Here is a 111,851-nt window from a genome sequence, read left to right on the forward strand (position 1 = left end):
GCCGTCTTCGAGGGATGCCAGTTCCACCAGCCACCGGACTTGTGGTCCTCGGCCTTCACGTCACGGGCCAGGACCGGACCGTGGTCACGGATGCGGGCATAGGTCTCCTCGAAGGCCTGATCGAAGCCCTCCCCTCGCCACTTCGCCCAGTTCTGCCGGATGCGCTCTTCACGTCGGACGAAGCGGTGCTTCCAATAGGGGAAGAAGGCCGAGGGAATGACCGAGGCGTCATGCGTCCAGTGTTCGAAAAGCGAGCGATCCTTCTCAAGAAGGTGCTGCAGATCTTTGGTCCGATAGGTCTGGTTGCGGGAGAACAGGATCTGGTGATGGGCCCGCTCGACCCACTGGATGCTATCAACCTGAACGAAGCCGAGATCGTGGATCAGGTCGTAAAGCCCCTGACGCCCGAGCGCCTTTGTCGGCGAGCGGGACAGTCCCTGCCGTTCCAGGAAGATCTTTCGCGCGAGCGTGTTGGGGACGGGAATCGTCATGGTTGAGAGGCTAGGACATGTTCGCGGTTTGTTCAATGGGCAAAGACTTGTGGTAGTGGAGAGCTGCCGCGTCAGGTCGCGTCACGGTCGGCATGTTCTAAGACGTACTGGTCTCTGGCACCATGATCTCTGTCGGTCTATAGGATCACGGACTGCCCTCGGAGAATCTCCGCCTTGCATATCCGTTTCGATCAGGCCGAATTGCGCTTCGGCGACCGCGTGGCTCTCTTGCCGCTGTCGCTGTCGCTCGTCGAGCCGCGCATCGGCGTGATCGGGCTTAATGGTTCCGGCAAGACGAGTTTCGCGCGGCTTATTGCGGGCCTCGCCAAGCCGACATCGGGCACGGTGACGCTGGACGGGCTCGATACCGTTACCGACGAAAAGGCGGCGCGGGCGAAGACGGGATTCATCTTCCAGAACCCGGGCCATCAGATCATTTTGCCGGTCATTCGCGAGGATATCGCACTCGGGCCGAAGGCGCGGGGGCTGGCCGCTCCCGAAGTGGATCGACTGGTGGATGAGGTCCTCGCCCGCTTCGGGATCGGTGATTTCGCGGCGAGACGTCCCCACGAGCTATCGGGCGGTGAGCTGCAGTTGGCGGCGCTTGCAGCGGTCTGCGTCAACAGGCCTGACGTCGTCATCTTCGACGAGCCGACCAATCAGCTCGACCTCAGAAACCGCGCCCGCGTCAAGGCGGCGATCGACGGGCTGGGCGAACAGGCCGTGGTCATCAGCCACGACCTCGATCTGGTGGCGGATTTTTCCCGCGTGCTGGTCTTCCACGAAGGGGCGCTCGTCTCTGACGGAGAGGCTACCGAAGCGATCGCCCGCTACCGGGAGATCGCCGGATGCTGACGAGCCTGCATGTGGAGGGCCAGAGCCTTCTCCATCGCATCCCGGTCAAGCCGAAGCTTGTCGGGCTGATGGCTTTCGGGTTGGCGCTCTATCTTGTCGATCAACCGCTCGCCCTGACCCTGGCCCTGGTCACCACCGGCACTCTCTATCTGTCGACCGGTGTCGGCCTGTCGGAAGGATTTCGGCGGCTGAAGCCGGTTCTCTTCACGATCACCTTCCTCGTTGTGGTCAATCTCTTGCTGCTGTCGCCGCATGAGGCCCTCGTGATCACGCTCAGGCTTGTTGCGATCCTGTTGCTCGCGGCTGCCGTTACGGCTTCCACCAGCATTGCCGACTTCATGGCCGCCGTCACCGATCTTGCCCGACCACTCGAGCGGCTCGGGCTCCTCAAAGCCGCCGATCTCGGTCTCGCGCTCGGGCTGGTGCTGCGTTTCGTGCCGGAGATTGCCGGGCGTTACGAAGCGCTGAAAGAGGCACATGCGGCGCGCGGCATTCCGGTGAAGCTCTCGCGCATGCTCGGGCCCCTCATCATTTCGACGTTGAAGGATGCCGATCGGATCGCCGAAGCGATTGACGCCCGGGGGATTAGGGGTCAGTAAAAACCCCAGAAAGTTTACCGGGGACCCGTTCAATGACCACCAGAGACATCGTGCTCGCCGCCCTCTTCACCGCGATCATCATCGTGCTCGGCTTCATTCCGCCGGTGCCGATCCCGCTGCTGCCGGTGCCGATCACGGCGCAGTCCATGGGCGTCATGCTCGCCGGCTGCATCATCGGGGCGAAGCGCGGTGCGGCCGCCTATGCCCTGCTCGTCGTGCTCGTCGCCGTCGGCCTGCCGGTGCTTTCGGGTGGTCGCGGTGGCATCAACGTGCTTATGGGCCCGACGGGCGGTTACATCTTCGGCTGGATCATCGGTGCTTTCGTCACTGGCTTCCTCGCCGAAAAGCTCGTGCGCGAAGGCCAGTCGGCTGCCAAGCAAATGGCCGGCTTCTTCATTGCTTCCATCGTCGGCGGCATCGGCGTGGTCTATCTCTGCGGCATGCCGTGGCTCTCGGTCGCGGCCGGCACGCCCTTCGACAAGGTCGTCCTGGGCTCGCTGGCCTTCATTCCCGGCGACCTGGTCAAGGCGGCGATTGCCACGCTTGCAGCGCGCGCCGTGCTCGTCGGCTACCCGCTTCTGCCGGCCCGCGCATAACACCCAGAAAGCGTCGTTCAAGAATCGAAATGCCACCGCTAAGGTGGCATTTTCCGTTCTTGGGTCTGGGGGATTTCGAACCGTGACGACCGTGCCGACACTGATGCTCGCCTGCGCTCTGCAGGCACTCGCCACAATGACAGTTCTCGCCAATGACTCCATGGCGACGTTGGAAGCAGGCGGTCTCGTCTTCACGCGCAGCGACGAGATCACCATGGCAAAGGAAGATCTCTACATCTCGCCGGAGAAGGTGCAGGTGAAATACCTCTACCGCAATACCAGCAACAAGCCGGTGACGACCATCGTTGCCTTCCCAATGCCGAAAATCGGCGGGCCGATCGAGATCATGTCGGCGGTGCCCGACGAGCAGAGCGACAACTTCATGGACTTCTCGGTCATTCAGGAGGGCGCGGAGATCGAGCCGAACTTGCAACAGCGTGTGCTCGTTCGCGGCATCGACTTCACCGCAGATGTCGAAGAGCAGGAAATCCCGCTGCAGCCTCTCCTCAAGGAAACGACGGAAGCGCTGAAGACGCTGGAACCCGATGTTATCAAGGATTGGCTGGCCAAGGGCCTGATCGCCGACATCAATTACGGCACGGGTGGCGAGGCTTCTCCGGAATATGTGCCCGTCTGGGAACTCGAATCCATCTACTGGTGGGAGACGACCTTCCCGGCCGGCGCAGACGTTGAAGTCGAGCATCGCTATCGCCCGAGTGTCGGCGGGAGTGCCGGTCTCGTGTTCATGTGGGACGGCAAACCATCGGATGCCTATGCCGAGTACCAGGAGCGCTACTGCGTCGATGACAACTTTCTGAAGGCTGCGATCAAGCTGGAGAAGAAGCAGAACCCGGATGCCGGGATCTACTATTTCGAGCAGTGGCTCTCCTACATCCTGACTACAGGCAACAACTGGTATGGACCGATTGGCGACTTTCGCCTGACCATCGACAAGCTAAACCCGAACTCGATCGTCAGCTTCTGCGGGCAAGGCGTGAAGAAGACCGGGCCGACGACATTCGAAATGCGCGCCAAGGACTTCTATCCCGAACGCGACCTCAACATCCTTCTCGTCGTTTCGAACAAGGTGGCCACGCAAGGCCCGTAAAATGGTCGCATTTGCTACCAAATTCGGCGACTGCGGTCATTCGGCCATGTCTTGGTAACGGCTTGTAAAATCGTTTCCGACAGGATTGCCAGCGATCGATCGTTTCCGGTGTCCCCCTGAGCACTCCATGATGGAGGCGCAAACGCCCGAACGGATCATGTCACCGCTGCATCTGGACGCCGGGATTCCGGCTGTCCCGCCATTTTCGCGCGCCCGAAAGTCATGATCATGTTCCTCAAAAACCTTTCGCTCAGCAAAAAGCTGATCCTCACCTTTTGCACCATCATGGCCGGATGTTTCCTGGCCTCCGTCGTCGTTTTCCTGCAGGCCTATACGGCCAAGTCCGCGCTGATCGATCAGGACCGCGCCCAGCGTATCGTCAATCTCGTCGACGCCGCGAAGACCGCGATGGCCGAGCAAGCTGCAAACGAACGCGGCTACCTGCTGTTCGGCAGCGAAAGCACGCTTGCCGCGGTGACCACCGAGCGTCAAGCCCTTGATGCAGCGATCATCGACGCGAAAACGCTGGCGGCAAGCGACAATGCGCTCATCTCCCGACTTGATGCCATGCGGGCCGCCGCCGAAACCTATGCAAAACAGGTCGCCGATCCGCAGATCGCCGCTCGCAAGGCCGGCCAGACATCCGTCGAAGACATCGCGACGATCGGCAGCTCTGGCGCTGCGGGCGCCCTCGATTCCTTCCGGGCTGCGGCCGCCGACATCAAGACTTTGCTGGCAACGGAGACGGCGGCCACCCGCGCCCGTCTTGACGCGGCACATTTCGCCCTCGAACTGGCGCTGATCCTCGGTGCGGCCGTCGCCGGCGTGTTTGCGGTCGGGCTGATCTGGCTGCTTGCCCGCTCGATCGTCACGCCGATCACCGGCATGACCGATGCCATGGCCCGTCTCGCCGCTGGCGACCACGCCGTCGAAGTGCCGGCCGTCGACCGTGGCGATGAGGTCGGCCGCATGGCCAAAGCCGTGCTGGTGTTCAAGGATGCGGCGATCGAAAGCGCGCGCATGTCCGACGAGCGCCGCGCGATGCGTGAGCAGGCCGAGGCCGACCGCCAGAAGGCGGAAGCGGAAAAGGCCCGAGAGGCGGAAGAAGTGCGCTTCGCGATGACCGAACTCGCCAAGGGCCTCTCGGCACTCTCGGAAGGTGACGTCGTGTTCCGGCTCGAAAAGCCCTTCGCAGCCCATCTCGACAGTCTGCGTGGCAACTTCAATGATTCACTCGAAAAGCTTCATGCGGCGCTGAGAACCGTGGGCGCCAACGCCCATGCGATCCATGCCGGTGCCGCCGAAATCCGCGCTTCCGCGGACGATCTTGCGCGGCGCACGGAACAGCAGGCAGCGTCTGTCGAGGAGACGGCCGCTGCCGTCGAGCAGGTCACAAAGACCGTACGCGACACGGCCAAACGCGCCGAAGATGTCGGTCAGCTCGTCGACAGCACGCGTTCCGGTGCCGAACGCTCCGGTGAGGTTGTCCGGAACGCCGTTCAGGCGATGACGGAGATCGAGCAGTCGTCGCAGTCGATCTCCAGCATCATCGGCGTGATCGAAGACATCGCCTTCCAGACCAATCTCCTGGCACTGAATGCCGGCGTCGAGGCGGCCCGTGCCGGCGAGGCCGGCAAGGGTTTTGCCGTTGTCGCCCAGGAAGTGCGCGAGCTGGCGCAACGCTCGGCCAATGCCGCAAAGGAGATCAAGTCGCTGATTTCACGTTCGACCGCGCAGGTCGGCAATGGCGTGGCGCTGGTCGGCGAGACCGGCACGGAACTCGAAAAGATCGTCAGCGCCGTTCAGGAGATCAGCCACCATGTCGGCGCGATCGTCACCGCAGCGCGCGAACAGGCCACGGGTCTGCAGGAAATCAACCTCGCTGTCACCGCGATGGACCAGGGCACGCAGCAGAATGCCGCCATGGTCGAAGAACAGACAGCCGCTTCGCATACGCTGGCGGCGGAGGCGGATTCGCTCAACACGCTGCTCGCCCAGTTCCGTCTGGGTCAGGGCGCATCAGCGGCCGCGCCTATCCGGACGCAGCACCGCGCAACGGCGCCCGCGTATGCGGTGCCTGCACCCGCTGCTCGGCCGGCAACGCGACAGCCGGCTGCTGCCTCCGCCGCCAATACGCCTGCCCCGTCGCCGGCGCGCGCGCTCGCGAGCAAACTCGGCCGCGCCTTCAGCATGGGTTCTGCGGCGCCCGCAGAACCGGCAAAGCAGGACTGGACGGAATTCTGATCGGCACGCGCCGGCGACCTTCCAGCGGAATCAGGAAAGCCCGTGGCTTGCGCCACGGGCTTTCCCTTTTGCCTGAACTCGAAACCGTCAGGCTACCGGTCGTCCTCGACATCATCGACGACGTCCGTCATGGGGCGGTCCGCACCGTCCGCATGTTCGTGATGCCACTCGCCTTCGGCGTCCTGCCAGCTGATTTCGGCGTCGCCATCGGCAAGCTGCTGGGCGCCTGCGGCCTTGCGGGCTGCAGCCACCGCTTCGTCGTGTGTCGGAAAGGGCTCAGAATAGACGTTGCCAAGACGGTAGGCATAACCTTCGTCATGCTCCACGACGTGATAGGTGACCTTGACCATGGCCGGTCTCAGTTCCAGCGCCAGCGGCCGTCACGGGCCGGAGGAGTGGAATTGGCAAGCAGGTAGCCGACGATACCGCCGACGATGCCGAGCGTGATCAGGCCGGCGGAGGTGGCGGCTGCCGGATGACGGCGAACCACGCCAGCGACCGTATCGGCGCCTTCGCGAGCATAATCAGCCACAACATGGGCCGTGCGCGAGGCACCGTTGACGACATCAGACGCCCGGTTGCGGATGTCATCGCGGTCGTAGCCGGTCACGGAAGAAGCCGCGCGGCCTGCTTCGTCCAGCGCTTCGGAGGCGCGGTTGCGCATGTTGCGGCTGCTTCGGCCCGCTTCGCGGCTGATCATGTCCTTCAGATCATTCATCTGTTCGCGCAGTTCACGAAGTTCTGCCTGGAGGTTGGAAGACGCCATGGTGATACCCTTTCCGTTGTTCGTGTTGTTGCCGAGGAAACGTTGTGAATGCCGGATGGTTCCATTTGCAGAATGTGAGAGCACGTCAGAAACGAAAAACGCCCGGTGCGAGGCACCGGGCGTCAAAAAGCGCATTTTGCTGGACGATTACTTCGTCGCGGCTTCGTACATTTCCAGGACATAGTCCCAGTTGATCAGGCTGTCGACGAAGGCTTCGAGGTACTTCGGACGGGCGTTGCGGTAGTCGATGTAGTAGGAGTGTTCCCAAACGTCGACGCCGAGGATCGGGGACGCGCCGTGGATCAGCGGGCTTTCGCCATTCGGGGTCTTGGAGATTTCGAGCTTGCCGTCCTTGACGGAGAGCCAGGCCCAACCCGAGCCGAACTGGGTGGTGCCGGCTGCGACGAAATCGGCCTTGAACTTGTCATAGCCGCCGAGATCGCTGTCGACTGCAGCCTGAAGCTTGCCGGGCAGCTTGTTGCCGCCGCCATCCTTCTTCATCCAGTTCCAGAAGTGGATGTGGTTGTAGTGCTGGCCGGCATTGTTGAAGAGGCCGGCGTTCTTGCCGTAGGACTGCTTGACGACTTCCTCGAGCGACAGGCCTTCGAGGCCCGAATCCTTCAGGAGGTTGTTGCCGTTGGTCACATAGGCCTGGTGGTGCTTGTCGTGGTGAAACTCGAGCGTTTCAGCCGACATGAACGGTGCCAGCGAGTCGTAAGCATACGGGAGGGCGGGCAATTCGAAGGCCATGGTGAGATCTCCTTTTGGCAAATGGATTGCGGTTTGGCAGGTGACGGGAACATAGGTGCGGAACATCGCTCAGGCAACCTTTGCCCTTCCAAATTCCGGCCTCCAAGGGAAAGAAATGTCTTCCGTTTTTGGACTTGCACGACTTGGCGTTCCGGCCGACGCTCCGCGCCACAATGCACCCAACCGAGGTCCCCCATGTTCCGTTCCCACCCGCTTCTTGTGGCTACCGCGCTCGCCTTGCTCACACTCTCTTCGCCGGCAATCGCCTCGTCGGGTGATGCCTGGGACGCGTTTACGAAGGATGTTGCGGCGAAATGTACTGCGCTTGCCGCGGGGCGTATCGAACAGCCGAAGGTGATCGTCGATGCCTTGGGCACGGAGAGCTACGGGGTCGCGATCCTGACCGGCAAGGCCGTCGGGGCGGATGCGGTCGTCAGCTCGATCTGCGTCTATGACAAGAAGAGCGAGGCGGCAGAGATCGGTGGCGAGCTGCCGGCTGACCAGGTGGTCATCAGCATGCCCTGAAGAGGTCAGGCCTCGTAGATATCGGGCTCCGGCAGGCCATCGATCGGAAAGCCGAACTCGGCGCGGGCAATCTTGCATTCCTCGTCGCCGGGCATGCAGGTGCGGCAGACATGCGGGCGCACGGAATAAACCGCGCAGCCGACATGTTTGCCGACCTCGCCGGTCAGCGCCGCACAGCGCCCATTCTCAAACTTCATGCCGCTTTCGTCCTTGGCGATCATCGCTTCAGGGATGGCGGCGATCTCCTCATCGCTTTCCATGGAAAAGCGCGGCCAATCGGCGGAATAGGCGCAACAGGCGCCGCAGGCCTGGCAGTCGAAGATCTCGGGCGGAGAGGTTTCGAGCATGGCTCAGCGCCTCGCGGCGCGGACGCGCATCAGGTTCATGGCGAAGAAACCGGTGAAGACCAACATCAAGAGGCCGACGAAGACGGGGCCGGCATCGACGGAGATCAGATCCATGGTGAGCCCCGTGCTGCCGGAGCCGGCGGCGCTGCCGATCGCGTAAGCCAGCGCAAAGACGGCGGCACCCGACACCAGAAGACCGCCACGGAAACGTTCGCCGAGCAGGGTGAGCGCTGCGGTGTAGAGCGAGAAGCTTGCAGCACCGAGGATCGAGATGGTGACCAGCAGCGCTGCCTGCGAGGTCATGAAGGGCAGAGCGAGGAAAGCAACGGCGGCGATGGCTGAGCCGGAGACAGCGATGACGGGCCGCGACAGCCGGTCGAGCAGCCAGCCGACAAAGGGCTGGGCAAGCGCCGTCGGCAAGGCCACCATGGTAACGACGAAGGCCGCAAAGTTCTGGCTGTAGCCGCGTTCGACGAAATAGAGCGGGATCATCGAGATCGCCGCGATATCCGAAAAGCCGAAGGCGACGACCATCAGGGTGAGGACCGGCGCCATTTTGACGAAGGTGAGGAGCCCGCCGGCTTCCGAGGCTTCCGGCTTGGTCTTGGCGTAACGACCGAGCATGACCGAGGCAAAGGCGACGAGTGCCACATAGGCCGCCGTCAGCGCGAAGGCGAAGCCATCCTCAATGCCGAGAAGCGGAATGGCGAGCGGACCTGCGGCAAAGCCTGCACACATGCCAGCGCTATAGGCGCCGGAGACGCGGCCGCGCAGGCGGTCCGGACAGGCGGTGTTCAGCCAGGCTTCGCTAACCGTGTAAATGATGCTTGTGCAGAAGCCGAGCAGGAAGCGGGCGACGAACCAGACCCAGAGCTGGTCAAAGGCTGCGAAGGTGGCGAGGCAGACAGACACCCCTAGCAGCGAGGCCACGATCAGCCGGTCGCCGCGTATCCTCTGCGTCAGTCTGCCGATCAGCAGCGTCGACGAGGCGAGGCCGAGGGCAAAGACCGAGGCGTTCAAGCCCGCCATGCTGGAGGAGACACCCCGGCTTTCGAGGATCAGCGAGATCAACGGATAGGTGAGCCCCTGCCCCACAGCAAAGGCGGTGACGCCCAGAATGACAACCGCGATCGCCGCCCAATCAGGCGCGATGTCGGCTGCGATATCCGTGGTGCGTGCCGTCTGCATGGAGCCTCCGAGGCGCGCTTCAGCGCCCGTCGATTGAAGGTCCGGTCTAGCGGGGCGTTTGGGGGAAGTCCAGAGAGGGAGGCGAGAGCGTCACGGCTATCATGCCTGTAACAATACCCCCCTCTGTCACTGCGTGACATCTCCCCCACAAGGGGGGAGAGCGGAGCGCCACGTATGACGCTGCGTTTAACGCCCTCAAAGGCGGGCAATAGGCCGGCCGGTCAGTCGCTCTCCCCCCATGTGGGGGAGATGCCCGGCAGGGCAGAGGGGGGCTTGCCTGAGACAGGTTAGGGTCGCATCAAACCCATAGGTCAACCCGCCGCAATAACCCCCGGCACGTCCTGGCCCAACGCCGCGAAAACCGTCTTCAGGATGCCGGCAGCATCCAGGCCGGCCTTGGCATACATGGTTTCCGGCTTGGCCTGGTCCATCCAGACATCGGGGAGCACGAGCGAGCGGACCTTCAGGCCGTTGTCGAGCAGGCCCTCGTTGACGAGGAAATGCATGACATGGCTGCCGAAGCCGCCGACGGCGCCTTCTTCGACCGTAACCACCACCTGATGGTGGCGGGCGAGCTGGCGGATCAGGTCGTGGTCCAGAGGCTTGGCGAAACGGGCATCGGCAACCGTGGTCGAGAGGCCTGATGCGTCGAGGTCTTCCGCGGCCAGCAGGCAGTCGGCCAGACGCGTGCCGAAGGAGAGGAGTGCGACCTTGGAGCCCTGCTTGACGATGCGGCCACGGCCGATCTCAAGGATTTCGCCGCGTTCGGGCATGGGAACGCCCACACCTTCGCCGCGCGGATAGCGGAAGGAGATCGGACCTTCGTCATAGGCAGCTGCGGTCCGGACCATGTGCTTCAGCTCCGCCTCGTCGGCCGCGGCCATGACCACGAAGCCGGGGAGAGCCGCAAGGAAACCGGTATCGAAGGAGCCGGCATGGGTCGGGCCATCGGCGCCGACGAAACCGGCGCGGTCGATGGGAAATCGCACCGGCAGCCCCTGGATGCCGACGTCATGCACGACCTGGTCGTAGCCGCGCTGCAGGAAGGTCGAATAGAGCGCGCAGAATGGCTTGAAACCTTCGGCTGCGAGGCCAGCCGCAAAGGTCACCGCATGCTGTTCGGCGATGCCGACATCGAAGGTGCGCTCGGGGAACAGCGACTGAAGCTTGTCGAGACCCGTGCCCGAGGGCATGGCGGCGGTGATGCCGACGATCTTCTCGTCATGGCGGGCTTCCTCGACCAGCGCGTCGGCGAAGACGGCGGTGTAAGCCGGTGCGTTCGGCTTGGCCTTGGCCTGGGTGCCGGTGATCACGTCGAACTTGTTGACGCCGTGATACTTGTCGGCGGCGGCCTCTGCCGGAGCGTAGCCCTTGCCCTTCTGGGTCACGACATGGATCAGCACGGGGCCCTTGGCGTTGTCGCGGACATTGCGCAGAACGGGCAGCAGGTGATCGAAGGAATGACCGTCGATCGGGCCGATGTGGTAGAAGCCGAGCTCTTCAAACATGGTGCCGCCGGTGACGTAACCACGGGCGTGCTCAACGGCGCGGGTGATCGCGCGGTCGACGGTCTTGCCGAGATAGGCGGTCAGTTTCTTGCCGAATTCGCGGAAGCCCATGTAGCTGCGGCCGGAGGCGAGGCGCGCGAGATAGGCGCTCATCGCGCCGGTCGGCGGAGCGATCGACATATCGTTGTCGTTGAGGATGACGATCAGGCGAGCGTCGAGGGCGCCGGCATTGTTCAGTGCCTCATAGGCCATGCCGGCGGACATCGCGCCGTCGCCGATCACGGCGATCACCTTGCGGTCGGTCTTTGATAGCTCGGCCGCGACCGCCATGCCGAGGCCTGCGGAAATCGAGGTCGAGGAATGGGCCGCGCCGAAGGGGTCGTATTCGCTTTCCGCGCGCTTGGTGAAGCCGGAGAGGCCGTCTTCCTGGCGCAGCGTGCGGATCCGCTCGCGGCGACCGGTCAGGATCTTGTGCGGATAACACTGGTGTCCGACGTCGAAGATCAGCCGATCATCCGGCGTTTCGAAGACCTTGTGGATGGCGATCGTCAGTTCGACGACGCCGAGGCCGGCGCCCAGATGCCCTCCCGTTTTCGACACCGCGTCGATCATCTCGTCGCGGACCTCGCGCGCCAGCTGCGGCAGATCGCGATCCTCAATGGCCTTCAAGTCTTTCGGGAGCTTGACCTTGTCCAGGAGCGGGGTATCGGGCAGAGATGTCACGGGCTGATGCCTCTTCAGTCTGTTTGGATGCGCGATACCATCCCCCGACGATCAGGGCAATTCCACGTCATCAAGCGCATATATAGCGGTCAACGGCCCTCCGGCAAAGGTACGAACTCGTCTTCGTCGCCGGGAACGATGTCAAAACGGCCAGTTCTCCACTCTTCCTTGGCCTGTTCGATGCGTTCCTTGGACGACGATACAAAGTTCCACCAGATATGTTTCCTGGTTTCCATGGCCGCACCGCCGAAGAGCATGACGTGACAGCCTGTCGCGCCGCCGATCAGGGTGATCTCGTCGCCGGGGCGGAAGACGAGAAGCTGGTCCTGGGCAAAGCGGTCGCCGGCGATCTCGATCTCGCCGGAGAGAATGTAGAGCGCGCGCTCTTCCTGGCCGGCGTCGAAGGGAAAGCGGGCACCGGGCTCGAGAGTGAGGTCAACATAGAGGGTCTCGGAGAAAGTCGTGACCGGCGAACGCAATCCGCCCATGCCGCCGATGACGAGGCGACCGGAAGCGCCGTGATCGCTGAAGGTCGGCAGTTCGCCCTTCGCCGTATGGGCGAAGGCCGGGTCGATCTCCTCCAGATGATCCGGGAGCGCGATCCAGGTCTGCAGCCCCGACATCGAGAGTGGATGACCGCGCAGGTTCTCCGGCGTGCGCTCGGAATGGACGATGCCAGAGCCTGATGTCATCAGGTTGATGTCGCCCGGAGCGATCACCAGCTCCGTGCCGAGGCTGTCGCGATGCTTGATCTCGCCGTCGAAGAGATAGGTGACGGTCGAGAGGCCGATGTGCGGATGCGGACGGACATCCATGGCTTCGCCCGCCTTCAGAACGGCAGGTCCCATGCGGTCGAAGAAGATGAAGGGCCCGACGAGACGGCGCCGGACAGAGGGGAGCGCGCGCCGCACCGCGAAACCGCCGATGTCGCTGGAACGGGGAATGATCAGGTGTTCGATGGCGTCACAGGCAAAGGCATCGCCGGGGACGGGGTCATTTCCGGGAAAGAAGGACATGAAAAACCTCTTCGTTTGCGTGCAGAACGCGCCGCTCTCGTGGGGTGATGCTCCCATCATAGGGCTCTCTCGAGCGACCACCGAGGTCTTTTTTCGATGGTCACGAGAACGGAAAGAGACGTGATCTGCCTCTGAATCGGATAACCATCGAAGATCAGAAGCTTCCGAAGCTGATGCCCAATGCGACGATCGCCGCACAGGCGACCAGAGGCACCAGGACAGCGACGACGAAGATGTCGCCGTAAGCCCGACGGTGGGTCATGCCACAGATCCCGAGCAGGGTAATGACGGCGCCGTTGTGCGGCAAGGTATCGAGCCCTCCCGTCGCAACGGCAATCACCCTGTGCAGGAGAGCGGGATCCACGTTCTGGCTTACCGCCTGCGCAACGAGCGTCGGACCCAGTACGTCCAGCGCGATCGACATTCCGCCAGAGGCCGAGCCCGTAATCCCGGAGAGAAGCCCCGAGGACAGTGCTGCCGATATCACGACATTGCCGCCGGACAGGCCGTCGATCGCCGACCGCAAGACTTCGAAGCCCGGGAGGATGGCAATCACGGCGCCGAAGCCAACGAGGCTTGCCGTATTGAACAGTGGAAGGAGCGAGCTTTCTGCGCCCGCCCCAGTCGTTTCGAGGATCTTCGGTGGTGGGCTGACGACAAGGGCGAGCATCAGACCGAAGGTCAGGGCCGCAATGACGGACCAGAGCCCCTTGACCCTGGCCAGCTCCGTTGCACCATAAACCGGGTCTGCCAGATAGCTGGTATCGAGACCCGGCAGGATGAACTGATCCATCAGCAGCGTCATGGGCGCCACCGATGCAATCGGCAGGGCCGCCCGCCACAGGGGCAGCGCAACCGTCTCCGACGAGGCACCGTTTCGAACAGGTGGCGGCTCTCCGGCCAGACGTGCGGTTCTTGTCCGAAGCCAGAGAAGTCCAAGACCAAGCATGATGCCGCCAGCAATCAGGCCGAGACCCGGGGCCGCAAAAGGCGTCGTGGCAAATGTCGCCATCGGAATGGCGTTCTGGATCGACGGCGTTCCGGGAAGTGCCGTCATGGTGAAGGTGAAGGCACCGAGCGCAATGGTCGCCGGGATCAGCCGGGCTGGAAGGCCGGTCTGAATGAAGAGGGCACGCGCCAAAGGCCAGGCAGTGAACGCCACGACGAACAGCGAGACGCCACCATAGGTCAAAACAGCGCAGGCAAGCACCACGGCAGGTATCGCGTTCTTGCGGCCCACCAGGTCCGCAATCGCCCTTGCCAGTGTGTCTGCTGCCCCGGACATCTCCATCACCCGCCCGAACATGGCCCCTAGCAAAAAGAGCGGGAAGAAGGAGATGACGAACCCTCCCGCTCCCTTCATGAAGACCTGGGTATAGCTGGCCAGCGCCGGATCTCCGGACAGAAAGGCGGCGACCACGGCAAGCAGCGGCGCAAGTGCCAGGACGGATGCGCCAGCCCAAGCCCCGGCAATGAGCAGCGTCAGGGCAAGCAGGATGATGAGGACAGACATGGGGGCCCCTCTTTATTGCGCTGCAATAGATAGAGGAATCCGACCCGGTGAGCTACCGGCAACTCGCCCGCATCATCGGCCATTCTTGCAAGGCAAGGAGATGAGCATGAAGCAAATCTGCAACGTCGAGATCAGACCAGGAGCAGGCTTTCATGCATTAATTCTTCATCAGTTATATCTAATGATTTTCATCGTAGCCGATTGATCCGTCCGGTATGGCTCGCCCGACAGACGAAGGAAGCGAGGTAATCTTGGTGAAGAAAATTCTAGCGGTTGATGATTCGAAAACCATCTTGTCCATGGTCACCCAGACGCTTGAAAACGCAGGCTATGAGACGCTGCAGGCGGAAGATGGCATCCAGGGTCTGGAAGTGCTGGAAGGCAGCGCCCCTGACCTCATCATCACCGACATCAACATGCCAAGGCTTGACGGGTTCGGGTTCATCGAGCGAATTCGCCGCAGCGATCGCTACAGAGCCATCCCCATCCTTGTGCTCACGACGGAAAACGATCCTCAGAAGCGCGAACGCGCCCGCAAAGCCGGCGCCACAGGCTGGATCGTCAAGCCTTTCGAAGCGGCCAAACTTGTCGACGCTGTAGGACGGCTGAGCGCCTGAGCTTCCGATGCCAGCCCCCTTGCAAACCTCATTCTGACGCAACCCTCATCAGGGGACGGAAGCCGGCGTGCAGGGGGATATCACGCTGTCCTCGCCGGCCTGTCTGCCCAATATCAGGCACCCAGTTTCGTGGCAGAGTTGCCAACCGCCCGGTGTTTCTCCAGAGGCGGCGAGGCGTATCTCGGAAAGTGGTGCCAGCGTCGGCGTCCAGCGCCACCAGCCATCTTCAAGCGCCGCCCCCTCGCCCGGCTCCATGCCGGCGCCGGATCCCTTGACGCTTGCCCGCTTCAGCTGCAGCCCGGGAGACGTCACCGCCCACTCTTCACGCCACTCGACCTTCTCGACCGAATGCTCCCAGGAGAGTGAGAAGGTCGTGGTCGGAATTGTCAGAACTGTTGCAGCAAGCGCGACGCAAAGGCTCATGGCGTCTCGGTCCGGGGCGGAGCCGTTCCGACTGGTGCGGGCGCCTTGCCCGGGAACTTCCAGGCCATGAGGGCAAAGAGCAGAACGAGTGCTCCACCGATCTCGTCGGTGACGGGCAGGGCCGCTACCAGGAAGAAGGCGGCGGCAGCCGCGACCAGGCGGTGCAAGATTGGCAGCGGCCGGTTGAGATAGCCGATCACGGCGATACCCCAGAGACCGATCGACAGGCTGGCCTTGATGACGATGTAGAGGACTGCAAGCGGATAGCCGATGGCCTCGGCCAGCGGACCGCCATCCTGCAGCATCAGGGCCGGCGTGTAGACGGCCATGAAGGGAATGACGAAGCCGGCGGCTGCCACCTTCACTGCTTCGAAGGAGATGCGCAGGCCCGATTCCCGGGCAATGGGGGCCGCCGCGAAGCAGGCGAGTGCCACCGGCGGGGTCAGGTCGGCGAGGATGCCGAAGTAGAAGACGAACATGTGGCTGACGATCAGCGGCACGCCGAGTTCGAGCAGTGCGGGGCCGGCGATCGAGGAAGTGATGATGTAATTCGGGATGGTCGGGATGCCCATGCCGAGTAGGATGCAGGTGAGCATGGTGAGGACCAGCGACAGGAAGAGGCTGTGCTGTCCGACCGCGACGACGAACTGGCCAAATGTGTTGGCAGCGCCTGTGAGCGTCATGGTGCCGACGATGATGCCGACCACGGCACAGGCGACGCCGACGGGCAACGCCGTCTTCGCGCCATCCGCCAGGCTGTCAACGCTGAGTTTCAGGGCTTGCCGGCCCCCCTTGACCAGGAAATTCCAGGCAATCAGCACCAGGATGGCGATCAGGACCGCGCGGAAGCCATACTGGAAGAAGGAGGCACCGGCGAGGCCGATGCCGATCCAGAAGATGGTGCGCACAGCCGTGTTCGACATGCCGATGGCAATCGAGCTGCCGAGGATGAGCAGCATGGTGAGCGCGAGGCCTGCGGTGCCCGCGAAAAGTGGCGTGTAGCCGGAGAAGAGGAGCCAGACGAGGGCTGCGAGCGGCAGCAGCAAATACCAGTGCTGGCGGATGGCGGCGAGCGGTGAGGGCAAATCCTTCGGATCCAGACCGCTGAGGCCCCGTTTGCCGGCCTCGAGATGCACCATCCAGAAGACCGAAGCGAAGTAAAGGATGGCCGGGATCAGCGCTGCCTTGACGATCTCGGCATATTCCACACCCAGCGTCTCAGCCATGATGAAGGCAACGGCGCCCATGACAGGCGGCATGATCTGTCCGCCCATGGACGATGTCGCCTCGACGCCGCCGGCAAAGGCAGGGCGGTAGCCGAAGCGCTTCATCAGTGGGATCGTGAACTGGCCGGTGGTGACGACATTGGCGACACCGGAGCCTGAGATGGTGCCCATCAGGCCGGAAGAGATGACCGAGACCTTGGCGGGCCCGCCGCGCTTGTGACCGACGAGGCCGAGGGACACATCGGTGAACAGCTTGATCATCCCGGCCCGCTCCAGGAAGGAGCCGAACAGGATGAAGAGGAAAATATAGGACGACGACACATAGGTCGGCACGCCGTAGATGCCCTCGGTGCCATAGGCCATATGGTCGATGACCTGGGAAAAATCGTAGCCGCGGTGATTGAGCGGCGAAGGCAGATATTCGCCAAACAGGCAGTAGGCGAGGAATAGGCCCGAAATGATCGGCAGCGCCGGACCCATGATCACCCAGGCACCGATGAAGACGGTGGCGATGGCAAGGACCCCGAAATAGAGATCCATGGTGATGAGATCACCAGCGCGCAGGATCAGCGGCTCATATTCGACAAACTGGTAGACGGCGACGGCGACGCCGATCGTCGCGAGCGCCCAGGCGCCTGCGGTGTAGAGCGCGCCCTTGCGCAGATTGGCGGCTACCAGCGGGAAGCCGAGAAGCAGAAGAAAGGCGACATGGGTAGAGCGGACGAGCTGGCTCGGCAGGTCGATCAGATGAGCCGCGGTCGCGATCTGAAAGAGCGAGAAGGCAACGGCGATGCCGTAGAGCAGCTTGCCCTCGGCGGTCGCCGGAAAAAGCTGCTCATGGGTGTTCGGTTCATGCGACAGGGTCTGGTCCGCAGTCGTAGCGCTCATGGGTATCCGTCCGAAGGGTAAGCCAAGGGGCAAAGGACCGGACGGCATATCGGCCGCCCGGTCCCTCAGAGGTTTTCAGAAGCCCGAGGGGCTCACAGCATTCCCTTTTCCTTGTAGTAGCGCTCAGCACCCGGATGCAGCGGGATCGGCATGCCCTTGGTGGCATCTTCCAGCTTGATGTCCTTGGCGGCGTTATGCGCGGCCTGCATCTCCGGCAGGTTCTCGAACAGCTGCTTGGTCATCTCGTAGGCGAGATCGTCGGACACCTCGGAATGGGTCACAAGGAAGTTGACGACGGCGACCGTCGGCACGTCCTCCGTCTGGCCCTCATAGGTACCGGCCGGGATGGTGGCGGCGATATAGGGTGCACCGAGCGAATTGGCGACATCGGCCGGAACGGCAACCAGAGAGACCGGCAGCGAGGTGGACAAGTCCTTGAGCGAGGCGACCCCGAGGCCGGCGGATTGGAGCGTGGCGTCGAGCTGGCGATTCTTGATCAGTTCGACAGACTCCGCAAAGGGCAGATATTCCGTCTTGCCAAGATCTTCGTAGCTCATGCTGGCCGCACCGAGGATGGCGCGGGCGTTGAGTTCCGTGCCGGACTTCGGTGCACCGACGGACAGGCTCTTGCCCTTGAGATCGGCAAGCGAGGTGATGCCAGAATCCTTCGTCGCGACGATCTGAATGAAGTTCGGATAGATGGCAGCAATGCCGCGCAGTTTGTCGAGCGGTGCCTTGAAGCCTGCATCCGCATTGCCTTCCGCTGCCAGCTTGACGCTATCGCCGAGCGAGAAGCCGATCTCGCCCTTGCCCTGCTGCAACAGATTGAGGTTTTCGACCGAAGCCTTGGTGGCCTGCACCTGGGTGCGGACATCCGGGATCTTCTCGCCGTAGATCTTCGACAGGGCGACGCCCAGTGGATAGTAGACGCCCGAGGTTCCACCGGTCAGGACGTTGACGAATTGCTCGGCGCGCGCGCCGGATGTGCCAAATGCGACAGACGCGGCCAGGGCGGCTGCGACCAAGGTGCTAAGTCTCGAAAAATGCATGATTGTCCTCCCAAACAATGTAAGCAATTGCGACATCATGGGCAGGCGAAAGAGGAGCGTCAACCTCGTATTTACCGAAGTTCAGGGATATCCCGGCGGATACTGAAATCTGCGCTCATTCCCGGACTGGAATATGCAGGCCGACCTTGACGTCACGCAGCACGACATTCGTGTGCATCCGGCGGATCTGCGGGTTTTCCGCCATCAATTGCGCGCTGATATCGTCGTAATGCTCGACGTCGCGGGCGGTGATGATGGCGACGAGGTCGACCTGGCCAGTGACGTAATAGACCTGCTGCACATGCTCCTGCTTGTCGGCCCAGGCTCGGAAGCGGGTGAGCGCATCGTAATTGTCGCGTTCGATTTCCATGCCGGTGATGAAGGTCATCGGGAAGCTCGTCGCCTTGCGGTTCACCACGGCGATCTCGGCAGTGATGATGCCCTCGTCACGGAGACGGCGAAGCCTGCGCTGCACGGCGGACGGCGACAGGCCGACCTTGTCGGCGATGGCTTCCGCCTTCAACTGGCAATCCCGCTGCACCACTTCGAGAATGCTGCGGTCGAATTGATCGAGCTTGTCCGGCATGGCTCCCCCTCCTTGCGCGACCTCGTTTTCGCCCCCTTAGCCCATTTCATTCAACTGCGCCATCTTTCCGCATCATTCGACGCCATCGCGCAGGATTTCCCCACATCGCCGCTGAAATGCGCTCGAAATCCGCAGCTTTGGCCTCCTATGGTCTCGCAATTGTCAAACTACCTGGGATCAAGATGACAGGAACCGCCCCGGCCGCGCTCGACGTGCACGACATCCACAAGAGTTTCGCCGGCATCGAGGTTCTCAAGGGCATCTCTGCCACGGCCCAACGCGGGGACGTGATCTCGATCATCGGTTCGTCCGGTTCCGGCAAGAGTACCTTCCTGCGCTGCATCAACCTTTTGGAAGCGCCCGACCGCGGCCGCATCGTGGTGGGAGGCGAAGAGCTGAAACTCAAGCCGTCTCGCAAGGGCAGCCTCGAGGCCGCCGACCGAAAACAGTTGGAGCGGCTGCGCACCGGGCTTGGCATGGTGTTCCAGAGCTTCAATCTCTGGGCTCATCGAACTGTGCTGGAAAACGTCATCGAGGCGCCCGTTCACGTTCTGAAAATGCCGCGCGGCGAAGCGATCGAAAAGGCGCAAGCGCTGCTTGCCAAGGTCGGTCTCTACGACAAGCGCGATGCCTATCCCGCCTTTCTCTCCGGCGGCCAGCAGCAGCGTGCGGCAATTGCCCGCGCGCTCTGCGTCGATCCGGCCGTCATGCTGTTCGACGAGCCGACCTCGGCGCTCGATCCGGAGCTTGTCGGCGAAGTGCTGAAGGTGATCCGGGATCTGGCCGAAGAGGGCCGCACCATGCTCATCGTCACGCATGAGATGAGCTTTGCCCGCGAGGTCTCCAGCCATGTGATGTTCCTCGACAAGGGCCGCGTCGAGGAAGAGGGACCGCCGGACCAGGTTTTCGGCGATCCGAAAAGCGCCCGATGCCGCGAATTCACCCGCAGCCTTGGTGGGCGCGGGACTGCTTGAACACAGATCCAGAACCATCCAACCACTCGGGGAAAACAATGATGAAAATGATCTCCCTTCTGCTCGCCGGTGCAGCCTTTGCCGCAACCGCCGTCACCGCCCAGGCCGAAGTCCGCTTCGGCATCATGAACGAGGCCTATCCGCCCTTCTTCGCCAAGGATGCCTCCGGCACCTGGAAGGGCTGGGAAATCGATCTGATGAACGCCGTCTGCGCGGAAATGAAGGAGACCTGCTCGGTCGTCGACGTCTCCTGGGACGGCCTGATCCCGGCACTGCAGACGAAGAAGTTCGACGTCATCTGGTCGTCGATGTCGATCACCGAGGAGCGGTTGAAGACCATCGACTTCACCGACAAATACTACAACACGCCGAGCAAGCTGATCGGACCGAAGGATGCGACGCCGGGTGCCTCGCCTGAGGCGGTCGACGGGAAAACGATCGGCATTCAGGTCTCGACCGTGCAGTCGGCCTACTATGCGAAGCACTTTGCGGACAAGGCCGAAGAGCAGACCTATCAGACGCTGGACGAGGCCTTCCAGGATCTGTCTGCCGGCCGCATCGACTATGTCTTTGGCGACGCGATCCCGCTTGCCGACTTCTTGAAGACCGATTTCGGCAAGGATTGCTGCGCCGACATGGGCGACGTGGCGGCTGATCCGTCGGTTCTCGGCACCGGCATCGGCGGAGGCCTGCGCAAGGAAGATACCGAACTGAAGGCCAAGCTGAATGCGGCGATCGCCGCGGTCCGCGCCTCCGGCAAGTATGACGAGATCACGAAGGCTTACTTCACCTTCGACGTCTACGGCCAGTAATCGACAGGGATTGCGGACGAGATGGCGACTGGGTCAATGACGGCATGGCAATTGCTGGCGCTTCAGCCTCCGGGCTGGGGCGGCGCGCTGTTGACCGGTGCTGCCACCACCGTCGCCATCTCGGCTTGCGCCTATTCGATCGGCCTCGTCATCGGGCTGTTCGGGGCGCTCGGCAAGCTTTCCGACAACCGCCCGGTGGGACTGATCCTCAAGGCTTACACCTCTGTCATCCGGGCGGTGCCGGAACTGATCCTGATCGTCGGGCTCTATTATGCCGGGACCGATGGCCTCAACCGACTGCTGATGGCCTTCGGCCTGCCGCCGATAGAGGTCAATGGCTTTGTTGCTGCCGTCGCCGTGCTCGGCTTCGTGCAGGGCGCCTATATGACCGAGGTGCTGCGCGGCGCGATCCTGGCGATCCCGACAGGACAGCTCGAGGCGGCGCGGGCCTTCGGCATGTCGCCGCTCTTGCGCTTTCGCCGGGTGACGCTGCCGGCACTGCTTCCCAACGCCCTGCCCGGCATGGCCAATCTTTGGATGTCGGTCACCAAGGACAGCGCGCTGGTCGCCGTCGTCGGCTATCAGGAACTAGCGCTGACGACGCGTCTGGCGGGTGCCAATACCAAGGAATATTTCCTCTTCTTCCTGGCGGCAGCGGTTCTATATCTGGTCATCACGCTTCTCTCCAACCTCGTCTTCCATGGCATCGAGCGCCGCGTGCGCCGGGGCCAGAAGCCGGCGCATTGAAGGGACGTGAGATGAATTTCGAATGGATCGCGAAATACTGGCCGCTGCTGATCGAGGGCGCCTTCCAGACCGTTTCGCTGCTGGTCATCTCGGTCGGCTTCGGCTTTGTGCTGGCGGTGGGGCTCGCCTTTGCACGGGTGAGCGGCGGGCCAGTTATCCGCAATCTCGCGCTCGGTTATTCGACGGTGTTTCGCGGGACACCATTGCTGATCCAGCTCTGGCTCCTTTATTACGGCGTGGGCTCACTGCTGCCGATGGTGCCGGGACTCCGCGAGAGCTTCCTCTGGCCGATCCTGCGCGAAGGCTTCTTCTTCGCCGCCGTCTCCTTCACCCTCAACTTTGCCGCCTATCAGTCGGAAGTGCTGCGCGGTGCGCTCTTGTCCGTGCCGAAGGGGGAGCTTGAAGCAGGACGCTCGCTCGGCATGAGCCCCTTGATGCTGATCCGGCGCATCTGGTTGCCGCGGGCGATCCGCACGGCGCTGCCGACGATTGCCGGCGAGATCGTGCTGCAGCTGAAAGCCACGCCGCTCGCCTTCACCGTCACCGTGATGGATCTCTATGCGGTCGCCTTCAAGGTCCGCCAGGACACGCTTCTCGTCTACGAGCCGCTGCTCGTGGTCACCCTCTTCTACGTCGCGCTGACTGCGCTCATCACCCGCGCCTTTGGGGTGGTCGAGGCGCAGGTGCCGATCCGCCGCTGAGGCGGCCCGAAAGTAAAATGCCATGACGAAAGCCTTCGTGACCCATCCCCTGCCCGCGTCTGCTGGTCCTGAAACCCGGGCGCTCGATGCCGGCCTGGTGATCGATCCGGCGACCGGGGCGATTGCGCCCAATATCTCGATGTCGGTCAACAATGCGCTGATGCCCGGCGATGGTGCCTTTTCCGCCGATGGCGTCGAGGATCTCGCCGATCTTCCCTATCTCTATGCCCGCTGGACGAACCCCACCGTGCGGCAACTGGAACAGCGGCTGGCAGCCCTCGAAGGCGCCGAGGAGGCGCTGGCGACGGCAACCGGCATGGCGGCGATCGCCGGGACGCTGTTCACCTTTCTCAAGGCCGGCGACCATCTCGTCGTCTCGGATGTGTGTTACGCGGGCGCCGTCGAACTGACGCAGCGGGTGCTGCCCGATTTCGGCATCGAGGTCACGCCTGTTAACATGGCGCGGCTCGATCTGGTTGAAGCCGCCATGCGGCCGAACACGCGGCTCGTCCATTGCGAAAGCCCCGTCAATCCGATCCTGCGCATCGTCGATCTCGAAGCGCTGGCGGCCATTGCCCACAGGCATGGGGCGCTGATCTCGGTCGATTCGACCTTTGCGACCCCGGTCGCCACGCGGCCGCTGTCGCTCGGCGTCGATCTCGTCATCCATTCGCTGACCAAGTTCATCAATGGCCATGGCGACGTGCTGGGCGGGGCCGTGATCGGGCGGAAGGAACTGATCGCCCGTATCAGGGGTCGAGCCGGAGTCTATCTCGGGGCGACACTCTCGGCCCAGTCGGCCTGGCTGATCATGCGCGGCATCGACACGCTCTATCCACGCCTGCGCATGGCGTCGGATAGCGCCCTTGCCGTCGCCACCTTCCTGGAAGGGCATCCGCAGGTCGAGCGTGTGATCTACCCGGGCCTAACCTCCCACCCGCAGCATGACCTCGCCAAGCGCCAGATGGATGTGTTCGGCGGCATGATTGCGTTTCGCACGCGCGAGCCGAAAGCCGCCGCAGAGCGGTTGGCGACGCGACTGCGTGTTGCCCACTATGCCTTTTCGCTCGGTCACCAGCGCAGCCTCGTGGTGCTGCTCGATACCGAGGAAATGATGACCTCCACCTTCCGCCTCACCGGCGAGGCCCTCACCGATTACCGCGCCTATGCTGGCGACGGGCTCTTCCGCCTGTCGATCGGCCTCGAGACCACAGGCGACATCATCGCCGATCTCGATCAGGCGCTTATCCCTTGACCGTATCTGACGGAGACCTTTCCATGGCTGACACACTGATCCTCGACGGCGGCATGAGCCGCGAACTGCTTCGCCTCGGGGCGGAGCTGAAACAGCCGGAATGGTCGGCGCTGGCGCTGATGAACAGCCCCGAGATCGTGCGCCAAGTGCATGAGGAGTTCATTGCCGCAGGCGCCGATGTCGTCACCACCAATTCCTATGCGCTGGTGCCCTTTCATATCGGCGAAGAGCGGTTCCGCAAGGACGGTCCGGCCCTGATCGCATTGGCGGGTCAACTGGCAAGGGAGGCGGCCGACGGCGCTTGCCGCAAGGTCGTGGTCGCCGGCTCACTGCCGCCGATCTTTGGCTCCTATGAACCAGAGAATTTCGATCCCTCGACGGTGCAGGATTACCTGAAGGTGCTGGTCGAGAACCTTGCCCCTCATGTGGATGTCTGGCTCGGGGAAACGCTCAGCCTGATTGCCGAGGGCGAGGCCGTGCGCAAGGCTATCCAGGCGCAGCCGAAACCGTTCTGGATCTCCTTTACGCTGGGCGACGATGCCGCCCAGATCGCGGGTGGCGAGCCGAAGCTGCGCTCGGGCGAGACCGTGCAGGCGGCAGCGGAATGGGCCGCAGACTCGGGTGCCTCGGCGCTGCTGTTCAACTGTGCAAAGCCCGAAGTGATGAGACGCGCGGTCGAGACGGCGGCAGCGGTTTTTGCCGAAAAGGGTTCGACGCTCAAGATCGGCGTCTACGCCAATGCCTTCGAAAGCGACACCGACGACAAGGCCGCCAATGAGGGGCTGCATGATACCCGTGGTGATCTGACCGGCGACGTCTATTCCCGTTTCGCCTGCGACTGGGCAGACGCGGGTGCGACCATGATCGGCGGCTGCTGCGGGATCGGGGCGGAGCATATTCACAGGGTCGCAGGGGCGCTCAGAGCGAAGGGCTGATTGCCCTTCAGCGCCACGCTCAACAGGCGGCGCTCCAATTGTGGCATTCCTGTGTTTTTTTCTCGGCGGCGCTCTTGAACTCCTGATGGCAGGCCCCATTTGAGCATCTGCGGACCGGGCCCCTCTGACGACGGATTACCCTCGTGATGTCGGACCGCATCGAGCACGCTCGATGCCATGCCCGGACCGGACCTCTGTTCAGCGAGACCGTGCGCGCATTGCATCGAGCCCGGTCAATGCAACAGAGGTCATACAATTGGAACTCCTGCTCATTCTGTTTCTCGGCAAGCCACTCTGGATGTGGTTGCTGTTCATCCTGCTGGTCGTAGCACTTCTTGCCTTCGACCTTGGCGTCCTCAACAAGAAGGACCATGAAATCGGCATCGCCGAAAGTTTGAAGCTTTCGGCCATGTACATCACGCTGGGCGTGCTCTTCTCCGGCTTCATCTACTGGCAGATGGATACGACCGCGACCGCGCAGTATCTGACCGCCTTTGTGGTCGAAAAGACGCTGGCGATGGACAATATCTTCGTCATCGCGCTGATCTTTAGCTTCTTCGCCATCCCGCGCGAATATCAGCACCGCGTGCTGTTCTGGGGCATTCTCGGGGTCATCGTGCTGCGCGGCATCATGATCGGGCTAGGTGCGACGATCGTCGACCAGTATCATTGGGTTCTCTACTTCTTCGCCGGCTTCCTGATCCTGACGGGCGTCAAGATGCTGTTCGTCGCCGACAAGGAGCACAAGATCGAGGACAATGCCCTGATCCGCTTCCTCAAGCGCCGGATGAACGTGACGGAAGAGATCGACGGCCACAACTTCATCGTCAAAAAGCCGGACCCGGTGACGGGCAAGATCAAGCGTTTTGCCACGCCGCTTCTGCTGGCGCTCGTCATGATCGAGATCGCGGACCTGGTGTTCGCCGTCGACTCCGTACCGGCCGTCTTCACGATCACGACCGATCCGTACATCGTCTACACGTCGAACATCTTCGCGATCCTGGGTCTGCGCGCCCTCTATTTCGCGCTGGATGCCATCCTGCACCGCTTCGCCTATCTGAAGTATGCCCTGTCGGTGCTGCTGATGTTCATCGGCTCGAAGATCTTCATCGCCTGGGGCATGGGCTGGGAGAAGTTTCCGCCGGAGTGGTCGCTCGGCATCACCTTCCTCATCCTCGGCGTGGGCGTCGGCTATTCCCTGTGGAAGACCGGTCCTTCGAAGGCCGTGGAAGCCAAGAGCCCGGCCGAGTAAGCCTGAGGTTTCCAGACACCGAACGACGAATGGCCCCGCAAGGGGCCATTCTGATGTCTGGGGGATCGTTTGTCTTCAGAGGCTGGCGGCCATGCAAAAGGCGGCGGATGCACAATCCGCCGCCTTTTGTCTGCAAATCGACATGTCGGCCCGGGGACGCCTCCCGATGACTGCTTACGCGCCGTCGAGCGGCTCGACGGCGGTCGGCTTGCCGGCGCGGTCGAGACGGATCTTTTCGATGCGGTTTTCGGCCGCGGACAAGAGCTGCTCGCAATGCTTCTTCAGAAGCTCGCCGCGCTCGTAGATGGCGATGGATTCGTCAAGCGCCACGTCGCCGCGTTCCAGGCGCGCCACGATGCTTTCGAGCTCGGCCACGGCCTTTTCGAAGGAATAGCCGGTGAGATCGGCGGTTACGGCGTCGGACATACTCAACCCTTCATCAGTCTTAAGATGTGCAGGCCCGCCGATTCGGCGAGGCCTTCGAGATCATAGCCGCCTTCGAGCAGGCTGACGACCCGGTTATGGGCGAAACGGTCGGCGACTTCCAGGAGCCTTCCCGTCGCCCAGTCGAAATCCTCGCCGACCAGATTGATCTGTGCCAGGGGATCGCGATGATGGGCGTCGAAGCCGGCGGAGATCAGGATGAAGTCGGGGGAAAAGTCGTTAAGCGCCGGCAGAACGCGGCTCTTGAAGGCTTCGCGGAAATGATCGGAGCCGACATTGGGCGAGAGCGGCGCATTGACGATGTTGCGATGCTTGCCCGTCTCGTCCTTGGCGCCACTGTAGGGATAGAGCGGCATCTGGTGTGTCGAGCAGAACAGAACCGACGGATCGTCCCAGAAGATGTCCTGGGTGCCGTTGCCGTGGTGAACGTCCCAATCGACGATCGCGACGCGCTCCACGCCATAGGTCTTCTGCACATGGCGGGCGGCGATCGCGACCGTGTTGAACAGGCAGAAGCCCATGGCCTTCGACTTTTCGGCATGGTGGCCCGGTGGGCGACCGGCGACGAAGGCGTTGTCGGCCTTGCCGGTCATCACGTCATCGACCGCTGACATCGCCCCGCCGATGGCGGTCAGCGCCACCTGCAGGCTCTTTTGCGAGGCATAGGTGTCGGCTTCGAGCTGGTTGATCTCGCCTTCCTCCTCGGGGATCTGTCGCATGACAGCGAAGAGATGCTCCTCCGGATGGGCGAGTGTCACAGCATCCTCATTGGCCTGAACAGCGTTGATCCGCTCCAGACGGGCGAAGTTCGGGTGTTCGAGCGCGATGTTGAGCGAACGCAGCCGATCGGCCCGTTCGGGGTGGCCTTCCGGCGTGTTGTGTTCAAGGAAGATCGGGTTCTCATAGAGACGGGTGGCCATGGGCATCCTTCCGGGGTTGCGCAGAAGATAATGCGGCCGCCTGTCATCTTCCACCTCATATCCGGGTTTTACCCAGTCCATGCGGGGCAGCATGCCGGTGTCTGCCGCTCTGAGCGCTTGTGAAGCCAGCCCCTATGCCGTTAGATGCCGCTAACACATGAAAACACCAGGGGAACTGCATGGACGAGACGGAACGGGTGGAGGTGAGCGCGCTGGTTGTCGCCTATCGCGACATTGCTCCGACCGGTGAAATGCAGGCTGCCGCCTATGTCATCCATGCCGAAGAGGCGGTGCGCCACTTCTGGCGCTATCGCCCACCGCTCGAAGACGAGCCGCATTACAGCCCGACCAAGTTCGAGGTCCGCCTGCATCAGCCGCTCAGAGCAGAGGATCAGGTGCGCATGACCGTGCAGGTCGACAAGATCGGCGGCAAATCTGTCGGGTTTGAAGTCGCGATGGAGAAGGACGGACAGACCGTCGCCGAGGTCGACATCACCTGGACTGCCCGGGAGCCGGAGACGGGCGAACCAATCGCCCTGCCCGAAGACATCCGCGACTGGCTCTATCGTTACGTGCCCTGAGCAGGGATCAGGCTGGCGGGTATGTTACTCAGGCAGCAGCGCTCTGTCGGCCGCGCAGATGCGAACCAGTTGCTGCTGCCGCAGAGCCCGGCTCGCGCCGGGCGCTACGGCGATTGAGCTTGAAAATGTCGACCAGCGTCTTCATCTTGCCGGCGCCGAGTGCCATGATGTCGCTTGCCGCAGTGATACTCGACACCAGACCAGCATTCTGTTGCGTCGCCTGATCGAGCTGGTTCACCGCATTGTTGATCTCGCTCAGGCTGGATGCCTGCTCATTGGCACCCGTGGCGATGGCATCGACATTGGTGTTGATCTCGTTGACGAATTTCTCAATGCGCTCAAGCGAAGCGCCGGTGGCATTAACCAGCCGAACCCCTTCGGAGACCTCGTTCGTCGAGTTGAGAATGAGGGCGGATATCTCGCGCGCCGCCGCGGCCGAGCGCTGTGCCAGTTCGCGAACTTCCTGGGCCACAACGGCGAAGCCCTTGCCGGCATCGCCGGCACGGGCGGCTTCTACACCGGCATTCAGAGCAAGAAGATTGGTCTGGAAGGCGATCTGGTCGATTACGTCGATGATACTGCCGATCTCTTTAGAGGCATTTTCGATACGACCGATTGCCTCGACGGTGGAGCGCACCACCTCTACAGACTGACCAGTTGCCGCACGCGCCTCCTTGACGATCTCGCGCGTGTCGCGGGCCCTTACCGAGGCCTCCTTCACCGTGGCTGTAATCTGTTCCAAAGCGGCGGATGCCTGTTCGAGTGCCGCTGCCTGTTGCTCTGTACGGCGTCCAAGCGACTCGGCGTCACCCTTCAGGCTCTCGCTGTTTTCCGTCAGTGAACCGGTTTCACCAAGCACGCTTTCCAGTGTTTTCTGGAACTCCTCGATTGCCTTGTTGAAGTCATTGCGGAGCCGTTCGAATTCCGGAATGAAGGGATCGTCGATCGTGATGCGAATGTTGCATTCGGAGAGACGGGCGAGACCGGCTGCGATGGCATCCACCGCCTGGACACGCCCCGTCACGTCGATGGCAAACTTCACCACCTTGAAGACCCGGCCGTCCTCGTCGAAGATCGGGTTGTAGGATGCCTGGATGTAGAGCTTGCTGCCGTCTTTGCGAATGCGGGTGAACTCGCTCGACTTGAACTCGCCGGCGCGCAGATCCTTCCAGAAAGCATGATATTCGGGCGACCGGGCGTACTCGCCCTCACAAAATATCGCATGGTGCTTGCCCATGATCTCTTCCAGCTTGTACCCGATGGCAGAGAGGAAATTCGGGTTGGCGGTCAGGATCTGTCCGTCCGGCGTGAACTCGATTGTCGCCTGAGCGCGGGAGATAGCGTTCAGTTTGCCGCTGTTTTCCAGTTCTGCCCGCTTCCGCTCGGTGATGTCTGTGGCAAACTTGACGACCTTGTAGGGCTTTCCGCCGCGCATGATCGGATTGTAGGAGGCCTCGATCCAGATCTCTCGGCCGCCCTTGCCGAAACGCTTGTACTGAGCACTGAAGAACTCGCCACGGGAAAGGCGGCTCCAAAATGTCTTGTATTCCGGCGAATTCGCATAGTCTTGCCCGACAAACATGCTGTGATGCTTGCCCACGATTTCTGCCAGTTCATAGCCGACTGTCAGGCAAAAATTCCGATTTGCGCTGAGAATAGTGCCAGTCAGATCAAATTCGATCACGGCCTGTGATCGATCAAGGGCATTGAGAATTGACCTGGATTCATTGCCGAAGAAAGGGAGAAGAGACATGGTTGCACCTCTGCATAACAATTCACTCAGAGTTTAATTCACCCTTCCTATATAAATACTTACTAAAATTTACGATTTATTTTAATCGATCGATGCGTCTATGGTTGTTGAGATCGAGACTTGGCCCCAAAACAAATGAAGCCCCCCGGGCCCGAAACCGGGGGGCTTCTATTCCTGCAGGCCAGAAGGAGGAGGAGGAGGGCCTGCAGTTTTGTGTCGGAGCGCGCTGCTTGGGAGGATCACATCGCGCCAGCCATTGAACATTAGGATAAATTGCTTAAAGCATCTCTAATAAAACCTTGAATGGATCGGCGATCGAAAATCGCAACTCCTCGCCCGCGTCGCTCAAGCGGCAGAAGGCGATCCCGCGAAAAAGACTTGCGCGAAGGCGCATCTCCCCGCATTGACGGGGCATGAAGAAGCTCCCAGAACCCCAGCGCCTCGACCAGCTCCTGGTCGCCCTCGGCCTTTTCGCCAGCCGCTCCCGCTCCCGTGACGCCATCCAGCGTGGCACGGTGAAGGTGGACGGCAAGGTGGTGGCGAAGCCCAGCCTCGTCTTTGCCGCCACGCACCAGTTCGATATCGACGATCCGGCACAGGATTACGTCTCGCGCGCGGCGCTGAAGCTCGACGCCGCACTCGACCATTTCAACCTCTCGCCGGAAGGCTGCCACTGTCTGGATGTCGGCGCCTCCACCGGTGGGTTTACCGAGGTCCTGCTGAAGCGGGGCGCGGCGCATGTGACGGCGATCGATGTCGGCCACGACCAGCTGCATCCGCGACTGGCCAGCGACCCGCGCGTGACCAATCTGGAGGGATTGAATGCGCGTTACCTGGAGCCTGAGGATTACGACGATCAGCCTTTCGACTTTCTCGTCTCCGACGTTTCGTTCATCTCGCTGAAGCTGGCGCTGGCGCCGGCTCTCGATCAGGCCGAGCCGGGCGCGCATTGCCTGCTGTTGGTCAAGCCGCAATTCGAGGCGGGCCGTGAAGCGATCAGCAAGGCTGGGCTTTTGAAAGAACCGGAAACGGCGCCGCTGGTGGCCGCCGAACTGGAGCGCTGGCTGACAGAGGACATGGGCTGGACCAGCCTCGGCCTCATCCCCTCCCCGATCGCCGGTGGCGATGGGAACGAGGAATTCCTGCTCGCCGGCGTCAAGCCTGATGATGCCGAAGATGGCGACGACGATCAGGACGACCAAGAGGACGCAGCATGAGCGCCGAAACCGTCACGATTTCAAGCCTCGGCGCCAAAGGCGACGGGGTGGCGCATGGCGCTGATGGTCCCGTGTTTGTGCCCTTCGCCCTGCCCGGCGAAACCGTCTCGATCGCCAAGGTGAAGAACGAGGGCACGATCATGTCCTTCGCCACCACCTCGCCAGATCGCGTTCAGCCGCGTTGCAAGCATTTCGGTCCTGATGGCGTCGGTGGTGTATGCGGCGGTTGTTCGCTGCAGCATATGGCAAAACCCGCCTACAATGCCTTCAAGCGGCAGATTCTGATCGACGCCCTGAAGTCGAAGGGGATCGAGGCTCCCGTTGGCGAGATCTTCGAGGCGCATCCGCATCAGCGGCGCCGCCTCGTCTTCACCGCTAGGCGGCGTGAGACAGGCCTGGTCATGGGTTTCATGCAGGCGGAGACGCATCATGTCGTGCCGGTCGAGGAATGTCCCATCGCGTCGGACGGGCTGATCTCCCGGCTGGACGCGATCAAGATCATCGCCAATGCCTGTGGTGCCGAGCACTTCCGCGTCACAGTGACCGAGACGACCACCGGCCTCGACATCTCGCTCGACGGTTTGCGTGGCGGGCTCGGCGACCAGGAACGGCGCGCGGTCACCAATGCCGTGATCCGGCTCAAGGACATCGCCCGCGTCTCGGCCAATGGCGAGATCGTCATCGAGCCGCACAAGCCGCTGCTCGATTTCGCCGGCGCCCGCGTCGTGCTGCCGCCGGGTGGCTTCACCCAGGCAACGCATGAGGCGGAAGACCACATGGCGGCGCTTGCCATTGCCCATATCGGCAAGGCCAAGAAGGTTGCTGATCTGTTTGCCGGCGTCGGTACCTTCGCATTGCGGTTCGCCCGCTCATATTCCGTGCTCGCGGTCGAGTCTGACGAGAAGGCGGTAAAGTCGCTGGATTTTGCCGCCCGTAACACGCAGGGGCTGAAGCCTGTGAGCGTCGAGCGGCGCGACCTCTTCCGCCGTCCGCTGATGACCTCCGAATTCAAGGGCTTCGACGCCGTCGTCTTCGACCCGCCACGGGCGGGTGCCGAGGTGCAGTGTGCGGAACTGGCGAAAAGCCAGGTGAAGAAGGTGGTCGCGATCAGTTGCAATCCGCTGACGCTTGCCCGGGACCTCTCAATCCTGATCGCTGGCGGCTACCGGGTCGATAAGGTGACACCGATCGATCAGTTCCTCTGGTCACCGCATGTCGAGGCGGTTGCAACGCTCAGCAAGAAATAGGCGGAAATACAGCTTATAGCTGCATTCGATTTCTTGCGCCACCCCCGATAATCATCTCTGATCACATCATCGAGAAAATGACGTGATCAGAGGGGGAATGACGATGTCTGAAGTCGCAGCCCACGGACATGGCGTTCGTGGCATGAGCCGTGAATCCCTGCTGGCCCTGGCCGGCAATGCCGATCCCGGAAAATTCGGCAAAATGTTTCCGCGGCTTCGGCCACTGCATGCAGAGGATGACGCGCTTTTCGATCTCGCAGAGGCCATGCGGGATAACAATGTCGACACGGGCGACCATCCGAAACTGCCGGCCGGATATACCTATCTTGGTCAGTTCGTCGACCACGACATTACGCTCGACACGACCCCGCTCGACAAGCAGCGCGCCGATCCGCTGGCGACAGAGAACTTCCGCACGCCGGCGCTGGACCTCGACTCCCTCTACGGCGACGGGCCGGGCCTGCACACGTATCTCTATGCCAAGGAGAGTCTCCGCGCCCCACCGGGGCCGAAATTTCTGATCGGCAAGGCGCAGATTTCCGACGCACTTCCCCGACCGGAAGAGGAACCGCCCCGGAAGATCCCAGAGCTCGACAACGACCTACCGCGCAATGCCCATGGCCGCGCACTGATCTTTGACGAGCGCAATGACGAGAACCTGCTGGTGGCGCAGTTTCACCTGCTGATGCTGAAGTTCCACAATGCGGTGGTGGATCATCTCAAGAAGACGACGACCGGCCTCAAGGACCCAGAGCTGTTTAAGGAAGCGCGACGGATCGTGACCTGGCACTATCAATGGATCGTGCTCTTCGATTTCGTCGAACGCCTGACCGAGCCAGGGTTGATCCGCAAGATCAAACATGAGGGCCGGCGCTTCTATCGCTTCCGCAGCCGGCCTTACATGCCGGCCGAGTTCGCAGCTGCCGCCTATCGTCTTGGGCATTCCATGGTCCGGGAAAACTACAGCCACAACGCCGTTTTTCGTCCCGGCGGCCTTGCCGACGGCACACTCGAACTCATGTTCAACTTCACGGGCAAATCCGGTCTGATCGTGGGGGACCTCGCGCCTAAGCCGCCTCCACCATCGCCGCTTGGACCGCATCGCACGCTGCCGTCCAACTGGGCGATCGACTGGCGCCGCTTTTTCGATCTTGAAACCCCTCTCGAAGAAAACTTCACGCTCAATCATGCCCGCCGGCTTGACCCGCTGATCGTGCCCGCCCTGCATACACTTCCCGATCATCCCGAAGACATGAGCACAGTGGCTGCGCGGGAGTTCGTCCTGCCGTTTCGAAATCTCAGACGCGGTTCGCAGATCGGCCTGCCATCGGGCCAGGATGTCGCACGCGCCATGGGCTTCGAGCCACTCAGCGAAAAGCAGCTTTCCGGGGGTAGAGACGGCGAGGCTGCGGCGCGAAACGGCTTTCACAAGGCGACACCGCTTTGGTACTACATCCTGAAGGAAGCCGAGCAGCTTCATGAGGGATTGAGGCTCGGACCGGTTGGATCAACTATTGTTGCGGAGACGTTCCTCGGCCTTGTGCACGGCGATCAGAATTCCTTCCTCTGGCAGAAATCCAACTGGACGCCGCACCTGCCGGCAAAGACGCCAGGGCATTTCACCATGGCGGATCTGATCACCTTCGTCGATGATATCAATCCGGTTGGCAACGGCGTCGGGGTGGTGCCCGAGGAAAAGCCCGCTCAGTAGGTCAAAAGCGTGCCGGAGCCCGTAACATTCGCGCAACGGCAGCGTCCACCGACGCGGCCGGGATTGGCCGGGCAGGACACCTGCCCACCACCGCCGACGCTACCGGACTGGTCGACAACACAGATATAGCGCTGCGGGCGGACCGGCCGGTTCTGACGCGGGGTATTCTGGCTTTCGCTGATCGCGCCGCTGGTATCATTGACCAGGACAAAGGGGAGCGACGAGCTTGCTGCCGCTTCGGCTGAAGCCGGCGCGGCGATGACAAGCAGGCTGAGTGCGACACAGAACAAACGCAACATGAGAACCTCGGCAAGACTGGTGACAGCTGGACTTTTGCAAATGACGACGACCCGCGGACCGTTCCGGACAAGACCCGAACGGCCTAGGACCACTGTGGTTGCAGAGATTAGAGCCAAACACTGAATACAGGCTGAACCCTCGCACCCAGTAACGAGAAACGGCGCCGCAGGGGCGCCGTTTCATTCTGTAGATTATCGATCGCCCGATCAGGCGGCGCGACGCTGGCCAGACGATGCGCCTGCCGAGCGTTCGTCGATACGGAACTGGTTGAGCAGAGCCGTCAGCGCCGCCGCTTCCTGAGCAAGGCCGTGGCTGGCTGCCGTCTGTTCCTCGACCATGGCGGCGTTCTGCTGGGTGCCCTGGTCCATGGTGTTAACAGCCGTGTTGATCTCCTGCAGGCCGGTCGATTGTTCGCGCGAGGCGGTCACGATGGCGTTGACGTGGCCATTGATCTCCTGGACCTCGCGAACGATCACGTCGAGCGCCTTGCCGGTCTCGTTGACCAGATCGACGCCGACCTTGACCTGGTCGCCGGAGGCGCTGATCAGGGCCTTGATCTCCTTGGCAGCATTCGCGGATCGCTGGGCAAGTTCGCGGACTTCCTGAGCAACAACGGCAAAGCCCTTGCCGGCTTCACCAGCGCGTGCGGCCTCGACACCGGCATTCAGCGCCAACAGGTTGGTCTGGAAGGCGATCTCGTCGATGACACCGATGATGTTGGAGATCTCGCCCGAAGACTTCTCGATGCCCTGCATGGCACCGACGGCCTTTTCGACGATCTCGCCGGACTTTTCGGCACCGGCACGCGCGCGGGTCACCAGCTGGCCGACTTCCTCGGCACGGCGGGCGCTGTCCTTGACCGTGGTGGTGATTTCCTCAAGTGCTGCTGCCGTTTCTTCGACCGAGGCGGCCTGCTGCTCGGTGCGGCGGGCGAGGTTGTCGGCAGAGGAGCGGATTTCGGCAGCACCACCGTCGATAGCGCGGGCATTGCGGCCGACAGTGGCGAGCGCGTCATGCAGCTTCTCGACGGAGGCATTGAAGTCGACGCGCAGGCGGTCGAGATCACCGGCGAACGGGGTCTCGATGCGCGAGACCAGGTCGCCATTGGCGAGGCGGCCGAGGCCATCGGCCAGCGAATGCACGGCAAACGAGACCTGCTCTGCCTCGCGGGCCCTTGCGGTTTCGCGCTCGCGGCGTTCCTGTTCGGTCATCGAGCGGGTCTCGTCCGCTTCGCGGGCGAGGCGTCCGCGCTCGATGATGTTGTCGCGGAAGACGGCGACGGCTGCGGCCATCTGGCCGATTTCGTCCTTGCGCGCAGTGCCCGGAATTTCAGCCGAGACATCACCACCGGCGAGCTTGCCCATGACGCCAGTCATATCGACAACGGGGCGAACAACGAGGCGCGACAGGAGCGCTGCCAGGATGCCGATCATGGCGACCACGCCGACGAGGGTGGCAACCGCGGCTGCGGTGCGGAACTCGCCGATCGCTGCGAAAGCGAGATCGCGGTCGATCTGCACGCCGAGATACCAGTCTTCCCGCGGCAGGCCCTTGATCGGCAGGAAGGAGACGAGAACATTGGCATCGGCGAAGGTGGTTTCGGTGATGCCGGAGCCAACAGTGGGTGTCTGGTTCGGGAAGGCATCCTTCAACGTCTTGGTGACGAGGTTGCCATCGCGATGAACGAGGATCGTGCCGTCCTGCTTGACGAGGAAGGCCGAACCCTTGCCGCCCATGTCGACCGAGTTGACCATGTTGACGAGCGAGGTCAGCGAGAAGTCGGAAGCCGCCACGCCATAGAGCTTGCCGTCCTTCTTGACGGGAATGGCGGCGCTGATGATCAGATTGCCGGTCGAAGCGTCGGCATAGGGGTCTGTCAGGACCATCTTGTCGGCCTTGACGGCATCCTGGTACCAGGGACGCTTGCGCGGATCGTAACCCTCCGGCAGCGGCTGGTTGGGAACGCTGGTAAAGACGCCCTGCTCGTCGCCGACATAGGTCGACATGAATTCGCGGATCAGGACCGGGTTGTCGAAAGCCGCGATGATGGCGGCCGCATCGGGCGCCTTGGCGGCGGCATTGCCGGCGAGTTCGGTCAGCATGACGCGGGCGCTCAGCCAGTTGGCGATGCTCTGCGAAGCCTGGAGACCGGAGCTATCGATCTCACTCTTGACGGCCGCACTCGTAGCGTTGCGCTGGAGGCTGTCTATGTAGAAGGAGAAACCGGAAAGGGCAGCGACCACCACGAGGGAGGCGACCACCAGGATCTTGGTCATCAGGTTGGAACTGGTCTTCACGATACGGTCCTGCAAAAACTCTTCGCGCAACTTTGGCGCGAGGGCGTCATGGGGCATTGTGTGCTCACGACACCATCATGGTGAGGAGACGGCAAGATCGCCGCCTATCCATGTTTAGCCTGCAGGATTTAATGGGTAATTAAGAAGAACCGAAAGGACTCGTAAGCCCTGCGTACGAGCCTTTCATCCGCGTCCCTTCATGAAGGCTTCGAAGGCGGCGCGGGCTTCGGCGCTCTTCAGCTGCGCAACGAAGTGAACGAGCTCTTCCTGCATACGGGTGCGGACCTCGTCGGCACTGCCCTTGACCAGGGCGCGTGCGATCTTCATCGCGGCCGGCGGCTTGGACGCGAGCGAGGACGCGATCTTCAGGGTCTCTGTCTCGACCTGATCGGGTGAGACCACCTTCCAGATGAGACCAGCCTCGCGCGCCTGTTCGGCCGAGAAGCCTTCGCTTGCAGCGAGCATGGCAAACGCGCGCTGGTGGCCCATGACGCGTGGCGCGATCAGGCTGGAGGCGGCTTCGGGCACGAGCGCCAGATCGACGAAGGGGGTCTTGAACAGGCTGCGATCGGAGGCAACCGTCAGGTCGCAATGCATGTGCAGCGTCGTGCCGATGCCGATTGCCAGGCCATCGACGCCAGAGACGAGCGGCTTGGTGACTTCGGTCAGGACCTTGAGAAGGCCGAAGGCTGCTGGCTCGCCGACGGCGCCGGCCATGGCGAAGCCCAAGAAATCGGCCATGTCATTGCCGGCGGAGAAACAGCCTTCGGTGCCGAGGAAGACGATGGCACGGATCGTGTCGTCCTGCTCGCCCTCCAGCAGGCCTGCGGTCAGCTTCTCGTACATGGCTTGCGTGATCGCGTTCTTCTTGTCCGGGCGGTTGAAGCGCAGGACGAGGACGCCGGGATGGGCTTCTGGGCGGGTGATCTCAATGTGGTCGGTCATGGGGTTCTCCTTCTCTTCTCCCCAGCGGGGAGAAGTGCCGAGCGAATGCGAGGCGATGAGGGGGTCTTGTGAGGCTTCGCCTCCCCCTCATCTCAAGCGCAAAGTATTGCGCTGAGGCCTTCGGCCACCTTCTCCCCGCTGGGGAGAAGAGGACGCGGGGCCAGCGTCTTATGCGAACAATGCCCGTGCCGCTTCTAGGCTCGCCGCACCATTGACGACGCGATCCTTGAGAGCCGCCGTCTCGGCGATCAGGTTCTCGGCGGCGAAGCGGCAGAGCGCCAGGCGGTTGTCGCGGCCGTGGTCCTCGTCGGCAAGTGCGCCCTTGGCGAGGTAGACGCCGGTCAATGCGAGGCCAAAGAGACGCTGGTAGGGTGTCGCCCCTGCGAGCGCTGCCGACGTGTTGCCTGCGGCCATCTGCGAGAGCAGCCATTCGGTGGTGTCTTCGAGATCCGACAGGCTCGCGTCGAGGCGGGCGGCGGTGTCACCGAAGCCTTCGAGATTCGAGGCGCGCACGGCATTGACCACCTGCTTCAGCTCGGTGATGTAGCCCCTGATATGGTTGCCGTTCGACAGCGGCAGCTTGCGGGTGACGAGGTCGGCAGCCTGGATGCCGTTGGTGCCCTCGTAGATCGGGGCGATGCGGCTGTCGCGCCAGAAACGGGCGGCACCCGTTTCTTCGATGAAGCCCATGCCGCCATGGGTCTGGATGCCGAGCGAGGCGACATCGACACCGGCGTCGGTGGCGAAGGACTTGGCAATCGGGGTCAAGAGGGCTGCGCGCTCGGCCCAGTGGCGGGCCTCATCGCCGTCAGCGTGGTGGCTCATATCGGTGGCGTGGGCGCAGACATAGCAGATGGCGCGCGAGCCTTGGGTCAGCGCCTTCATCGTCACCAGCATGCGGGCGACATCAGGGTGCTCGATGATCGGCGACATGCCCTGCCCCGTCCAGCCAGGAGCCTTCCCTTGCGTGCGGTCCTTGGCATACTGAACGGCCTTCTGGGTGGCGGCTTCGCAGATAGCGACGCCCTGCATGCCGACGGCGAGGCGGGCATTGTTCATCATCGTGAACATGCAGGCGAGACCCTTGTTCTCCTCGCCGATCAGCCAGCCGATTGCGCCGGCTTCATCGCCATACTTGCCGTCGCCGTAGATCATCGTGCAGGTCGGCGAGCCGTGGATGCCCACCTTGTGCTCCAGCGAATGGCAATGAAGGTCGTTTCGGGCGCCGATAGAGCCATCGTCGTTGACGAGATACTTGGGCACGAGGAAGAGCGAGATGCCGCGCGTACCGGCCGGCGCATCGGGGAGACGGGCGAGCACCAGATGGATGATGTTCTCGGTGATCTCGTGTTCGCCCCAGGTGATGTAGATCTTCTGGCCGAAGATGCGGTAGGTGCCGTCATCGCGGCGTTCGGCGCGGGACTTCATGACGCCAAGATCCGAACCGGCATGCGGCTCGGTCAGGTTCATGGTGCCTGTCCATTCGCCGGAGACCATCTTCGGCAGATACTTCGCCTTCAGTTCCTCGGAGCCGTGGGCGGTGACAGCGTCGACCGCACCCATGGTCAGCGTCGGGCCAAGTGCGAAGCCCATGGAGCCGGAATTCCACATTTCCAGCGCAGCAACATTCAGCATATGGGGAAGGCCCTGCCCGCCGAAATCTTCGGACGCCGTCAGCGAGTTCCAGCCGCCTTCTGCCCAGGCGCGGTAGAGATTGTCCCAGCCATCGGGAACGATGACCTTGCCGTCAACCATGCGGGCGCCCTGCTTGTCGCCAATTTCGGCAAGCGGGGCGACTTCGTCACTGGCAAAGCGGCCGGCTTCGGAGAGGATGGCATCAACGAGGTCGTCGCTCAGCTCACCGAGCTTGCCGTCTTCGATGGCCTTGGTGAGGCCAGCGACATGCTTCAGGGTGAACGCGATCTCTTCTACGGGCGCCTTGTACATGACGTGCTCCTCCATCTGGCGTATGCTTCATGCCACGCCCAGTCTCCCACCCAGGAGGCGCGGCTCACTCTCACTTCTGGCTAATTGATTTTTACGTAAACGTCAAATCTTTTGCATGCGACAGGAGGCCTCGTTCCCGGCGCCACGCAGGTGAAAGTCGAGGTGAAGATTCCGCCGAAACAAAGATGCGTGAGCGGTCGGACGTCTCGCTTCTGGAGAGAACGGCAGTTTTCGGATCAAAGCCAAGATGCACCAATGACTTAAAGCGGCGACCGGCAGGACCTTCGCTGGAATGCCTAAATCAGCACCTTCACAACTACCGGACTGCCCCGATTTCGTCACATCCCTGTTATCTGTCCTGACTAGTCGGAGAGTAGACTTCATCCAAAAGGAGGCTCTGCCATGACCGACACCAACACCAACCATCTGTCCTGGGACGAGTGGGACGAGCTGCACAATCCGCCGCCGGCTGTGACCGACTTCGACCGCGTCGTCGAACGCGCGATCTCGCGCCGTGGTTTCCTCGGCGTGCTGGCCATGGGTTCGGCTGCCGTAGCCATGGGCTCCGTCGGCAACCTGATGAGCTCGACCTCGGCTCAGGCGCAGGAAGCCGCCTCGCGCTTTGCTTTCAAGCCGATCGACATTGCGACCGACAACACCATCCATGTGCCGGAAGGCTACAACTGGAAGCCCCTCGCCCGTTGGGGTGAGCCCCTGTTCTCCACGGCTTCCGACATCGATCCGATGAAGGGTGTGTCGCTAGAGAATTCCGACAAGGTCTTCGGTGAGAACACCGACGGCATGGAGCTGTTCGCCATCGGCAACGCCCAGGTGATCGCGGTCAACCACGAATACGTCAACAACGAAACCAACCTGCCGCACGCGCCGGAAGGCATGCCGCAGTCGCTCGACGACGTGAAGATCCTGCAGAACATGCAGGGCGTCACCGTCATGGAAGTGGCCGAAGGCGAAAATGGCTGGGCGATCGTCGTCGACAGCAAGTTCAACCGCCGCATCCACCACAACACGCCGATGAAGCTTTCGGGTCCGGCTGCCGGCTCCGAGCTCGTCAAGACGGCTGCCGATCCCGCTGGTGTCGACTGTCTCGGGACCTTCAACAACTGCGGCGCTGGCAAGACGCCTTGGGGCACCTACCTCACCTGCGAAGAGAACTTCAACGGCTACTTCGGCTCCACCAATGCCGAGTTCAAAATGCCTGAGGACTTTAAGCGCTACGGCATCGTCGCCGAGACCCGCTATGGCTACGAGAAGTTCGACGAGCGCTTCGACGTTTCAAAGAACCCGAACGAACCGCGCCGCGCCGGCTATATCGTCGAAATCGATCCGTCTGACGCCTCCTCGACGCCGATCAAGCGTACAGCACTTGGCCGCATCAAGCATGAGAACGCCGCCGTCGTGATTGCACGCGATGGTCGCGTGGTCGTCTATATGGGCGACGACGAGCGTGGCGAGTTCCTCTACAAATTCGTCTCCAACGGGATCTATGTCCCGGGTGGCGACACCTCCAAGCTGCTTGATGAAGGCACGCTTTACGTTGCCAAGTTCTCCGACGAAGGTACCGGCGAGTGGCTGGCTCTCACCGAAGAGACCACCGGCATGAAGGCCGACGAAATCGCTGTCTTCACGCGCCAGGCTGCTTCCAAGGTTGGTGCCACCACCATGGACCGTCCGGAATGGGTTGCGGTCAATCCGGTTGCGGTCGAAGCCTATTGCTGCCTCACCAACAACAGCCGTCGCGGCGAAGTCAAGGACGGCAAGCTGCGCACCAATGCCGGCGGCGACGAGATGGCCATCAACGCGGCCAATCCGCGTGAGAAGAACGAATACGGCCAGATCGTCCGCTGGTATCCGGCCAATGACGACCACACGGATTCCGCCTTCAGCTGGGATCTCTTCGCGATGGCCGGCAATCCGGCCGTGCACAAGGACGGCGCCTATGCCGGCTCGTCGAACATCAACGAAGGCAACATGTTCAACTCGCCTGACGGCATGATGTTCGATTCGACCGGTCTCGTCTGGATCCAGACCGACGGCGAGGATTCGAACGAAGGCGATTTCGCTGGCCAGGGCAACAACCAGATGCTTGCTGGCGACCCGGTCACCGGCCGCATCGAGCGTTTCATGACCGGCCCGAAGGGTTCGGAAGTCACGGGCCTCACCTGGTCGGCCGACAAGCGCACCATGTTTGCCGGCATCCAGCATCCCGACGCGCCCTTCCCGGATGGCGAAGGCAAGCTGCCGCGCTCGACGATCGTGGCGATCAAGCGCGACGACAACGCTCTGGTGGGCTGATGGTTCGGTCGGCAGGGCGGATGTGATCTGCCCTGCCCTTCCACCCAAACGAAGAAGGCCGCCGACCGGGATACCGGCGGCGGCCTTTCTCATTCGTGACGACCTGGTCGATCAGGCGGCGAGGCGCTGGGCGTTGCGCGGGATCTCGACGTCGATCTCGAGGATCGAGACGTCTTCGTCACGGTCCATCTTGATCTGCACCTTGTCGCGGTCGAATTCGACATGCTTGGCGATCACGGCAAGGATTTCCTCGCGCAGGATGGCCACCAGATCACTTTCGAGCGAGGCGCGCTCATGGGCGAGCAGAACCTGCAGGCGTTCCCGCGCCATCGGTGCGGACCGCTGTTTGCGGAACAGAGAGAAAATGCTCATGCGGCCCTCCGCGCGAAGATCTTGTCGAGGAGACCACGCTTCTCGCCAGGGATGGTGATCGGAACGTTTTCGCCGGCCAGACGACGGGCGGCGTCGAAATAGGCCATGGCAGGCGCGCTGCGGGCATCGGCGAGCGTTACCGGAGCGCCGATGTTGGAGGCGCGTAGCACGTCCATGCTTTCCGGGATGATGCCGAGCAGCGGGATCGAAAGGATCTCGAGCACGTCATCGACCTTCAGCATGTCGCCACGCTGGGCGCGATTGGCGTCGTAGCGGGTCAGCAGTAGATGCTTCTCCATGCGCTCGCCGCGCTCCGCTTTCAGCGTCTTGGAATCGAGCAGACCGATGATGCGGTCGGAGTCACGTACCGAGGAGACTTCCGGATTGGTGACGACGACGGCCATGTCGGCATGGCGCATGGCAAGCGTTGCACCGCGTTCGATACCGGCGGGGCTGTCGCAGATGATCCAGTCGAAATACTTCTTCAGCTCGTTGATGACCTGCTCGACGCCCTCGGCGGTCAGGTTATCCTTGTCGCGAGTCTGCGAGGCCGGCAGCAGGAACAGGGTTTCAAGCCGCTTGTCGCGGATCAGCGCCTGCGGCAGCTTGGCGTCGCCCTGTATGACATTGACGAGATCGTAGACGACGCGGCGCTCGGCGCCCATCACCAGATCTAGATTGCGAAGGCCTACGTCGAAATCGACGACGACGACTTTTTCATTGCGCTGTGCCAGCGCTGCACCGAGAGCGGCCGTCGAGGTCGTCTTGCCGACCCCGCCCTTGCCGGATGTCACGACTATCACCTTGCCCATGTGGTTCTCCTGTCTGTCCCCGCTCAAGTTCACGTCATTCTCTCTGTCATGATTGCATCCCCCTCCAGCCAAAGCTGAACAGGATGCCCCTTCAATTCTGGATCCATATCGTCGGTCATCGCGTAGACGCCGTCGATCGCAACCAGCTCGGATTCGAACTTACGACAGAAGATCCTTGCGTCGGCATTGCCAACGCATCCGGCGAGCGCTCTGCCGCGCAACGCACCGTAGATGTGGACGGAGCCTCCGGCGATCACTTCGGCGCCCGACTGGACCGAACCGATGACCGTGACATCGCCCTGGGTGTAGATGACCGACTGACCGGAGCGGATGGTCTCGCGCACGATCATCGATGGGGCCGAAACCGGACTTTGCTGCACCACGACCTGAGGGGCTGCCTGCCCTGCATGCTCGCGTGCGGCCTCTTCCGTACCGGTTGCCTTTTCCGATTCGCCCACCTCGTTGCGCGGCACCTCGTAGTCGGCGGCCGGCTTTCCACCCTTGAGCTGCGGCGGCATGCCCGGCTCGACCAGCGAAGGACGACCGCCCTCGATGCCCATGATCGAGACGTTGCGCGCTGCGAGCTCGGCGATCAGCGCCTTCAGCTGTGGACGGTCGATCTCGATCTCGGACACGTCGAGCACGACGGGACGACCGAGGAAGAACCCGGCCGAACGGGCCGCGAGATCATCGAGCCGGACGAGCCAGTCGTCGAATGGCGGATCCGGCGTCAGGACGACGGCCAGGAAGGATCTACCCTTGATGCGGATGGAGCGAGGTTCGGTTAGCACTTTGGTCATCTATGTAAACAAATCGTTGATGAAAGGAGTAGCGCCGATTTGGTTAACAAATGGTTAACGCGGCGATTTTGCCGTTAGGAAACAGGCGGATCGGGGCTACGAAAAAACCGCCCGCGGCAAAGGCCGGGGCGGCTAGAAATTAACCCTTTCCGGCTCCTTGTGGAAGCCGGATCAGAGGGGTCTGCCGATCAATAATAGGGCGAATAGCACTGCTGACGGGGGCCGTTATACGGCTGGAAGGTGTTGGAGCGGCTATCGTAGGAGCGGTAGCGGGCATTGCACCAGTCGTAGTGGCGCGGGTTGAGACCGGCTGCGCGGGGCGCTACCGGGGCCGGACGCGGCTGTGCAATCGCACCGCCGATGATGGCGCCGGCTGCGAAGGCTGCGAGCGGATACCAGTAGCCGTTGTGGTAGCGGTAGCCCGCGCGGCGATCACGATAGCCACGATGACCGTTGTAATAACGAGCGCGCTCGTAGCGATCGATGCGGCGGTCAATACGACGGTCCACGCGTCGGTCGAAGCGACGCTCGTAGCGGTCTCGATACTGCACGGTGGTGGCATCGGTCGTTGCCGCGATTGGCGCGACCGGGCGAATGACCTGGGCCTGGGCCGGGATCATGCCGGTAATCGCCATGATGGACGCGAGTGCTGCCACGGCGGTCGTCTTCAATGCAGTCTTCATGATGCTTCTCCCTGCATGTTTATCCGGTCGACCGAAGCGGGCGATGATGCCCGGTCCTCGACCTTGGGACAGAAATTAGCGAAGCCAGCCTGAACTCAGGATTAACATGGTGTTCATACTTCGCGTTCCGCGCGCAACGGTCCAGCGACCGTTCTCGCGCACAAGTGCCCGTCAACGGAGGGAAAGGCCAATTGTTCCCGAACGGCTCAGTAATAGGGCGACAGGCAGGTCCGGCGCGGCCCGTGATACGGCTGGAAGCTGTTGCTGCGCCAGTGATAGGAGCGGTAGCGTTCGGCGCACCAGCTGTAGTGCTTCGGGTTGATGCCCGCACTATACTGAACGACGTGGCGGCGCGGCACCGGCCGATCGACAATCACGCCGGCTCGCATGGAGCGCGGCGAGATCCAGAGACCATTGTGATAGATATAGCCCGGGCGGTGCAGCCGTTGGCGATGGCCATGGCCACGGTAGACGTGATGGCGCGAGTAGACGGTCACGCGCTCGTAGTGACGGTAGCTGGTATGGCGCTCATAGATGCGGACTTCGATGCCGCCGGCGCGGACTTCGGTGCCAGACGCCATAAACCCGGCCAAAGCCAGGCATGCAACGGCGAAAGCAGAGATAAGCTTCATGCGTGATCCCCCTTGACCCGGAGACACCCGTCGACCAGCCGGCCCTCATGGCCGAGGCCAAGTCCGATCACATGCAGCGATCGTGAGCCTCCATCAGCAGATGCTAACCCCTTGGGGAATGCGCTGCAAGTGGTTGAGGGGTAGCGAGATCCCGCAGAAAAACGGAAGGGCGAGCCCCATCCGGACCCGCCCTATCTTCAAGGTCAATTGGTGGCTTGGCCGACTGCTAGGCTTCGATCTCGATGTCGCCCTTCGGCCGCGAACAGCAGGCGAGGATGTAACCTTCATCGATCTCGTCATCGAGAATGCCGCCATTGTGGTCCATCTCGACTTCGCCCGAGAGTTTCATGACCTTGCAGGTGCCGCAAAGGCCGGATTCGCAGGCCGCCCCGATGCGGACACCGGCAGCACGGGCCGCCTGGAGGACCGTATGGCCGGGAGCGCAGAGGCCGTCCTTGCCGGACATGGCAAAGGTCACCTTGGTGGCCTGTTCGCCATCGCCATGGTCGGCGACGACCACCAGGGGCTCCGCCTTCACCGGCTGGAAGGCTTCCTCGTGATACTGTTTCATGTCGAAGCCTGCGCCTTCGAGCGCCTCGCGCACGGTCGCCATGAAGGGCGCTGGGCCGCAGCAAAAGACAGTGCGCTCCAGGAAGTCAGGCGCCAAAAGGGCGATCTTTGCCTTATCGATGCGACCCTTCAGGCCCGACCAGAGCTGGCCGCGGCCGAGCTGCTCGATGATGAAGCCGAGCTGGAAGTTCGGCATGTCGCGGGCCTTGGCCTCCAGCTCCCAGCGGAAGATGATGTCATCAGGCGAGCGCGCGCAGTTGAGGAAAGTGATGTCGCTGTCTGGCGCGCGGTCGCTGAGGTCGCGCGTCATCGACATCATCGGCGTCACGCCGGAGCCGGCGGAAACGAAAAGGTATTTCTTGCCGGGGTGCTTGGCATAGGAGAAGTCGCCGAGCGGACCGAAGGCCTTCAGCGCCATGCCGGGCTTCAGGTTGTCGAACATCCAGCGCGTGCCAATCGAGTCCTTCTGCGCCTTGACCGTCACGGCGACCGTATAGGGCCGCGAGGGGCTGGAGGAGAGCGTGTAGGTGCGCATCACCGGCTCAGGCCCGACGGGGATCTCGAGCGTGACGAACTGGCCCGGCATGTAGCGGAACCAAAGGTTCGGCTTGTTCGGCTTGAAGGTGAAGGTCATCACGTCGGCGGCTTCCGGCGTGACGGCGACGCATTCGAGCAGATGCTCCCGGTCGGACCAGGGGCGCATCTCATCGACATGGCGATACTGGGTGACGGCGATGTTCATGGTCAAGCCACCGCAGACAGGCGGGCCTTGTCGCCCTGCAGGCGGCCCGTCATGAAGTTGGAATACCACTCGACGAACTGCATGACGCCACCTTCGTGATCTACGGAATAGGGACCGGGCTCATAGGCCGGCGAGCGGATGCCAAACGCGTTTTCCTCGACGATGGAGCGGTCCTGGTCGTTGGTCATGTTCCAGACATGGGTCAGCTCTTCGAGGTCGTAATCGACGCCTTCGACCGCGTCCTTGTTGACCAGCCAGGTGGTGGTGACGGCCGTCTCTTCGGCCGAGAGCGGCAGGACACGGAAGGAGATCGCATGGTCGCCGAGGATGTGGTTCCAGGTCGTCGGATAGTGGAAGAGCAGCATGGTGCCGATATGGCTGATCGGAACATCGGCGGAGAGCGGCTTCTTGACGGCGCGCTTGCCGGACATGGTGTAGCTCTCGGCATCTTCTATCAGCGGCATGCGGGCCGTGCGGAACTGGCCCGACGGGTCCATATTGAAGGCGGACGGGAGGTCTGCGGCTTCGCAGCGCGCCCAGTGCTTGGAGATGAACGGGTCATCACCCGCACCCTGGACGCCGGTTGCGGTCGGGGCTTCCGGATAGGTGCGGCAGAGCTCCGGGTGATTGCCGGCGCAGTGGTAGCATTCGCGGTTGTTTTCCCAGACGAGCTTCCAGTTGCCCTTCTCGATGATCGTGTTCTTGTGGGCGACCTTGGCTTCCCACAGGCGGTGCGGGCGCAGATAGGGTTCGATCGAGGCGCGCATCGGCGCGAAATCAGGGGCTTCGTTGGCGAGACAGACGAAGATGTAACCACCGACGCTTTCGCAATGGACGGTCTTCAGGCCGAATTCGGCCTTGTCGAAAGTCTCACCCATCTGGCGCGCGAAGACGAGCGATCCGTCGAGGTCATAGGTCCAGTTGTGATAGGGGCAGACGAGCTTGGCAGCTGCGCCCTTGTCCTTGGTGCAGACGCGATGGCCGCGATGGCGACAGGTGTTGTGGAAGGCGCGGATGACCTGATCCTTGCCGCGGACGATGACAACCGGGTAGTCGCCGATCTGGGCGGTAAAATAGTTGCCGGCGCGCGGGATCTCGCAGTCATGGCCGATGAACAGCCAATCGCGATACCAGATCATCTCCATGTCGAGTTTGAAGTAGTCCTGGTCGATGTAAAATGGCTGTTCGAGCGAGAAACCCTCGCGGCGGTTCTTCAGCTGGCGCAGCACGTTGGCCTGCAGATCCATGTCGTCCTCGTGTTTCAAAAACTCGGGGGAGATGAGAGCGCAGCCTGCCGTCGCCCTGGGAAGGCGGTGTGCATGGCTATCTCTGGTCGCCCTCCGCAACCTCAAATGTCCGTCTGCCAAGGCTGGTTTCCGGGCTCAGGAGTGGTCCATTTGCGGACCGCGTCGGCGCCTTCCCAGGGTTACCCCCAGTGGCCTTCTGCCAAAACGCATTCTCCACCACCGTTGCGGGGGCAGCGCCGGATTTTGACCGGCTTCCCGATTTCCCACCCTCCCTAGCAGGGCAGCACCTCGAGCTTGCCTGCATCTAATCACAGGCGGCAGGCCTCCGCTGCATTGCAGAACGACACGGCCCAAATCGTTTGCGACATCCCACAGGCGACGATAAAGGGCGGCAAGCTCGGGAATTTCCCATTGTTTTCCGGGAGGTGCGGCGGCTGCGCTTCTCTGGCCGCTGAAATCATGGCGCAAACGGGCGATTTGAGGCAGTTGCACGGAACTGCACTGCGGCAAGCCTCGCGAAACCTCGCTGATGTAGAATACCATCAAATCATGATTAACCATGCTGCGTTAAGCTCAAGCAATCAGTCCGGGTACCGTCAGAGCGTCAAGATGCAGAAACTCAGATACTACGCGGCTCCCAAAGCGGAAACGCAAACGCCGCCCTCGTCAAAGGCAGTCCATACCGAGTTCCTGAGAACCGGTCGGATCTCGCGCAGCCGCGAGGACTGGCTGCCGGACGAGCGCCGGTATCTTTCCTATGAGGAAGTTGCGGCGCGGACCGGGCGGCGGCTGGAGCGGGCGGCCGAGACGACGCATGAGCGCATCAACGGCTTTCACCGTTCGATCAAGTTCCCCAAAGTCATCTTCCACCGCACACTGAACAACAGCCCACATCTGGGCTACTGTCACGTGACGGCGGCGCGCACGAATTTCGCGCAGTATGCCGATGTCAAATGGGCCTTCTACATCGCCAATTTCTTTGCCGAACTCGGTGGGGAAGAGGTGTTCTTCGAGCAGATCAAGCAGAATTACGGACGGATGTATTTCGCCGTGGCGATCAAGCCGGAGGCGGAGGCCAAGGCGATGACCATCGACCGTTCGTTCCGCAACAACGGACTTTTATTCCAGACAGTGGATCCGAAAGAGGCGCTGCGGAACGTACTGATGCTCGGCGCACGAGACGCCGAGCTCAGGAAGATCATCGCAAAACTTTGAAAGTGGACTTCGACGCTCAGGCGCCGAAACCGCCCACCGGCTTCTTCTTGTAGAGCAGCCAGTCCTTCGAGACATAATCGCTTGCACCGTAGATCGTCACGGTGTCGCCGCCGGCTGCCTTCGAGGTGGCGAGCGCCTTTTCGGCGAAGTTGGTGAAGTCGAAGGCGTTCGGGGCCTGCTCGGAGAAGCAGATGCCGAAGGACATGCCTAGCTGGCCCATGCGGGCACCGGTCGACGAGCCTACGAAATTGGTGGCCTTGAGCTTGGCGCGAACGAGATCGACCACGCGGCTGATCTCTTCCTGGTCCGAAGTGTAAAGCAGCAGTCCGAAGCGGCCGGCATCGAAGCGGCAGGCGAGATCGCCACCGCCGGAGACGGCTTCCAGCACCTTGGCGACCTGCATCAGGAAACGCTCGGCAACGGCCGGGCCCATCTGCTCCTGGATGCGCGCATAGTCGTCGATTTCGCCGATGGCGACACCGCAGAGTACCGGCATTTCCGGGTTCACATAGATCTTCGCGACCGCCTTGTTGAAGGCACGGCGGCTGGCAAGGCGGGTGACCGGATCAACGAATTTCGCGGCTTCGGCCTCTTCGGCCTCGCGCTGCAGGTCGGCAAGGGCTGCGGTCTTGTCGACCACGGCGCGCACGACATTGCTGTTCTGGTGAGCGCGCTTTTCGGTCGCGGCCTTCAGCATCTTGATCGACTGGCCGAGCGGCGTACCTTCGAGATCGGCTTCGGTCAGGATGGTCTTGGAAGCATGGCCGATGACGCGGCCGTAGTCGGTGAGCGAAATCTTCTCTTCGTTCAGCAGACTGATGAAATTGCTCATCTCGGCGCGAACCTGACCATTTTGGCGGCTCAGCAGCCCGTCTTCATGGTGGTGCGGCAGGTATTTGCGGCCGAGTTCGTCGAGGGCCTCCTGGGTCTTTATCTTGCCCAGCGCAATGAACTCGCGGACAAGTTCCGGATTGCTGCCGGAATAGGCCTCGTAAACCAGTTCGTAATTGCGCGGCAAACCGTCGATGCCCATCTGATGCATGGCGGTCGCGACACGAAGCGCAATGCTGGCGGCCGGATTCTTGACTTGCTGCATCTGTCCACTTCCCCGAATGAGGCTTTCCCGTCTCTTAGTCCAGACCATAGGCGAACAGTTCTTTCTTTCAGTTACGCCGGTAGTTAAAATTCGAACGATTTGGGCTCCCCTTTAAAAATTAGGGTAGAAACTACCCCTGGCTCGGCCGAAAAGAGGTTTGCCGCCTCCTTCCGCACGCGATAAGGACGGTCGAAGGCAGACTGGAAGGCTCTCGAAAATGGCGCGGATCATCCCGATCGCTACCGACAAGGACAAGGCGGAGGCCATTGCGGCGGCGACCGAGGTGCTGCTGCGCCACCTTCCCGTGGCGATCCCCACCGAGACCGTCTACGGGCTTGCAGCCGACGCAACCCATCCGGCGGCCATCACGTCGATCTACGAAACAAAGGGGCGGCCGCGCTTCAATCCGCTGATCTGCCACATGGCGGATCTCGAGATGGCGGAACGCTACGCCGACTTCGATCCGATCTCACGGCAACTGGCGAAGGCCTTCTGGCCGGGGCCGATGACGCTCGTTCTGCCGCTCAAGGACAATTGCGGCATTCATCCGCTGGCGACCGCGGGGCTCGATAGCGTGGGCATACGCGTGCCTGTCGGCTTTACCGCAGAACTCATTCGCAGTCTCGACCGGCCGCTTGCAGCACCGAGCGCCAATTCCTCCGGACGGATCAGCCCGACGACAGCGCGGCATGTGGAGGCCGATCTCGGCCAGAAGATCGAGGTCATCGTCGATGGCGGCCCCTGCCCCGTCGGCGTGGAATCGACGATCGTGAAAGTCGAGGGCGGCGAAATCCGGCTGCTCAGACCGGGCGGCATCGCCGTCGAGGCAATTGAGGCCGTAACGGGCAAGTCGGTCATGCGTCCAAAGACGTCTGGAACGGCAGCGATCGAGGCGCCGGGCATGCTCGCTTCGCACTATGCGCCCAATGCTGCCGTGCGACTGAATGCGACAGAGGTCTCCGGTCGGGAAGCCTTGATCGCCTTTGGTCCCTACGACATATCCGGCGCCTCGACCGCGCATGCCGTTTTCAACCTGAGCCCCACGGCGGACCTCGCTGAAGCGGCCAGCAATCTCTTCGATTATCTGAAGCGTGCCGATGCAAGCGGGGCTGCGGGCATTGCCGTAGCGCCCATCCCTGACGAGGGTCTGGGTGAGGCGATCAATGACCGGCTGATGCGGGCGGCTGCACCACGTGGCTCGGGGGGATGACAAAGATGAATGTGACCATGAGCCTTGCGGACCGTCTGCGCGCCTTCGTCGATATCGTCGGCGAGGCCAATGCGCTGACCACGGCTGCTGATATCAAACCCTATCTGACGGAGAACCGGGGGCTTTATCACGGCGCCTCGCCGCTGGTGCTGAAGCCCGGCTCGACCCAGGAGGTTTCAGCCATCCTCAAGCTCGCCTCTGAAACGGGCACATCGATCGTGCCGGTCAGCGGCCGCACCGGACTTGTCGGAGGGCAAGTGCCCCGCGAAGACGGACACGACGTGCTGCTCTCGCTGGAGCGAATGAACAAGATCCGGGAAGTCGATCCCGTCGCCGATGTGATCGTTGCCGATGGCGGGGCTGTTCTGGCCGATGTGCAGAAGGCGGCAGAGGCGCATGACCGACTGTTTCCGCTGTCGCTGGGTTCCGAAGGCTCGTGCCGGATCGGCGGCAATCTTGCGACCAATGCCGGCGGAACGGCGGTGCTTGCCTATGGTAATATGCGCCAGCTCTGCCTCGGGCTCGAAGTCGTGCTGCCGACGGGCGAGATCTGGGATGGTCTAAGGCGCCTGAAGAAGGACAATAGCGGTTACGACCTGCGCGATCTCTTCATCGGCGCGGAGGGCACGCTCGGCGTGATCACCGGCGCCGTTTTGAAGATGGTGCCGCGTCCGCGCGGGCGGCAGGTGGCCTATGCGGGCCTCGCTTCACCGGAGGCAGCCCTTGCCCTGTTCGAGAAGGCGTCGCAGCGCTGCGGCTCGGCACTGACAGGCTTCGAGCTGATGCCACGCATCGGCGTGGAATTCACCACCAAGCATATTGTCGGCGTGCGTGACCCGCTCGCCTCGATCCATCCCTGGTATGCGCTCATCGACATCTCGACTTCGGATTCGGCCGAGACCGCAGATACGATGATGCATGAGCTTTTAGCAGAAGCGCATGAGGCCGGTCTCGTGTCTGATGCAGCGATCGCCAGTTCGCTCGCCCAGCAGGATGCCTTCTGGCACCTGCGCGAGAGCATGTCCGAAGCGCAGAGACCGGAGGGCGGATCGATCAAGCATGATGTTTCGGTGCCCGTCTCCCGCATCCCGGCCTTCCTCAAAGAGGCGGATGTCGCCGTGCATGCCTTGATGCCGGATGCACGGATCTGCGCCTTCGGGCATCTCGGCGATGGCAATATCCATTATAACATCAGCCAGCCTGTGGGTGCCGACAAGGCAGAGTTCATTGGTCGCTGGCGCGAGGTCAATGCCGTGGTGCATGCGGTCGTTCACAAGCATACGGGCTCGATTTCGGCGGAGCATGGCGTCGGTCAGCTAAAGCGTGACGAACTGGCGGCCAGCCGGCCGGCGATCGAAACGGAGCTGATGCGGCGCATCAAGCAGGCCTTCGACCCGGCAGGCATCATGAACCCCGGCAAGGTGATCGGCTGATCCTATGAGCGGCGCCCCTCGCCTTTCGCTCCGGATCGATCTTTCCAATGGCGCAAGGCTCGGGCCGGGCAAGGCGCAGTTGCTTTTGCTGATTGAGGAGCACGGCTCGATCCGGGCGGCGGGGGCGGCAATGGGCATGTCCTATCGGCGGGCCTGGCTGCTGGCGGACGAGATCAACCGCATGTTCAAGGAGCCTTCGATCTTCACCCGCCACGGGGGCAGAAGCGGCGGCGGTGCCGGGCTGACGCCGTTCGGCGAGTTGCTGATCGGCGCCTGCAGGCGCATGGATGCGGAGAGCCGCAAAGCAATCCAGACTGATCTCGCCTGGCTTGAAAGCATGCAGGCGGCGGAATTTGTCGCCGGCGGCCGCAAGAGCGACGACGACGGCTGAAGCATCAGCCTCGCGCCTGACGAAACAGAGCGTCCGAGGCAATCGAGACCGTCTTGAACAGCAGATGCACGCGCATTCCAGGCGCGAGTGCGAGTTGGCGGCACGAGCGCCGTGTTACCTCTGCGATGAGAGTCTGGCCGTGGCAATCGACGGTCAGCGTTACGCTGCCGCCGTCGCGCTCGGCAAGCTGGACGATTTCACCCGATAGCCGGTTGAGCGCCGAAAGCCCCTCGCCTGCCTCGGTCGCGACGACGATATCGGAGACGGGAACGAAAACGCGGACACGGGTGCCAACCGGCAGCGGCGTTTGCCGCAGAAGGATCGGGCCGGCGGCCGACTGCGCTTCTGTCAGGCCGTCGTCCTCGTGAAGACCGGTGATCTCGGCTTCGATGAAATTACCTGCCGGAAGCTCCCCGGAGGCCTTAGCCACCATCGCGAGCGCCTCATCGGGGCGTCCGACGGCGATCGCTTTGCCGGCGTCGAAGGTGACGACGGCCGTCGCCAGCCGTGCCACCTCCTCGACGGAGTGGCTGACATAGAGGATCGGCACCCCGAATTCGTCGCGGATGCTCTCGATATAGGGCAGGATCTGCGCCTTTAGCGCGCCATCGAGCGCCGAGAGCGGCTCGTCCATCAGGAGCAGTTTCGGGCTTGCCATCAGCGCACGGCCAAGGGCCACGCGCTGCTTTTCGCCGCCGGAGAGATTTGCCGGGCGGCGGGCGAGCAGATCGGTGATGCCGAGGAGCGACGTGATGCGGGTGAGATCCTCGCGACGTTCGGCGCGCGGAAGCAGGCGTTCGCCGTAGCACAGGTTCTGCAGGACCGTCAGATGCGGAAAGAGGCGCCCTTCCTGGAAGACATAGCCGATGCGGCGGCGATGTGGCTGCACGAAGATCGAGGCGTCGCTCCAGGTCTCGCCGTTGAAGCTGATGCGCCCCTCCTGAGGTCGGATCAGGCCGGCAACAATATTGATCAACGTCGTCTTACCGGAGCCGGAAGCGCCGAACAGGGCTGTCAGCCCCTCGCCCACCGCAAGATCGGCTGCAAGCGTGAAATCACCCTGACGATGGCGGATCGACAGCTCCAGCATCAGGCGGCTCCCACACGAGCGGCGATGCGGCGTGACAGAAACTCGGAAGCGATGAGGGCACCGAGCGACAGGACGATCGAGATCACGGTGAGGCGCATGGCGGCGATGTCACCACCGGGCACCTGGGTATAGGTATAGATCGCCGATGCCAGCGTCTGGGTTTCGCCGGGAATGTTGGAGACGAACGTGATCGTCGCGCCGAATTCGCCCATCGATTTGGCGAAGGCAAGGATAACGCCGGCGGCGATGCCGGGCAGGATCAACGGCAGGGTCACCGTGAAGAAGACGTAAGGTGGCGGTGCGCCAAGGGTGGAAGCGGCAGCCTCCAGCCGGCGATCGACGGCATCCAGCGACAGGCGGATCGAACGCACCAGCAGCGGGAAACCCATGACGGCGGCAGCAAGGGCCGCTCCCGTCCACCTGAAGGAGAAGACGAGGCCAAAGGTCTCTTCCAGGAAGGCGCCGACGGCGCCTCTGCGGCCAAAGGTGATGAGAAGAAGGTAGCCAGTGACAACAGGCGGCAGGATCAGCGGCAGATGCACAAGGCCGTTGAGGAGCGACTTGCCCCAGAACTCCTTGCGCGACAAAAGCCAGGCCACGAGAAGCCCCAAAGGGAGCGAAAAGGTCACGGCAACGGCCGCGACCTTCAGGCTCAAGAGCATCGCGGTCCATTCTTCGGCCGTCAGGGTCAAATGTGGCATCCCGGATGCTTGGTCGTGGCCATGTCAGTTTGTCTTGGCCAGCACTGTGAAGCCGGCGGCGATGAAGATGGCATGGGCGTCCGCGCCCTGCAAGTAAGCGAGGAATTCGGCGGCGCGCGGGTTCTTGCTATCCGTCGTGAGAGCTGCCGGATAGACGATGGCGGGATGGCTGTCCTCGGGGAAGCGGTCGAGGATCTTCACGCCGGGATCAACCCTGGCATCCGTTTCGTAGACGATGCCGAAAGGCGCCTCGCCGCGGGAGACGAGCAGCAAGGCAGCACGGACGTTCTCGGCCTGGGCAACCTTGTCCTTGACGCTCTCCCAGACGCCGAGGCTTTCGAGCGCGGCCTTGCCATAGGCTCCGGCGGGGACGGCATCGACATTGGCCATGGCCAGACGTTCATCGCCAAGAAGGGATGCGAGCGGGAAGCCAGGGGCGATGGTCGCCGTCGTGGCCGCATCCGTCGGCGCGACAAGAACGATCCGGTTGCCGAGCAGGTTCACCCGGCTGTCCGCCTTTACCTGGCCCACCGTCTCAAGGTGGTCCATCCATTTGAGATCGGCAGAAATGAAGAGGTCGGCTGGCGCGCCCTGCTCGATCTGCCTGGCGAGCGCCGAGCTGCCGGCGAGGGAGAGCCGGACCTCCGTTCCGCCCGCTTGCTTCCACGCAGCGGCAATCTCTTCGAGGCTCTCCTTCAGACTTGCGGCGGCGAAGACCGTGACCGGGTGTTCGGCGCGCCCACCCGACGGAGCAAGGATCATGACGCCTACTGCCAGGAGCATGGCCAGCGCCAAAGCTTTCGTCTTCAACCGGTTGATCACAAAGCCCCCCGTAGCGATATATCCCAACGGATATATCGATAGCCAAAAGCAAACCCGCAGACAAGAGGCCTGCGGGTTGCGGGAATGAACGTTGATCAGGCCTTCAGCTGCGCCAGGCTGAACAGCAGATCTGCCGAGATGCTGCCACTGCCGCCGCTCAGAATGGAGACGGCGGAATTGCTGAAACTGGCGTTTTCCGTGTCGTACATGGCAGTGTAGCGCTGCAAGAACCGCTCCAGTTTGGTTGGATCCTGCAGGTCGGCCAGGTCGAGGTTGTCGTTGATGATGCGCGCCTGCTGGTCGACGTCCATGTTGGAGAACTCGTCCGAGAAACCGAACGTCGTCCGGAAGACCGCCATGAGCGCGTCGTCGGCGATGAGGCCATAGGCATCGGTGATGTTCGGCGCGGTGCGCTCGAAATAGAGCGCCAGGCGGACAGCCTCGTTGCTTGCGCCTTCGGTTTCTTCCAGTGTCTGCCGGAGATACTTGTTCACGGTTTCCAGGGTCTCGCCACGCTGCTGGACCGTACCGATCGTCTCGCGGGTCAGATTGCCATTGGCGTCAAAGTTGAAGGAAGCGACAAGTTCGGCCCAGCGGCTGTCCGGCTGCTGATTGACGAAGCTCTTGGGATCGGACAGGTCCGATGCGAAAACCTGCTTGAGGAAGTCATCGGTGACATCCTCTGGATCCAGGCCGTAGGCGCCGATGACCACGTCGATAACGTCGCGATCGGCGAGCAGCTCCTTGACGGTGTCGATCGACTGAATGCGCTCCTGGTAAACCTCGGCCTTTTTGGTCGCGGCTTCGCGTGCGGCGGTTCTCTCGTTGTCGTCGAGGAAGCGGACTTCGTTGATGACATATTGCTTCGCGATCATCGTCGCCGTCAGCGTATTGTGCGGCGAAAGCGGCACGGCGGCATTGCCCTCGCCGTCGAAGTTGAAGAGCTTCGACATCTCGATCAGACGCGTGTCCTTCGACTTGTTGGCAAAACTGTTTGGATCGGTGAAATCGCTGGTCAGGGCCTGCCTCAGTTCGCGCACCGAGAATTCATTGGCCTCGAAACCAAACGTACGCTGCAGGACAAGGCGCATCGTCGTGTCAGTCAGAATGTCATCGACGTTTTCGGCCTCGGAGATATTGGTCTTGAAGAGCTCGGTCAAAGCCTCTTTGCGCTCTTCATCCGCATCGTCGTAGAAGGTTGCAAAGCCCGAATTCGTCGATGCGAGCTGTGTGGAACCCTGCGCGGTCATGCCGCTTTCGACCGTTCCGTCGCTGGCGAAGTTGAACTTGCCGGCAATGGCCACCCACGCATCGCCGCCATTGGTGGCCGCGTAGCTGTTCGGGTCGGAGGTGTCGCTCGTTACGATCCGCTTGAAGGTCGAAGCCCCCATCGAGCCCAGCTCGAATGCAGTCTTGACGTAATTGAACAGGCGCGTATCGGCGGTCAGTTCATCGACCGACGTGATCGTCGCGATCTTCTGCTCATAATAGGCGCGCTCGCGCTGACGATAGTAATCGGTGACGTAGATCTGCTCTTCGTCGACATACAGCGAGACGGTGGCCTCCTTCTGGGCCGCCGTCTGGGCAGTCGCGCCAGAGAGCGAGCCATCGGCATTGAAGTCGAAGGCTTCGGCGAGCTTCAGGAATTTCGACGCGTTGGCAGCGCCATTGGCGACCAACTGATTGACATAGCTGTTCGGATCCGAGGTGTCGCTCGTGAGGACCTTGGTCAAATGATCCTTGGTATAGACGTTGCCGTCGATGCCATAGGCGTCGAGTGCGAAGGTCATCAGGCGGCTATTGTTGACCAAGCCGCTGACGCTGGTGATGTTGTCGATCACGGCCTCGTAGTAGAAGGCTTCCGCCTCCAGCGTGTCGCTCTGGGCGGCAAGCGAGGCTTCGTATCTTTCGAGCAAAATCGTCTGCTGGGAGTCCGTCTGCAAATCGGTCTTTTCCGCCGAGAACTGGAAAGAAGCGGCGAAATTGCGGTAGCGCTCGTCGGTCAGCTGGTTGGCGAAGCTCGCTTCGTCGGAAAGATCGCTTTCCAGCACCTTTTTCATGAAGGCCTTGGCATAGGTCATCTCTTCGAGACCATGGGCCTTCATCGCATAGGAATAGAGCTGGTAGTCGTCGAGGAATTCCTCGAGGTTCGTGACCTTGCCGATGTTCTCCTTGAAGTACTCGGTCTGGCGCGCGACAACCGGATCGGAAGCGGTGCGGTTGATGCTCCCCTTGATGTCACGGTTGACGAGATTGTAGCTCAGATAGGTCGAGACCATCGGAATTCCTTAGAGAACACAGCGCGCGCGAATCACAGTATGGCGCAAAATCCTTGCCTCAAGCTTTATGAATTCATGAAGAAGCCTCAGGTCGTTTCTGCGCTCCAAAGTCGATGATCAGACCAGTCAGGCGGTATTCGTTTCGTGTCGGTACAGATCGAAGAGGAGTTTCACCTTTTCGAAACCGTGACCGGTACGACAAAACTAACCATTTGACCGCGCAAGGTTTTCTTTACCGCATCTTTTAAGCTGTCTCCAACAGCGGCTGGCTATCTTGCACCCACAGAGGACGAAAAGTCCCGAACAGACGAGCACATGACGCGCTCTCGGGTAAAACAAGGGTAGCATGAAGATGACGAACACGGTTTTGAAGCCAGCATGGGCCGGCGCCACTCTGCGTCTGGATCCCTCGCGGTTCCCCCAGCAGGTGACTTACGCATTGCGGGGCGCTCTGGGCGACGTCACGATCACCATCGATGAGCGCGGCGCCGTTCTGCGCAAGATCCTCCCCGGCAGTGGCTTGCCGCTGTCCTTTGCTCTTCCGGCGCGGGCCTTCAAGGGCGTCGCTGCGCGTGCCATCGACCATGGCGACGGTGAAGTCACCGTGACGCTTGAACTGCATCACGACGATCCGGATCTCTGCATTCCGCTGCTCGTGGCTCATGATCTCTGCGATATCGCTGCCGACTGGCGCGGCTGGGCGGATGCGTTCCGCATTCCCATGCTGATGGTCGAGGCCGATGGCGTGGCTCGTCCGCTTGAAGAGCATCTCGGCGATATCCGCACCAAGGAAACGCAGCCGCGTCGCCGCCATTCCTACTTCGCGGAGCGTCGCCCGCGCTTCCTGGTGCGCCGTACAACCGGCAAGCTGGGTGTAACCATGAAGATTTCCGGAAAGGAAATCATCGCACGCAACTGATCGCGTCCCAAGACTGAACAGCCAGAGGCCCGGAAGGCAACTTCCGGGCCTCTGGCTTTTGAGGGACATCGGCTACCGGCGTCTCGAAATGGAACGAGATCAGCGCCTGGATTAGCGAGAACTGTACAAAGCTCAGGCGAAAGGAAGGGCGGCGACGAGGCCTAAGAAAATGATCAGGCCGACGCGGTTGTTCGACTTGAACAGCGCCAGGCACTGCGCTCCATCATCGATGTCGAGCACCTTGATCTGCCAGGCGAAGAGCGCAGCTGCAATCAAGAGACCTATGATTGCGGGGAAAGCCGCACCGGCAGCGATGAAAGCCGACAGGAGTAGCACCAGCGTCAACCCATAGAGCCCGCTCAGCCAGATCTTGGTCTCGCGATCGAAGAGACGCGCCGTCGAGCGGACGCCGACCAGCGCATCATCCTCGCGGTCCTGATGGGCGTAGATCGTGTCGTAGCCGATCGTCCAGGCGACCGCCCCGACATAGACGAGAATGGCAGCGAGCGAGAGATTGCCGTGCAGGCCGGCCCAACCCATCAGGCCGCCCCAGGAAAAAGCCAGCCCGAGGAAGAATTGCGGCCAGTCGGTGAAGCGCTTGGCGAAGGGATAGATCGCGACGACGGCGAGCGACAGGATGCCGAGCATGATCGAGAAGCTGTTGAAGCAGAGGAGCACGACGAGCCCGACCAGGGACTGCACGACCATGAAGATCTTGGCGTTGCGGCGCGAGATGCGCCCCGACGGCAGCGGACGCGACCGCGTGCGGGCGACCATGTTGTCGATCTCATGGTCGACGAGGTCGTTATAGGTGCAGCCTGCGCCGCGCATGGCGACAGAACCGACGAAGAACAGGAAGAGGTGGAAGACGAAAAGCAGAAGGTTCAGGCGCCCCTCGGCCGCAAGCGCATTGGCGGCAAGCGCCGAGGACCAGAAGCAGGGCCACATCAGGAGCTGCCAGCCGATCGGCCGATCCCAGCGGGCGAGCTGGGCATGCGGCCAGAGCCATCGCGGCAGAATGCGATATACGAAGTTGTCGGAGGGCGCGTCGATGACGCGATCGATGTTCGGCTCAGTGGTGCTCATGGCCCAACTGATAGAGCATGGGCGGGTTCAAGAAAACCGCCCGCTCCCATCGCCGCTGCAAAATCGGCTGCGGCCTTTTCGTCAGTTGAAGCTGACGCCGAACTTATAGCTGGCAGAGACGCCGAACATCAGCTGATTCTTGCTGCCGCGTTCCTGCACGAGGCTCGAATCGGCAGCCGGGCCGGCGAGCCGCTTGTATTCGGTAAAGGCGCTCATGGTGATCTTGTCGGTGGCGTTCCAGGTGATCGCCCCGCCCGCACCATAGGAGGTCACGCCACCGTCCGGATTGTACTGGCTGAGCCCCGACGCGGCAGATTCGGCCGCGTCCACGCCGTAGTAAGCGCTGGTGTAACCGCTGGTGGCGAAGGTCATGCGCGGACCGGCCGAGACCCTGAGATCGGGCGCGATATCGGTGAAGGCATCGACCGCGATATCGGCGACCAAGCCATCATGGGCGCGGATGCCCTGACGCACTTCGGCACGGGCCCGCATCCAGTCGGTGACATAGACATCGGCGAAACCGCCGAGTTCACCGCCCCACTTGACCTCGGAGAGGCCCCGCAGCGCATCGTCAGTACCGGCGTCGCGCGAGGGCACGAACTTGCCGACAACACCGGCACGCAGAACGTCCGTGTTGTAGATTGCGAAAGACGGATTGTCGTTGCGCGAGGAGAAGCGCGGCGCACCGCCACGGCCGACCGAAATGATCGGCTGGAAGAAGAGCTTGCGGTTCTTGGAGCCTTCGAAGGTCGGCGCGGAGATGCCGGCGCCGCCGAGGGTGACATACCAGTTTCCGGAGAAGAGACCATCGGCGAAGGCCGGCGAAGACGAGACCGCAACCGATGCGGAAAGCAGGGCGATAAGACGCAGCCTGTTCATGAAGACCCCCAAGAAAACGCAGTACACGAGACCGAAGATCGCGATCTCAACTTCGTTCAATATTTCAGGAATCCGTTACAGGATCTTTAACCACATCGGCGGCTCAGGACACTTCGGCTGCCAGGACCATCAGGTGCACTGATCGATCCATCAGCCAAGCTTCTGGATTCATGTGGAAATCCACCTCGCGAGGCGGTTTTGACCTGGATCGTTGCCAAATCGTGTCCTGAGGGCGTGTTTCACCTTGACCTTGGAGCCTGAGGCGACTTTGCTGCGAAGCAACGAGAACAGGAGACCCGCCATGGCCGTCGATACATCCGCCCGCACCCCTACCTTCACCTATGTCGACGGAGAATGGTTTGCCGGCAACCCGCCGCTGATCGGGCCGGTCTCGCATGCGATGTGGCTGGGCTCGACGGTGTTTGATGGCGCGCGCTGGTTCGACGGCATTGCCCCGGATCTCGACCTGCATTGCCAGCGCGTCAATCGCTCGGCCGCCAACATGGGCATGAAGGCGACCATGGAGGCCGAGGAGATCGAGCGCCTCGCCTGGGAAGGCATCGAGAAGTTCGACGGCAAGACCGCGATCTACATCAAGCCGATGTATTGGGCCGAACACGGCCAGATGGGCTCGGTGGTCGCAGCCGATCCGGAATCGACGCGCTTTGCGCTCTGCCTTTTTGAGGCGCCGATGCACACGGCAAAGCCCTCCTCGCTGACGGTTTCCCCCTTCCGGCGTCCGACGCCGGAATGCGCGATGACCGATGCCAAGACCGGCAGCCTTTACCCGAATTCCGGCCGCATGATCATCGACGCCCGCAAACGCGGCTTCGACAATGCGCTGGTGCGCGACATGAACGGCAATGTCGTGGAGACGGCCTCCTCCAACGTCTTCATGGTGAAGGATGGCGTGGTCTTCACCCCTGCGGCGAACCGCACCTTCCTTGCCGGCATCACCCGTGCGCGCATCATGGGCCTGCTGCGCCAGGCCGGCTTCGAGGTGCGCGAGGTGACGCTGTCTGTCGAGGACTTCATGAATGCCGACGAGATCTTCCAGACCGGCAATTATTCCAAGGTCGTGCCTGTGACGCGTCTCGATGACGCGCAGTTCCAGGAAGGCCCGGTGACGCGCAAGGCACTGGAACTCTACATGGACTGGGCGAAATCGACTGCCGGCACGGACGGCTGACCCCTCGCAACGCGCCTGCCCCGCGTCCCGGCCGCTTGATCGCGGCCCCTCGCCTCTCTATCTCTCGCTGAGCTGAATGTTTCCATTTTCGGAAGGATCTCCCTTGTCCGTCTTCAAGAACCTGCCCGCCGCACCCGCCGCCGCCAAGAAGCCCGTTTCCGATACCCGTCACGGCATCACGAGAACGGACGAATATGCCTGGCTGCGCGCCGACAACTGGCAGGCCATGTTCAAGGATACCTCGATCCTCGATCCGGAAATCCGCTCCACTCTCGAAGCCGAGAACGCCTATATGGAAGCGGCGATGGCGGACACCAAGGAGCTGCAGAAGACGCTGTTTGCCGAGATGAAGGGTCGTATCAAGGAAGACGATTCGTCGATCCCGATGAAGGACGGTCTGTTTGCCTATGGTTCGGCCTTTGTCACCGGCGGCGAGCAGCCGCGCTATTTCCGCATTCCACGTGACGGCAGCCCGAAGGACGAGTCGATCCGCGACCTGCTGCTCGATGGCGACAAGGAAGCTGTCGGCAAGGACTATTTCCGTCTGTCCGGCATCGATCACACGACAGACCACGCCTTCGGCATCTGGGGTTATGACGACAAGGGCTCGGAATACTACACGCTGCGCATCCGCGATCTCTCCACCAAGCAGGATCTGGACGATGTGCTCGAAAATACCGCCGGCGGCGGTGTCTGGGCGCCTGATGGCAAGAGCTTCTTCTATACGCTGCAGGATGAGAACCACCGTCCGTCCAAGGTCTTCCACCATATCGTGGGTCAACCGCAGTCGTCTGACCGGCTGGTGTATGAGGAAAAGGACCCCGGTTTCTTCATGGGCGTCGGCGGCTCGTTGCTCGACGACTTCATCTTCATCGACATCCACGACCACGAAACATCCGAATACCGCCTGCTGTCCACCTTGGATTTGACGGCTGAGCCCGTGCTGGTCGCCGAGCGCGAAGAGGGCGTGGAATATTCGATGACGGAAGGCGGCGATGTCTTCTACATCCTGACCAATGCCGACGGCGCCAAGGACTTCAAGATCGTCGAGGCGCCGGTGTCTGCACCGGGCAAGGCAAACTGGAAAGACCTCGTGCCGCATGAGCCGGGCCGGCTGATCCTCAACCACATGGCGTTCGTGCGCCATCTCGTCTGGCTGGAGCGTCGCGAGGGTCTGCCTGTCATCATGATCCGCGACCGCAAGTCGGGCGAGGAGCACTCGATTGCCTTTGCGGAAGAAGCCTATTCGCTGGGACTTCAGGGCGCTGCGGAATACGAAACCGATATCATCCGCTTCTCCTATTCGTCGATGACGACGCCAAGCCAGCTGTTCGACTACAACATGGCGACGCGCGAGCGCACACTTCTGAAGACCCAGGAAGTACCATCAGGCCATAACCCGGCGGATTATGTCACCCGCCGCGTCTTTGCCGAAGCGCATGACGGCGAGACGGTGCCGGTTACCCTGCTCTACCGGAAGGACACGAAGCTCGACGGCTCCGCCCCCTGCCTGCTCTATGGCTATGGCGCCTATGGCATCACCATTCCCGCCGGCTTCAACACCAATTGCCTGTCGCTTGCCGATCGCGGCTTCGTCTATGCAATCGCCCATATCCGCGGCGGCAAGGACAAGGGATTTTCCTGGTACGAAGACGGCAAAATGGAAAAGAAGGTCAATACCTTCAAGGACTTCATCTCGGCTGCCGACCACCTGGTGAGGCAAGGCTTCACCGCATACGACCGGATCATCGCCGAAGGCGGATCGGCCGGCGGCATGCTGATGGGAGCGGTCGCCAACATGGCACCGGAAAAATTCGCCGGCATCATCGCCGCCGTACCCTTCGTCGACGTGCTCAACACCATGCTCGACGACACGCTGCCGCTCACCCCGCCGGAATGGCCGGAATGGGGCAATCCGATCGAGTCGGAAGAAGAGTATCGCTGGATCGCGGCCTATAGCCCTTACGACAACGTCGATAAGAAGCCCTACCCGCCGATCATCGCTCTTTCAGGCCTCACCGACCCGCGCGTCACCTATTGGGAGCCCACCAAGTGGATCGCGCGGCTGCGGGATACGGCGCCGGATGCCGGCCCCTTCCTGCTGAAGACCAACATGGCCGCAGGCCATGGCGGCAAGTCGGGACGTTTCCAGCGATTGGAAGAGATCGCGTTTGAATATGCCTATGCGATCAAGGTGGCGGGGAAGGTCTAAAGCGGCAGCGCGGTCGCAGACTCCAAGCAATAACGGGTGCGTTTTCGGCATTGTTTCGGCAATGCCTGAAACAGCCGCGCCTTAAAATTTCGATTCGCCGCCCGTACTTTCAGTCGCGACATTGCGCAAGGGGCAATTCTCATGGCGACATCGCCGGCGCAAGCTTCGCGCAAAGTTGAAAGGTTAACAAAAGGTTAATTCTTCAACTGAGGTGTCCGCCATGAGGATCGAAAGCGGCCTGAGCGGCTACTCCTACCAAAGCCGATACGTGCCGAACACGGCAGGCGCGGAGGATGCTGCCCCCGAAACGTCCAACACCAGCGCACCCCGCGGAAGCGGTGCGAGCACGTTTTCCAGTACGCTCCTGTCGAACCAGCTGGCTTCGGCCTTGTGGACCGTCGAAGGCTCGCGCAAGGCGATCGTCGACATCGGCAATGGCCCGAACCGGGATCGCCAGCCTGCCGATTCCCGGGTGCAGATGGTGGAAGCCGCCTACCGGGAATACGAGATACCCCCTTCGCCCTATCAGGAATTCTGATGAGACGATGCGGTCAAGAAGGCCGGCCGGCATGATGCCAGGCCGGCTTTCTTGCGTCTGGACATCCGTCAGGGGTGACGATGCACGTGCTCTGCGCCGTGCTCATGCTGAGCGTGATCATGATCATGCCCCGACCCGCAGGATGCCTTCCCCGTCCCGCAGCAGGACGATGACAGGGTTATTGCTTCGCCCGCCCTCCACTCGCGGTAACTCTGGTTGAGGATCTGGACGGAGGAACTGAGGAACAGGCCTGCCATGATGCCGGCGACAATCAGGTCGGGCCAGGCAGTCGCGGTGCCCCAGACGCCGAGGGCCGCGATCATGACGATGACATTGCCGATCGCATCGTTGCGCGAGCAGAGCCAGACAGAACGCACATTGGCGTCCCCGTCCTTGTAGGACATCAGGAGAAGCACGCTCGCGACATTGGCGCCAAGCGCCAGGAAGCCGATGAGGCCCATGACCGGCGCCTCTGGCACGCCGCCTTCAAAGGCCCGCCAGACTGTGGAGCCGAAGACCCAGAGGCCCATCAGGAAGAGGCTCACACCCTTGGCGGCGGCAGCCATGCTGCGGGTTTTCAGCGAGGCGCCGATCACGGCGAGCGAAATGCCGTAGGTTACGGCATCGGCGAAGAAATCCAGCGCATCGGCCTGCAATGCCTGGGAACGTGCCAGCTGTCCGGCCGTCATTTCCACGGCGAACATGGCGGCATTGATGGCAATCACCAGCCAGAGCCGGCGCTTGTAGGTGTCGGACATGCCGTCGAAAGGGGCATGGTCATGGCCGCAAGCAGCACTCATCTTTGATATCCTTCAGGTCTTGATGTGGTCATGCATCGACCTTAGGATCTATAGTGACTAGAGGTTCAAGGGGTTATTTCATGTTTTCGATCGGGGATCTGTCCCGGCGCGCGGGGGTCAAGGTGCCGACCATCCGTTACTACGAGCAGATGGGGCTGATCTCGGCCCCGGATCGCACGGAAGGCAATCAGCGGCGCTACGAGAAGGCCGATCTTGAGCGACTGACCTTCATCCGCCATGCGCGGGATCTCGGATTTCCGATCGAGGCGATTCGGGAGTTGCTGACGCTCAGCGGCCATCCGGAAGAGCCCTGCGAGCGGGCAGACCACATCGCCCGGGAACAGCTCGATGATGTCAGGGAAAAGATTGCGCGGCTGAAGAAGCTGGAGGCGGAGCTCGCCCGCATCGTCTCGCATGGGGAATGCCATACGATCGGCGACTGTTATGTGATCCGGGCACTGTCCGATCACGGGCTGTGCGAGCACGAGCATTGAGGACCGATGCTCACGGCCCAGCGCCGGGGCAGAGGTGGAGCGGTGATGGTCAAGGGCCCTCGGTTGGATTGGCCCGCTGGTCGAGCAGTGCCGCATCAATATTGCGACCTGCATAGAAGAAGCCGAGCACCAAGACGTCACCTTCCCGGGCGACGAAGGCAATGCTCAGGCGTCGGCGGAAGCCGATGATCCGAAGCCCGTCTACCGCGCCGCTTCGCAAACTTCCACGCTCAGGGTAGGCGCAGAGATCGGCGAGGAAGGATTTTACGGCACTGACATAGCTCCACGCCCTGTCCGAGCCTGAGCGTTCCGCGATGTAATCGTATAGGTCATTGAGCTCTCCGGCCGCATCCGGATGGATAATCAGCGGCCGGGTCATGTTACCGGTCACTCACGCGACTGCGGTGGCGCGCCTCAAGTCGCGCAAATACCTCGTCGCCAGAGATCAGCCGGTCGGGATTTTGTTTGGCATCGGCGAAACGAGCAGGAATTTCGACGTCGAGCCAGCGATCTCTTGCACCATCAAGCTCATCAAGTAGTTCCAAGCCGGCGCGGACAACCGCCGAGGCATCGGAAAACCGACCGCTCGCCAGCTGACGTTCGATCCTCTCCCGATCATTGTCGTCGAGTTTAAGACTAATGGTCATCTGTCGACCTCCATGGAGACAAGCATACCATATCGCCAGCTTCAAAACAGCTGACAGTTCCCCCGTTGACAATCGATTTAAACTGGCGCATCACACCCGCCATGATCGATATCCGCGCAACCATCTCCTGCACGTATTTTTGGGCCTACCGGTAACCGGCGGCCTGACAAGATCACATTGTCAACAGGCCGCCGTCAGGCGGCCTTGTTGTTTTCCGGACGACTTTCCCCTGACGGCACGAAATGAGACCAAGGGAAAGCAACATGACCGAAGATACAAACCTTACACTCCCCCGCCCGCCGATCGTGGCCATCCGCCATGCCAAGCCGCGCGACCTGCCGGAACTCAACGCGATGATCCTGGCGCTCGCGCAGCATCACGGCGATGCTTCGGCGATGACGCCTGATGTTCTGGAGCGCGACCTGTTCGGGCCCATGCCCTGGATCCAGGCGCTGGTTGCCGACAGCGGCGAAGAGGGCCTGATCGGCTACGCCATCCTCGTGCCGCTCTACAAGGCGCAGGAAGGCAAGCGCGGCATGGAGCTGCATCATCTCTTCGTGCGCGACGGACAGCGGGGCAACGGCATCGGCCAGCATCTCGTCGACCGGGCCCGCCAGATCGCCCGCGCTTCCGGCTGTGACTTCCTTTCGGTATCGGCTGCCACCGGCAATTTTGCCGCCCACCGCTTCTACGAAAACATGGACTTCATTCCGCGCCCGGTCACCGGCATGCGCTACCTGCAGGCCTTGAGCTGAGCCTCACCCGACAGAGACGCAAGGAGGAACCTCATGCCCCGCATCGTGATTGCCCTGCAGAACGACTATGCCGACTGGGAACCCGCGCTCCTGATGGCGGCAACGCGTTACTGGCTCGACTGCGAAGTGGTGACGGCAAGCCCGGATGGCAAACCCGTCATCTCCATGGGCGGGCTGAAGGTCACACCCGACGTCGGCTTTGACGCGATCAATGCCGAGCAGTTCGATGCGCTGATCATTCCCGGCGGCTATGCCTGGGAAAAGGGTGTGGCGTTCGACTTCACAGCGCTCGCCACGGCGTTTCGTGACAAAGGCAAGGTTCTCGGCGGGATCTGTGCGGCCGCGAGCGCGCTGGCGGCGACAGGCGTGCTCGACGACGTCGCGCATACCGGAAATGCGCTCGCGTCGCACAAGAAGTATCCCGGTTATCGCGGGGAGGCTCGGTATGTGGACCAACCACAGGCGGCGCGCGACGGAAAGATCGTGACCGCAGCCGGCTCGGCACCGGATACCTTTACGATCGAAGTGCTGAAGGCGCTTGATCTCTTCGGGCCCGAAGCCGAGGAAGAGCTGACGATGTTTGCCGCCGAGCATCGCCGTTGAGAACTGATGTCGTCCGCATCAGTGCCTGACGGGCGGATTCTCCGACCATTTCTGCAGCGTTGTCTTGATCAGGATGAGAGCCGCCTGCTGGGCGTGATCGCGCTCGCGCGGGTCAACGATGGCCGAGAGGCGCTTCTCAAAAGCACCAACAGTCTCATGCACCCAGCGGTGCAGAGCGGGGTCCGGATAGTTGTCGAGCAGGGACCGGAGCGCATTCTCCATCCGCCGGCGTTCGATGCTCATATCCCCTCCGCAGTCATTTCGACGACAGAAAGATGACAGACAAGGCTTGCGCGATGCTGAACAGAGCCGTGAAAGCTTGTACCAAGTGTCGATGATAAGAACCCATAGGATGGCTTATTGCGGGTTGCTGGCTAGGCGCGGCGCGCCGGGCGATGCTCCCGCATCGGCCAAGCGGCGCAACAACGCCAGGGGCCTGCAACAAGCCACCCTTGGTCGGCTTCCCGCCTATTCTGGCGTCGCCGAGTTCCTTGACCGATGCGTCAGCATCGCTCTTCGGACCTCTCCTAGCCAGAAATTGCGGTCGAGCCGATCCTATAGATCCCTATCATCGACACTTGGTATCATTGCACCGCCGGGATCGCCTTCAGATAGGCGGCAATCGCCTCGCGATCGGCGGCCGTCAGTTCCGCCATGTTCTTCTGCACCTCGACCATGGAACCGCCGACACTGTCGTAATCGGGTGTGAAACCGGTTTCGAGATAGGTGACGATATCGCCTTCGCTCCACGACCCCATGCTCTTCGAGCCCGGCGTGATGTTGGGGATCGTGCCCTCGCCGTCCGGATTGGGACCACCGGCGAGCCACTGGCCGGAAAGGAAGCCTCCGAGCGCATTGCGCGGCGTATGGCATTCGCCGCAGTGGCCAGGGCCTTCGACGAGATACTGGCCACGCTTCAGCATGTCGGAGGCATCGGCCAGTTCAACGCGCGGGGCATCGCTGAAGAACAGGAATTTCCAGCCGCCGAGCGCGATGCGCTGGTTGAATGGGAAGCCCAACTCATGCGCAGGTGCTACGGCATCACTCGCCGGCAGCGTCTTCATGAAACCGTAGAGGTCGTTGATATCCTTCGGCGTCATGCGCGCATAGGAGCCGTAGGGGAAGGACGGGTAAAGGTGTTCGCCCGCGCGACCCACTCCACGGGTCATGGCATCGCCGAACTCGGCGAGTGTCCAGGCGCCGATACCGGCTTGCGGGTCGCGGGAAATGTTGGGTGCGTGGAAGGTGCCGAAATCGCTCTTCAGCGGTGCGCCGCCCGAAAGGACCAGCCGCGCATCGCCCGTGGCTCCGACCGGCGCATGGCAACTCGCACAACCACCGGCAAAGAACACTTCCCGTCCATGGGTGAGATCTGGTTCGCCGAGATTGGCCCAGACCGCAGGGTCCTGGCGCTGAGGCGCGGTGATGAAAAGGAACGTGCCGAAACCGGCTGCACCGAGCACGGCGAGCGTACCGAGCCCCTTTACCCATGTCGATGCCATCTCAGGCCTCCGTCTACTGCATGCACACGCCTGGAAGCGTGCAATTCGGCGGGCGATCCAGGTCGTCCGGAGATCACCCGCCGGGAGGGCCTTACTTCTTCAGACGGTAGGTCTGGTGGCAATCGCCGCAAGTGGCACCGACGGCCTGCATCGTAGCACCGACGCCGGCCTGATCAGCCGGAAGTGCGGCGAGCTGGGCTTCCGCGATGGAAGCGAGCTTGGCGGACTTGGCCTTGAAGTCGTCCATGTTCTGCCAGATCGCCGGCGCGGCTTCGGATTCCATGCCGGTTTCGGTGCCCGCGGGAAAATGGTCGGGGAAGGTCTTGCCGACTTCGGCGAGCGTAGTAAGGGCTGCCTTCACGGCTTCCGCGTCATAGGGCTTCTCGCCCTTGGCGATACCGCCGAGCGCGCCCATGGCACCGCCGACCTTCTTCATTTCATCCTGACGCACGGCCTGCGGTTCGCCCGCAGCAATGGCTGCGGTCACGCCAAGACAGATCGCCGTCGCGGCAGACAGAACGAGTTTCAACTTCATCAGCTTTTCTCCAGGGGCTCAGCCGGACGCACCGGCGATCGTTAGCAGGGCATCCTATGTTTGACGCCTTGGAACATCCGATTGAAGTCACAAAGGAGTGATGAGCATCACCCTTGGCAAGTTTCAGATATTTATGACGAATTCACGTCAGCAGGCTGTCAGTGAATTGTCAGCGAAGATGCCTGTACGGCGCTTGCCGGGACGCAGCTGAAGGCTGCGGTCGGGTTCGCGCCCATGTCCCGCGATCTCGATCCGGTCATCGAAGATGGAAAGGACCGCGAAGGCGTTCTGATGCTCCGTATCGACCATGCCACGGAAGTTGACGAAGTGAACGCCGTTCTTCTCGGCATAATTGCCGGTGTGCTGGTGGCCGTTTAGGTAGGCCAGGGCCGAGGGGGACTCGGCGATGAGACCGGAGAGAGCCTCTGCACCCCAAAGCGCATGATCGGATGGCGGGTAGATGGGGTAGTGCCCGAGAAGAATGACGTCTTCGCCGCTTTCCTCGGCGGCCGCAAGTTGATCGGCGATCCAGGTCATCTGACGATCGGAAATGCCGGCATTCCACCTGTTGGCGTTCGGCGCACCTTGTTCCCGCAACGCAGCAAGACGCTGCTCGGCTTCGATCCGCCTTGGGTCGCCTTCCGGCGGAGCGAAGAGCGAGATCTCGTTGCCATCTGTGACCAGTAGACGAAGGCCCTTCATTCGCACTGCATGATAGGGCGCCGGCATCCCGAGCCTGGGGTAAACCTGCGCCAGGCGCGCAGGGTCGACCATGAAGTCGTGATTGCCCGGCAGGAGAATGCGCGGCGCCTGCAACGTCTCGAGAAGATCGAGAACGGGTGGGAAATTCTCCCAACCGCGGTCGATCAGGTCGCCCAGCACCACCACGGCATCGAGGTTCTGCGCATTGAAGTGCTGCACGGCTTCACCGAGCTTGTCGAGCGAGCGGCGGAAGTAGCGGTCCCGCTCCCGATCCGGGTCGAGGTCGGCATATTGGGGATCTGCGATGATGCCGAGCCGCAGGCGGGCGAGAGTGTCAGTCATGGATGCACCGTTTGTGGTTTTCGGCGGTGCATAGGCCCTGGCCATGACGGGTGAATGACAGTCCCTCAGCCAGGAAGATTGGGCTGTATCCGGGTCTGCGGCACGATCCCGCCATACAGCGTCATGCAGATCAAGGTCAGCGGGACTGCGAGCATGGCGCCCACGGCACCCCATAACCAGGTCCAGAAGACGATGGCGACAAAGAGCATGAAGGCGTTCATCTGCAGCCGCTTGCCCATTACCGCCGGGATCAGCAGGTTTTCCAGGAGACCATCGAGAAGGAAGAAGACAAAGGCCGGCAGGAGGCCGATAAAGAGGCTTTCATGCACCAGCAAGCCGGCGATCGCCATGGCTATGGTGACCATGGCAATGCCGAGAAACGGGATAAAGCTGAGCAGGAAGGCCGCCACACCCCAAAGCGCCGGTGTACCCAGACCGCCGATCCACGCGACCACTGCGGCGACAGCACCGAAGATACCGTAAACGACGACCGCCGTCGCAAAATAATAGCCGAGTGCTTCCTCGACCTCGTTGAAAAGGCGGATGGCCTTCAGACGACGCGCACGGTCGGAAAAGGCGCGGATCAGTTCTCGACGCAGTGCCAACCGACAGGACAGGAAAAGCAACAGGCCGGCGATGAAGATTAAGAGCTGGAGAAGGGCTGGCGTCACGCCGGCTGCAACGGTCGAAAGAATGGTGCCGGAATTCTCCAGCATTGTTTCCATGGAATCCGGCCCGCGCGACAGGATCGCCAGGGGCCGCTGCATCCACGGAATACCCTCAAGATATTCGATCGTGCGATTGATCATGTCCGGACCATTTTCGACCAACATGTTGATCGGCGTCCAGACGATGCTGACCAGAACGAGTAGCAGGACCAGGAAAAGGCCGGACAAGATGACGGCCGTCACAGTGGGCGGCATGCCGAGCTTGCCGAGACGGTCAGCCGCAATTCCGAGGATGAGGCCGACGACGATCGCCATGGTCAGCGGGATGAGGATGAACGAAGCCAGATGCAGCGCGACAAGCGCAAAGATCAGAAAAAGACCAATGACCGACCAGGACACGACATAGTCGAGCCCCGTCTTCTTGAATCGGACCTTGCGAGAGGGGCTATGGCGATGGTTGACCTGCACGTTCACCGGACGCTCCCGGACAGGCATTTCTCTCGGCTGATAGATGATGACATGATGTTGTTCCCTCGCGACGTCCTTCAACGTGCGGGAACAACATCCGTTCCACCGGGAATAACACGGTCAGTGTTTCGGATACGGCAGATCAGCTCTGAGGTGCGACCAGCGTCAGACCGATGCCCCATGGATCTGCGAGACTGAAGCCGCGCGCGGTCCGCTCCACCCTGATTTCCAGGCTTTCCAGAGTGGTCAGCACGTCGGTCAGAACAGAGTGATCGTTGAAGGCGAGTTCGTAGTCCTGGAGCCCGGTCATTGCCCCTGTGCGAGCTGGCGCCTTGCGGCTGTTCCAGATGTTGGCGGCCACATGATGGTGGTAGCTGCCGGAGGCATAGAAGCTCGCTCCCGGATAGCTCGCCATCTTCTTCAGACCAAGCACGCCTTCGTAGAAACGGTCCGCTTCAGGCACGTCGCCGACCTGGAGATGAATATGTCCAAGAGCCGCGTCCGGCGAGATGCCGGCCCACGGGGTCTTCGGAGCACCGTCATAGAGCGCCTGCAGATCAAGCCGGCGCGTGTCCATCTCGACGGTCCCATCAGGATGATAGGTCCATTCGCTCGGCTGGCGATCCCGGTAGACCTCGATGCCGTTGCCTTCCGGGTCGGAGAGGTAGATCGCCTCGCTCACAAGGTGGTCGCTGGCACCTTCGAACTGGAGGCCGAGATTGGCAGCGTGCGCCAGCCAGTGGGCCAACTCGGCGCGATCGGGCATGAGGAAGGCGTTGTGAAAGAGACCGGCTGCATTGCGGGGTGCAGCGGCTGCATCGCCGCGCGTCGTCAGGGTCAGAAGAACGCGATCACCGGCGCCGAGCTCGACACCACTCGGTCCATGCGCCAAGCGCTTCAGCCCGAGGGCCTTCTCATAGAAGCCGGCCATCATCTCCAGATCACGCACGACGAGATGGGCGCGGCCGACATGCACGGGGCGGCTTAAGGCAAAGGATGCGGTTTCTGCATGGGCGGATGTCATCACGTTTCTCCTGCGGCCGAAAGCGACCTCTGGACACAGATATGGGATAAAACCGTCGTTCACAAAAGACGACATTTCTTCGAAACATCGTTCGATAAAGATTGACGACCCGACACGCCTCAAAGTTGATCCTGATCAATGCGGCGCGGCCACGCGGGACGCATTCTGCTCCCATAAAGAGGAAACACCCGGTGGGTGACAAAGGAGAGCAAGATGTACAAGAAGATCATCGTTCCGGTCGATCCGGCAGCCATTGCGGTCGGCGAGACGATCCTGACCAAGGCCAAGTCCCTGCTCGACGCAGGCGGCGAGATCGTGCTTCTGACCATCATCGAGGACATCCCCGGCTACCTGGCGATCGACGTTCCGGTCGACCTCATCGAGGGAGCGATCAACGACGCCAAGGCCAAGCTCGTCACGCTCAAGGAAACGACAGGGGTCAGCGCCCATATCGAGATCCGCTCCGGCGCCCCAGCCCGCGAGATCCTGGCGACAGCCGAGGAGCACAAGGCGGACCTGATCATCGTTGGTTCGCATGTGCCCGACTTCTCGAACTATTTCATCGGCGCCACGGCAGACCGGGTGGTGCGCCACTCGAAGATCTCCGTGCTGGTCGATCGGTGATGCTATGATGGAGAACCCCGTACAAGCCATGGACACAGCCCATTTCGAACGCATCCTGCTCGCCCGCAAGGACGAGATCGAGCGGCGGCTGAAAAAGATCGATACCGATCTCGGCACCCTGAAGAGTGCCGACAGCACCGAACGCGCCACCGAGGCGGAGAACGACGAAGTGCTGGAGGAATTCGGCCAGGTCGGCGAGGAGGAATTGCGAGCGATCGATGCCGCTCTGGACCGAATTGCCAAGGGGCGGTATGGTCAATGCGTGACATGCGGCGAGCCGATTTCGATCGAGCGGCTGAAAGCCGTGCCGCATACGCCATTCTGCCAGGACTGTGCAGCCGCTCATTGAGCGGTAGCTTTCGAGGGGCGATGGGCAGGCCGGAGTGATGAGCTCCGGCCTGTTTTTTTATGCTATTTCTTGCGCATGGCCTCGGCAAGCGCCGCACCCAGACCACCCATCGCCGGCTGTTCCGGCTTCGGCGGGCGAGCGTTGGAATGCTTCATGGCGCTGGCATTGCCCTTGGCATCGCCGCGCATCGAGGGCTGTTGCGCCTCGCCGCCGTCTTTCCGCATGGTGAGGGCAATGCGCTTGCGCTTGACGTCGACCTCGACGACGCGGACCTTCACGACATCGCCTGCCTTCACCACCTCATGCGGATCCTTGACGAAGCGATCGGCCAGTTGGGAAACGTGGACCAGGCCATCCTGATGCACGCCGATATCGACGAAGGCACCGAAGGCGGCGACATTGGTGACGGTGCCTTCGAGCGTCATTCCGATTTTCAGGTCGGTGATCTCGTCGACGCCCTCCGCAAAGGTCGCGGTCTTGAAGCTTGGACGCGGGTCGCGGCCGGGCTTTTCGAGTTCGGCAAGGATGTCCTTCACCGTCGGCAGACCGAACTGCTCGTCGATAAAGCGCTTCGGATCGAGGCCTTTCAGCGTCGCGCTGTCGCCCATCAGCGAGCGCAGGTCGCGGCCACAGGCGGCAACGATCTTCTTCGCCACGCCGTAGGCTTCCGGGTGGACGGAGGAGGCGTCGAGCGGCTCCTTGCCGTTCGGAATGCGCAGGAAGCCGGCGCATTGCTCAAACGTGCGGGCGCCGAGGCGCGGGACTTTCAGGAGATCCTTGCGGCTTGCGAAAGGGCCGGTCTCGTCGCGATGGGCAACAATCGCCTCCGCCGTCGTCTTGCCGAGGCCGGAGACGCGGGCGAGCAGCGGGGCGGAGGCCGTGTTGACGTCCACGCCGACGGCATTCACCGCGTCTTCGACGACAGCATCGAGCGAGCGGCCGAGGCGGCCCTGGTCGACGTCATGCTGATACTGACCGACGCCGATCGACTTCGGCTCGATCTTGACGAGTTCGGCCAGCGGGTCCTGCAGGCGACGGGCAATCGAGACGGCGCCGCGTAGGGAGACGTCGAGATTGGGGAATTCCTTGGCTGCTGTTTCAGACGCAGAATACACGGAGGCGCCGGCTTCCGAGACGATGACCTTGGTCGGCTTCGGCGCGGTCGCCGGGAACTGGGCGAGCATGTCGGCCACCAGCTTTTCCGTCTCGCGGCTGCCGGTGCCATTGCCAATCGAGATCAGCTCGACCTTGTGCTTGCGGATCAGGCTGGCAAGCTCGGTCTGGCTGCCACGGATGTCGTTCTTCGGCGGGAAGGGATAGACGGTCGTCGTCTCGACCACCTTGCCGGTGCCATCGATGACGGCGACCTTGACGCCGGTGCGGATGCCAGGGTCAAGGCCCATGGTCGGGCGAGAGCCTGCGGGGGCGGCGAGCAGCAGGTCTTTCAGGTTTCGGGCGAAGACGTGGATCGCCTCTTCCTCGGAGCGTTCACGCAGATCGCGCATCAGGTCGAGCGACAGCGACACGGAGAGCTTCACCCGCCATGTCCAGCCGGCAACCTCCAGCAGCCACTGGTCGGCGGGGCCTTTGCCGGCGACCTGATAGGCGGCGGCGATCATGCGCTGGCTGGTTTTAACAGGGGACGTGTCGTCACGGTCGACCTCGATCGAGAGCGACAGGAACTCCTCGTTCCAGCCGCGCAGCATGGCGAGCGCCCGATGGCCGGGGACGGTTGCCCAGCGTTCGAAATGGTCGAAATAGTCCGAGAATTTCGCACCCGCCTCGGCCTTGCCATCGACGAGCTTGGAATAGAGGATCGCGCGATCCTTCATGTCGTTGCGCAACCGGCCAATGAGATCGGCGTTTTCGGAGATCTGCTCGGCGATGATGTCGCGGGCGCCTTCAAGCGCTGCCTTCACGTCGAGGACTTCCTCGGTGATGTAGGCCGTAGCCAGCTTCTGCGGGTCGCTGGTGCGGTCGGCGAGGATCGCGTCGGCGAGCGGCTGCAGACCCTTCTCGCGGGCGATCCCGGCGCGGGTGCGGCGCTTAGGCTTGTAAGGCAGATAAAGATCTTCGAGCTCGGCCTTGGTGGTGACCTGAGCGATCTTGCGGGCGAGATCGTCGGTCATCTTGCCTTGGCCGTCGATGCTTTCGAAGATCGATTTGCGGCGGGCGGCCAGCTCGCGCAGATAGATCAGCCGTTCGGCAAGATTGCGCAGCTGGGTATCGTCGAGGCCGCCGGTCACTTCCTTGCGGTAGCGGGCGATGAAGGGAACCGTGGCACCCTCATCCAGCAGGCCAACGGCGGATATGACCTGATCGGGCCTTGCGTTGATCTCGGTGGCGATGAGGGCGGCAATGGATCTGATGTCGTCGGCCATGGGTGTTCCATTCATTCATTCAGGGTGCGGACCATAGCGGGCGAATGCGGCAAGGCAACGGGCATGCGCCCCACTTCACAGGAAAGCAGGGCCGTCCAAGGTCAATTCGGCTTGACCTTTCTCCCCTTCCCCCTTAACCGCCGGGCATTCCCTTGTGGCACTGGAGGCTGGCGATGAAGGTTTTGTTGATCGGGTCGGGTGGACGCGAGCATGCGCTGGCCTGGAAGATTGCCCAGTCGCCGCTTTTGACGAAGCTTTATGCCTCACCGGGCAATCCTGGGATCGCCGAAGAGGCGGAACTTGTTGCGCTCGATATCGAGGATCACGGCGCGGTCGTCACCTTCTGCAAGGACAAGGGCATCGATTTCGTCGTCGTCGGGCCGGAAGCGCCGCTGGTGGCTGGTATCGCCGACAGGCTGCGCGAGGCGGGCATTGCCGTGTTCGGGCCATCGGCTGCCGCAGCACAGCTCGAGGGCTCCAAGGGCTTTACCAAGGATGTCTGCGCCCGCTTCAACATTCCGACCGGTGCTTACCAGCGCTTCAACAACGCGCCGAAGGCCAAGGCCTATGTGCGGGAACAGGGCGCGCCGATCGTCATCAAGGCCGATGGCCTGGCCGCCGGCAAGGGCGTGACGGTTGCCATGACGCTGGACGAGGCGCTGGCTGCCATTGACGATTGCTTTGAGGGCGCGTTTGGGGCTGCCGGTGCAGAAGTCGTGGTCGAAGCCTTCCTCGACGGCGAAGAAGCGAGCTTCTTCTGCCTCTCCGACGGCAAGTCGCTGCTGCCGCTTGCGACCGCCCAGGACCACAAGCGCGTCGGCGACGGCGATACCGGGCCGAATACCGGCGGCATGGGCGCCTATTCGCCGGCACCTGTGATGACACCTGAGATGGTCGAACGGACGATGAAGGAGATCATCGAGCCGACGATGCGCGGCATGGCCGAGATGGGCCACCCCTTCCAGGGCGTATTCTTCGCCGGGCTGATGATCACCGAGAAGGGTCCCGAACTGATCGAATACAATGTCCGCTTTGGCGATCCGGAATGCCAGGTGCTGATGATGCGGCTGAAGAGCGATCTTTTGGCCATCCTCCATGCCTCGGCCACCGGCACGCTGGATCAAGTGACGGCCGAGTGGAGCGAGGACCCGGCACTGACCGTGGTGCTGGCGTCCAAAGGCTATCCGGGTGCCTATGACAAGGCGACGCCGATTGCCTCGCTTCCTGAGGCGCGCGATGGTGCCAAGGTCTTTCATGCGGGAACGGCGATCAAAGACGGCCAGCTGGTGGCAACGGGTGGACGTGTGCTCAACGCCACGGCCCGCGGCACGAGCGTAGCCGAGGCTCAGGCTGCGGCCTATGGCCTGGTTGATGCTGTAAAATGGGAGAACGGCTTCTGCCGCCGCGACATCGGCTGGCGGGCGATCGAGCGCGAAAAGGCCTGACGGGCAAGCGCTCTCCCACTGCCGGGAGCATGAAATCGATCATTCGTTCAAATTTTACCAAAGCTCCTGACCGGATCGAAAGAAACGATCGCTAATGTTCATCCCAACAATCGGGGAATAACGTGATGCGTTTCATCGTTTCGACATCCATGATGCTTGCCGTCTCGGCGCTTGCCATGCCGGCTCAAGCCGGTTCGATCTCGACCGTGACGGGGCTTTCCGCGAGCCAGCCGAGCATTTTGACGATCGATTGTGCCCACTGCCCGCCGCCCGCTGCGCGGGTTGGACGGACAGATTATCAGGTCCCCACCGTTCCAAGCGGCAGCCAGACCGCGGAAGTGGTCGATGTAGATGGCGAAAAGAAGCTGAAGCGGGTGGAGAGCTGGCTCGGCGGCTCGCCAGTCGTGGTCTACACATCCGCGACAGGCTGGGCCACCGACGGCTCGACCATCGTCGCAGGCGGCCTGCCCGCAGTCAACGAAATCGACCATGGCGCAACGACCGCCGCCGTCGATGCACAGATCGAGGCCGACAAGGCACCGGCGCTGGCAGGCTTCGACCTGCGTCTAAACTAATCCCCCCATCCGCCCGCCTAACGATCCGGGCGCGGCGGTCTCTCGTGGTCGACACGGACATAACGCCCGGCCCAGTCCCGGGCGTTATGCCGTGAGCCCTTCCCGCATATATCATCGGTATTTTTTCATATCGCCGCATCTGTGGACGCTTAAATTCATTTAAATCTTTAAAGGCGAGGCTGTGTTGCAAATACTCGGGACATGACGTGCCGATCCGTTCGACTGTTCCACCTCCCTGGCGCCCGAACCGCACGACAGACGAAAGCTCCCTCGCCCATGAAAAACCTCCGGATTTCCTTCCAGCTGATCTTGCTGATCGGTGGCCTGATGGCGGCTTTTGCCGCCGCCACTTATCTGCAGGTCCGTTCCTCCACCGAGACCATCTACCAGCAGCGCTATGAACTTCTGAGAACACAGGTGGAATCGGCGCTCTCGGTCATGAAGGACTACAACGACCGCGCCGCGGCTGGCGAGTTCTCCGTCGAGGAGGCCCAGAAGCTCGCTTACGGGCAGGTTGGAAAGATGCGCTTCGAGCCGGACGGCTATTTCTTCGCCTATGACTACGACGTCGTGATGGTTTTTCATCCCAATACCAAACTGGTCGGCAATTCCGGCAAGGGCAAGGGCGACCCCAACGGCTTCCTCTACCGCGACGAACTGGTCAAGCTCGGTCGCGCCGGCGGCGGTTTCGTAGAGTTCATCGGTCCCAAGCCGGGCCAGGATCCGAACGATTACAGCTTCCCGAAGGCCGCTTACGGCAAGGCGTTCGAGCCCTGGAACCTCGTCGTTGTCACGGGCCTCTATACCGACGACCTGAAGGCCGAGATCCGGTCCAGCATCATGAAGACGGTCGGCATGTCCGCCGGGATCTTCTTCCTTGCTCTGATCGCGGCCTATTTCGTCATCCGCAACATCACCACCCCGCTCAAGGCGATCCATGACGCGCTGGAAGCCGTGGCCGACGAGAATGTCAACATTGCCATCCCGCATACCGACCTCAGCAACGAGATCGGCATGATGGCGACCGCCACGAAGAGCCTGCAGGACAAGGTGCGCGAGCGCCATGCGCTCGCCGCCCGCCAGGAAGAGCAGAAACGCGAACTCGACAGCGAACGCAGCCAGAATGCAGAAGCGCAGCTTGCTGAAGCTCGCCAGCAGGCGCATGTCGTTTCGACCATCGGCAAGTCGCTGGAACAGCTCGCCCATGGCGACCTGACGGTGCGTTGCGCCGATCTGGGCCCGAAATATGCGGCACTCCGTGACAACTTCAACGATGCGCTCGCCCGTCTCGAAGAGGCCATGGCCCGCGTCAACCTCAAGGGCAACGATATTGCCGTATCGAAGGAAGAGATCCGTCGGGCCTCGGGTGAGCTTGCCACCCGCACCGAACGTCAGGCCGCCAATCTGGAGGAGACGTCTGCCGCCCTCGACGAGCTCACCGTCGCAGTTCGCCAGACGGCGGATGGCGCACGGGAAGCCGCCAATCGCGTCGGCACGGTCAGCGACGAGGCCCGCCAGAGCGACGAGATCGTTACCAAGGCGATCAACGCCATGAGCGGCATCGAGCAGTCTTCCGCCGAGATCACCAAGATCATCGGCGTGATCGACGAAATCGCTTTCCAGACCAACCTGCTTGCACTGAACGCCGGTGTCGAGGCGGCCCGTGCGGGCGAAAGCGGCAAGGGCTTCGCCGTCGTTGCGCAGGAAGTTCGCGAGCTTGCCCAGCGCTCCGCGGCTGCCGCCAAGGAGATCAAGGACCAGATCGCCCGCTCGTCGGCTCAGGTCGAACAGGGCGTGCAGCTGGTCGGCCAGACCGGCGAAGCGCTGAAGCGCATTTCCGACCAGATCGCCAGCGCCAACGACATCGTCTCGAAGATCTCGCACAGCGCCCAGGAGCAGGACACGACGCTTCGGTCGATCTCGTCCGCAGTCAACCAGCTCGATACGGCAACCCAGCAGAATGCGGCAATGGCCGAGGAAACGACAGCTTCGGCCGAGGTTCTCGCCAACGACACCGGCGACCTGCTGGACCTGATCCGCAGCTTCAAGACCAGCCAGGCTGGTGCCGGCCAGCCGCAGTATCGCATGGCGAGCTGAGCGAACACCGCTTCCATGAACACAAGGCCGCCGGAGCAATCCGGCGGCCTTCCTCGTTTCAGCGGATGCTTTTGATGTGCGCTTCGAGCTTGTCGAGTTCCAGGTCCGAGAAGACTTCGATGCCTGCCTGGCGCATTAGGGCTGCCGTGACGCCGAAACCGGGATGGCGGGTGCCGGAAAACGAGCCGTCATAGATGAAGTCGGAACCGCAGGACGGGCTGCCGTCGATGAGAAGGGCTACGTCGCAGCCCTGCTCCCGGGCAAAGGCGACGGCCTTGCGGCCACCCTCGATAAATTCCGCAGTGACGTCGCCGCCTGTCACTTCCAACACCCGGGCCCGACCGGCAAGGACATCGTCACCGTTTTTGCCGCCTTCGATTTCAGCGGGTGGACGTGGCGTCGGCAGGCCGCCGGCCTGTTCGGGGCAGTAACCGACGAGCCGGCCCTCGGTCTTCCAACGCTCAATCAGGGGATCGTGGAGGGGCTTGCCCTTGCCGTCGTAACGGACAGGGCGCCCGAGCAGGCAGGCGCTTATGAGAATCTTGGGGGGCATCAAGGTCAGTCGTCCAGTTTACCCAGATAGTCGGCTCGCTCGTGAATGATGCGCACAACTTCCACCATGCTATCCTCCAGAATGACGTAGAAGATCAGATGTGAGCCGCAACGCCTGCGGCGGTAACCAGGCCGCAATGAACGTACCTCGCTGCCTAAAAACGGATGGACTCCGATTTCCCCGATCATCGCAAGGATCTGCCTGAGGTATCGCTCGGCTTGAGCCTCAGACCATCGATCCCGCGTGTAGTCACCGATTTCGAGAAAATCCTGGCGTGCGGCCGGACTGAGCCGGATCTCAGCCACGGCTTTTCCATCTTTCGCGAACGGAAGTCATGAGATCTTCTGGATCGAAAGAAACGGAGGGCCCACTGTTTTCCCCCTCGATCAGCGCGTTGCGCAGCCATTCGACCCTGGCCTGCTCCTCCTTCAAAAGCTGCAGACCGGCTTCGACCACCTCTTGCGCCGACTTAAACTGGCCGCTTTCGAGCTGGGCGTCGATGAAGCTGTCAAAGGGCTCAGCGATGGTCACCTGGACGGGCTTGTTCATGCGAGTGGCCTCCGGCTTTCTTCGCGTCAAGAATAACACAAGATATCGCGGTCAGAAAACGGTCACTGGAAATGAAAAACCCCGCCGAAGCGGGGTCTCAAATCATCAGCCTGTGATCTTGGAGAAGTCGGCGACCGTTGCAGTCGCCTCGCGGATCGCCTTCAGGAGCGCCAGACGGTTGGCACGGATGGCGGCGTCCTCGTCGTTGACCAGGACGTCCTCGAAGAACTTGTCGACCGGGCCGCGCAGCGTCGAGAGTGCCTGCATGGCGGAGCGGAAGTCTTCCGATGCCACGGCCTCGGCGGCGGATTTCGAGGCGGACTGGATGGCGGCAAAGAGGGACTTTTCCGCGTCGAGCTTCAACAGCGCTTCCGAGACGCCATCGGCGACGACGGTGCCCTTCTTCTCTTCGGCTGCCAGCAACTGGGTGGCGCGCTTGGTGCCGGACAAGAGGTTCAGGCCGTCTTCCGAGGTGATGAAGGCGGTCAAGGCCTCTGCCTTGCGAGCGACCATCAGGAGATCGTCGGCCTCAGGCGTCAGCACGGCATCGATGATGTCGTGGCGGGCGCCCTGGTCGCGGAGATAGACCTTGAGGCGGTCGTGGAAGAAGGAGAGGAGGTCGGCATCCTTGGCGACCGATGCGATCGGCAGCCGGATACCCTTCTCCAAAATCATCCGCACAACACCCAGCGCCGCACGACGCAGCGCATAGGGATCCTTCGAGCCGGTCGGCTTTTCGTTGATCGCCCAAAAGCCCACAAGCGTGTCCAGCTTGTCCGCGAGCGCGACTGTCAGGCCGACCTTGTCTTCCGGCAGGCGGTCGGAAGGGCCATTCGGCTTCCAGTGATCTTCGATCGCGGCAGCGATAGAGGCGTTCTCGCCCTGCAGAAGTGCGTATTTGCGGCCCATCGCGCCCTGGAGTTCGGGGAATTCGCCGACGGCTTCGGTGCGCAGGTCGGCTTTCGCCAGCACCACGGCGCGGTCGACGAGGGCGGCATCGGCGCCCACGATCGGAGCCAGCACCTTGGCCAGCGCCCGGATGCGCGCGACGCGCTCGCCTTGCGTGCCGAGCTTGGCGTGGAAGGTGACGTTCAGCGCGTCGAGCTTCGCCATGCGCTGGTCGAGCGGCTTCCTGAGATCCAGATCGAACTTGGCGGCGGATGCCTTCAGCGTGTCGAGGTCCGGCAGGTCGCCCTGGTCGCGCTTCCAGAAATGGAGGGCATCGGACAGGCGGGCGCGCACGACCTTGCCATTGCCATGCATGATCTCGCGGCCGCCGTCGGTGGCCTGTATGTTGGAGATCAGGATGAAATGGTTGGAGAGCTTGTCCGGCTGCCCTTGAGGGCGCACGACAAAGCACTTCTGGTTGGTCTTGATCGTCAGGCGGATGATCTCGGCAGGGATCGAGAGGTAATCCTCTTCGAACGTGCCGAGCAGGACCTGCGGCCATTCGACGAGGCCGGAGACTTCCTCCAGCAGGCCCTCGTCCTCGACCAGTTCCAGGCCATTGGCAAAGGCGATGTCGCGGGCGTCATGCAGGATCATGTCCTTGCGGCGCTCGGCATCGAGGATGACCTTGGCGCGTTCCAGGCTCGAAACGTAGTCGTCGAAGCGCTTGACGGTGATGGCGTCGGGCGCGTGGAAGCGGTGGCCATAGGTGACGTTGCCCGCCACAATGCCATCGATCTCGAAGGGGATGACCTGCACTTCGTCATGCTCGGGGCCGAAGGTGCAGACGATCGACTGCAGCGGGCGCACCCAGCGCAGGCTTTCCATGCCCTTGCCCTCGATGCCGCCAAAGCTTGAGCCCTTGGGCATCGAGGCAAAGCCCGAGCGCATCGACTTCGGCCAGGGGAAGGCCCTGATGATGCCGGGCATGACATCGGCGATGATCTCTTCGGCCGCACGGCCGGGCTTTTCCATGTAGGCGACGTAGAAATCGCCCTTCTTCGGATCGGTCTTGATGATGGCCTGGTCGATCGAGGTGAGGCCAGCGCCGCGCAGGAAGCCGTCGATCGCTCCTTGAGGCGCCGAGACGCTTGGGCCCTTCTTCTCTTCCTTGATGTCGGCGGAACGGGCGGTTAGGCCACGGATATCCAGCGTCAGGCGCCGGGGCGTCCAGTATTCGCGCGCGCCCTCATAGGTGAGACCCGCATCGACAAGCGCATCGGTGACCATCTTCTTCAGATCGCCAGCCGCCTTGCGCTGCATGCGGGCGGGGATTTCTTCGGAGCGGAGTTCGAGCAGGAGATCGGGCATCGGGTCTGACTTTTCGAGATGTTGCTTGAGGCTGCGGCGGACTTAGCAAGCCCTGCGACAAAAGTCATCCATGGATCGGCGCAAAATGGCGGGTGGATCAGGCGGCGGCCAGGGGATCCCCCCCACCCGCGCGTTACGCGCGACCTCCTCCCACAAGGGGGAGGTGGATGGCTACCACCCTCCCCCGCCACCGCCGCCGCCGCCACCGCCGGAGGAGCCGCCGGAGAAGCCTGACGAGGACGAGGAGCTGGAAGGCGGTGGCGTCGGGATGGTGGAGGCGATGGTTGAGGCCATGGACGATGAGAAGCCGCCGATGCGGTCACCGAACCCGCCGGGATTGCTGCCGTGATACCAGCCGGGGCTGTAGGCGGCGGTCGCGGCGCCTGCGGCAGCGGTTGCGAGCCAGGTTTCGAAGGTCCGCGACCAGGGCTTTTCGACGCCGAGGGCCACCGCGTAAGGCAGGAGCTTTTCGAAATGGCTGGGCGACATCGTCGGCGCGCCGGCCATGTTCATCCGGTCCTTTTCGGCCAATGTCAGATAAATGCGCAGGCCCTCGATGCCGTCCATCAGCTTGCGGCCGAGCGGCGTCGGCGCGCCCATCAGGAAGAAGAAGAGCAGGTTGACCAGGAGGATGCCACCGAAGGCGATGAGCACCGGGAATTGGTGGGTGGATTCGAGGTCCATCCACATGGAGATCAGCATCAGGCTCATGGTGGAGAGCGCGACAAAGCCGATCAGGGCCAGCGCCAGGACGGCGATGATCTTGCTGAAGAGAGAGCGGCCCCGCCTGAACGAGTTGACCAGCCCGATGGTGAAAGTACCGAAGAACACCGAGAAGAAGGTCGGCACGAAGATCAGCGCATAGACGTCCTCGTCGAGGTCTCCGAAAATGAAAAGTGCTGCGACCACGGCAATCGAGAGGCCGATGCCGAGCGAAGTGTAGCCGGGATTGCCATTGTAGTACTTGTTGCGGTGTTCCTTTTCGATGGCCTGGCGGAAGCGGTTACCGACCGATTGCACCTTTTTGCCGTTGGCCTTGTCGATGACGAGCGTGTCGCCGCTTGACGGAATTTCCGCAATCAGAGCAGCCTCACCGGACTGCAGCTTGCTGGTGACGGTCTTCTTCGTGCGGCGGATGGTGATGCTGCTGTCGAGATCATCGAGCTCGACATAGCCAGCAACTGCGAGATTGAGTGCTGCGGCGGAAAGTGCTGTCCAGCCGGCACCTGAGAAGCCTTTGTTATCGATGTAATTAACTAGCGCAGGAGAGATGCCTTCCGGCGGATCCCAGCGGGGGACCACGATACCTTTTGGCGGATCGCGGCCGACGGCGACCCAGGAGCGCAGGTAATAGAGGAAGATGACGGCCAGGCCGCCGAAGCCGATGATGGTGTTGAGGTTGTCGCGGATGAACCACCAGGTGCTGTCTTCCGACGAGGGCGCTGCCACCACGCCCTTGTCGAAGGCGAGCACGATGGTCAGGCCTTCGTTCGGGCTCAGTGGCTGCGTGGTCTGGAATTCGAGACCGTTCGATCCCGGGATTTCACGGGCGTTCTGAGCGGTGGAACCCGATGGACCGGTGTAGACGGTGGTTCTTGTCGGAACGGCATCATCTGGAAGCGTGACGGTCGCGCCCGCGCGATCGATCGGGAAGAGCCAGCCATTGCCTGTCACGTTCCAATAGAGCTCGTCGTGATCGTCGAAGTAACGGATTTGCCGGCCGGTCCGGTAGGTTATGGTGTAGGTGTATTCGCCTGGCTGGAGGAAGACGTCGGCTGAGCCGGTATAGATACGGATGCCGCCGGAGACGGTTTCGGTATGGTTGGCTTCCGGCCGACCGTCCCGTTCAACCGAAATCAGCTCGAAATCGACCTTCTGGCGAAAGCCCCGCGCATCCTGGGCATAAAGCGGGAAGTCGCGGAAAATTCCGCGCCTGATCTCGTTGCCCTCGGCATTGACGGTGATCGTTTCCGTCATCTCGATCGTAGCGTCGGGCAGGACCACGATATCGGCGTGGTAGTCGCGGATGACCTCTTCAGCCTGCGCGCCGCATGCCATCCAGAGAAAGAGAAGGAAGGCGGAGCACAGGCGAAGCAGTGAGGTCATTTCGGATCGTTCCTGACGAGTTCGACGCCGAGTGAGGCGAGCGCATCCCAGTAGGCGGGATAGGTCTTGGCGACACAACCGGGGTCGAGGATGGTGATGTCGCGGATCTTGAGACCCGCGAGCGCAAAGCTCATGGCGATGCGGTGATCGGCGAAGGTATCGATGTCAGCCGGCAGCGACTGGCCTGCGAGCGACGGGTCCGAGAAGACCACGAGGTCGTCGCCCTCTTCCTTGGCCAGGCCCTCGCGGATGTTGTTGAGGCCAGTGGAGACGGCGCGGATGCGGTCGCATTCCTTGACGCGCAAGTTCTCGATGCCAACGAAGCGCACGGGCGTCTCGTTGAAGGCGGCGAGCACGGCAATCGTCGGGATCGCATCCTGCATCTGACTGCCATCGATCACGGCCGGCATGTTCGGGAACTGGGCGATCACGTCATAGGCCTTTGCGTCCGGCTGGGTGAAGGCATCCGATGGCGTGCCGATATCGATCTGGCCGTTGGTCAGGACTTCCGCGCCCCAGAGATAGGTGGCGGCAGAGGCATCCGGCTCGATGTGGAAATCGGTCGCGGTATAGCCGGTTGGCTGGATGACCCAGGAGGCCGATGTCGGCTGCTCGACCCTGGCGCCGAAGGCGCGCATGGCCGACATCGTCAGGTCGATGTAGCCTCGGGCGCCGATATCGGCACCGGCAAGCTCGATGGTGAACGGCTCCGAACCGCAGGCCGCCGCCATCTGGAGGGCCGAGACATACTGGCTCGAAAGGCCGGCATCGATGACCACGTGGTTCTTCTTGAAAGCGCCGTTGGCGTCGATCGCGACCGGAGGGCAACCGGAGGGCGCGGCGATGGCAACGCCGAGCGATTGCAGCGCCTCGACCAGCGGCTTGATCGGCCGCTTGCGCATGTGCTCGTCGCCATCAACGACGTAGCGGCCCTTGCCCAAAGCGAGTGCTGCGGTGAGGAATCGAGTGGCTGTGCCGGCATTGCCCAGGAAAAGCGGTTCCGCAGGCGACTTCAACTCGCCCGTGCTGGTGACGACGAAGGTGGTCGCATCCGGCTCCTCGACGGTGACGCCCATCTGACGGAGCGCTTCGGCCATGTAGCGGGTGTCGTCGCTCTTCAGCGCGCCGGTCAGGCGGCTCGTCCCCTTGGCGAGGCCTGCGAGCAGCAAAGCACGGTTGGTGATGGATTTCGAACCCGGAGGGCTCACCTTGCCGGTGAGGGCATGGGTGGGCGGAAGGATGGTCACACTGTCAGTCGTCATTGATCTCAGTCTCTATGCATGGTCTTCAGCAGGCCTGCAAAGAAGCATGCTTTGCCTGTTTAACCGGTCGCGGGTTCTGGTTGGAAAACCTTAGAACAGTTTTCCGGAACCCGCTGGAAGTGGACGTCAGAACTTGACCGTCGGTACCGCACGGTCGGCCTCGTTGGCAATCTCGAAATAGGGTTTCTTCGAGAAGCCGAACTGGCCGGCGACGAGGTTGTTGGGGAAGCTCTCGACCTTGACGTTCAGATCGCGGGCCGCGCCATTGTAATAGCGGCGCGACATCTGGATCTCGCCTTCAACGGTTTCGAGCGAACGCTGCAGCTCGAGGAAGTTCTCGTTGGCCTTCAGATCCGGATAGGCTTCGGCCAGCGCGATGATCCGGCCCAGCGCCGCCCCGAGCAGGCCTTCGGCCTGGGCGCGGCCAGCGACATCGCCCGCCGGCACGGCCTGGGCCTTGTTGCGCAATTCGACGACGTTCTCCAGCGTCTCCTTCTCATGGCCGGCATACCCCTTCACCGTCTCGATCAGATTGGGGATGAGATCTGCCCGGCGCTTCAACTGCACATCAATGCCCGACCAGGCTTCCTCCGCCATCTGCCGGGCCTTGACCAGACCGTTGTAGATGAAGACGAGGTAGGCGCCGATGGCGGCGATGATGGCCAGTGTCGTAAACATGAATGGCAGGCTCCCAGCTGATATGGCCGCACGTTAGCGGGTCAATATGGGAAAGTCATGATCGAAGTTCCGGCAAGCCCGAGACGGCGAGCCGGAAAACGCCATGGAAGTTTGCTTCAAATTCGACACATACGGGAGCCGCTCTGTTAATCCGAGACCACTAATGTGAGCATTCGGTAGGTTTTTGCAGCGGAGCTGTCGCATGCAAGCTATGACCTGGAATACTCTGCCCTCGTGGGCCCTGCTCGCCAGCCGCGAAATTCTGAAGGCGGCGATCCCAGATCGACGGCTCAGCGATACGCTGAAGGAAATTCTTTCGATCATCACTGCGCTACCGCAACTCGATCTTTCGGAGATGGCGGCGATCTATGTGCGCGACGCGGGACAGGACCGGCAACGGCTGCTGCATCACAACACGGCGGACCAGTTGGACCTGCCGATCGACCTGCCGCCGGGCGTGTGCATGCCCGAATGTATCGCCGAGCGCGAAGACCTCCACCCCTACTGGATACCCATTAGCCTGCCCGGCAATCCGGATTTCGGCATCGGCGTCTTCTTCAGCCGGAGCGAAAGGCCCATCAATCTGGAAAGCCTGTCGGCACTCCGGCTGCTCGCCCAGGACATCGGGCCGATCATCCAGCAGCGCAATGGCTGCACGTCTTCCCTTCTCGACATGGTCGAGCTCTCGACCGACGAGATCTATATATTCGAGCCGCAGCGCTTCACGATCAGCCGGACGAATGCGACGGCGAGTGTCCGGACGGGTTATGCGCGCGAAGCCCTGACCGGCATGACACCTGCTTCGCTCAAGGTGGGCATCTCCGAACTCGATTATCGCGCCAAGCTCATGCCGCTCGTCGAAGGCACTGCCCAGAGCGTCACCTTCGACGCGATCCAGCGGCGGCGGAACGGGACTGTCTATCCGGTCAAGGTGCATGTCTGGCGGATCCGCGGCCCCTCCTCCGACCTCTTTGCCGAGGTTGCAATCGCAACTGCCGACCAGCGCAAGGCCTTTGGGCTGCTGGAACAGGTGTTCGATGCCATTCCCGGCGGGATCGGCGTCTTCGACAATCGCTCGCGGCTCTTGATGGCAAACCGGCGACTCTACGACCTGATGAACATTCCGCCGGAGATGTTTCCGCCTGGTTCCAAGTTCGAAGACATCCTCCGCTACAATGCCAACCGCGGAGAATGGGGCGATGGCGACCCAGAAGTCATGGTGCGCGAGCGGATTGAGCAGGCAGCACTCGGCCTGCCCTACAGCTTTGAGCGCGAACGCAAAAGTGGCAAGGTACTGGCCGTGCGCTCGGAGCCGCTGTCGAATGGCGGCTATGTGTTGAGTTACTCCGACATCACGCTGCGCAAGCGGGCCGAAAAGGATCTCATCCGCCACCGCGACGCGCTCGAAAGAACGGTCCATCAGCGCACCGCCGAAATCGCCGCCCAGGCAGCAGCGCTGGAAGAGGCACTGCAGCAGGAGAAGAACATCAACGCGATGCAGCGGCAGTTCGTGGCGATGACCAGCCACGAATTCCGCACGCCGCTCGCGATCATCGACGGTGCTGCGCAGCGCATCCAGCGCAAGAAAGGCGAGATGGAGACGCGCTTTCTCGCGGACAAGACGCAGCAGATCCGATCGGCCGTTGCCCGCATGGTGGTGCTGATGGAGAGCTTCCTGTCTGCCGGGCGCATGGACACCGGCAAGATCGAGCTGACATTGGTCGACTGCTCTCTGCACAAGTTGATCGAGCAGGCCATCAAGCGGCAGAAGCTCTCATCTCAGCATCACCGGTTCGACGCCGAAATCGAGGCTTTGCCGCCCGTCATCCGTTGCGATGCGCTGGGGATTTCCCAGGTGCTGACCAACCTGCTGTCCAACGCCGTCAAATATGCGCCGCGCGCGCCCGACATCACCATTCGCGGCTGGGAGGAAGACGGCTTTGTCTTTCTCTCAGTCAAGGACGAAGGCGTCGGCATCGACGCGGAGGATGTGCCGAAACTCTTCCAGCCCTATTTCCGCGCCCGCACCTCGACCGGCATTGCCGGCACGGGGATCGGCCTGTCGCTCGTCAAGCAGATCGTGACCCTGCATGACGGCGACATCTTTGTCGAAAGCGAACGGGGAAAGGGCACCTGTTTCACGCTTGTGCTGCCGGTACAGGGACCTGCAGCCAAAGACACTGCCGAACCGGCGCCGGAGGTCAGCGCCGCCTGAACCAAGGGTCAGAAAGGAAAACTGCCATGATCACCGTGCTTTGCGTCGAAGACGAAAGAGACGTCCGCGAACTGATCGCCGAGGAACTGGAGGATGCCGGAATTCGCGTGCTGCAGGCGGAAAACGGCAAGGAGGGCCTCGACAAGATCCTCACCCATCGGCCTGATATCGTGATTTCCGACATCACCATGCCGGAGATGGACGGTATCTCCATGCTCGGCGAATTGCAGATCAACCACCCGCAATTCTCCAACATGCCCTTCCTCTTCCTGACGGCGCTCGCAGACCGGGAAAAGATGATCGAGGGCTTAGGCGCAGGTGCCGAGAGCTACCTTACCAAGCCCATCGACTTCGACGTGCTGATTGCGAAGATCCACGGCCTGGTCGTCCGGATCGAGAACCGCGTGGCGGCGGGGCTGGAGTTTTAGAAAGCTCAGGCAGCCCGGCCAAAATTCGCCCCACCGGCATCCGTCAGCAGGAACGCCTCGCCGCAGCTTTTCGCCAGCGCGCGGACGCGGCCGATATAGGCCTGGCGTTCGGTGACCGAGATGACGCCGCGGGCGTCGAGCAGGTTGAAGATGTGGGAGGCCTTGATGCACTGGTCATAGGCCGGGAAGACGCATTTGTGCAGACGCTGGTTTTCCGAGTCAGAAGGCGCGCCGGCCGCGAGCAGGGCCTGGCATTCCTTCTCGGCATCGATGAAATGGCGATGCAGCATCTCGGTGTTGGCGAATTCGAAGTTGTGGCGGGAATACTCCTGCTCGGCCTGCAGGAAAACGTCGCCGTAGGAGATCTTCTCTTCGCCTTCGCGGCCGTTGAAGTTCAGGTCGTAGACGTTGTCGACGCCCTGGACATACATGGCGAGGCGCTCGAGACCATAGGTGAGTTCACCTGCAACCGGCGAGCAGTCGATGCCGCAAACAGCCTGGAAGTAGGTGAACTGCGAGACTTCCATGCCATCGCACCAGCATTCCCAGCCGAGACCCCAGGCACCCAGCGTCGGGCTTTCCCAGTCGTCTTCGACAAAGCGAATGTCATGCAGCAGCGGATCAAGGCCGATCGCCTTCAGCGAGCCGAGATAGAGCTCCTGCAGGTTGGACGGGTTCGGCTTCAGGATGACCTGATACTGGTAATAATGCTGCAACCGGTTCGGGTTTTCGCCGTAGCGTCCGTCCGAGGGGCGACGCGAGGGCTGGACGTAAGCGGCACGCCAGGGCTTCGGCCCGAGCGCCCGCAGCGTCGTTGCCGGATGGAAGGTGCCGGCGCCGACTTCCATGTCGTAGGGCTGCAGCACCGCGCATCCCTTGTCTGCCCAGTAGGCGTGCAGCGTCAGGATCAGCGCCTGAAAGGAGCGCTTGGGGTCCATATGCGGGGCAAGGGGCGTGGTCATCGGGCTATCCATCGGGTTGGCTCAGGTTGCGGCCCGTCTGGTGCCATGAGCGGGCGGAAGGGTCAAGCGTCTCGGCTCTCGGCTTGGCAAGCCCGCATGGATCAGTTGTCGAGATCATCCGCATCGTGCAGCTTGCCGATCAGGGAAAAGGACACGCCCGTGGGCTCGAAGCGGATAGCGGCCTGCCCCTGGAAGAGATCGGAGACGACACGTTCAGTGAGCCGCGAGCCGAAACCGCGAAGGGTCGGCTCCGTCACCGGCGGGCCGCCGCTTTCCTGCCAGTCGAAGGTGAAACGGTTGTCCTCGCCCTTGCTCCAGCGGACGCTGATGCGGCCTTCCGGTCGCGAAAGGGCGCCGTATTTTGTGGCGTTGGTGGCAAGCTCGTGGATCGCGAGCGATAGACCAAGAGCCTGCTGGGCGGAGAGATAGACCTCAGGCCCGACGATCGAGATCCGATCGTCGCCATCGATATGGGGCGCGACAGCCGTTCGCGTGATTGCGGTAATCTCGGCGGCGGTGACACTCATCCCGGTGAGCACGTCCTGCGCCTTGGCGAGCGTCTGGATGCGTCCGCCGATCGTCGCAGCCGCTTCCGGGATCGAGGTTGCGCCGCGCAGGCTCTGGCTGACGATCGACTGGACCATGGCGAGCGTATTCTTCATCCGGTGCGCAAGTTCGCGGTTCAACAGCTTGAGTTCGTCCTCATACTGTTCTCGCTCATCGAGGTGCTTTTGCGCTTCGAGATAGGCCTCTTCAAGCGCCTGACGGTCTAAAACCGCGCTCGTGGTCTCGGTGACAACGTTCAAGAGGCCAGCAATCTTTCCTTGGTCGTCGTAGAGAGGACTGTAGGAGAAGGTCCAGAAGCTGTCCTGCATGATCCCGTTGCGCAAAATTCGCAAGGGAAGGTTCTCGATCCAAGTGCCCTCGCCCGCCTGCGCACGCAGCACGAAAGGCTCGATGCCGTCCCAGACATCGGCCCAATACTCCCGAAACGGCTGACCGAGCGCGCTTTTCTCCCGACCGGCGAGCATCGGCAGATAGGCGTCGTTGTAGAACTGGAGAAGATCGTCTCCCCACCAGAAGCACGTGGGTTGGCGGGTGGCGAGAACCTGCCGAAGCGTCGTCACCAAGGCGGGCGGCCAGTATTCCGCCCCCCCAAGTGATGTGCTGCTCCAGTCGAATGCACTGATTTCGTCTGCCACCTGTCCCGGCATACCGAGAAAATGCATTGTCTGGCTCATGGGACTCCGGGACTGGGCGATACGCGAAGTGGGGCTCAAAACGCCCGGAACGCCGCTTGTTTCCTTAGGTATCGTCTCGACGTGCCGTACTCAAGCCACGGCATGCCGATTAGTCATCATCCTCGCGGCGAGGGCGATACTCCCCCGTTTCCGGATCCTGAATGAGCGTCCCGATTGCCTGGTTCTCGCGTTCTTTTTCCTCAGCACGCGATTTTGCCACCAGTTTCTCCGCATCCGCGACGAAGCGGCGATAGAGCAGCCAGGCGCCCCCCACCAGGATCGTCAGAAATATCAGCTGCGCCATGTCCCCTCGCCGTTAAGCCCTTCTTCGTCATTCCGGTCAAAGACCGTAGCGACCCCATAGTGCCTTTTCTTCGAGTGTCTCGGCAAGGCCGGCGACTGCCTGAACCGCGATCTGGTCAGGCGCAGCAAAAGCACCGATACCTGCCGCGCGGCGGCCGAAAAGGCCCTTATGGGCACCGATCAGTTCGAGGCGCGCATCCTTGCCATAGCGGGTCTTGATTTCTTCACGCAGGCCGCCGAGGCGATCGACGAGGCCGAGTTCCAGGCCTTTGCGGCCCGTCCAGAACAGACCGGAGAAGATTGCCGGATCGTCTGCAAGCACCGTGCTGCGGCGCGCCTTGACCATGTCGATGAAGATTTCGTGGATCTCAAGCTGCAGGGTCTTCAGGTATTCGATATCGCTTTCCTTCTCCGGCTGGAAAGGATCGAGGATCACCTTGTTCTCACCCGCCGTGTAGACACGGCGTTCAACGCCGATCTTCTTCAGGAGTTCGGGGAAGCCGAAACCGCCAGAGACGACACCGATCGAGCCGACAATCGAGGTCGCATCGGCGATGATCTCGTCGCCGGCGATCGCGATCATGTAGCCGCCGGACGCTGCGACATCCTCGACGAAGACGAGCACACGCTTATTCTTTTCTTCGGCCAGCGCCCGGATGCGATCATAGATCATCCGCGACTGGACGGGGGAACCGCCCGGCGAGTTGATCGACAGGGCCACGGCGGGGCTATCCTTCATGCCGAATGCCTTTTCCAGCTGGCCGGCAACCGAGGAGAGGTTCAAGGCAGGGCGAAAGCGCGAGCCGCCGCTCATGATCGGTCCGTGCAGCCTGACGACCGGAATGACGACGCCCTTTTTCTGGAAGCGCTTGGGAACCAGCCGTTTCAGAAAGTCTGCCATGGTCGCGTTTCAACTCCTCAGGATCATCACTCTGAGCGGAGATGTAAGGAGCCGGAGAGCGAACACAATGGTTCTGCTAAAAAATCAGTGTTTTCAACGCAGGCGCCGATAGCCCACGCGGCCGTTGTTCAGGTCGTCGACCAAGGGGGCGAAGGCGTGACTGTCGGGCTTGTCGTGCATCAGCAGCGGCGCGCGCAGCTGTAGCTTCGCCCGTGACCCCTTGATTGCGGTAACCAGGATGCGGGTTGCGTTTTCGCCGGGTCTTGGGTGGATCGCCGTGATCTCCAGGCCGCCGAAGCGCCTGCCGCAAGCGGCGATGATCTCGGCGATCGACTGTGGTCTGGCAATCAGGGAGAGTTGACCGCCGGGCATCACGATCGCGCCTGCCGTGCGGATCCAGCTCTCGAACAGGTTCTCCGTCATCGCATGGGCTTCCGCCTTCAGGGCATCCGGCGTCTTGCGGTCGCCGGGATCGTTGAAGGGTGGGTTCATGATGACGTGGTGGAAGCTGTCGTCAGGGAGGCCCGCTGCGAAGCGCGCCTTGCCGGTCAAGGTGACATCGGCCTCGATAACCTCGGCGCGCTGCGCGAACTTAACGTTTTCCGGCAGTGCGAGGCTCTTGCGGGCAAAGGCGGCCATATCGCTCGAGCGCTCGACAAGCACGACGGAAGCATCGGGAAGGCGGGTGGCGACAGCCAGACCGGCGGCTCCTGCTCCAGCACCGAGATCGGCAACCCGGATCGGGCGATCGTCCACAACGAGAGAGGCGAGCAGCATGGCATCCATGCCGGCGCGATGGCCGCGTCCAACCGGCTGCACGAGATAAAAGCGGCCACGATGAAAGGCGTCGACCGTTTCGGCCAAGGGCTTGTCGACGAGGGGCTCTAGTCTTGTGACCATCGCGCCCTCACGCTTCGCGGTCGCGCAGTTCTGCCCCAAGGCCGGCATCGGTCAGGATGCGGCGGGCCTGGTCGACACAGTCCGAATCGACCAACAGGCGGCGCTGCAGCATGCCGAGCGAACCCTCGAGGATGCTCATGGACTGGTCTGCGATCATCGAAGCGATCCCGGCGTCGCGCATCAGGCTTTCGGCAAAGGAGAGCAGGACGACGTCGTTGCTGCGAATGATCTCATGCATCGATTTCAGAACTCACTGTTAACAGCTAAACCGGCTTTCAGGCCCAGACCGAGGCAATTCGCCCCTTGCCGTGGCCTTCCGGGCTTTTTATGGTCGGCGACCAAACTGAACAGGAGTCCGGTGCGTTGGGCGTAGTCATACCGCTTGAGGAAAGCAAAAACAAACAGGCATCCGTCAAGCCTCTGGTGGACCTGACCAAAAGCGGCATGGAGCGCGTCAATCAGCTGATCCTGTCGAAGGCAGGCTCTGACGTTCAGATGATCCCGGAGGTGGCAAACCACCTGATCTCATCGGGCGGCAAGCGACTACGCCCGATGCTCACGCTCGCGACAGCCGCCATGTTCGGCTACGAGGGCGACCATCACATCAAGCTCGCGACCTCCGTTGAGTTCATGCACACGGCAACGCTGCTGCATGACGACGTGGTGGACGAGAGCGATCTTCGCCGTGGCAAAAACACAGCCCGCACCATCTGGGGCAACCAGGCAAGCGTGCTGGTCGGCGACTTCCTGCTCGGTCAGGCATTTCGCATGATGGTCGAAGTCGGCTCGCTCGAGGCGCTCGACGTGCTCTCGACCGCGGCCTGCGTGATCGCCGAGGGTGAGGTGCTGCAGCTCTCCGTCGCCAAGAACATGGAGACGACGGAAGACGATTATCTCGCTGTCATCCGCGCCAAGACGGCAGCGCTGTTTGCGGCTGCCGCCGAAGTCGGCCCGATTGTCGCCGGCACTGACAAGGCGACCCGCAGCGCCATGAAATCCTATGGCATGAATCTCGGCCTTGCCTTCCAGCTGGTCGACGACGTGCTCGACTACGGCGGCAAGGCTGCCGAGACCGGCAAGAATGTCGGAGATGATTTCCGCGAGGGCAAGATTACCCTGCCGGTCATCCTCTCCTATCGCCGTGGCACGGCTGCCGAGCGGGAATTCTGGAAGGAATCGATCGAAGGCGGGCTGAACGATGATGTGCGGCTCGAAAGGGCGCTCGGCCTGATCGGCAAGTATGGCGCGCTCACCGACACGATCCAGCGAGCACAGCATTACGGCACCATCGCACGCGATGCACTGGCGCCGCTACCCGAGACGCCGTGGAAGAGCGCCCTCAACGACGTGATCGACTTCTGCATCTCCCGCGTGAATTGACGCAGATCCCGTGATTGCCTTGCGGGGCTGCTTCAAAAAAGCCATTCTATTCGTGAATCATCGCCAATTGCCCGCGCGCGGGCGACCTGCGCTTGCTCTCGGTTCTTGAAAGGCTCGTCCATGCGGCAAAGCTTTGCCCTTCGCACTCTCGCCGGCACCGCGCTCGCGCTGCTGCTCAGCGTCTCGCAGGCGCCGCTGGCGCTTGCTGCTGCCACTGCCCAGTCCACAGAGGCCGAGAGCTTCGATATCGGTAGCGTCGAATCCTTTGCGGGCGCCTTCCTGGCAGCCCGGACTGCGGAAACGGATCGCGATTATCCGAGCGCGGTGAAGTTCTACAAGAAGGCCCTGGAATTCACGCCGAACGAGCTGGAGCTTCAGCAGCGTCTGATGATCGCGCTCATCATGAACGGTGAGTTCGACGAGGGCGCGGATCTCGCCAAGGTTCTGGAAAACGATCCGGCCGTGGAGCGCGTCACCTCCGTAGCCCTCGGATTTCGAGCCATGCGAGACGGCGACTATGCCCAAGCCCTGAAGCATTTCAAATATCAGGGGCCGAACGATCTCGACCGGCTGATGAACCAGCTGCTGATCGCCTGGAGCAAGGTCGGCGAAGGCAAGGGCGAGGAAGCTCTGAAGCTCGTGCAGGATCTCGATGGTCCGAGCTGGTACGGCATTTTCCGCAACTACAATGCTGGCGTGATGGCCGCCATGATCGGCGACGTCGATGCCGCGCGCAGCGCGCTGACCGACACGGTCACCGATCGCAATGGCGGTGCGACGGCGCCCGATACCTTTGCCCGTTCGGTGATCGCGCTTGCGACACTTGAGGCGCAGGCCGGCAACAAGCAGAAGGCACTCGATGCTCTCGCGGCCGGCGACGAACTGATCACCAACTTCGCCCCCTTCAAGGCGCTCCGCACCGAGATCGAATCCGGCAGCCAGCCGAAACCGGTTGTCACAACGGCGGCGCAGGGGGCGGCCGGTGTTCTCTTCTCGATCGGAGGCGCGCTGAACCGTGAAGGCGCCGAAGACACTGTCATGCTGTATCTCCAGCTTTCCCATGCGCTGGACAAGGATGCCGCCGACACGCTGATCCTGCTCGGCGGGATCGCCGAGAATGCAAAGCAGCCGGAAAAGGCGATCGCGTTTTACCGGCAGGTGCCGGAGACCTCGCCGATGCGGCGCATTTCCGAGCTCCAGCTTGGCCTGACGCTCGCCGAAACCGGAAAAGTTCAGGAAGCGCGCGAACATCTGCTCGCCCTGATTGCCTCCGATCCGCAGGATATCAGAAGCTACCTCGCCTATGGCAGCGTGCTGTCCGATGCCAAGGATTATGCGGCCATGGCGGAGAATTATGACAAGGCGATCGAGATCATCGGTCCGAACCCGGCGCGGAACCACTGGTCGGTGTTCTTCCAGCGTGGCATCGCCTATGAGCGGCTGAAGAAGTGGGACACGGCGGAGCCAAACTTCCACAAGGCGCTGGAGCTCAACCCCGATCAGCCGCAGGTGCTGAATTATCTCGGCTATTCCTGGGTCGACATGAACCGCAATCTCCAGGAAGGTCTGGAGATGATCAAGAAGGCGGTCGAGCTTCGGCCGGACGACGGCTACATCGTCGATTCGCTCGGCTGGGCCTATTATCGCCTTGGTCGCTTCGAAGAGGCGGTGGTCGAACTGGAACGCGCCGTCGAGCTGCGTGCCGGTGACCCGACGATCAACGACCATCTGGGCGATGCCTACTGGCGCGTCGGGCGCAAGCTGGAAGCCAAGTATCAGTGGAAGCGGGCGCTGGCCTCCGAGCCGGAAGAGGTCGAAGTTCCGAAGATCCAGGCAAAGATCGACAAGGGCCTTCCGGCGATCGAGTCTGATGCCGCCAAGGTCGAGACCAAACCGGTCGAAGAGCCCAAGAAAGACGACAAGAAGACCTGAGCCGAATGAAAGACATTGCAGAGCGCCGGCCGGAGCGGATCGTCGAGACGGCTCCGGCCAAGATCAACCTTGCTTTGCACGTCACAGGTCGGCGGGACGACGGCTATCATCTTCTCGACAGTCTCGTGACCTTTGCCGAGGACGGCGACGAACTCACCTTCGAGACGGCAGACACAGACAGTTTCCGTATCGTCGGGCGCTTTGGGGCTGCGCTTTCAGGCGATGACAATCTGGTTCTGAATGCGCGCGATCTGCTTCGGGCCGCCCTCGATGAATGCGGCCAGCCACATGGCGCTGTTTCCATTCTTCTCGACAAGAGCCTGCCGATCGCGTCGGGGATCGGCGGTGGTTCGGCGGATGCCGCAGCGACATTGCGCGGTCTCCTCAGGCTCTGGAAGGCGGAGCTGCCGGCGGAGACGTTGCAGCAGATCGCAGTGCAGCTAGGCGCCGATGTGCCGATGTGCCTTGCCTCGACGCCGCTGCGCGCGCGCGGGATCGGCGAGACGATCGAGACAGTTGCCATGCCCTCCGTACCGCTGGTGCTGATCAATCCGCTGAAGCCCGTTTCCACGCCGGAGATCTTTCGCAGCCTTCAGCGCCGCGACAATGATCCGATCGGCGAGATGGACCAATCTTCCAGTCTCTCTGCGTGGATGCAGTCGCTCTCCGCCCTGCGCAACGACCTGCAGCCGCCGGCAGAAGCGCTGGTGCCCGAGATTGCCGAGGCCTGCGATCTGCTGCGGCAGAGCCTGGCAGGTTTTGTGCGCATGTCTGGCTCTGGCGCCACCTGTTTCGGGCTCTACGAGACCGAGGCTGCGGCGATGAAGGCGGCCTTGGCGCTTTCGGCCTATCGGCCGAACTGGTATGTGCTCCTCACACGTACCGTTCAGGGAGAGAGCCGATGAGCCGCATCGACGAAAGCCGCCCCTTCATTCCCGTTGGCATTGCGGTGCTCACCGTTTCCGACACCCGCAGCCTTTCCGACGACAAATCCGGGGACACGCTGGTCGCGCGCATCGAAGAGGCTGGTCACCGGCTTGTTGCCCGGGCGATCGTCAAGGACGACAAGACGACGATCCGGGACCAGGTCGAGACCTGGACGAAGACGCCCGAGATCGATGTCGTCATCACCACCGGTGGCACGGGCTTTACCGGGCGGGATGTCACGCCCGAGGCCTTGGAGCCGCTGTTCGAAAAGCGCATGGACGGCTTTTCCGAAGTCTTCCACCGCATCTCTTATGACAAGATCGGCACCTCGACGATCCAGTCCCGCGCGACGGGTGGCGTTGCCAACGCCACATTCATCTTCGTGCTGCCGGGCTCGCCCGGCGCCTGCAAGGATGCGTGGGACGGTATCATCAAGCCGCAGCTCGACTATCGGCACATGCCCTGCAATTTCGTGGAAATCATGCCCAGGCTCGACGAGCATCTGAAGCGCAGCCAAGGCTGATCAGCGGCGCGCCTCACGGGCGACCCAGGACGGAATGATCTCGGAGGCGAGACGGCGCGGCTTGTGACCGCGCGCAAGCTGAAGCAGTTCCCTGCCCTCGCCAGCCAACCCCTGTGCCTGACGCTTCGGGATCAGCAGGCCATTCTCGAGCAGCGGCGTCGAGCGGGTCAGCCGCCGGTAGAAGGGCTGCCGGTAAAGCCGCGATTCGGAGAAACGGGCGGGCGCCTTATTGAGCGCGACATATTCCGCGACCTCGTCCACCCAGCCCTGGCCGAGCCGCGCACCGGGTTCGATGAGGAGCAGCCATTCGCCGCGCGCTGTCGCCAGCACGTCCTTCATGTCCCACTGCTGATAAAATCGGCATCCGGCAGCGTCGGCAACCAAGGACGAACCATCGGTCGAGCCGTGGTCAAGCACGATGACATCGCTGACCAGACCCTCGACAGCGCCGGCCACCAGCACGGACAAGGTCTGTGCGAGCTCGGGTTCCTGGTCGTGGCATTCCATGATCACTGTCAGCATTGCCTATATCTATCGCATTGCACAAAGTTTTGCCACAGACAGTTTTCCGAAGTTTGTTCTTGCATTGTTCTCTTTTTGCCGCTAGGAATAAAGTCATTGAGCGAGGCTTGAACGCCCGCGAGGAGCCAAACATGACCGAGCTGTCTCTTGTGAGCCAGGCTGCCTTTCAGCCCGGCAATACGGCAGATATTGCCGATGCGCTGATGAACGCGTCCGGCATGCGGATCGAGATCGATCGGCGGCGCGGACGTGCGGCCGGGATCAATCCGGCCGGCCGGTTCGAGAGCCAGGAGCGCGTCGCCTTCGATGACGGCTGGCATACGCTCGAGGACATGCCGCCCTTCAGGACCGAAGTTCAGGTCGAGAAGCCGCGCACGGTCATCACCCGCAACGATTCACCCGACATTCCCTTCGACCGTTCGATCAACCCCTATCGCGGCTGCGAGCATGGCTGCATCTACTGCTTCGCCCGGCCGACCCACAGCTATATGGGCCTGTCGGCAGGCCTCGACTTCGAGGCCAAGCTGTTTGCCAAGCCGGATGCGCCACGCCTGCTGGAACGGGAACTGTCGAAGCCGGGCTACAAGGTGAAACCGATCGCGATCGGCACCAATACCGATCCATATCAGCCGATTGAACGGGAATGGCGCATCATGCGACAGATCCTGGAAGTCCTGGACAAGGCGAACCATCCGGTTGTGATCGTGACGAAGTCCGCGCTCATCCTGCGCGATATCGACATCCTGACGTCGATGGCAGAGCGCGGGCTGGTGAAAGTCGGCATCTCGGTGACGACGCTGGATCGCAAACTGGCACGGACGATGGAGCCCCGTGCCTCGACACCGGCCAAACGGCTGGAGGCGATCAAGACGCTTTCAGAGGCCGGCATTCCTGTGGCCGTTATGATGGCGCCGATCATTCCCGCTCTCAACGATCACGAAATCGAACGCATTCTCGACAGCGGCAAGGCCGCAGGGGCGACTGAGGCGAGTTATGTGCTGTTGCGCCTGCCGCTCGAAGTGAGCCCGCTATTTCGCGACTGGCTGCTGCAGAACTATCCGGACCGCTATCGTCACGTGATGTCACTGGTTCGCTCGATGCGCGACGGCAAGGATTATGATGCCGAATTCGGCAAGCGGATGAAGGGAGCCGGTCCCTATGCCTGGCAGATCAGCCGTCGCTTCGAGATGACGACCAAGCGGCTCGGCCTGATGCGCCGCAGCCTGCATCTCAGGGAAGACCTGTTCATCTCGCCCGACAGCGACGGAGTGCAGCTCTCGCTGCTCTGACTTGGGTTTGTTTTCGTATTCCGGTGCTGTTGTCCGCCGCCTCGCACCGGATTTAGTCCCTGGTAAGCCGCCCCTTTCGCCATGATCGCGATTGGGACCGGGGACTTGCAGGAGGTCGGGTGCGCGTGCGATTTCTGCCGCATGAAACGACGCACGCCACCCGATTCTCCTGGCCTCTTTCCAGACTTGCCCCTCGTCCCGGATTTCTCACTTGAGAGCCGCGCCAAGCGCCAGGGCCTTTGGCCGGTGGCCGGGACCGACGAAGCAGGACGCGGGCCTCTGGCAGGCCCGGTGGTCGCCGCAGCCGTGATCCTCGATCCGAAGCGGATCCCCGACGGGCTGAACGACTCCAAGAAGCTTTCCGCCGCCCAGCGTGAGGTCCTCTATGAGCATATCCTGGCCGAAGCGACCGTTTCGATTGCGTCCTCCTCGCCCAAGCGCATCGATCTCATCGACATCCGCAAGGCGAGCCTCGATGCCATGCGCCGGGCCGTGGCCGGCCTCGATCAGGAGGCCCGGCATGTGCTCGCCGATGGTCGCGATGTGCCGCTCGGCCTTTTGTGCTCGGGTGAAGCGGTGGTCAAGGGCGATGCGCGTTCCGTCTCGATCGCTGCCGCCTCGATCGTCGCCAAAGTGATGCGGGACCGGATGATGGTGAGAGCTGGCCTCGTCTATCCCGATTACGGCTTTGAGGTCCATGCGGGCTACGGCACGGACCGCCACCGCAGCGCGATCGTGACCCACGGCCCCTGCCCCTTGCACCGGATGAGTTTCCGACCGCTGAAGATCACCGCCACGCCAGCGGACGCAGACCTCTAGACCTCATATCTGCGCGCACCTGCAACCGTAACCGGGCGTACATGCCACAGAGCACTGACGACCATACTTCGCGCTTCATCCATCTCGACAGGCTACACAGCGAAAAAGAAAACGCCCCGACCGGAGACCGGTCGGGGCGTCACAATCAGCAACTTGTCCGCGGTCGGCCGAACTCAGTTCAGGCGCGACTTCACTTCACCGACGGAGGCCTTGAACAGCGACTGCTGCACGGCTTCGTCGGACTTCTTGGCCAGGACCTTCTCGGCAGCTGCGATCGCAAGGTCGACGGCTGCAGCGCGAACGGCGTTCACGGCTTCGGTCTCGGCCTGCTTGATCTTCTGCTCGGAGAGTGCGTTGCGGCGTGCAACAAACTCTTCGGTCTTCTGCTTGGCTTCCGCGGTCAGGGCAGCGGCCTCGCGCTCGGCGGCGGCCACGATGGCTGCAGCCTCGGCTTCGGCTTCCTTGCGCTTGCGCTGGTATTCGGCCAGCAGGTGCTGAGCCTCTTCGCGCAGGCGCTTGGCTTCGGCCAGCTCGTCGCGGATCTTGTCGGCGCGCTCATCCAGAGCCTTCGCCATCATGCCCGGTACCTTCAGGTAGGCGAGCAGGAGGAAGAAGAGGACGAGGGCAACGAGCGCGAAAAATGAAGAGTCCATGATGCTTAGGCCCCCTGCTTTGCGACGCCGGAGACGGCGGCCTTGATGTCGGCCGCGGTCGACTTGGCGCCGATCAGTTCTTCAACGATTGCGCCGACAGTGTCGATCGCGATCGTGTCGACTTCAGCAAAAGCGCGAGCCTTGATGTCGGCGATGCGGCTTTCGGCAGCGGCGATCTTGGCGGACAGTTCCGTCTCGATCGCAGCACGCTCCGCATCGGCCTTGGCCTTGGATGCATCACGAGCGGCAGAAGCGATCTGGCCGGCTTTCGCCTTGGCCGCAGTCAATTCGCGCTCGTAGGTTTCGATGGCAGCATCGGCTTCGGACTTCAGACGAGAAGCCTCGTCGAGATCCTGGGCGATGCGGTCGTGGCGGTTCTCAAGAATGCCGCCGACGCGCGGGACGATGACCTTCTGCATGAGCATGTAGAACACGCCGAACGTGATCACCAGCCACAGAAGCTGCGACGGATAGGTCGAAAAATCGAACGGCGGGAACACGCCGCCGCCATGAGCCTCGTCGTGGGCCACGCCGGTCTCTGTGTGAAGCTGGCCTTCTGCCGGGGTTTCCTGGGCAAAGGCGGGGGTCACAAACATGCTCACCTCCAGGTGTATGCTCAAATGCGCGAGATCACGGCTGCCTTGTCGGCGCGCCGTGATCTCAAACTCCAGCCGTTATCAGACGGCGAACAGGAGAAGGAGAGCGATGAGCAGCGAGAAGATGCCCAGAGCTTCCGTAACGGCGAAGCCGAATACCAGACGGCCGAACTGGCTGTCAGCAGCAGACGGGTTGCGCAGTGCCCCGGTCAGGTAGTCACCGAAGATACGGCCGAGAGCGAGGGACGTACCAGCCATGCCGAGGCATGCGAGACCCGCGCCGATGTACTTTGCTGCTTCCGCTTCCATATGGATACTCCTTCGAATGGGTTGTTGCGGCTGTTTTTGACACCCGGGAAACCGGGGCCAGCGACTTTATTCTCAGTGACCACCATGCACGGCGTCGTTCAGGTACATGCAAGTCAGTACCGCGAAGACGTAAGCCTGCAGGAAGGCAACGAGAAACTCGAGAGCGGTCATGGCGACCGTCATGATGAGGGGCAGGATGGAGCCTGCGACGCCGACGGCACCGGCAGCACTCATCGACACCACGAAGCCCGCGAAGACCTTCAGCGTGATGTGACCGGCCAGCATGTTGGCGAAGAGACGAACCGAAAGGCTGATCGGGCGCGACAGGAAGGACACGACCTCAATCGTCGACACGAGCGGCAAAAGTGCGCCCGGAACGCCGGATGGCGCAAAGATCGAGAGGAAGTGCAGACCGTGCTTGTAGAAGCCGTAGATCAGGACCGTCAGGATGACGAACAGCGCCAGGGCAAAAGTGACGATGATCTGGCTGGTGATCGTGAAGAAGTAGGGGAACATGCCGAGCAGGTTTGCCGTCAGGACGAACATGAACAGCGAGAAGACCATCGGGAAGAAGTGCATGCCCTTGGAGCCCGCGCCTTCGCGCAGCATGGAGGCAATGAACTCGTAGGCCATTTCGGCGACCGACTGCATGCGCGTCGGGATGAGACCGCGATTGGCGGTCGAGAAGTAGAGGAAGCCCGAGGCGGCAGCCACGGTTGCCACCATGAACAGGGAGGCGTTGGTGAACGAAAAATCAATCCCGCCGATTTCGATCGGTACAATCGGCTTCACAAGGAACTGGGAAGTGGGATCGTTTGCCACGTTCTGCTCTTTCGCTTTCGCCGCCGAAGCGGTCATTCTCGTTTCCGGGCCGGCGCGTCAGCGACCGTTGCCCTTGTCGTCCAAGTCCAGTCTGCGATCCGCCGGATGTGGCGATGCCACGATCCCGACGACGCGCATGACGTTCAACACGCCGGCGCAGAAACCGATAAGAAGCATGACGATCATGCCCCATGGCCCCGTGCCCACAAAGTAGTCGAAAAGATAACCCAGGATGGCACCAACAATGATGGCGGAGATGAATTCGCTCGAGATCTTCATTGCCATACCATATCCCTTGCGGGTCTGGTCGGCATTGATCTCGGCTCGCTCCTCGTCCTTGACCTTGGCATCCCGCTCAGCGAGTTCCGTGGTCAGCCGTCTGCGGCGCTCTTCCAGATCTTCTTCCCGGTGGTCCGTCATGGCTTTCTCCGACCGTCGCCTGTCTCATGGGCCGTTTATGCGCCCGAATTGAATGCAGAAACGGCGAGATAGAAACCCTTCTGGCCCGCTTTGAAGTCGGCCGCACCATAATTTTGAGCCCCTGCATAGTCAAGGCGTGACAGCACCAAGTTTCACCACAAATTAACCCCGAAAAATCATAGACTTAAGTCCAAGATGCAGAATCGTCGCAGATGACGGACGACAAATCCGGTCAATCCGTCGCAAGCATGGACCAGAATCTGCCACATTCACGGAGTCGTGTGACTTGCGTCATCGTCGGCCCGCATGGGCCATGCTGGGAAGATTGCGGAACGGGGACAGACATGGGAGGCTCCAGGGAGAAGTCCTGCCCGGGGGAACCATGACACGCTTCATCGTCCGCATTCTAACCAGCCTTGCCCTTGGCTGGATGATCGGCGTGCAGGCGGCATTCGCGTTTGGCCCGGAGGGCAATCTGACGCCGATGCTATACATCTTCGTCACGGTGCCACTCACCTATGCGGCATCCTTCCTGATCGTACCGCTGCTGTCGAACTGGCTCGACCGGCTGCGCTGATCGGATCAGCTCCAGCCGCCTCCATAGGTGCGGTAGAAGATGTGCTTGCCGATCTTTTCAACGCGCTTCATCGTCGGGCCCCAGGCCGGGCTGACATAGGTTGCGTGGTAATGGGTGGCGGAACCGACATCCTTGAACCAGATCTTACCGGCGGTGACAGCCATGGCAATTTCCTTGGCGATCTTCCAATGGCGAGGCGACGTGACGATGTCGGGAATGCGATCACAGGCGAAGGAGAACTGGCAACGGTTGCGCCAGTTTTCGTTCTGATAGACCACGCCGCAAATCGTATCGGGATAATGCGGATTGCGCACGCGGTTGAGGATGACCTGGGCGACCGCGGCTTGACCCTTCACCGATTCGCCCCGGGCTTCGAAGTAGATGCCTTCCGCCAGGCACTTCTGTTCCTTGTCGGAAAATACGGCTGCCGGCAGCGGCGTCGCGGCCCAGGCGTGATCCTTCGGGTCGATATCGGGGATGAAACGGCCCTGGTCTTCCTGCTGGTCGGTCAGGATGCTGTCGAAGGGCGAAACGCTCGCGTAGTCCGGGGCCGGCGGCGCATAGGCGGTCGCCAGCACGTCAGGCACGGAATTGGTCACAAGATCAGCAATCATAGGTGACAGGGAGGGATCGGCGGCCGGCTTTTCGCGCTTGAAATAGAAGCTTGCGAGCTCGACGGGCTTGGTCTTGTCTTCCTCGTGGGCAAAGACGGATGGTGCTCCAAGCTCGGGCTCCATCAGCGAGCTCGTCCGCTGCAGGATAGATCCGGCCGAGAAGGCGCGCGGCGGCAGCATGGGCTCGACGGCCATGACCCGGCCCTTCTTCTGGTCGCGGGTGACACGCATTTCATCCGGCAACGAATCAGGGGCGGCCTTGCCGCCGTCGAAGGCGATGCGGCGGCCGTCGGGCAGGATCAAGCCAGCGCCACCGGACAGCGCCTCGGACGCCTCCGCTTCCGAGAAGGCAAGATTGGCTTCGTGGATCGAGCCGGCCGGCGTTGATGTCATCACCATGCGCCAGTTGCTGGCACCACGGTCGAGACCGGTCAGAAGGCCCGCCATATCGGCCTGGGCGGCAACGGAGGGGAAAATCAGCCAGGACGCGAGGCCGAAGACCAGGGGAGAGGTCCAGTTCTCCAGTCGGAAGAGGACCTTCTTCGAAGGACGAAACTTGGGACGCAAGGCCACACTCCAACACACGCTGACACGGGTCCGATGCTTCGAACCCAAACAGGATTACATTAGAGGAATATCTCTCGTTAACCTTGATGCTTGGTTAATGCGCGATCACAGCTTTGGGAGCATCCGGACAAATGCGGCAGGACCGCCGGGCGTGCCGACGGTCCTGAAGCTCACGGAGGGACGCTGGGCCCGTCAGATGATGACGTGTGACCCGAGTTCGATCACCCGGTTGGCCGGCAGGCGGAAATAGTCGGACGGGTCTGCTGCGGCTTCCGCAAGCACGATATAGAGCCGGTCCTGCCAATGGGGCATGCCCATGCCCTGCCCTGCCACCAGCTTGCGACGGCCGAGATAGAAGGAGGTCGACATGATGTCGAACTTCAACCCGCCGCGGCGCAGGCTGGCCAGCGTCTTGGAGACGTTCTGCGTTTCCATGAAGCCGAAGCGGATCTCGACGCGCGAGAAGCGTTCCGACAGTTCCTCGACCTCGAACCTATCCTCCTCGGCAATGCGAGGGCGTCCCAGCGTGCGGATGGTCAGGATGATATTGCGCTCATGGATGACGTGGTTGTGCTTCAGATTGTGCATCAAGGCGGCCGGCGCGCGGGTCGGGTCGCTGGTCAGGAAGATTGCCGTGCCGGGCACGCGGGCCGGGCTGTGCTCGCCCTTCTTCTCGATCATGGCGACAAAGGCTTCGAGCGGGACATCGTCGCGGCGGGTCTTCTGGAAGAGGATTGCCGTGCCACGACGCCAGGTCCACATGACCACCGTGAAGGCTGCGGCGAAGAGAACCGGTATGTAGCCGCCATCATGGATCTTCAAAAGGTTGGCGCCGAGGAAGACCAGTTCGAGCAGAAGGAGCGGGGTCAGGACTGCTGCAGCAAGCACCAGACTCCAGTTCCATTTCTTGCGGACGAATTCGAAAGCCATGATGGTCGTCACCACCATGGCGCCGGTCACCGAGATGCCGTAGGCCGTGGCCAGCGCTTCCGAGCTTTCAAAGAGAAGAACCAGCGAGAGAACGCCGACGAGCAGAAGCGTGTTGACCGAGGGCAGGTAGATTTGGCCGCTCTGGGTTTCGGACGTGAACAGGATCTGCATGCGCGGCAGGAAGCCGAGGTGGATCGCCTGGCGAACCAGCGAAAACGCACCCGTGATCACCGCCTGGCTGGCAATGATGGTGGCGAAGGTCGCGAGGATGACAATCGGCAGCAGCGCCCAAGATGGAAACATCAGGAAGAATGGATCCGAGGCCGTGGAGGGATCGCTGAGGACCAGCGCGCCCTGCCCCAGATAATTCAGCACGAGCGCCGGAAAGACGAGCGCGAACCAGGCGAGCTGGATCGGCTTGCGGCCGAAATGTCCAAGGTCGGCATAGAGCGCTTCCGCACCCGTGACGGTGAGGAACACGGCGCCGAGGACAACAATGCCGAGGAAGCCTTCGTGCAGCAGGAAGCTTACCGCATACCATGGATTGAAGGCGGCAAAGATGCCGACGTCGTCGAAGATATGGATAATGCCGCCAGCTGCCATGACGATAAACCAGAGCGCCGTGATCGGCCCGAAGAAGCGGGCCACCGCCCCCGTTCCTCGTGACTGGACCGCGAAGAGGCCGATCAGGATCGCAAGCGAGATCGGCACGATGTAATCGGACATGTCCGGCGCGACGAGTTTCAATCCCTCGACGGCCGACAAGACCGAGAGCGCCGGCGTGATCATGGAATCGCCGAGGAAGAGTGCGGCGCCGATCAGGCCCAGCACCATCAGGACCGGACCGTGACCGTTTGCCGACTTCGAGAGCAGCGCCAGAAGCGACAGGGTGCCGCCTTCGCCGTCATTGTCGGCACGCAGCAGGAAGAGGACATATTTGAGCGTCACGATGATCGTGAGCGACCAGATCATCAGCGAGATGAGGCCAATGATTTCGACGCGGGTGATGCCGTCGACACCGATCGGCTTCAGCGCCTCGCGGAAGGCGTAAAGCGGGCTGGTGCCGATGTCGCCATAGACGACACCGACAGAACCGAGCGCGAGAAGAAAAAGACTGCGTGCATCCTTCGGACCAGCCGCAGGCTGGTGATCGAGTTGTGGCATGGGATACCAGGCTCTTTAGAGCCAGCCTTTCCAACGGAAAAACAAGAAGGGGATGATGGCGGAGAGCAGCATGGCAAAAAGCGCCATGGGGTATCCGAAGTTCCATCCGAGTTCCGGCATGAACTGAAAATTCATGCCGTAGATCGACGCGACAAGGGTCGGTGGCAGGAAGACAACCGAGGCGATCGAGAAGATCTTGATGATGGCATTCTGCTCGACATTGATGAGGCCGAGCGAGGCATCGAGCATGAAGGTGATGTTGTTGGCGACAAAAGCCGCGTGCTCGCCAAGCGATTGAAGGTCGCGGACAACCAGGCCGCAGAGTTCTGCGGCTTCTTCCTCCCGGCGCACCGCCGGCTGCGACTGCAGGAAAAGAACCAGGCGAGACAAGGAGACGAGGCTGTCACGCACCTTCCCCACGAGCTGATGATGGCTGGCGATATCGAGCAGCTTGTCTTCCAGGAAGCGCGGCGGACGACGCTTGGCGGCCTTGCGATTGACAAAGACCGTGATCGAGAGCGCATCGAGGCGTGCGGCCAGCGTTTCCAGGATCTCGGCAGTCCGGTCGACGATCGTCTCCAAGAGATGGCCGAGAAGTTTCGCGCCGGTGTCGCACTGTCCGTTCAGGCGCAGGAGACTCGCACTGAAGAGTTCGAAGGCCTTGGGCTCGGCATAGCGGATGGTGATGAGGCGCCCGCGATGGAGAATGAAGGCGACGTCGGTGAGCAGCGGATAGCTGGAATCGGCCCTGTAGAGCAGCGAGGCCGTCATGTAGATCGCATCGTGCTCGACATAGAGCCGGCTGGACGGTTCGATGTCCTTCAGCTCATCCGGGGTCGGCAGCGGAATGCCGATCCGGCTCTCGACGAAGTGTTCCTCGTCGCGGCTCGGCTTGATCAGGTCGATCCAGATGATGTCATCGGGGAAATTGCTGGCTTGAGGCTCGATGCCGATGATTTCGGCACTTCCGTCTCGTCGATAGGCCCTTATCAAGGACTGGTCACCTTCATGGCACGCCGCGCGGTTAAGCTCCGGAGACAATCATAGTCCCGAATGGAATGCCAAAGCAATTGTTGCAGCACAGCAATGCAGCCGACGCACGCCTCGACGGGGCAAAGCAATGGCCGGTCGAGGCCGCTGCTCAGCGATTATTCGAAGACGATCGCCGGCGCTGCGCGACCCGATCGAGCCTTGACCTGTTCCCAGGCCTTGGTCGCGATGTCGCGGTAGATCTTCGCCTGCGGCCCGTCCGGTTCGCTCACTACGACCGGAGTTCCCGCATCCGAGGTCTCGCGGATCGAGATGGTGAGCGGCACTTCGCCGAGGAAGGGCACGCCGATCTTCTCGGCCTCCGCCCTCGCGCCACCATGGCCGAAGATATCGTAGCGGTTTCCGGTGTCGGGCGCGATGAAATAGCTCATATTCTCGACGATGCCGAGCACGGGTACTTCGACCTTGTTGAACATGTTCAGGCCCTTGCGCGCGTCGATGAGGGCAAGGTCCTGCGGGGTGGAGACGATGACCGCCCCCGACAGCGGCACCTGCTGGGCCATGGTCAGCTGCGCATCACCGGTGCCCGGCGGCATGTCGACGACCAGCACGTCGAGATCGCCCCAGGCGACTTCGCGCAGCATCTGCATGAGGGCCGACTGGACCATCGGGCCGCGCCAGATCATCGCGGTCCCTTCATCGACGAGGAAGCCCATCGACATGACCTTGATGCCGTAATTTTCCATCGGCACGATGATGCGGTTCTCGATCTGCTGCGGGCGTCCGGTAATGCCGAGAAGGCGCGGCATGGAAGGGCCGTAGACATCGGCGTCGAGAATGCCGACCCGCAGGCCGTTTGCCTTCATGGCCAGGGCCAGGTTGACCGCCGTGGTCGACTTGCCGACGCCACCCTTGCCGGAGGCGACCGCGATGATGGCTTCGATGCCGGGGACGCCGGCCTTCGTGCGCTGAGGTCCGCTCTGCGCCGGGCCATGACTGTGGCCGTGGCTGTGGGTGGGCGCTGCAGGCTGCGGGCGTGGCGGCGGCGGCGTGGAGCCCTGCTTGCGCTCGGCGGTCAGACTGACGACCGCACCGTTCACACCGGGCAATGCCTTCACCGTCCGCTCAGCCGCCTGGCGCAGCGGTTCCAGTTCCTGGGCGCGCTCGGCCGGCACATTGATGGAGAAGTAGACCTTTCCGTCGGAGATGAAGACATCCGAGACCATGCCGAGGTCGACAATGTTGCCATCGAGATCCGGTCCGCGGATTCCCTTCAGCGCCTCAATCACCCGATCACGCGACAGTTCGGCCATTTCAATCTTCTTTCCGCTTACGTCTTTTAAGTCTGGGAAATCAGATAATGGAGCATGAGACATTCGCCAACAACAAATGCGGCTTAGGGCTGCGACCTTTGTGGCAGAAACAGACAAGCCGCCTGCGGAGAGCACCCCCCGCGGCGGCTTGTCAGGCTGCACCCTTTGACGGGTGTCGTGCAACGTCCCCTCTGGACTAACACTAGCAATGCAGAAAGCGTGCCAGTTTTGAAAGGGCGGGAAATGCGGCCTTGAAGCATGCCACGGGCGTCACCAGATCGGGATTGTGCCGGGAAACTAGGCTGACATGATGTGTGGCGCACAAAAATGCACCAGCGTTTACCCTTACTTTATCAAGCCGAGCCGGAGGGCCTTGGCGACGGCCTGGGTGCGGTTGACCGCGTCCAGCTTCTTCGTCGCGCGGTTCAGGTAGTGGTTGATCGTGTGCTCGGAGAGCGTCAGGATTTCCGCGATCTCGACGCTGGTCTTGCCGGCCGCCGTCCAGTTGAGGCAGTCGAGCTCCCGTTCGGTCAGCATGTCACTGTTGCGGCTGTCCATCTCGCGGATTTCAGCGAGGCGGTTGAACACATGCGTCGCGATATAGGCGAGCTCCATCATCTCGAGCGTGTTGAAGGGCTCGCGGTCGCCAATGAAGGAGACAGCCCCTCGGGCACCCGTTGCATCATGGACGGGGAAATAGGATCCGCGGTTCATGCGGAAGCGGGTAAACAGCGCCTTGGAGATTTCGCCGGAGCGGCTGTCGCGCTGCTGCGCCACGTCATCGATGTCGAAACGCAAGGGGATCGATGAGCGACGCAGATGGGCCAGCACAGGGCTGCCCGACAACAG

At 62.0% G+C, this 111,851-nt stretch carries 112 protein-coding genes and 1 riboswitch (2 of these 113 only partly in view); of the genes, 44 read left to right on the forward strand and 68 right to left on the reverse strand.

Features of this window, described 5'->3' with window-relative positions; translation table 11 throughout:
* Positions 1-491, reverse strand: partial view of a winged helix-turn-helix domain-containing protein gene (locus BSY240_RS08265; protein WP_069041975.1) — the beginning only. It extends 697 nt beyond the left edge of the window; 491 of the gene's 1,188 nt are visible here — the first part of the coding sequence; its start codon is at positions 489-491; the stop codon falls past the left edge of the window.
* 174 nt (positions 492-665) lie between these two features.
* Here BSY240_RS08265 and BSY240_RS08270 point away from each other — a divergent pair, with 174 nt between their 5' ends.
* From BSY240_RS08270 to BSY240_RS08290, 5 genes are all read left to right on the forward strand, one after another.
* Entirely contained in the window at positions 666-1,346 is a 681-nt protein-coding gene (locus BSY240_RS08270; RefSeq protein WP_069041976.1) for an energy-coupling factor ABC transporter ATP-binding protein, read from the forward strand.
* Positions 1,340-1,945: an energy-coupling factor transporter transmembrane component T family protein gene (locus BSY240_RS08275; protein WP_083229597.1), complete on the forward strand. Its 606-nt coding sequence runs from the start codon at positions 1,340-1,342 to the stop codon at positions 1,943-1,945. Before BSY240_RS08270 ends, BSY240_RS08275 begins: the two co-directional genes overlap by 7 nt.
* 32 nt (positions 1,946-1,977) lie before the next feature.
* Positions 1,978-2,541, forward strand: coding sequence for a biotin transporter BioY (locus BSY240_RS08280; protein WP_054148925.1), 564 nt, complete (start codon positions 1,978-1,980; stop codon positions 2,539-2,541).
* Between the two features lie 82 nt (positions 2,542-2,623).
* On the forward strand, positions 2,624-3,649 hold the full coding sequence (locus tag BSY240_RS08285; RefSeq protein ID WP_083229598.1) for a DUF4424 domain-containing protein: 1,026 nt from the start codon (positions 2,624-2,626) through the stop codon (positions 3,647-3,649).
* A 228-nt stretch (positions 3,650-3,877) separates the two neighbouring features.
* Entirely contained in the window at positions 3,878-5,893 is a 2,016-nt protein-coding gene (locus BSY240_RS08290; protein WP_069043902.1) for a methyl-accepting chemotaxis protein, read from the forward strand.
* A gap of 92 nt (positions 5,894-5,985) precedes the next feature.
* On the opposite strand, the gene BSY240_RS08295 is transcribed toward BSY240_RS08290, so the two are convergent.
* From BSY240_RS08295 to BSY240_RS08305, 3 genes are all read right to left on the reverse strand, one after another.
* Positions 5,986-6,243: a DUF2188 domain-containing protein gene (locus tag BSY240_RS08295; protein ID WP_054148923.1), complete on the reverse strand. Its 258-nt coding sequence runs from the start codon at positions 6,241-6,243 to the stop codon at positions 5,986-5,988.
* Between the two features lie 8 nt (positions 6,244-6,251).
* The gene (locus tag BSY240_RS08300) at positions 6,252-6,659 is read right to left on the reverse strand and encodes a hypothetical protein (protein ID WP_069043903.1); all 408 of its coding nucleotides are present in this window, start codon (positions 6,657-6,659) and stop codon (positions 6,252-6,254) included.
* Between the two features lie 147 nt (positions 6,660-6,806).
* The gene (locus tag BSY240_RS08305) at positions 6,807-7,409 is read right to left on the reverse strand and encodes a superoxide dismutase (protein WP_054148921.1); all 603 of its coding nucleotides are present in this window, start codon (positions 7,407-7,409) and stop codon (positions 6,807-6,809) included.
* A gap of 195 nt (positions 7,410-7,604) precedes the next feature.
* Between BSY240_RS08305 and BSY240_RS08310 the strand changes: the two genes are divergently transcribed.
* Entirely contained in the window at positions 7,605-7,934 is a 330-nt protein-coding gene (locus BSY240_RS08310; protein WP_069041977.1) for a hypothetical protein, read from the forward strand.
* A gap of 5 nt (positions 7,935-7,939) precedes the next feature.
* Here BSY240_RS08310 and BSY240_RS08315 read toward each other — a convergent pair whose 3' ends face one another.
* From BSY240_RS08315 to BSY240_RS08335, 5 genes are all read right to left on the reverse strand, one after another.
* Positions 7,940-8,281 (reverse strand): YkgJ family cysteine cluster protein, encoded by a 342-nt coding sequence (locus tag BSY240_RS08315; RefSeq protein WP_069041978.1) that lies wholly within the window; start codon positions 8,279-8,281, stop codon positions 7,940-7,942.
* Positions 8,282-8,284: 3 nt separating this feature from the next.
* Positions 8,285-9,469 carry an MFS transporter gene (locus BSY240_RS08320; RefSeq protein WP_069041979.1) on the reverse strand — a complete coding sequence of 395 codons (1,185 nt, stop codon included), beginning with the start codon at positions 9,467-9,469 and terminating at the stop codon, positions 8,285-8,287.
* A 311-nt stretch (positions 9,470-9,780) separates the two neighbouring features.
* On the reverse strand, positions 9,781-11,700 hold the full coding sequence (gene dxs / locus BSY240_RS08325; RefSeq protein WP_069041980.1) for a 1-deoxy-D-xylulose-5-phosphate synthase: 1,920 nt from the start codon (positions 11,698-11,700) through the stop codon (positions 9,781-9,783).
* An 89-nt stretch (positions 11,701-11,789) separates the two neighbouring features.
* Positions 11,790-12,716, reverse strand: a complete 927-nt coding sequence (locus BSY240_RS08330) for a pirin family protein (RefSeq protein WP_069041981.1) — start codon at positions 12,714-12,716, stop codon at positions 11,790-11,792.
* Between the two features lie 154 nt (positions 12,717-12,870).
* Positions 12,871-14,229, reverse strand: coding sequence for a GntP family permease (locus BSY240_RS08335; protein ID WP_069041982.1), 1,359 nt, complete (start codon positions 14,227-14,229; stop codon positions 12,871-12,873).
* Positions 14,230-14,480: 251 nt separating this feature from the next.
* Here BSY240_RS08335 and BSY240_RS08340 point away from each other — a divergent pair, with 251 nt between their 5' ends.
* Positions 14,481-14,846 (forward strand): response regulator, encoded by a 366-nt coding sequence (locus BSY240_RS08340; RefSeq protein WP_054148914.1) that lies wholly within the window; start codon positions 14,481-14,483, stop codon positions 14,844-14,846.
* Between the two features lie 48 nt (positions 14,847-14,894).
* Here BSY240_RS08340 and BSY240_RS08345 read toward each other — a convergent pair whose 3' ends face one another.
* The 4 genes from BSY240_RS08345 to BSY240_RS08360 all read right to left on the reverse strand — a co-directional run bounded on the left by BSY240_RS08345 (position 14,895) and on the right by BSY240_RS08360 (position 19,018).
* Positions 14,895-15,269: a DUF1850 domain-containing protein gene (locus BSY240_RS08345; RefSeq protein WP_069041983.1), complete on the reverse strand. Its 375-nt coding sequence runs from the start codon at positions 15,267-15,269 to the stop codon at positions 14,895-14,897.
* Complete coding sequence (locus BSY240_RS08350) at positions 15,266-17,383, reverse strand: TRAP transporter permease (protein WP_069041984.1); 2,118 nt, start codon at positions 17,381-17,383, stop codon at positions 15,266-15,268. The genes BSY240_RS08345 and BSY240_RS08350 overlap by 4 nt, the downstream gene beginning before the upstream one ends.
* A 92-nt stretch (positions 17,384-17,475) precedes the next feature.
* Positions 17,476-18,432: a TAXI family TRAP transporter solute-binding subunit gene (locus BSY240_RS08355; protein ID WP_054148911.1), complete on the reverse strand. Its 957-nt coding sequence runs from the start codon at positions 18,430-18,432 to the stop codon at positions 17,476-17,478.
* Positions 18,433-18,547: 115 nt separating this feature from the next.
* Positions 18,548-19,018, reverse strand: a complete 471-nt coding sequence (locus BSY240_RS08360) for an Lrp/AsnC family transcriptional regulator (protein WP_054148910.1) — start codon at positions 19,016-19,018, stop codon at positions 18,548-18,550.
* 182 nt (positions 19,019-19,200) lie between these two features.
* Here BSY240_RS08360 and BSY240_RS08365 point away from each other — a divergent pair, with 182 nt between their 5' ends.
* From BSY240_RS08365 to BSY240_RS08395, 7 genes are all read left to right on the forward strand, one after another.
* Positions 19,201-19,992, forward strand: coding sequence for an ABC transporter ATP-binding protein (locus tag BSY240_RS08365; protein WP_069043904.1), 792 nt, complete (start codon positions 19,201-19,203; stop codon positions 19,990-19,992).
* Positions 19,993-20,033: 41 nt separating this feature from the next.
* The gene (locus BSY240_RS08370; RefSeq protein WP_069041985.1) at positions 20,034-20,804 is read left to right on the forward strand and encodes a transporter substrate-binding domain-containing protein; all 771 of its coding nucleotides are present in this window, start codon (positions 20,034-20,036) and stop codon (positions 20,802-20,804) included.
* A gap of 21 nt (positions 20,805-20,825) precedes the next feature.
* Positions 20,826-21,551 carry an ABC transporter permease gene (locus tag BSY240_RS08375; protein ID WP_069041986.1) on the forward strand — a complete coding sequence of 242 codons (726 nt, stop codon included), beginning with the start codon at positions 20,826-20,828 and terminating at the stop codon, positions 21,549-21,551.
* An 11-nt stretch (positions 21,552-21,562) separates the two neighbouring features.
* Positions 21,563-22,252: an ABC transporter permease gene (locus BSY240_RS08380; protein WP_069041987.1), complete on the forward strand. Its 690-nt coding sequence runs from the start codon at positions 21,563-21,565 to the stop codon at positions 22,250-22,252.
* Between the two features lie 22 nt (positions 22,253-22,274).
* Complete coding sequence (locus BSY240_RS08385; protein WP_069041988.1) at positions 22,275-23,507, forward strand: trans-sulfuration enzyme family protein; 1,233 nt, start codon at positions 22,275-22,277, stop codon at positions 23,505-23,507.
* 23 nt (positions 23,508-23,530) lie between these two features.
* Complete coding sequence (locus tag BSY240_RS08390; protein WP_069041989.1) at positions 23,531-24,442, forward strand: homocysteine S-methyltransferase family protein; 912 nt, start codon at positions 23,531-23,533, stop codon at positions 24,440-24,442.
* A 250-nt stretch (positions 24,443-24,692) separates the two neighbouring features.
* The gene (locus tag BSY240_RS08395) at positions 24,693-25,694 is read left to right on the forward strand and encodes a TerC family protein (protein ID WP_371418467.1); all 1,002 of its coding nucleotides are present in this window, start codon (positions 24,693-24,695) and stop codon (positions 25,692-25,694) included.
* A gap of 174 nt (positions 25,695-25,868) precedes the next feature.
* On the opposite strand, the gene BSY240_RS08400 is transcribed toward BSY240_RS08395, so the two are convergent.
* Together BSY240_RS08400 and BSY240_RS08405 are read right to left on the reverse strand one after the other, a co-directional pair.
* Positions 25,869-26,120, reverse strand: a complete 252-nt coding sequence (locus BSY240_RS08400) for an exodeoxyribonuclease VII small subunit (RefSeq protein WP_054148903.1) — start codon at positions 26,118-26,120, stop codon at positions 25,869-25,871.
* 2 nt (positions 26,121-26,122) lie between these two features.
* Entirely contained in the window at positions 26,123-27,058 is a 936-nt protein-coding gene (locus tag BSY240_RS08405) for a histone deacetylase family protein (protein ID WP_054148902.1), read from the reverse strand.
* Between the two features lie 179 nt (positions 27,059-27,237).
* Between BSY240_RS08405 and BSY240_RS08410 the strand changes: the two genes are divergently transcribed.
* Complete coding sequence (locus tag BSY240_RS08410; protein WP_054148901.1) at positions 27,238-27,639, forward strand: acyl-CoA thioesterase; 402 nt, start codon at positions 27,238-27,240, stop codon at positions 27,637-27,639.
* Positions 27,640-27,667: 28 nt separating this feature from the next.
* Here BSY240_RS08410 and BSY240_RS08415 read toward each other — a convergent pair whose 3' ends face one another.
* Positions 27,668-29,392: a methyl-accepting chemotaxis protein gene (locus tag BSY240_RS08415; protein ID WP_054148900.1), complete on the reverse strand. Its 1,725-nt coding sequence runs from the start codon at positions 29,390-29,392 to the stop codon at positions 27,668-27,670.
* Positions 29,393-29,805: 413 nt separating this feature from the next.
* Here BSY240_RS08415 and BSY240_RS08420 point away from each other — a divergent pair, with 413 nt between their 5' ends.
* The 3 genes from BSY240_RS08420 (at position 29,806) to BSY240_RS08430 (ending at position 33,567) form a co-directional block, all read left to right on the forward strand.
* Positions 29,806-30,609 (forward strand): TlyA family RNA methyltransferase, encoded by an 804-nt coding sequence (locus BSY240_RS08420; protein ID WP_054148899.1) that lies wholly within the window; start codon positions 29,806-29,808, stop codon positions 30,607-30,609.
* Complete coding sequence (locus BSY240_RS08425; RefSeq protein WP_069041990.1) at positions 30,606-31,856, forward strand: class I SAM-dependent RNA methyltransferase; 1,251 nt, start codon at positions 30,606-30,608, stop codon at positions 31,854-31,856. The genes BSY240_RS08420 and BSY240_RS08425 overlap by 4 nt, the downstream gene beginning before the upstream one ends.
* A gap of 103 nt (positions 31,857-31,959) precedes the next feature.
* Positions 31,960-33,567: a peroxidase family protein gene (locus BSY240_RS08430; protein WP_069041991.1), complete on the forward strand. Its 1,608-nt coding sequence runs from the start codon at positions 31,960-31,962 to the stop codon at positions 33,565-33,567.
* On the opposite strand, the gene BSY240_RS08435 is transcribed toward BSY240_RS08430, so the two are convergent.
* The 4 genes from BSY240_RS08435 to BSY240_RS08450 form a co-directional block, all read right to left on the reverse strand.
* A complete protein-coding gene (locus tag BSY240_RS08435) occupies positions 33,561-33,866 on the reverse strand; it encodes a hypothetical protein (protein ID WP_069041992.1) in 306 nt (101 codons plus the stop codon). The genes BSY240_RS08430 and BSY240_RS08435 overlap by 7 nt on opposite strands.
* A gap of 207 nt (positions 33,867-34,073) precedes the next feature.
* Positions 34,074-36,164: a methyl-accepting chemotaxis protein McpU gene (mcpU, locus tag BSY240_RS08440; RefSeq protein WP_153761630.1), complete on the reverse strand. Its 2,091-nt coding sequence runs from the start codon at positions 36,162-36,164 to the stop codon at positions 34,074-34,076.
* Positions 36,165-36,347: 183 nt separating this feature from the next.
* Positions 36,348-37,109, reverse strand: a complete 762-nt coding sequence (locus BSY240_RS08445) for a crotonase/enoyl-CoA hydratase family protein (RefSeq protein WP_069041993.1) — start codon at positions 37,107-37,109, stop codon at positions 36,348-36,350.
* Between the two features lie 168 nt (positions 37,110-37,277).
* Positions 37,278-39,056: an acyl-CoA dehydrogenase gene (locus BSY240_RS08450; RefSeq protein WP_069041994.1), complete on the reverse strand. Its 1,779-nt coding sequence runs from the start codon at positions 39,054-39,056 to the stop codon at positions 37,278-37,280.
* A 402-nt stretch (positions 39,057-39,458) separates the two neighbouring features.
* Here BSY240_RS08450 and BSY240_RS08455 point away from each other — a divergent pair, with 402 nt between their 5' ends.
* Positions 39,459-41,369 (forward strand): PhoX family protein, encoded by a 1,911-nt coding sequence (locus tag BSY240_RS08455; protein ID WP_069041995.1) that lies wholly within the window; start codon positions 39,459-39,461, stop codon positions 41,367-41,369.
* A 111-nt stretch (positions 41,370-41,480) separates the two neighbouring features.
* Here the strand turns inward: BSY240_RS08455 and minE are convergent, their stop codons facing one another.
* From minE to BSY240_RS08490, 7 genes are all read right to left on the reverse strand, one after another.
* Positions 41,481-41,741, reverse strand: a complete 261-nt coding sequence (gene minE / locus BSY240_RS08460; protein ID WP_006726700.1) for a cell division topological specificity factor MinE — start codon at positions 41,739-41,741, stop codon at positions 41,481-41,483.
* Positions 41,738-42,553, reverse strand: a complete 816-nt coding sequence (gene minD, locus BSY240_RS08465; protein WP_069041996.1) for a septum site-determining protein MinD — start codon at positions 42,551-42,553, stop codon at positions 41,738-41,740. The genes minE and minD overlap by 4 nt, the downstream gene beginning before the upstream one ends.
* Before the next feature lie 29 nt (positions 42,554-42,582).
* On the reverse strand, positions 42,583-43,353 hold the full coding sequence (gene minC / locus BSY240_RS08470; protein WP_054148892.1) for a septum site-determining protein MinC: 771 nt from the start codon (positions 43,351-43,353) through the stop codon (positions 42,583-42,585).
* 188 nt (positions 43,354-43,541) lie between these two features.
* Positions 43,542-44,036 carry a BA14K family protein gene (locus BSY240_RS08475; RefSeq protein WP_069041997.1) on the reverse strand — a complete coding sequence of 165 codons (495 nt, stop codon included), beginning with the start codon at positions 44,034-44,036 and terminating at the stop codon, positions 43,542-43,544.
* Positions 44,037-44,242: 206 nt separating this feature from the next.
* Positions 44,243-44,668: a BA14K family protein gene (locus BSY240_RS08480; RefSeq protein ID WP_069041998.1), complete on the reverse strand. Its 426-nt coding sequence runs from the start codon at positions 44,666-44,668 to the stop codon at positions 44,243-44,245.
* Positions 44,669-44,894: 226 nt separating this feature from the next.
* Positions 44,895-45,980 carry a hybrid-cluster NAD(P)-dependent oxidoreductase gene (locus tag BSY240_RS08485; protein ID WP_069041999.1) on the reverse strand — a complete coding sequence of 362 codons (1,086 nt, stop codon included), beginning with the start codon at positions 45,978-45,980 and terminating at the stop codon, positions 44,895-44,897.
* A 2-nt stretch (positions 45,981-45,982) separates the two neighbouring features.
* Entirely contained in the window at positions 45,983-47,227 is a 1,245-nt protein-coding gene (locus tag BSY240_RS08490) for an aromatic ring-hydroxylating oxygenase subunit alpha (protein ID WP_069042000.1), read from the reverse strand.
* Positions 47,228-47,330: 103 nt separating this feature from the next.
* A riboswitch (cobalamin riboswitch) is annotated at positions 47,331-47,533 on the reverse strand.
* Positions 47,534-47,836: 303 nt separating this feature from the next.
* On the opposite strand from BSY240_RS08490, the gene BSY240_RS08495 reads away from it, so the two are divergent.
* On the forward strand, positions 47,837-48,442 hold the full coding sequence (locus BSY240_RS08495; RefSeq protein WP_054148887.1) for a DUF6656 family protein: 606 nt from the start codon (positions 47,837-47,839) through the stop codon (positions 48,440-48,442).
* Positions 48,443-48,458: 16 nt separating this feature from the next.
* Here the strand turns inward: BSY240_RS08495 and BSY240_RS08500 are convergent, their stop codons facing one another.
* On the reverse strand, positions 48,459-49,538 hold the full coding sequence (locus BSY240_RS08500) for a GGDEF domain-containing protein (RefSeq protein WP_054148886.1): 1,080 nt from the start codon (positions 49,536-49,538) through the stop codon (positions 48,459-48,461).
* 217 nt (positions 49,539-49,755) lie between these two features.
* Between BSY240_RS08500 and BSY240_RS08505 the strand changes: the two genes are divergently transcribed.
* From BSY240_RS08505 to BSY240_RS08515, 3 genes are read left to right on the forward strand one after another with little or no spacing between them, the layout of a single operon-like run.
* The gene (locus BSY240_RS08505; RefSeq protein WP_069042001.1) at positions 49,756-50,748 is read left to right on the forward strand and encodes an L-threonylcarbamoyladenylate synthase; all 993 of its coding nucleotides are present in this window, start codon (positions 49,756-49,758) and stop codon (positions 50,746-50,748) included.
* A 5-nt stretch (positions 50,749-50,753) separates the two neighbouring features.
* Positions 50,754-52,181 carry an FAD-binding oxidoreductase gene (locus tag BSY240_RS08510; RefSeq protein WP_069042002.1) on the forward strand — a complete coding sequence of 476 codons (1,428 nt, stop codon included), beginning with the start codon at positions 50,754-50,756 and terminating at the stop codon, positions 52,179-52,181.
* 4 nt (positions 52,182-52,185) lie between these two features.
* On the forward strand, positions 52,186-52,572 hold the full coding sequence (locus BSY240_RS08515; protein ID WP_069042003.1) for a winged helix-turn-helix domain-containing protein: 387 nt from the start codon (positions 52,186-52,188) through the stop codon (positions 52,570-52,572).
* Positions 52,573-52,576: 4 nt separating this feature from the next.
* Here BSY240_RS08515 and modC read toward each other — a convergent pair whose 3' ends face one another.
* From modC to BSY240_RS08535, 4 genes are all read right to left on the reverse strand, one after another.
* A complete protein-coding gene (gene modC, locus BSY240_RS08520; RefSeq protein ID WP_069042004.1) occupies positions 52,577-53,662 on the reverse strand; it encodes a molybdenum ABC transporter ATP-binding protein in 1,086 nt (361 codons plus the stop codon).
* Positions 53,662-54,363 (reverse strand): molybdate ABC transporter permease subunit, encoded by a 702-nt coding sequence (modB, locus tag BSY240_RS08525; protein ID WP_069042005.1) that lies wholly within the window; start codon positions 54,361-54,363, stop codon positions 53,662-53,664. Before modB ends, modC begins: the two co-directional genes overlap by 1 nt.
* A 24-nt stretch (positions 54,364-54,387) precedes the next feature.
* A complete protein-coding gene (gene modA / locus BSY240_RS08530) occupies positions 54,388-55,146 on the reverse strand; it encodes a molybdate ABC transporter substrate-binding protein (protein ID WP_069043905.1) in 759 nt (252 codons plus the stop codon).
* A gap of 134 nt (positions 55,147-55,280) precedes the next feature.
* Complete coding sequence (locus BSY240_RS08535) at positions 55,281-57,464, reverse strand: DUF1217 domain-containing protein (RefSeq protein ID WP_069042006.1); 2,184 nt, start codon at positions 57,462-57,464, stop codon at positions 55,281-55,283.
* Between the two features lie 352 nt (positions 57,465-57,816).
* Between BSY240_RS08535 and BSY240_RS08540 the strand changes: the two genes are divergently transcribed.
* Complete coding sequence (locus BSY240_RS08540; protein WP_069043906.1) at positions 57,817-58,383, forward strand: DUF6101 family protein; 567 nt, start codon at positions 57,817-57,819, stop codon at positions 58,381-58,383.
* Between the two features lie 132 nt (positions 58,384-58,515).
* On the opposite strand, the gene ubiA is transcribed toward BSY240_RS08540, so the two are convergent.
* Together ubiA and BSY240_RS08550 are read right to left on the reverse strand one after the other, a co-directional pair.
* Positions 58,516-59,469: a 4-hydroxybenzoate octaprenyltransferase gene (ubiA, locus tag BSY240_RS08545; RefSeq protein WP_069042007.1), complete on the reverse strand. Its 954-nt coding sequence runs from the start codon at positions 59,467-59,469 to the stop codon at positions 58,516-58,518.
* Positions 59,470-59,550: 81 nt separating this feature from the next.
* Positions 59,551-60,348 carry a MipA/OmpV family protein gene (locus BSY240_RS08550; RefSeq protein WP_054148982.1) on the reverse strand — a complete coding sequence of 266 codons (798 nt, stop codon included), beginning with the start codon at positions 60,346-60,348 and terminating at the stop codon, positions 59,551-59,553.
* Positions 60,349-60,649: 301 nt separating this feature from the next.
* Here BSY240_RS08550 and BSY240_RS08555 point away from each other — a divergent pair, with 301 nt between their 5' ends.
* The 3 genes from BSY240_RS08555 to BSY240_RS08565 all read left to right on the forward strand — a co-directional run bounded on the left by BSY240_RS08555 (position 60,650) and on the right by BSY240_RS08565 (position 64,287).
* On the forward strand, positions 60,650-61,537 hold the full coding sequence (locus BSY240_RS08555; protein WP_069042008.1) for a branched-chain amino acid aminotransferase: 888 nt from the start codon (positions 60,650-60,652) through the stop codon (positions 61,535-61,537).
* Between the two features lie 103 nt (positions 61,538-61,640).
* On the forward strand, positions 61,641-63,749 hold the full coding sequence (locus tag BSY240_RS08560) for a S9 family peptidase (RefSeq protein WP_069042009.1): 2,109 nt from the start codon (positions 61,641-61,643) through the stop codon (positions 63,747-63,749).
* Positions 63,750-63,969: 220 nt separating this feature from the next.
* The gene (locus BSY240_RS08565; protein ID WP_054148876.1) at positions 63,970-64,287 is read left to right on the forward strand and encodes a hypothetical protein; all 318 of its coding nucleotides are present in this window, start codon (positions 63,970-63,972) and stop codon (positions 64,285-64,287) included.
* A gap of 68 nt (positions 64,288-64,355) precedes the next feature.
* Here BSY240_RS08565 and BSY240_RS08570 read toward each other — a convergent pair whose 3' ends face one another.
* On the reverse strand, positions 64,356-65,087 hold the full coding sequence (locus BSY240_RS08570; protein ID WP_069042010.1) for a cation transporter: 732 nt from the start codon (positions 65,085-65,087) through the stop codon (positions 64,356-64,358).
* An 80-nt stretch (positions 65,088-65,167) separates the two neighbouring features.
* Here BSY240_RS08570 and BSY240_RS08575 point away from each other — a divergent pair, with 80 nt between their 5' ends.
* A complete protein-coding gene (locus tag BSY240_RS08575) occupies positions 65,168-65,581 on the forward strand; it encodes a MerR family transcriptional regulator (RefSeq protein ID WP_069042011.1) in 414 nt (137 codons plus the stop codon).
* A gap of 49 nt (positions 65,582-65,630) precedes the next feature.
* Here BSY240_RS08575 and BSY240_RS08580 read toward each other — a convergent pair whose 3' ends face one another.
* Both BSY240_RS08580 and BSY240_RS08585 read right to left on the reverse strand, forming a co-directional pair.
* Positions 65,631-65,960, reverse strand: a complete 330-nt coding sequence (locus tag BSY240_RS08580; RefSeq protein WP_054148873.1) for a type II toxin-antitoxin system RelE/ParE family toxin — start codon at positions 65,958-65,960, stop codon at positions 65,631-65,633.
* A gap of 1 nt (position 65,961) precedes the next feature.
* Complete coding sequence (locus tag BSY240_RS08585; RefSeq protein ID WP_069042012.1) at positions 65,962-66,228, reverse strand: ribbon-helix-helix domain-containing protein; 267 nt, start codon at positions 66,226-66,228, stop codon at positions 65,962-65,964.
* 263 nt (positions 66,229-66,491) lie between these two features.
* Between BSY240_RS08585 and BSY240_RS08590 the strand changes: the two genes are divergently transcribed.
* Positions 66,492-66,983, forward strand: coding sequence for a GNAT family N-acetyltransferase (locus tag BSY240_RS08590; protein WP_069042013.1), 492 nt, complete (start codon positions 66,492-66,494; stop codon positions 66,981-66,983).
* Between the two features lie 33 nt (positions 66,984-67,016).
* Positions 67,017-67,586, forward strand: a complete 570-nt coding sequence (locus tag BSY240_RS08595) for a DJ-1/PfpI family protein (protein WP_069042014.1) — start codon at positions 67,017-67,019, stop codon at positions 67,584-67,586.
* 18 nt (positions 67,587-67,604) lie between these two features.
* On the opposite strand, the gene BSY240_RS08600 is transcribed toward BSY240_RS08595, so the two are convergent.
* The 6 genes from BSY240_RS08600 to BSY240_RS08625 form a co-directional block, all read right to left on the reverse strand.
* Positions 67,605-67,829, reverse strand: a complete 225-nt coding sequence (locus BSY240_RS08600) for a hypothetical protein (protein ID WP_054148869.1) — start codon at positions 67,827-67,829, stop codon at positions 67,605-67,607.
* 341 nt (positions 67,830-68,170) lie between these two features.
* Entirely contained in the window at positions 68,171-69,088 is a 918-nt protein-coding gene (locus BSY240_RS08605; protein ID WP_069042015.1) for a cytochrome c, read from the reverse strand.
* A gap of 91 nt (positions 69,089-69,179) precedes the next feature.
* A complete protein-coding gene (locus BSY240_RS08610) occupies positions 69,180-69,623 on the reverse strand; it encodes a c-type cytochrome (protein ID WP_069042016.1) in 444 nt (147 codons plus the stop codon).
* 147 nt (positions 69,624-69,770) lie between these two features.
* Positions 69,771-70,667 carry a metallophosphoesterase gene (locus BSY240_RS08615; protein WP_069043907.1) on the reverse strand — a complete coding sequence of 299 codons (897 nt, stop codon included), beginning with the start codon at positions 70,665-70,667 and terminating at the stop codon, positions 69,771-69,773.
* A gap of 65 nt (positions 70,668-70,732) precedes the next feature.
* Entirely contained in the window at positions 70,733-71,809 is a 1,077-nt protein-coding gene (locus BSY240_RS08620; protein WP_069043908.1) for an AI-2E family transporter, read from the reverse strand.
* A 136-nt stretch (positions 71,810-71,945) separates the two neighbouring features.
* A complete protein-coding gene (locus BSY240_RS08625; protein ID WP_069042017.1) occupies positions 71,946-72,827 on the reverse strand; it encodes a VOC family protein in 882 nt (293 codons plus the stop codon).
* A 213-nt stretch (positions 72,828-73,040) separates the two neighbouring features.
* Here BSY240_RS08625 and BSY240_RS08630 point away from each other — a divergent pair, with 213 nt between their 5' ends.
* Positions 73,041-73,451: a universal stress protein gene (locus BSY240_RS08630; protein ID WP_054148865.1), complete on the forward strand. Its 411-nt coding sequence runs from the start codon at positions 73,041-73,043 to the stop codon at positions 73,449-73,451.
* A gap of 28 nt (positions 73,452-73,479) precedes the next feature.
* Positions 73,480-73,800 (forward strand): TraR/DksA family transcriptional regulator, encoded by a 321-nt coding sequence (locus BSY240_RS08635; RefSeq protein WP_054148864.1) that lies wholly within the window; start codon positions 73,480-73,482, stop codon positions 73,798-73,800.
* A 62-nt stretch (positions 73,801-73,862) separates the two neighbouring features.
* Here BSY240_RS08635 and BSY240_RS08640 read toward each other — a convergent pair whose 3' ends face one another.
* Positions 73,863-76,181: a Tex family protein gene (locus BSY240_RS08640; RefSeq protein WP_069042018.1), complete on the reverse strand. Its 2,319-nt coding sequence runs from the start codon at positions 76,179-76,181 to the stop codon at positions 73,863-73,865.
* 173 nt (positions 76,182-76,354) lie between these two features.
* Here BSY240_RS08640 and purD point away from each other — a divergent pair, with 173 nt between their 5' ends.
* From purD to BSY240_RS08655, 3 genes are all read left to right on the forward strand, one after another.
* Positions 76,355-77,626, forward strand: a complete 1,272-nt coding sequence (gene purD / locus BSY240_RS08645; RefSeq protein ID WP_069042019.1) for a phosphoribosylamine--glycine ligase — start codon at positions 76,355-76,357, stop codon at positions 77,624-77,626.
* Positions 77,627-77,751: 125 nt separating this feature from the next.
* The gene (locus BSY240_RS08650) at positions 77,752-78,201 is read left to right on the forward strand and encodes a plant virulence effector HPE1-like domain-containing protein (RefSeq protein WP_069042020.1); all 450 of its coding nucleotides are present in this window, start codon (positions 77,752-77,754) and stop codon (positions 78,199-78,201) included.
* A gap of 276 nt (positions 78,202-78,477) precedes the next feature.
* Entirely contained in the window at positions 78,478-80,298 is a 1,821-nt protein-coding gene (locus BSY240_RS08655; protein WP_069042021.1) for a methyl-accepting chemotaxis protein, read from the forward strand.
* 58 nt (positions 80,299-80,356) lie between these two features.
* Here the strand turns inward: BSY240_RS08655 and BSY240_RS08660 are convergent, their stop codons facing one another.
* The 7 genes from BSY240_RS08660 to BSY240_RS08690 form a co-directional block, all read right to left on the reverse strand.
* Positions 80,357-80,860, reverse strand: coding sequence for a DUF523 domain-containing protein (locus BSY240_RS08660; protein ID WP_069042022.1), 504 nt, complete (start codon positions 80,858-80,860; stop codon positions 80,357-80,359).
* Positions 80,857-81,156 carry a type II toxin-antitoxin system RelE/ParE family toxin gene (locus BSY240_RS08665; protein WP_069042023.1) on the reverse strand — a complete coding sequence of 100 codons (300 nt, stop codon included), beginning with the start codon at positions 81,154-81,156 and terminating at the stop codon, positions 80,857-80,859. The genes BSY240_RS08660 and BSY240_RS08665 overlap by 4 nt, the downstream gene beginning before the upstream one ends.
* Entirely contained in the window at positions 81,149-81,400 is a 252-nt protein-coding gene (locus tag BSY240_RS08670) for a type II toxin-antitoxin system ParD family antitoxin (protein WP_054148857.1), read from the reverse strand. The genes BSY240_RS08665 and BSY240_RS08670 overlap by 8 nt, the downstream gene beginning before the upstream one ends.
* Before the next feature lie 105 nt (positions 81,401-81,505).
* Positions 81,506-83,659 carry a glycine--tRNA ligase subunit beta gene (gene glyS, locus BSY240_RS08675; RefSeq protein WP_069042024.1) on the reverse strand — a complete coding sequence of 718 codons (2,154 nt, stop codon included), beginning with the start codon at positions 83,657-83,659 and terminating at the stop codon, positions 81,506-81,508.
* 171 nt (positions 83,660-83,830) lie between these two features.
* Entirely contained in the window at positions 83,831-85,765 is a 1,935-nt protein-coding gene (locus BSY240_RS08680; RefSeq protein ID WP_069042025.1) for a DUF2207 domain-containing protein, read from the reverse strand.
* Entirely contained in the window at positions 85,762-87,027 is a 1,266-nt protein-coding gene (locus tag BSY240_RS08685) for a 3-phosphoshikimate 1-carboxyvinyltransferase (RefSeq protein ID WP_069042026.1), read from the reverse strand. The genes BSY240_RS08680 and BSY240_RS08685 overlap by 4 nt, the downstream gene beginning before the upstream one ends.
* A gap of 126 nt (positions 87,028-87,153) precedes the next feature.
* On the reverse strand, positions 87,154-87,705 hold the full coding sequence (locus BSY240_RS08690) for a LemA family protein (RefSeq protein WP_054148853.1): 552 nt from the start codon (positions 87,703-87,705) through the stop codon (positions 87,154-87,156).
* A gap of 202 nt (positions 87,706-87,907) precedes the next feature.
* Here BSY240_RS08690 and BSY240_RS08695 point away from each other — a divergent pair, with 202 nt between their 5' ends.
* Positions 87,908-89,920 (forward strand): sensor histidine kinase, encoded by a 2,013-nt coding sequence (locus BSY240_RS08695; RefSeq protein WP_069042027.1) that lies wholly within the window; start codon positions 87,908-87,910, stop codon positions 89,918-89,920.
* 26 nt (positions 89,921-89,946) lie between these two features.
* On the forward strand, positions 89,947-90,348 hold the full coding sequence (locus BSY240_RS08700; RefSeq protein ID WP_069042028.1) for a response regulator: 402 nt from the start codon (positions 89,947-89,949) through the stop codon (positions 90,346-90,348).
* 5 nt (positions 90,349-90,353) lie between these two features.
* On the opposite strand, the gene BSY240_RS08705 is transcribed toward BSY240_RS08700, so the two are convergent.
* The 6 genes from BSY240_RS08705 to BSY240_RS08730 all read right to left on the reverse strand — a co-directional run bounded on the left by BSY240_RS08705 (position 90,354) and on the right by BSY240_RS08730 (position 94,893).
* Complete coding sequence (locus tag BSY240_RS08705; protein WP_140829073.1) at positions 90,354-91,286, reverse strand: glycine--tRNA ligase subunit alpha; 933 nt, start codon at positions 91,284-91,286, stop codon at positions 90,354-90,356.
* 125 nt (positions 91,287-91,411) lie between these two features.
* A complete protein-coding gene (locus tag BSY240_RS08710; RefSeq protein ID WP_069042029.1) occupies positions 91,412-92,551 on the reverse strand; it encodes a sensor histidine kinase in 1,140 nt (379 codons plus the stop codon).
* Between the two features lie 109 nt (positions 92,552-92,660).
* Entirely contained in the window at positions 92,661-92,855 is a 195-nt protein-coding gene (locus tag BSY240_RS08715) for a hypothetical protein (RefSeq protein WP_054148848.1), read from the reverse strand.
* A 36-nt stretch (positions 92,856-92,891) separates the two neighbouring features.
* Positions 92,892-93,755: a S49 family peptidase gene (locus tag BSY240_RS08720; RefSeq protein ID WP_069042030.1), complete on the reverse strand. Its 864-nt coding sequence runs from the start codon at positions 93,753-93,755 to the stop codon at positions 92,892-92,894.
* Between the two features lie 93 nt (positions 93,756-93,848).
* Positions 93,849-94,655, reverse strand: a complete 807-nt coding sequence (locus BSY240_RS08725) for a tRNA1(Val) (adenine(37)-N6)-methyltransferase (RefSeq protein ID WP_069042031.1) — start codon at positions 94,653-94,655, stop codon at positions 93,849-93,851.
* 7 nt (positions 94,656-94,662) lie between these two features.
* On the reverse strand, positions 94,663-94,893 hold the full coding sequence (locus tag BSY240_RS08730; protein ID WP_054148845.1) for a putative signal transducing protein: 231 nt from the start codon (positions 94,891-94,893) through the stop codon (positions 94,663-94,665).
* A gap of 125 nt (positions 94,894-95,018) precedes the next feature.
* On the opposite strand from BSY240_RS08730, the gene BSY240_RS08735 reads away from it, so the two are divergent.
* The 4 genes from BSY240_RS08735 (at position 95,019) to moaB (ending at position 99,417) form a co-directional block, all read left to right on the forward strand.
* Complete coding sequence (locus BSY240_RS08735; protein WP_069042032.1) at positions 95,019-96,035, forward strand: polyprenyl synthetase family protein; 1,017 nt, start codon at positions 95,019-95,021, stop codon at positions 96,033-96,035.
* Positions 96,036-96,155: 120 nt separating this feature from the next.
* Positions 96,156-97,967: a tetratricopeptide repeat protein gene (locus BSY240_RS08740; protein WP_069042033.1), complete on the forward strand. Its 1,812-nt coding sequence runs from the start codon at positions 96,156-96,158 to the stop codon at positions 97,965-97,967.
* Between the two features lie 5 nt (positions 97,968-97,972).
* Complete coding sequence (locus BSY240_RS08745) at positions 97,973-98,872, forward strand: 4-(cytidine 5'-diphospho)-2-C-methyl-D-erythritol kinase (protein ID WP_069042034.1); 900 nt, start codon at positions 97,973-97,975, stop codon at positions 98,870-98,872.
* Positions 98,869-99,417, forward strand: a complete 549-nt coding sequence (moaB, locus tag BSY240_RS08750; RefSeq protein WP_054148841.1) for a molybdenum cofactor biosynthesis protein B — start codon at positions 98,869-98,871, stop codon at positions 99,415-99,417. Before BSY240_RS08745 ends, moaB begins: the two co-directional genes overlap by 4 nt.
* On the opposite strand, the gene BSY240_RS08755 is transcribed toward moaB, so the two are convergent.
* Complete coding sequence (locus BSY240_RS08755; RefSeq protein ID WP_054148840.1) at positions 99,418-99,939, reverse strand: glycosyl transferase; 522 nt, start codon at positions 99,937-99,939, stop codon at positions 99,418-99,420. It abuts the gene before it with no gap.
* 131 nt (positions 99,940-100,070) lie between these two features.
* Here BSY240_RS08755 and BSY240_RS08760 point away from each other — a divergent pair, with 131 nt between their 5' ends.
* A complete protein-coding gene (locus BSY240_RS08760) occupies positions 100,071-101,228 on the forward strand; it encodes a PA0069 family radical SAM protein (protein WP_069042035.1) in 1,158 nt (385 codons plus the stop codon).
* 141 nt (positions 101,229-101,369) lie between these two features.
* The gene (locus BSY240_RS08765; RefSeq protein WP_069042036.1) at positions 101,370-102,047 is read left to right on the forward strand and encodes a ribonuclease HII; all 678 of its coding nucleotides are present in this window, start codon (positions 101,370-101,372) and stop codon (positions 102,045-102,047) included.
* 173 nt (positions 102,048-102,220) lie between these two features.
* Here the strand turns inward: BSY240_RS08765 and BSY240_RS08770 are convergent, their stop codons facing one another.
* The 5 genes from BSY240_RS08770 to BSY240_RS08790 all read right to left on the reverse strand — a co-directional run bounded on the left by BSY240_RS08770 (position 102,221) and on the right by BSY240_RS08790 (position 104,847).
* Positions 102,221-102,700 (reverse strand): F0F1 ATP synthase subunit B, encoded by a 480-nt coding sequence (locus tag BSY240_RS08770; protein ID WP_054148837.1) that lies wholly within the window; start codon positions 102,698-102,700, stop codon positions 102,221-102,223.
* A gap of 5 nt (positions 102,701-102,705) precedes the next feature.
* Positions 102,706-103,296, reverse strand: a complete 591-nt coding sequence (locus BSY240_RS08775) for a F0F1 ATP synthase subunit B (RefSeq protein WP_054148836.1) — start codon at positions 103,294-103,296, stop codon at positions 102,706-102,708.
* A gap of 81 nt (positions 103,297-103,377) precedes the next feature.
* Complete coding sequence (locus BSY240_RS08780; protein ID WP_006726635.1) at positions 103,378-103,605, reverse strand: F0F1 ATP synthase subunit C; 228 nt, start codon at positions 103,603-103,605, stop codon at positions 103,378-103,380.
* A gap of 72 nt (positions 103,606-103,677) precedes the next feature.
* Positions 103,678-104,427, reverse strand: coding sequence for a F0F1 ATP synthase subunit A (locus BSY240_RS08785; RefSeq protein ID WP_054148980.1), 750 nt, complete (start codon positions 104,425-104,427; stop codon positions 103,678-103,680).
* 57 nt (positions 104,428-104,484) lie between these two features.
* Positions 104,485-104,847 (reverse strand): AtpZ/AtpI family protein, encoded by a 363-nt coding sequence (locus tag BSY240_RS08790; protein WP_054148835.1) that lies wholly within the window; start codon positions 104,845-104,847, stop codon positions 104,485-104,487.
* A 382-nt stretch (positions 104,848-105,229) separates the two neighbouring features.
* On the opposite strand from BSY240_RS08790, the gene BSY240_RS08795 reads away from it, so the two are divergent.
* Positions 105,230-105,424 (forward strand): hypothetical protein, encoded by a 195-nt coding sequence (locus BSY240_RS08795; protein ID WP_069042037.1) that lies wholly within the window; start codon positions 105,230-105,232, stop codon positions 105,422-105,424.
* 5 nt (positions 105,425-105,429) lie between these two features.
* Here the strand turns inward: BSY240_RS08795 and BSY240_RS08800 are convergent, their stop codons facing one another.
* The 5 genes from BSY240_RS08800 to BSY240_RS08820 form a co-directional block, all read right to left on the reverse strand.
* Complete coding sequence (locus tag BSY240_RS08800) at positions 105,430-106,605, reverse strand: cell wall hydrolase (protein WP_069042038.1); 1,176 nt, start codon at positions 106,603-106,605, stop codon at positions 105,430-105,432.
* 192 nt (positions 106,606-106,797) lie between these two features.
* Complete coding sequence (locus tag BSY240_RS08805; protein WP_069042039.1) at positions 106,798-108,699, reverse strand: potassium transporter Kup; 1,902 nt, start codon at positions 108,697-108,699, stop codon at positions 106,798-106,800.
* A gap of 15 nt (positions 108,700-108,714) precedes the next feature.
* Complete coding sequence (locus BSY240_RS08810) at positions 108,715-109,692, reverse strand: magnesium transporter CorA family protein (protein WP_069042040.1); 978 nt, start codon at positions 109,690-109,692, stop codon at positions 108,715-108,717.
* A 155-nt stretch (positions 109,693-109,847) separates the two neighbouring features.
* Positions 109,848-111,002 carry an iron-sulfur cluster carrier protein ApbC gene (apbC, locus tag BSY240_RS08815; RefSeq protein WP_069042041.1) on the reverse strand — a complete coding sequence of 385 codons (1,155 nt, stop codon included), beginning with the start codon at positions 111,000-111,002 and terminating at the stop codon, positions 109,848-109,850.
* A 345-nt stretch (positions 111,003-111,347) separates the two neighbouring features.
* On the reverse strand, positions 111,348-111,851 hold the 3' portion of the coding sequence (locus BSY240_RS08820) for a helix-turn-helix transcriptional regulator (RefSeq protein WP_082347605.1). Its footprint extends 234 nt past the window's final position; the window shows 504 of its 738 coding nt (coding positions 235-738); the start codon falls outside the window, past its right edge — the gene reads right to left on this strand; it ends in the stop codon at positions 111,348-111,350.

Source organism: Agrobacterium sp. RAC06 (genome assembly GCF_001713475.1).
Classification (GTDB): Bacteria; Pseudomonadota; Alphaproteobacteria; order Rhizobiales; family Rhizobiaceae; genus Allorhizobium.

Excerpts from the sequence above, each read along its gene's own strand:
- BSY240_RS08410 (WP_054148901.1), top strand. The coding sequence starts at position 27,238 with ATGGACGAGACGGAACGGGTGGAGGTGAGCGCGCTGGTTGTCGCCTAT.
- BSY240_RS08385 (WP_069041988.1), top strand. The coding sequence starts at position 22,275 with ATGACGAAAGCCTTCGTGACCCATCCCCTGCCCGCGTCTGCTGGTCCT.
- BSY240_RS08610 (WP_069042016.1), bottom strand. The coding sequence starts at position 69,623 with ATGAAGTTGAAACTCGTTCTGTCTGCCGCGACGGCGATCTGTCTTGGC.
- BSY240_RS08280 (WP_054148925.1), top strand. The coding sequence starts at position 1,978 with ATGACCACCAGAGACATCGTGCTCGCCGCCCTCTTCACCGCGATCATC.
- minE (WP_006726700.1), bottom strand. The coding sequence starts at position 41,741 with ATGAGCATTTTCTCTCTGTTCCGCAAACAGCGGTCCGCACCGATGGCG.
- BSY240_RS08630 (WP_054148865.1), top strand. The coding sequence starts at position 73,041 with ATGTACAAGAAGATCATCGTTCCGGTCGATCCGGCAGCCATTGCGGTC.
- BSY240_RS08550 (WP_054148982.1), bottom strand. The coding sequence starts at position 60,348 with ATGAACAGGCTGCGTCTTATCGCCCTGCTTTCCGCATCGGTTGCGGTC.
- BSY240_RS08390 (WP_069041989.1), top strand. The coding sequence starts at position 23,531 with ATGGCTGACACACTGATCCTCGACGGCGGCATGAGCCGCGAACTGCTT.
- BSY240_RS08430 (WP_069041991.1), top strand. The coding sequence starts at position 31,960 with ATGTCTGAAGTCGCAGCCCACGGACATGGCGTTCGTGGCATGAGCCGT.
- BSY240_RS08755 (WP_054148840.1), bottom strand. The coding sequence starts at position 99,939 with ATGCTGACAGTGATCATGGAATGCCACGACCAGGAACCCGAGCTCGCA.
- BSY240_RS08680 (WP_069042025.1), bottom strand. The coding sequence starts at position 85,765 with ATGACCTCACTGCTTCGCCTGTGCTCCGCCTTCCTTCTCTTTCTCTGG.
- BSY240_RS08315 (WP_069041978.1), bottom strand. The coding sequence starts at position 8,281 with ATGCTCGAAACCTCTCCGCCCGAGATCTTCGACTGCCAGGCCTGCGGC.
- modC (WP_069042004.1), bottom strand. The coding sequence starts at position 53,662 with ATGCTGGAGCTGTCGATCCGCCATCGTCAGGGTGATTTCACGCTTGCA.
- BSY240_RS08590 (WP_069042013.1), top strand. The coding sequence starts at position 66,492 with ATGACCGAAGATACAAACCTTACACTCCCCCGCCCGCCGATCGTGGCC.
- BSY240_RS08405 (WP_054148902.1), bottom strand. The coding sequence starts at position 27,058 with ATGGCCACCCGTCTCTATGAGAACCCGATCTTCCTTGAACACAACACG.
- BSY240_RS08705 (WP_140829073.1), bottom strand. The coding sequence starts at position 91,286 with ATGGACCCCAAGCGCTCCTTTCAGGCGCTGATCCTGACGCTGCACGCC.
- BSY240_RS08455 (WP_069041995.1), top strand. The coding sequence starts at position 39,459 with ATGACCGACACCAACACCAACCATCTGTCCTGGGACGAGTGGGACGAG.
- BSY240_RS08600 (WP_054148869.1), bottom strand. The coding sequence starts at position 67,829 with ATGAGCATCGAACGCCGGCGGATGGAGAATGCGCTCCGGTCCCTGCTC.
- BSY240_RS08695 (WP_069042027.1), top strand. The coding sequence starts at position 87,908 with ATGCAAGCTATGACCTGGAATACTCTGCCCTCGTGGGCCCTGCTCGCC.
- BSY240_RS08320 (WP_069041979.1), bottom strand. The coding sequence starts at position 9,469 with ATGCAGACGGCACGCACCACGGATATCGCAGCCGACATCGCGCCTGAT.
- BSY240_RS08510 (WP_069042002.1), top strand. The coding sequence starts at position 50,754 with ATGAATGTGACCATGAGCCTTGCGGACCGTCTGCGCGCCTTCGTCGAT.
- BSY240_RS08310 (WP_069041977.1), top strand. The coding sequence starts at position 7,605 with ATGTTCCGTTCCCACCCGCTTCTTGTGGCTACCGCGCTCGCCTTGCTC.
- BSY240_RS08770 (WP_054148837.1), bottom strand. The coding sequence starts at position 102,700 with ATGGACTCTTCATTTTTCGCGCTCGTTGCCCTCGTCCTCTTCTTCCTC.
- BSY240_RS08300 (WP_069043903.1), bottom strand. The coding sequence starts at position 6,659 with ATGGCGTCTTCCAACCTCCAGGCAGAACTTCGTGAACTGCGCGAACAG.
- BSY240_RS08775 (WP_054148836.1), bottom strand. The coding sequence starts at position 103,296 with ATGTTTGTGACCCCCGCCTTTGCCCAGGAAACCCCGGCAGAAGGCCAG.
- BSY240_RS08580 (WP_054148873.1), bottom strand. The coding sequence starts at position 65,960 with ATGACCCGGCCGCTGATTATCCATCCGGATGCGGCCGGAGAGCTCAAT.
- BSY240_RS08370 (WP_069041985.1), top strand. The coding sequence starts at position 20,034 with ATGAAAATGATCTCCCTTCTGCTCGCCGGTGCAGCCTTTGCCGCAACC.
- BSY240_RS08380 (WP_069041987.1), top strand. The coding sequence starts at position 21,563 with ATGAATTTCGAATGGATCGCGAAATACTGGCCGCTGCTGATCGAGGGC.
- BSY240_RS08540 (WP_069043906.1), top strand. The coding sequence starts at position 57,817 with ATGACGAACACGGTTTTGAAGCCAGCATGGGCCGGCGCCACTCTGCGT.
- BSY240_RS08350 (WP_069041984.1), bottom strand. The coding sequence starts at position 17,383 with ATGAGCGCTACGACTGCGGACCAGACCCTGTCGCATGAACCGAACACC.
- BSY240_RS08745 (WP_069042034.1), top strand. The coding sequence starts at position 97,973 with ATGAAAGACATTGCAGAGCGCCGGCCGGAGCGGATCGTCGAGACGGCT.
- modA (WP_069043905.1), bottom strand. The coding sequence starts at position 55,146 with ATGCTCCTGGCAGTAGGCGTCATGATCCTTGCTCCGTCGGGTGGGCGC.
- BSY240_RS08625 (WP_069042017.1), bottom strand. The coding sequence starts at position 72,827 with ATGACATCCGCCCATGCAGAAACCGCATCCTTTGCCTTAAGCCGCCCC.
- modB (WP_069042005.1), bottom strand. The coding sequence starts at position 54,363 with ATGCCACATTTGACCCTGACGGCCGAAGAATGGACCGCGATGCTCTTG.
- BSY240_RS08555 (WP_069042008.1), top strand. The coding sequence starts at position 60,650 with ATGGCCGTCGATACATCCGCCCGCACCCCTACCTTCACCTATGTCGAC.
- glyS (WP_069042024.1), bottom strand. The coding sequence starts at position 83,659 with ATGCCCGATCTCCTGCTCGAACTCCGCTCCGAAGAAATCCCCGCCCGC.
- BSY240_RS08365 (WP_069043904.1), top strand. The coding sequence starts at position 19,201 with ATGACAGGAACCGCCCCGGCCGCGCTCGACGTGCACGACATCCACAAG.
- BSY240_RS08670 (WP_054148857.1), bottom strand. The coding sequence starts at position 81,400 with ATGAACAAGCCCGTCCAGGTGACCATCGCTGAGCCCTTTGACAGCTTC.
- moaB (WP_054148841.1), top strand. The coding sequence starts at position 98,869 with ATGAGCCGCATCGACGAAAGCCGCCCCTTCATTCCCGTTGGCATTGCG.
- BSY240_RS08690 (WP_054148853.1), bottom strand. The coding sequence starts at position 87,705 with ATGTTTACGACACTGGCCATCATCGCCGCCATCGGCGCCTACCTCGTC.
- BSY240_RS08535 (WP_069042006.1), bottom strand. The coding sequence starts at position 57,464 with ATGGTCTCGACCTATCTGAGCTACAATCTCGTCAACCGTGACATCAAG.
- BSY240_RS08715 (WP_054148848.1), bottom strand. The coding sequence starts at position 92,855 with ATGGCGCAGCTGATATTTCTGACGATCCTGGTGGGGGGCGCCTGGCTG.
- BSY240_RS08565 (WP_054148876.1), top strand. The coding sequence starts at position 63,970 with ATGAGGATCGAAAGCGGCCTGAGCGGCTACTCCTACCAAAGCCGATAC.
- BSY240_RS08655 (WP_069042021.1), top strand. The coding sequence starts at position 78,478 with ATGAAAAACCTCCGGATTTCCTTCCAGCTGATCTTGCTGATCGGTGGC.
- BSY240_RS08400 (WP_054148903.1), bottom strand. The coding sequence starts at position 26,120 with ATGTCCGACGCCGTAACCGCCGATCTCACCGGCTATTCCTTCGAAAAG.
- BSY240_RS08355 (WP_054148911.1), bottom strand. The coding sequence starts at position 18,432 with ATGCATTTTTCGAGACTTAGCACCTTGGTCGCAGCCGCCCTGGCCGCG.
- BSY240_RS08585 (WP_069042012.1), bottom strand. The coding sequence starts at position 66,228 with ATGACCATTAGTCTTAAACTCGACGACAATGATCGGGAGAGGATCGAA.
- BSY240_RS08710 (WP_069042029.1), bottom strand. The coding sequence starts at position 92,551 with ATGAGCCAGACAATGCATTTTCTCGGTATGCCGGGACAGGTGGCAGAC.
- BSY240_RS08345 (WP_069041983.1), bottom strand. The coding sequence starts at position 15,269 with ATGAGCCTTTGCGTCGCGCTTGCTGCAACAGTTCTGACAATTCCGACC.
- BSY240_RS08780 (WP_006726635.1), bottom strand. The coding sequence starts at position 103,605 with ATGGAAGCGGAAGCAGCAAAGTACATCGGCGCGGGTCTCGCATGCCTC.
- BSY240_RS08740 (WP_069042033.1), top strand. The coding sequence starts at position 96,156 with ATGCGGCAAAGCTTTGCCCTTCGCACTCTCGCCGGCACCGCGCTCGCG.
- BSY240_RS08450 (WP_069041994.1), bottom strand. The coding sequence starts at position 39,056 with ATGTACAAGGCGCCCGTAGAAGAGATCGCGTTCACCCTGAAGCATGTC.
- BSY240_RS08420 (WP_054148899.1), top strand. The coding sequence starts at position 29,806 with ATGAAGAAGCTCCCAGAACCCCAGCGCCTCGACCAGCTCCTGGTCGCC.
- BSY240_RS08335 (WP_069041982.1), bottom strand. The coding sequence starts at position 14,229 with ATGTCTGTCCTCATCATCCTGCTTGCCCTGACGCTGCTCATTGCCGGG.
- BSY240_RS08730 (WP_054148845.1), bottom strand. The coding sequence starts at position 94,893 with ATGCATGAGATCATTCGCAGCAACGACGTCGTCCTGCTCTCCTTTGCC.
- BSY240_RS08425 (WP_069041990.1), top strand. The coding sequence starts at position 30,606 with ATGAGCGCCGAAACCGTCACGATTTCAAGCCTCGGCGCCAAAGGCGAC.
- BSY240_RS08505 (WP_069042001.1), top strand. The coding sequence starts at position 49,756 with ATGGCGCGGATCATCCCGATCGCTACCGACAAGGACAAGGCGGAGGCC.
- BSY240_RS08360 (WP_054148910.1), bottom strand. The coding sequence starts at position 19,018 with ATGCCGGACAAGCTCGATCAATTCGACCGCAGCATTCTCGAAGTGGTG.
- BSY240_RS08700 (WP_069042028.1), top strand. The coding sequence starts at position 89,947 with ATGATCACCGTGCTTTGCGTCGAAGACGAAAGAGACGTCCGCGAACTG.
- BSY240_RS08375 (WP_069041986.1), top strand. The coding sequence starts at position 20,826 with ATGGCGACTGGGTCAATGACGGCATGGCAATTGCTGGCGCTTCAGCCT.
- BSY240_RS08490 (WP_069042000.1), bottom strand. The coding sequence starts at position 47,227 with ATGGATCTGCAGGCCAACGTGCTGCGCCAGCTGAAGAACCGCCGCGAG.
- BSY240_RS08635 (WP_054148864.1), top strand. The coding sequence starts at position 73,480 with ATGGACACAGCCCATTTCGAACGCATCCTGCTCGCCCGCAAGGACGAG.
- ubiA (WP_069042007.1), bottom strand. The coding sequence starts at position 59,469 with ATGAGCACCACTGAGCCGAACATCGATCGCGTCATCGACGCGCCCTCC.
- BSY240_RS08685 (WP_069042026.1), bottom strand. The coding sequence starts at position 87,027 with ATGACGACTGACAGTGTGACCATCCTTCCGCCCACCCATGCCCTCACC.
- BSY240_RS08605 (WP_069042015.1), bottom strand. The coding sequence starts at position 69,088 with ATGGCATCGACATGGGTAAAGGGGCTCGGTACGCTCGCCGTGCTCGGT.
- BSY240_RS08435 (WP_069041992.1), bottom strand. The coding sequence starts at position 33,866 with ATGTTGCGTTTGTTCTGTGTCGCACTCAGCCTGCTTGTCATCGCCGCG.
- apbC (WP_069042041.1), bottom strand. The coding sequence starts at position 111,002 with ATGGCCGAACTGTCGCGTGATCGGGTGATTGAGGCGCTGAAGGGAATC.
- BSY240_RS08795 (WP_069042037.1), top strand. The coding sequence starts at position 105,230 with ATGACACGCTTCATCGTCCGCATTCTAACCAGCCTTGCCCTTGGCTGG.
- minD (WP_069041996.1), bottom strand. The coding sequence starts at position 42,553 with ATGGGCAAGGTGATAGTCGTGACATCCGGCAAGGGCGGGGTCGGCAAG.
- BSY240_RS08650 (WP_069042020.1), top strand. The coding sequence starts at position 77,752 with ATGCGTTTCATCGTTTCGACATCCATGATGCTTGCCGTCTCGGCGCTT.
- BSY240_RS08330 (WP_069041981.1), bottom strand. The coding sequence starts at position 12,716 with ATGTCCTTCTTTCCCGGAAATGACCCCGTCCCCGGCGATGCCTTTGCC.
- BSY240_RS08445 (WP_069041993.1), bottom strand. The coding sequence starts at position 37,109 with ATGACCGACCACATTGAGATCACCCGCCCAGAAGCCCATCCCGGCGTC.
- BSY240_RS08305 (WP_054148921.1), bottom strand. The coding sequence starts at position 7,409 with ATGGCCTTCGAATTGCCCGCCCTCCCGTATGCTTACGACTCGCTGGCA.
- BSY240_RS08480 (WP_069041998.1), bottom strand. The coding sequence starts at position 44,668 with ATGAAGCTTATCTCTGCTTTCGCCGTTGCATGCCTGGCTTTGGCCGGG.
- BSY240_RS08475 (WP_069041997.1), bottom strand. The coding sequence starts at position 44,036 with ATGAAGACTGCATTGAAGACGACCGCCGTGGCAGCACTCGCGTCCATC.
- BSY240_RS08640 (WP_069042018.1), bottom strand. The coding sequence starts at position 76,181 with ATGGCCGACGACATCAGATCCATTGCCGCCCTCATCGCCACCGAGATC.
- BSY240_RS08725 (WP_069042031.1), bottom strand. The coding sequence starts at position 94,655 with ATGGTCACAAGACTAGAGCCCCTCGTCGACAAGCCCTTGGCCGAAACG.
- BSY240_RS08570 (WP_069042010.1), bottom strand. The coding sequence starts at position 65,087 with ATGAGTGCTGCTTGCGGCCATGACCATGCCCCTTTCGACGGCATGTCC.
- BSY240_RS08575 (WP_069042011.1), top strand. The coding sequence starts at position 65,168 with ATGTTTTCGATCGGGGATCTGTCCCGGCGCGCGGGGGTCAAGGTGCCG.
- BSY240_RS08515 (WP_069042003.1), top strand. The coding sequence starts at position 52,186 with ATGAGCGGCGCCCCTCGCCTTTCGCTCCGGATCGATCTTTCCAATGGC.
- purD (WP_069042019.1), top strand. The coding sequence starts at position 76,355 with ATGAAGGTTTTGTTGATCGGGTCGGGTGGACGCGAGCATGCGCTGGCC.
- BSY240_RS08415 (WP_054148900.1), bottom strand. The coding sequence starts at position 29,392 with ATGTCTCTTCTCCCTTTCTTCGGCAATGAATCCAGGTCAATTCTCAAT.
- BSY240_RS08500 (WP_054148886.1), bottom strand. The coding sequence starts at position 49,538 with ATGCAGCAAGTCAAGAATCCGGCCGCCAGCATTGCGCTTCGTGTCGCG.
- BSY240_RS08485 (WP_069041999.1), bottom strand. The coding sequence starts at position 45,980 with ATGAACATCGCCGTCACCCAGTATCGCCATGTCGATGAGATGCGCCCC.
- BSY240_RS08790 (WP_054148835.1), bottom strand. The coding sequence starts at position 104,847 with ATGACGGACCACCGGGAAGAAGATCTGGAAGAGCGCCGCAGACGGCTG.
- BSY240_RS08275 (WP_083229597.1), top strand. The coding sequence starts at position 1,340 with ATGCTGACGAGCCTGCATGTGGAGGGCCAGAGCCTTCTCCATCGCATC.
- BSY240_RS08720 (WP_069042030.1), bottom strand. The coding sequence starts at position 93,755 with ATGGCAGACTTTCTGAAACGGCTGGTTCCCAAGCGCTTCCAGAAAAAG.
- BSY240_RS08760 (WP_069042035.1), top strand. The coding sequence starts at position 100,071 with ATGACCGAGCTGTCTCTTGTGAGCCAGGCTGCCTTTCAGCCCGGCAAT.
- BSY240_RS08595 (WP_069042014.1), top strand. The coding sequence starts at position 67,017 with ATGCCCCGCATCGTGATTGCCCTGCAGAACGACTATGCCGACTGGGAA.
- BSY240_RS08765 (WP_069042036.1), top strand. The coding sequence starts at position 101,370 with ATGAAACGACGCACGCCACCCGATTCTCCTGGCCTCTTTCCAGACTTG.
- minC (WP_054148892.1), bottom strand. The coding sequence starts at position 43,353 with ATGACCAAAGTGCTAACCGAACCTCGCTCCATCCGCATCAAGGGTAGA.
- BSY240_RS08290 (WP_069043902.1), top strand. The coding sequence starts at position 3,878 with ATGTTCCTCAAAAACCTTTCGCTCAGCAAAAAGCTGATCCTCACCTTT.
- BSY240_RS08615 (WP_069043907.1), bottom strand. The coding sequence starts at position 70,667 with ATGACTGACACTCTCGCCCGCCTGCGGCTCGGCATCATCGCAGATCCC.
- BSY240_RS08805 (WP_069042039.1), bottom strand. The coding sequence starts at position 108,699 with ATGCCACAACTCGATCACCAGCCTGCGGCTGGTCCGAAGGATGCACGC.
- BSY240_RS08295 (WP_054148923.1), bottom strand. The coding sequence starts at position 6,243 with ATGGTCAAGGTCACCTATCACGTCGTGGAGCATGACGAAGGTTATGCC.
- BSY240_RS08495 (WP_054148887.1), top strand. The coding sequence starts at position 47,837 with ATGCAGAAACTCAGATACTACGCGGCTCCCAAAGCGGAAACGCAAACG.